This is a genomic window from Proteus sp. G2669, assembly GCF_009915245.1.
Classification (GTDB): Bacteria; Pseudomonadota; Gammaproteobacteria; order Enterobacterales; family Enterobacteriaceae; genus Proteus.
Genome location: NZ_JAABLX010000025.1, coordinates 115,343 through 217,881, shown reverse-complemented (window position 1 = coordinate 217,881; position 102,539 = coordinate 115,343). Strand labels below are relative to the sequence as shown.

The following is a 102,539-nucleotide window of genomic DNA, read 5'->3' as shown; positions in this document are numbered from 1 at the left end:
TAAAGTGGTCGATAATCGCCCTATTCCCCTCCCCCCAATTCACCCTTTAAAAATAAACGTATTTAGCGTATTGATTACCTGTGGTCTGGCGATCAAATGGTGCAAAAAACCCCGATTTATGCCGATGGTACGCCCGCTTATGATCCGCAAATTCAGTGGCTTTATCAACCCGACGAAATTACCCCAACAGCCCGTTATCAACGTGAAAAACTGCATTATGTCGTCACTGACCATCAAGGCTCGCCACGAGAAATCTTTAGCGAAAAAGGCATTGTTAGCTGGGCAGGACGGTTAAATACCTGGGGGCAAATGGCCTTTTGGCAATCGAATGATGATTATGCCGATAATGACCCTGAATATACCGAATGTCATTTTCGATTTGCGGGGCAATATGAAGATAAAGAAAGTGGCTTGTATTACAATCGCTTTCGCTACTATGATAAGGACACAGGGCAATATATTTCACCTGACCCTATCGGATTATTAGGTGGCTTTAATCCGTATGGGTACGTGCATTGTCCTACTGGGTGGGTTGATCCATTAGGCCTTAGTGGCTTATTTACAGGATCGACTTTTACAGGACCTTCAGGCATTACTTATACTGTCTATCAACAACCTATTGACTGGGATTTAAACGTTAATACACGAGATGGTGTAAAAACTAACCTTCAAATAGTTCTTGAAGATGGTCGAAGTCCTATGGTGGTGAAAAATGGTAAATATGAGATCGTGAGTCTACATCACTCTAAACAAAATGGCTTAGGGCCTTTATTTGAGTTATCAACACCAACGCACGAACAATATAGATATAGTAATGCTTTACATCCACATTTACTGGATGCTCACCCTATCAATCCTGTAGATCGTAATCTTTTTGATGCAGATTGGAAAGCTTACTGGAAGCAAAGAGCTGGAGAAGAACTCAATCGTAGAAATCTGATTAATTGCTGTAAAAAAGGAGGGTAAATGTTAACCCCTAAATTGATTGATTATTTTAAAAATAAAAATTGGTGGTTTGATGAACCCTCAAATGAGTACCGTGGTGCCTTGTTGAGTATTAATGTTGATATTAACTCTGATTTCGCACAGTTTTATTTACATGTTGAAGATTGCCCAACATTTTTAGGCCGAAATAGAGAGATCTATCAAATTGGTTGGTTTTTAATTAATAGTAATAGTTATCCATTAAGTATTGAAAGAACACATAAAGCATTAAAAATGCCAGAAGAATATTTGCCACTAGATAATTTTGAAGGTGAATACGGCTATTTTTATAATCAAAAAACTGGAGAAGTTATTGGATTAGGTTTAGGCAAAGAAATTCACGATTTTATGTCTGGTACTTTGAAGCCGCAATGGTCTAGTTTTAGTGATTTTTTAGAGTTTTTCTTTGATATTTAAACGCAGAGGCCAGAAAATCATCCAATCTTCTGGCTTCTTCGTTGTTAAGAGCCGCTCAGTTTACCTTTTAACCGCTGATATACTCTGCCATCAGCTCGCGCATACTGTGCCGTATGGCGGTTAGCTGCGCTGGCTGTTGTTGGTTTTCTTGATAAATTTGGTAGATACGGAGCTCATACAACATATACAGGGGGAGTATCAAAATCATCTGCTCAAGCACATAGACAGTTAATTCAAATGGCAAAATTAGCTCAAACCAAATCAGGCTATTTTAATGCTATAAAAGAATGGTCAGGAAAACACCTTCCTTTTGGACAATATAATTTACCTCGAGGTTTTTGGGAATGAACGAATATACAACTATAGCTGTATGGGTTGCTGAATCTATTTCAAATAAAAAAATAAAAGATCTTTTTAAAATTAGCAATAATGATATTAAATTAAAGATAGATTTCAAAATAGATAATGGTAGTGATTTTTTTGATGATGAACACCTAATTATCTTATCTACAGAAGAATTAGATTACACAGGAAAAAAAATAGATGAAATTGGTAATAACGAACTAGTTTCGGATTTTTGGCCTCAAGTTGAAAAAAAATTACGAAAAATGAAAATTGATAAAATAAACTTTGTTCTTGCTGTTCCTGATTTTAACTATAGGGGAAAAATAAAACTTGTAGATAAAATTATTTTTGTTGGTAATTTTAAATATAAAGAAACCATGGATGATGTTTTGGAATATTTCACTAAAGGATTTTAATTATCTATTAGCTTATTAATCAAATTATTTGAAAATGGATTATCTCTTTAACACGACTCAAAAACGTCATCAACGCCACCGGCGATGTCTATTCTTATGAGCGTGATAAAGCCGGTCAAATTATTCGTGAAGTGGATTTTGCAGGACGTGAAATCCAATATCGCGATGACCGCTTAGGGCGACGTATTGCGACTCGTTATCCTGATAATCATGAACTCCGTTATCATTATGATGAGACAGGATTAGTCACCGAACAAAGCATTTGGCTTGCTGATGATATTGAGAATAAATGCCTTTCTACCACCACGTATCAATACAATGAACGTTTACAACTTATTCGTGCCACCAATCCTGATTCGGTGGTGGAATTTGAGTATAACGACCGAGGGCATTTATGTTGCGAGCGTATTAATGGACAAGAGATTACGTATCAATGGGATGAGGAGCACGATATTCTCACCCAAACCCGCTTTGGTGAGCGTGAGCTTAATTATACCTTTGGTCAACTCCATGAACTGACCTCGCTGCAAGTCAATCAACATGCGCCCTTACAATTTAGTTATAACGCCTTAGGCCAAGAGTTTTTACGCCAAAGCCAAGCGGGTTTTGCTAACTCCAGCCATTACACCGCCACTGGGTTATTAGCGCATCAACGTGCTGGACGGGGAACGGAGTCCTTTTTACAGTCATTACACGATAATCCGCTTCAACCACCGATGTCGACCGATGTTCATCGAGGTTATCAATACGATAAAGCCTTTAATCTGGTCAATATCGATGATGCTCGCTGGAACCGTACACAATACCGCTATAACGCCAACGACCAAATTATTGAAACGCAATATAGCAACCAGTTTGAACGCCAAAGCGAGAAGTTTCAGTACGATAACAATCTGAACATCACAGAGCATCAGTTTATTCCATCTGATGCGCAAGGTGCGTTTTTACAACTGGCGCAGCAGCAACAAAAAGGCCGTGCCACTCGCCGTATCACCGCCAAAGGTTATCAAGATTATCACTACGATATTAATGGCCGATTAACCCAAAAAGTGGTTCATCAACACAGTTTTCGAGCAAAAACATGGTATTACCAATGGAATACACTTAATCAACTTATTGCCTATTTTAATCCTGAAGGAGAATGCTGGCGTTACACTTACGATGCTTTTGGCAGAAGGCTTAGTAAAAGTAAGGTAGTCAATAATCGCCCTATTACACCGCCCTATTCATCCTTTAAAAATAAACGTATTCAGCGTGTTGATTACCTGTGTTCTGGCGACCAAATGGTGCAAGAAATCCAGATTTATGCCGATAACAATACTGAATATCATTTTTATTTTACTGAGTAATATGAAGATAAAGAAAATGAGCTATATTACAATCATTATTTCTACTATGATGAGGACACGAAAAAATATATTTTACCTGATCATGCAAATTATTAAGAAACAAACAGGGATTTAAATTTAATGGACAAAATAAATATATATATTGACATGCTTAACAAGGTATTATCCTATATAAGAAACATTCAAACCCTGTCTGCCTTAAAAAAAGCATTAGACAAGACTTGTTATCAAGAAGCAGAATTGTTGCATGATATTGTCAAATCACTATCCTATCCACAAATGACTGAGCATGATGTATATTTTCTTAATCACCATGCTCGTTATTATTTAGAAAATGCTAGCCCACAACATTTCAACAACTACAATTCTCATAAAAAAAACATTAAATTATTATTTAAATTAGTTCCGGGAAATTTAAAAGATAAACTTGAATGGGATGGGCCAGAATGATTCAACTATAAACGAATATATTCATGCATTAAATTATCATTTGATATATGATAACTTCTTTGCTTAAGATTAAGTGTAGAAAACAGTAGTTATAATATTTTACCGCTTATATATCTTATTAAAAATATTGTTGATATTATGAATATAGAAAAAATAAGCTCTATTTTAAAATAAAATGATTGGTGTGATATGGAAATATGTGGCTTCCATAAAAATGATCTAATCGTTAAAGGATGTTTGGATATAACAGACCAAAATTATTTTATTGAATTAAAATTTGGAAATGTAAGCTATATTGATGCACCGCTGTCATGGACGATAGATACAACAAATGGAGAATTTATAAAAGTTACTGATAGAATACATTTTCTAGAACACTCGCCAAACTACCAAAAATATTTTCATCTAGGTGGAAAGTATTCATTTTCATTTTTAGCAGCGTTTTTTTCTTCAAAAGAATGGGTACATATAATTGCAGACTCTATTGAATATAAAATAATTGTTCAGGGATAAATTTTCATGTAAATTAAAGAAATTTAATAAAGAAAATAATAAAAATACACAACTAGGATTTTTACATGAACAGTGTAATTTTATAATAAAAAACCATTATAAGACTTGATTTTTATAAAAATCAGATGAACTTAATAACTTTAACTTATCGGACTATTATCTAGTTATAATACAGCCTGTTCTTAATTAGTCACCATTGGATTAATATGGAAAACAGAATTTATAAGATTAAAGAAAAATGTGATGAAATTCTTTCATTTAATTTGTGGTTTAATTTAAATGAATCTTTTTTTTGGCCGATTATAGAATTGATAGATATTGATAGCGATTTCCTTATAAATTTATACAGTACAGTTGAAGATAAATATCTTGAAATTTTATATCATGACACTATTATCATCCCTGTTATAGAATCCGTTCAAAGTGAAAGTTTTGTTAATTATATTAAAAAACTAAAAAACAAACTTACTTTAATTGATGATCTTTTCATTTATGATATAGAGTCAGCGTTATTTATTAATTACGATAAATCAAAAGATCCTCTAAGTGTAAATAAATTTAATAAAATTTATATGAAATTAAAAAATATCATTGTACAATCTTATAATGAGGTTTTTAGTGAAAAACAGATTATAGAAACATTAGAATCTATCATAAATTTTTCAGAAAATAATCCACATGAGTATTTTAATTACATTCATGCTTACTGGTTAAGCCAATATTTTAATAGAGCATGTGGGATCATCAGTCATTCTAAAAAAATAGAATTTTATAAAAAAAGTTTATCAGAAATTTTTCCAAATGGTTATTTTTAATATGCTATAAATTATGAAAAATCCAACTAACCCCATCCAAAAAAAATGGATAAATAATCAGCTAATCGGGCTGGATCTTGTTTATGAGCCTTCTGGATTGATAAGATTTATCGACATTGATTTTATTGATAATCCTCAATTAATACATTCCTATCAAAAGGAATATTTCCTTTCATATAAAGGTGAAACAACTGTCGATAACTTGCTTCAAAGTGATGATGATCTTTGGTCTGAAATTCAGATAAATAATAAAATATTGATTGATAATAAATACATTCTATTATGTGGTGAAGGTGAAATCGGTAGTGATGGTTTTATTGTAAAAACAGATATAAATAATAATATATTATGGTTTTTATATTCAACAACTTCAAACCCATTTATAAGTATAGAACGAAAAGAAAATATAGTTTATTTTCAATCAACTTCTAATTTTTTTGTTAAATTTAATTTAATTAATAGCAATATTTTTATAGAGAATTAAAATAAAATATTTTGTTTTAATAGTAATATAAATTATTTATCAAAGGTACCATTATGATGCTATCAGAAAGTATAAAAAAAGATCTAATTGAAGAAAGAAAAAGAATAATATCTCCCTGTTTTGAGAAAAACAATAATAACTTCATCATGAGATACACAACTTATTGTAATGAAAAAAATAGCAGCCAAATAGCTAACATAGCAAAAAATATATTATTATTAATACAAAAATATAGTTTTTCAAAATGGCCAACAATTGACGAATGGTATTCTATTCTACCTAAAGAATTTATTAATTCTTTTTTAAATTCTACTACCCCCGATGATTGGAGCCTAGATGATTGGTTATATTGGTTAGAGCCTGAAAATAGATTTTGGTTTTTATGGAGAATAAATGAAATTGATATTGAAAATTTGGAAATAGAGATTATCATTTATGAGCATCCATATCCTTGGGAATCATTAGAAGTTTTATTTATGAAATTGGGTACTAGTGAATTAAAAGAAGTGGATAGTGTACTCTGTTTAAAAAATAATCTTTTATAAAGTTTTCATTACATGATACCTTGTATTACTTTAGAGTTGGATTTTAATTAAAAAACAATGAAAGAAATTAATAGCATCTATTATATACATATCAATAATATAAGAATAACCTCTAGTGATAACCTCTATTTTTATAACTTAAGTGAAGAAAATAACCAAACATTTCAAATTTTATTAATTAAACAACCAAACCTAAAGGTAAATAGGGATATAATAATAAGAGAAGAAGATATCATTGATATCTCTTTTTATATAAATAACATCTGTATTTATGAGTTAAGCGGTTATATATTAGAAAATGAAGTAAATTTAAAGAAAGAAAATCCTTTTTTATTATTAATGAAAACAACAGATTTTCCACCATTAACTGTTTCTACCATTTTGAAAGAGTGGGCAGATGGAAATGAAATTTTTTACTGGAAAGATAATAGATGTAAAGAGGCTAAAAGCTTATGGTTAACCTCATGTCTATATTGGCAACAGCTTTTTCCTAAGAACAAGCAAACATCTATTGATGTTAACTTAAATTTAGATAACGTTAATAATTATCTTGATTTTTTCTGTATGCTAGGAGAAGAATTCTGGGGAAGAAAAGGCTATATTGGTAGAGATTTTCACGGATTTGATGATCAACTAAGTGAGTTACATGCTAAGACGAATATTTATATCAAAGATGAGAAAAAATTAAAATTATTTTTAGAGAGAATAAGCCCTTGTAGTTATAATTATTATGATGTCTTTATAGAGATTTTACTAAAAAATAATTGTAATATAATTAAAATTAACTAAATACTAAACCAGAGGAACTTAAAGTGCCAGCACTGTCTGAATATATTAATGTTTATAATACTGCTTTAAATATTTTAGATCAAAAAGGATATCGCGCTTAGTATGATGAAAAAATTCGAACCTATTATGCTGAAAAAGAGGGATGGGATTTTATTAGTGATACTCCTTGTGGATTATTGGGAGTTGTTGCAATTTATGAATTTAAATCTCTGGATAAATTTCAAGTTGATTGGTGGAAAGATGATGAAAAAAATTCATATCGAAATATATCTAAAGAAGCACCAGAATATACTTCTATTATTCATGAATAAGTTATAAATAACTTTATAGTTTAGGATATAAAACATTTGGATACTTTATATTGCTATGATGATGATTTATTAATTATACTCTATGCTTATCTTCGGCAAACAGATTTATCTATTGCTAGAGGATTATGTGATAAATGGGAAAACGCAACAATATTTCTACAAGAAAAATCATTGACGGATAAATTAACACTTCAATTAGAAGAAATTGAAAAGAAAAAACATAATAATACCTTCTCTTATTTATATATAAAAACAGTTAAAAAAGGATATTTAACTCATACAGAAGTATTGAATATTCTTTGTTTATTAAAGAGTACTAAAGAACTTATCTATGATAAATCATGCAAAATATATACATTAAGTCGATTGAGAATGGAATTAGCTAATTATTCATGCTTAGTTAGAAAAAGAATACAAAACAAGCAACTACGCACATTAGCAGATCATGTAGAACATTATAATCAAAGCTATTACTATACTTTTTATTCTATTGATCAAATTATTAGTACTAGTAAATAACAAAAGGCTCAACAATTATTACTCTTTAAGACTCATCCTCATAGCAACTTTATTCTCAGTTGATTAAATTATACTAAGACTATTAGCAATAAATACCTTATTATCCCCTATGATTAAATACGAAAAAAATAATACAATTATCATAAATAACGATATCTACTTAACTCCTATCTGTACCCTGAAAGATATCATCACTTCCCTTTATTCTTGGGAAAAATGGATAACCAACTCCCAAGGCGAAACTGTTGCTTATCGGCTAGTTTTAGGTAAAGCGAAAAACCGATATGGTCGGTTATTTTTAGTCACTCATTTTACATCACCCGCAAATGAAAACGCCTTGCTCAGTTCATGGTACTTGGCACCCGAAAAATTAATGGATGGAATACAAAATAGCCCTAAAGGAAAAATAACCCACAATCTAAAACAATGGTTTCACCAAGAAACCAGAATGAAGCTCCCGATTGCAAGTCAAAAAATGCATATCGGCGTATCTTACGATCCGTGGAATTGTTCAGGCTCTATCGTCTGCCACTATCGTTCAGACTTCAATAGTGATATCGAATGGAAAACATTCCATAAACAAAATAAAAGATAATGGTAACGGGTAAATTACCTTTATTTAAGTTAAATATCATATTTTCAATAAATCAGAGATAAGTAATATATCATTTAAAATCTTACTAATTATATTCAAAATGACTTAAGAATTCTTTCTTGTTTTTATCAAACAATTTCACTTAATATTATTTCCTTATATTAAATTTAACTTTCAACCATAACAATAACGCTAGGTTACATTATTTTTACTTATATCACAGTTCTATTTTTCATCAAAACAAACATTAAATATAAAAAAATAAAATAAATAACCAACCAGAAATTAAAGTAAAATTAACGTTAAATTTCTTATGGTTATAGAGATTCGGAATAAATAATTCATAGTGAAATTTATATTTTCCATATTTGCAATTTAAATTAAATATAAATTAATTTATCCCTATCGAGTTGCATAATATGAGTAAAATAGATGAAAAAACTTACTTATAAAGTTAAATCATTATATTTAAATTAAATACGATACTAATTAAATGTAATGAAAAGTAAAAAACATTAAATATTTCTTATTGACTCAAGTACGGTTTTATATAAAACTAAATGCATATATTAGAAAAAATTACTTATTATTTTATTTTTAGTTATTATTTTATTTCTACCAGGAAAATTAAACTCATATAAGGTAATTACATTATTGCCTAGGATAGGTATTTCTTAATTTAAATTATTCATCAATACGCTGAGTATTTAATTAAGAACTTAAGCTAAATAAGGAGCTTAGTTTAAATGAGTAAAAATACTCTTGGTAGTGTTGCGCCCAAAGAACGTATTAATATTAAATACATTCCTAATGATGGTGGTGTTCAATCTGAAGTCGAATTACCTTTAAATATGCTTATTGTGGGCGATATGAAAGGAAAAACGGAAGAAACCCCCATTGAAGATCGTAAAACCATTTCGATTAACCAGAACAACTTTAATTCTGTTATGGAAAGCGCCGGTATTAATCTAAATATTGCGGTTCCAAATGCATTAGATGAAAAAAGTGAATCTGATCTTAACGTCAATTTAGAGATTAAATCACTACAAGATTTTTCTCCTGATAATATCGCACGCCAAGTTCCTGAGCTAAAAAAACTATTAGAACTAAGAGAAGCGCTCGTTGCGCTAAAAGGTCCTCTTGGCAATATTCCTGCTTTTAGAAAACGTCTGCAAGAGCTTCTGGAAAATGAAGCCACACGCGAACAGTTACTCAAAGAGCTCGATATTGCTAGCCAAAAATAATATTTACAGAGGATTATTCTATGTCTTTAGTTAATGAAGCCCAACAAGAGCAGGTAATAACATCTGGTGGCTCTTTACTTGATGAAATTATGGCGCAATCTAGAATGTCGCCAGAAACCGAAGCTTATGATATTGCCAAACAAGGTGTTGCAGCCTTTATTAGTAATATTTTTGCTAACCCATCAGAAGAAGAGCCGATCAATAAACTGCTAATTGATAAAATGCTTGTTGAGCTAGACACTCAACTAAGTGCTCAAGTCGATCAAATTTTACATGCGCCAAAATTTCAAGAAATTGAGTCTTCATGGCGTTCATTAAAATTACTTGTTGATCGTACTGACTTTCGTGAAAACATTAAAATCAATATCTTACATGCGACAAAAGAAGAATTATTAGAAGATTTTGAATTTTCACCTGAGATTGTACAATCAGGCTTTTATCAGCACGTTTACTCTTCAGGCTATGGTCAATTCGGTGGTGAACCTGTCGCGACTGTGATTGGTAACTATGCCTTTAATAACACCACGCCTGATCTGAAATTAATGCAGTACGTCAGTGCTGTGGGCGCAATGGCTCATGCGCCATTTATTTCATCTGTTTCACCTAATTTCTTAGGCATTAATAGCTATGCTGAATTACCAGCTATTAAAGATTTGAAATCAGTATTTGAAGGTCCTGCTCACACAAAATGGCGTTCATTGCGCGAATCTGAAGATGCACGTTATTTAGGTTTAACAGCACCTCGTTTCTTAGTGCGCTTACCTTATTCACCTACTGAGAATCCAATTAAGTTATTTAATTACTCTGAAGATGTGAAGCAAGATCATGAGCATTACTTATGGGGTAATACTGCTTTCTTATTAGCAAGTTGTATTAATGATAGCTTTGCAAAATATCGCTGGTGTCCAAATATTATTGGTCCTCAAAGTGGCGGTACTGTTAGTGATTTACCTGTGCATAATTTTGAAGCAATGGGTGAATTACAAACTAAAATTCCAACAGAAGTTTTAGTTACTGACAGACGCGAATTTGAATTAGCAGAAGAAGGTTTTATCACTTTAACCATGCGTAAAGGTAGTGATAATGCCGCATTCTTCTCTGCAAACTCAGTACAAAAACCGAAAAACTACCCTAATACGCGTGAAGGAAAATTAGCAGAAACTAACTATAAGTTAGGAACTCAGCTTCCTTACATGTTTATTATCAATCGATTAGCACACTATATTAAAGTACTACAGCGCGAACAAATTGGCTCATGGAAAGAGCGTCAAGATCTTGAGCGAGAGCTTAATATCTGGCTAAAACAATATATTGCGGATCAGGAAAATCCACCAGCAGACGTTCGTAGTAGACGCCCTCTTCGCTCAGCTCAAATCCAAGTTCTTGATGTTGATGGTGATCCAGGTTGGTATCAAGTGGCTATTCAAGTTCGCCCTCATTTTAAATATATGGGTGCAAACTTTGAATTATCACTTGTTGGTCGCTTAGATAAGGAATAAGTGCAATGACAGCTCTATATAATTTGGAAGATAACCCCGCTTCCAGTTTATTTGAGCGCATACAAGGGAAGAGCGTAGGCTCTTCCCAACGCGCCAAAATCCAAGCGTTGCTCATGTCAATTAAGCAAAATTTAAATCAGGTTTTAAATAGTAGACCTTTAGGTTGCCAAAGTACTCCCGCTTTAGGCGTTCCTGATTTAAATGATGCGACATTAACAGGAGTCGATTTCAAGGTTCATTTATCCAATATTATTGCGGATTGCATTACTACTTATGAACCAAGAATAACTAATGTCACAGTTCATTTTATAGAAAATGAAGCAGAACCATTGTCACTGCAATTTAGTATTACTGCTTTTATCTTATTAGAAAATCAAAAGCAATTTATTGAATTTAACGTGCAATTAGACAGCAACCGTAGATACCAATTGACGCAATTTTAATATGTCTTCAAATCACTATTTTGATAATGAATTAAGCTATCTCGATAAGCTTGAGCAGTATGTTGCAACTGAAAAACCGCAACTTATTAATCAAATATCTGAAAAAGTGCGTGATCCTGATGCCGCACGCCTTTTAGATGGTATTGCTTATTTATCAGGTAATTTACGAGAACAGATAGATAGACAATTTCCTGAACTAACAAACAGTTTAGTGAATATGCTATGGCCTGCTTACGCACGTCCATTTCCTAGTATGACAGTTATGGAATATCGAACAGAGCCATCTCAAGAACACGCTATTAAAATAGCCAAAGAGCAAGCGTTTATTAGTCGCCCATTATATGTTCAAAATGACTTGGCTCAAAATGATGATGATAATTGGCATCAATGCCAATTTACACAATGTCGCGATTTGTGGGTTCTCCCCATGCAAATAACACGTATTACTCAAAATAAAGATACATTGGATATTCATTTTTCTCTAAACCAATTACAGTCGCTAGTAGCAGTTGGCTTAGAGAAACTGTGTATTTACCTTAATGGGCTCTCTTATACAACGACCCAATTATTTTATTTATTAAATAGCAAAATCAAGAAAGCAAAAATAACTACAGTTAAACATCAAATTACATTAGAACATTTTTCTGTTGAGCCTATTGGCTTTCATGCTGAAGACTCCCTTTTACCTTATCCTAAAAATAGCTATGAAGGATATCGCTTATTACAGGAGTATTTTTGTTTTCCTGAAGCATTTTTGTCTCTTGCCATAAAGGGATTAGACAATCTCCCTCCTGCCTTAAGGTCGGATGCTTTTACATTATCAATTCAATTTGAATGTGATATTCCAGAAGCAATGCTTATCACTGAAGAGAGTATCAAGATTAATTGCGTACCTGCAGTTAATTTATTTAAATCTGAGAGTGAGGCAATTAATTTAACGGGAAAAGAAACGGAATATGTTCTGAATAAAAGCCATAAAAAACAAGATTGCTATGATATTTTTTCAATAAATACCATTCAAGGTTGGCGTTATATTCCTAATCAGAAGTCCTATATTACTCGTTACACTGCTTTTGAAAGTTTTCATCATCAAAATAATCACGAAAACCCAGAAAGAACAGGCTATTATCGCTTAAAAATCGCACACCATAAATCTAATTATGGTTATCAACATACCTTGTCTTTTGTACGAAATAATGAAGAAAATTTACTCAACTGTGAAGAGAGTATTTCAGTCTCAATGAACTGTACTAATCGTACTTTAGCCTCTTCATTGTCGTCTCATTCAATAAAATTTGATGAATATACTGCTATTGCTGGCATTTCATCTACCAGTAATATTATTAAGCCAACAAAAGCGCTTTATCCTTTATTAGGAAATACGCTGTATTGGTCTGAGTTGACTAATTTATCCATTAATTATCAATCTTTATTAAGTTTGACGGCACTTAAACAAATTTTACAATTGTATGATTTTAAAGCGAGTTTTTTTCAACAATCTGCACGTCAGTCTCAAAAGTGTCTTGATGCAATCACTGATTTAAAAACAGAGTCTATCGAATACTTATATAAAGGTTTGCCTGTAAGAGGTGTGAAAACAACATTATCGATACATCAAAATGCCTTTATTTCAGAAGGCGCCATGTATCTATTTTGTTCTGTATTAGCACAATTTTTCACCCTTTATACCAGCGTTAATATGTTTCACGAATTGGAAGTTATTAATTTAGATAATAAGGAAATTTATCTTTGGCCAGCGAAAATAAACCAGCAAATACTCAAATAATAGATATTGATAAAATACAAAGCTGGCTAAATAAAAAAGCGGGCAAATCTGTTACTGAATATAGTTTCTATCAATTAGTTGAGTTGCTTAATAAATTGCATTCTCAAAAAACAGCATTCAATAATGAAAATTTTATTCAGTTTAGATCAAGTGCTAATACGGCATTTCCAACTCGAGATGTTGTTTCCTTGCGCCAAGATGAACAAGGTAAGTTTGATTTAGAAGTCTCTTTTTTAGGATTACATGGTAGTCAATCACCATTACCCGGTTATTACCTTGATCATTTCGCGTGGGAAGAGGCTCAACAAGCAAATCAATTAACGGATTATCTTAATTTATTTAATCATCGCTTAGTCACATTACTTCATCGTATATGGCGTAAATATCGCTATTACATCTGTTTCGAAGATGGTGGCCATGATGCATTTTCTCGTTATATGTTTTCACTTGTGGGATTAGGAAGTGAAACCAATCGTGGCATGATGAATATCAACCACAGCAAAATGCTTGCTTATGCCGGATTACTTGCGAGTCCAAGTCGTTCTCCTGATGTTATTTGTAGCTTAATTTCTCACTGTTTTGATTTAGAAAAAGTTGAATTGATCGGATGGGAAATACGCAAAGTGCCTATCCCAGAAGATCAACAAAACCGTTTAGGGATTATTGCTCGTCATTCAGGGCAGAAATCTCGACCTAAAATGGTTTTAGGTGAAAATTTTAATATTGGCTCTCACATCTATGATTGTAATGGAAAATGCACCATTGAAATCAGTGAATTATCTATTGAACGCTATATGTCATTTCTTCCCAATGGCAAAGATTTTTTGTCACTCATTACTTTTGTTTCTTACATCATGCACGAGCAACTTGCGTGGGATTTACGCCTACGTATTGCGGACAAACAAACGAATGGTATTTGCCTAGGCAGAGCGCAACACAATCAATTAGGTTGGCAAAGCTTTCTAGGAAAACCTGAAGCCAATCCCAGTGTGACAATGACTATTTTGGAATAATATTTATGGATAATTATTTACCCACAATCTCTTTTCGCTTAATCAATAGTGAGTTGCTTGAAAGTGGCTATGTGCCAAATAGTCAATTTACCCAGCTTGGTGGCACAATTGGTAGTAGTAAACAATCTCACTGGGTAATACAAGATACTCAATCTTCTATTGCTGCCACACAATGCGCTATTGTTTGGCAAGATAAGCAGTTTTGTTTAAAAACGCTTTCAGAGCCTATTTATATTAATAATGCCCTGATCCCCATAGATATTGGCGCTGTTTGTTTATCTCAAAGCGATCAAATCAGGATCGGTCAATTAGTCTTGTCCGTTAATATTAATTTAACGCAAAACGACAAACAGGATCTTATGGCAATGACACCACAATCTTTGATTGTGACTGATGATAATCCGCTAGATCCCTTACTACAAAAGAACACGCCCCCTGCTTATAAAACAGAAAATTATATGCCTTTAGCCCCAACGGTTTCAGGTGCTATGACGCATGATCCATTAAAAGCCCTTGAAAGCGAAAGCCTAGAGCTTATTCAGTCATCATCTTCTAACTCACACCACCACTCGCTTTCTTCGCCTCATTCAGATAATCAGGGAGCTTTTATGGTTCAAGAATTTATGGATTTACCCGAAATGACATCCCAGGATAATGAGATAAATACAGATATTGACTATGTTGCAATTAATCCATTAATGAAAGGGTTAGGTGTACACCTTAACTTGCAAAACTCTCAGCAAGCGAATGATTTTCTCATTGAGTTAGGAAAAACAACGCAATCAGCAATTAAAGGTTTATTGGCATTACAACAGCAAGAAAATTTACAAGATAAACAATTGCGACCAATCGAAGATAATCCTCTTCGTTTAAATAACCAATATGACAGTGTAATGCGCTTAATGTTTACGGACGAACGTAGTCCAGTGCATTTATCTGCACCTTCAGCAGTGGCGGAAAGCCTACATAATGTGCAACTACATTATCATGCCAATCAAGAGGCTATTTCAGCTGCATTAGCTACCTTACTAGATGCATTTTCGCCAGAGCATTTATTAAAACGCTTTTCTCATTATCGCCGTGGTTACGATAACAATCCGAATGACAGTGCTTGGGCTTGGGATATGTATACCAATTATTACAATGAGTTAGCATCATCTCGCCAAAAAGGTTTTGAGAAGCTATTTTACGAGGTTTATACCCACGCTTATGACCGAGCCTTAAGAAAAGGGCTTGATGAGGTGTGATATGTCGATAAAAACACTCACGACTTATCTCTTTCTTATTTTTGCAAGCACTCAACTTAGTGGGTGTAGTGGCCCTATTGAAGCAATATCAAAAATAGGCAAAGTCATGTGGGATCCTTCAACGCCCGTAGGAGCAGAAAAAGAACAACCTTCAGTCGTTGCATTCACATTATTAGCGGAGCCTGAAATCAATCCTAACGATCAAGGAGAGGCAACCCCTGTTCAATTACAAATTGTTTATATGAATGAAGATTCGATCTTTGCCTCTTTAGATCAAGACCAAATTATTGAAGAAAATTGCGATCTGAAAAAGCTATTAAAAAGAAATTATATCGATCACCAAGATTACACTCTTTTGCCTGATCAATATAAGCCTCTCGATCTCATTGAATTGGATAAAAAGAATAAGTATATCGGGATCATTGCTTATTACTCTGATGTCAATATTACTCAATGGAAAAAAGTATTGAAAATCAATGGAATTGGTCGTCATTACAATCTACTAGTCCATATCAAAGAAAATGAAATTGAATTTAGAAAAGAAGAGGAACAATAACAGTGTCAACAAAAAATAAAGTGATATGGCATGAAGGGTTGTTTATTAAACCTCAACATTTTCAGCAACAGCAACGTTATCAAGATTATATTATTGAAACGCTGATAAAAACCTATCACGCTCATTACTATGGCCTGAGCCAACTAACGCTAAATACTGAATTATTAAATCTTGGTCGTATTGGACTGAAAGAAGCCGCCGGCATTATGCCTGATGGCACGCTATTTTCTATTCCACAACAAGATAACCTTCCTTCACCTATTGATATTTCACAAATTCATGAAGGCAGTGACAATGTTGTTTATTTAGCATTGCCATTACAAAACAGTACAGTCAGTGAAATCTCTCATTCCCATAATGGCAATCATTTGTTAGCCCGTTATAGCGAGGTGTTAACACAAGTACGTGATTTGCATACTGAGAATGGGGATATTAGCCAGCTTAATATTGCGAAGCTCAATCCTATTTTAAAATTAGGGAAAACAGAGTTAGACGCTTATGTAATGCTTCCAATTTGCAAAATAAGAGAAATCAGTGCTGATGGGAGTTTAGTTCTAGATAAAAACTTTATTCCTACCTGCTTAAACTCAAGAATTTGCCCTATTTTATCGGAATTGCTAGCTGAAGTTGAAGGCGCATTATTTGAACGAGGTCGCCAAATAGCCGAAAGAATTGGCTCTCCAGGTCAGCAAGGAATTGCCGATGTGGCTGAATTTATGATGCTACAGCTACTTAATCGCGCTTATCCTCAATTTTCACATTTATCTAAACAGACAGTGGTTCATCCAGAACAGCTTTTCAGGGAACTATTGCAATTTAGTGGCGAAATTCAAACATTTACTAATGGCTCCCGTTTGCCTGATAAATTACCGATTTATCGTCACTATGATTTAGCATCAGGCTTTTTGCCTCTGATTAAATCTATTCGACAAGCATTAAGTGTTGTTTTAACACCAAGAGCCGTGCCGATCCCATTACAAAAACAAGAACATGGGATTCGAGTTGCGACAATTCATGATAGACAACTTCTGCAAAGTGCTGAATTTATTATTGCAGTGCGCGCTCAGTTACCTCAAGAGCAACTGCGCCGACAATTCGCACAACAGGCTAAAGTGACTTCAGTGAATCAAATCCGTGATTTAGTCAGTGTTCAGATGCCGGGGGTTGGTTTTATTGCTCTATCAACAGCACCTCGCCAGTTGCCTTATCATTCAGGCTATACCTATTTCCGCTTAGATCCACAAGGTGAGTCTTGGGCTGATATACAAAAACACGGAAATATTGCATTTCACGTATCAGGACAATTCCCTGAACTTGATATTCAACTTTGGGCAATAAGAAGTGGAACCCAACATGAGTGATCAATCATTAATCCAAGAGATCGCTGAAAAAAAAGTGAGCCATAAATCATATCAATTGCCATTACGCGGTAACAACATCAATCCAATGATTGATGTCGCGACACCGTTGCTGGGTATGGTGATCAGAATGAAATCAATGTCAGCAACACCATTATCAGACAAACTTTTTCAGCAAGTTGTGACTGACATTCAAGCCATTGAACAACAACTTCAAACTCACGGTTATGAGCCGGGCGCCATTGTTTCATTCCGCTATGTGTTATGCACATTTATTGATGAAGCAGCATTAGAATTAGGCTGGGATCAAGATAACGATTGGGTAAAACAATCCCTGTTAGTTCATTTTCATAATGAATCATGGGGTGGTGAAAAGGTTTTCGTATTAATAGAACGCTTATTAGGTGAGCCTAAACGCTACCTCGATTTATTAGAGTTTATTTATCTCTGCTTATGCCTTGGCTATCGCGGTCGCTATAAAGTCAGCAATGGCTATGGGGATGACTTTAATAAATTACTTCGCCAACTTCAAAAACAAATCCAACAACTTAAAGGCGATCCTCAGTCTGTTATTTTATATAAAGAAAATGGCAATAAATCACATCAATATCGTTTAGGACAACGCTTTGGTGTTCGTTATATCGCCATTGGCTCACTGATCTTCGCCACCATTATTTACACTATTTATGCTTCTAGATTGAGACATCAAACTCTCAATATTTTGGAACAGCTTAATACACTTCTTAGCTAGGACGCCATTATGATCCAGATTGATCTCTCAACATTAGTTAATAGACTTCACCCTATTGCTAAACATGCTTTAGAAAATGCGGCTGCGTTTTGTGTAAGCCACCAGCAACTCAAAATTACAGTAGACCAATTATTACAACAACTGCTGGAAACACCACTGACGGATATCCGTACTATCTTTAATAAAGTTGATATCAATCCCACCGAATTAACTGAGCTTTTAAATCTCCACACAGTACAACAACAGAGCGTGACACAAAGTTATCCTAATTTTTCACCTCTATTAGTCGAATGGCTAAAAGATAGCTGGCTATTGGCTTCAGCAGAACTTAGCCATAATGAATTACGCTCAGGCGCTTTGTTACTCACTTTATTGCAAATGCCCCATCGTTATCTCTCAAAAGCAGCAGTTGAATTACTCTCTCAAATCAATAGAGAGCAACTCAAGCTCAACTTTGATGAGTGGACTCTGACATCAGCAGAAGCACCAATAACAGAAGCTAATAAATCATCCAATCGTCATGTTCAATCGGACTCTATGCTTGCGCGTTTTACACAAAACATGACGCAACAAGCAAGAGATAACCAGCTAGATCCTGTTTTATGTCGCGACCATGAAATTGATTTAATGATTGATATTCTCTGTCGTCGTCGGAAAAACAACCCCGTAGTAGTTGGTGAAGCAGGTGTGGGTAAAAGTGCCTTAATTGAAGGGTTAGCTTTGCGTATTGTTGCGGGTGATATTCCCGAAAAACTCAAAGAATGTGAGTTGTTAACTCTAGATTTAGGTGCATTACAAGCAGGCGCGGCTGTTAAAGGGGAATTTGAAAAACGCTTTAAAGGCATTATGCAAGAAGTGGCACAATCACCGACTCCTATTATCTTATTTATTGATGAAGCCCATACCTTGATTGGAGCTGGAAATCAGCAAGGTGGCTTAGATATTTCCAATTTGCTAAAACCTGCATTAGCCCGTGGTGAATTAAGTACCATTGCCGCAACCACATGGAGTGAATATAAAAAATACTTTGAAAAAGATGCAGCGTTAGCGCGCCGTTTCCAACTCGTTCAAGTCAAAGAGCCCACCGCAGACGAAGCCATTATTATTATGCGTGGATTGCGCTCTATTTATGAAAAAGCACATCACGTCTTTATTGATGATGAAGCACTTTGTGCATCAGCACAATTAAGTGAACGCTATCTTTCAGGACGCCAACTTCCAGATAAAGCCATTGATGTACTTGATACCGCTTATGCTCGTGCTGCTATCAACCTTTCAACTCCGCCTAAACAGCTATCAGCATTAAAAACGCAACGCCATCAAATCAAGATAGAACGTGATGTATTAACCCGTGAACAGCAAGTAGGTTTAAAAGATCATTCAGAGCGTTTGGCGATATTAGAAAATCAGTCTATTGAGATTGAAACACAAATTGAAATGCTTCAACAAGCGTGGGGAAAACAGAAAAATATTGTTCGTGAAATTATCAAATTACGGTCAACTTTATTATCAATATTAACTAAATCACTTGAAGAAGAAGCAAACAATGAAAGTATTGAAAATAACAATGATGAGCTGAAATCTCGATTAAATGCACTAAATGAAGAGCTAAATGAATTACATCAACACTCTCTATTGGTCTCTCCTCATGTCGATAAAAAACAAATTGCTGCCGTGATTGCGGAATGGACAGGAGTACCTCTTAATCGCTTATCACAAGATGCATTACAAGTAGTGACAGAGCTACCAACCTACCTTGAACAAAGTATTAAAGGCCAATCACTTGCAATCAAACATCTTCATAAGCATTTATTAACAGCGCGTGCCGATTTACGCCGTTCAGGCCGTCCATTGGGGGCATTCTTATTAGCCGGGCCAAGTGGTGTTGGTAAAACAGAAATAGTAATTCAAATTGCTCAGTTGATGTTTGGCGGAACACAATATCTCACCACGATCAACATGTCAGAGTTTCAAGAAAAACATACTGTTTCTCGCTTAATTGGTTCACCACCAGGTTATGTAGGTTATGGTGAAGGCGGAGTATTAACCGAAGCTATTCGCAAAAAGCCTTATTCCGTTGTACTACTGGACGAAGTAGAAAAAGCACACCCCGATGTTTTAAATCTGTTTTATCAAGCCTTTGATAAAGGAGAATTAGCCGACGGTGAAGGTCGTGTTATTGACTGTAAAAACGTTGCATTTTTCCTAACGTCTAATTTAGGTGATCACGTCATTATGGCTAATGCCGACAAACCGGATGAATTGCATGATGCGCTCTATCCCGAATTAACCACCTTCTTTAAACCCGCCCTTTTAGCGCGTATGGAAGTGATCCCATTCTTACCGCTAACGCAGATTATTCTCAAAGAAATTATTGATCACAAACTAACACGTTTAACTCAATTACTTACACAACGTTTTCATGCAGAGATCAAGCTGGAAGAGACCGTTTCCGATGAAATATTACAACGCGCTTCACGAGCAGAAAACGGTGCAAGAATTTTAGAATCCATTATTGATGGTGCGTTATTACCCCCTCTTTCACTTCTTCTGTTGCAACACAGTGCAAAGAATGAAGATATCAGGACGATACGGTTATCAACACAAGATAACCAATTCATTGCAGAGGTAAATGTAGAACTATGAAGCACAGACTGAAAAATGCGCTCTCTCTCTTAACTTGTTTAGATGTGGACTCACTGATCAGCCAATTTCTTGAGCTGAGTATGCCTCGTAGTCCATTCAGCGCACTCATTGTTTCAATGATTAATAAATCAGAGAATCGCTTAGAGAGCTGGAGTATTGATCTTAGTGAAAAAGTAGAGAAAAAACATTTGGATGTCGATATTACAGAAGCGGATCACCCGTTGATCCAGCTTCTATCACAACCACAACCTATTCTCTGGAATGATCTAAAACAAGGCAGTTATATTAGCGATCATGCTTTACAGCAATTTATCGCCAAACAACCCGTGCATTGTGGGCTATTTAGTATTCCCTTTGTTGATCTTAATAATAAACCTTACGGGCTAATTATTATGTTAGGGGAAGATCTCGATGAAATGGTTTATGAGCAAGGTATTTTTTCTATTTACTGCAATGTATTTCATCATCAATTAAAAAGCATTTTGGCATTTTCTCAATCACAACAGAAAATTGCTGATCTGCAATATCTATTGAAATTACAACAAGAAAAAGAAGAGAAAATTAACCAGACGTTACGTTCATTATCTGTATCGAATTTAACTCCAACACAGATTCCAATTCATTCTTTTGCTGAGGTAAACGATCTTACTTTAGCTACTGAACGTTATGAGGCGTCAATTCTGCGTTACCAACAAGAAAACAATAATGATGATCTCAATTTAATCGCTGAAAATTTAAATATTTCAAAGCGTTCGCTTTTATATAAATTAAAAAAATATGGGTGTCTTAAATGATTTATTCACAACCAGTTTATTTCATTTTTCTCGCTCTCTTCTCAATAAGTCACGTTTTTGCACAAGAGCAAGAAAATAAAACCAACCTTACTGAACACGCTCTCTTTGAGTGTCGTGAAGAGACATCTCAACTTATGCGTTTATCTTGCTATGACCAAATTAACGTTGGAAATAAACCCATTTCTACTGTTGATGTAAGTGCGATGGGCGATATTTGGCGTTTAGCGCTAGAGCATGAAATGAAACGTGAAAATCACACCGCTGGGTTTATGGTCACAGCTCATAATAAAGGTACTTATCCCGTTATTATGACCATCCCAGCAATGGGATATCAGCCACCTCGCCCTATTTTAATGCTCAGTTGTATCGACAACATTACTCGTATGCAAATTGCGTTACCCAAAAAACAAATTGCAGGAAGTATCCAACTCATCACGGACAAAACACAACTAAGTAGCGAATGGTTTCTACGAGAAGACGGTTATTTGCTTGAAGCAAGTCGCGGCATACTCGGCATTGATGAAATCAAACAACTACTTTCCAGCACAAAACTAACCATCAAATTAGCGAATGATGAGCAATTAACCTTTAATATTTCAGGCATTAACGAAGAGATAAAACCTCTGCGTTCCGCCTGTCATTGGTGATAAAAATGACAACAAAAACGCTTTGTACATGGCGAGAACAACTTTTAGCACCTTTGGATGAGGCTAAAATAAGTAGCCAGCTTGATGAAAATAACGCCGATTGGGAATATATCGAAAGTGAAATGATAAAATTTGGTTCACTAAGCCACAGCACTTTAGATATTGATGATATTCAGCGTCGAGCATTACAACTCTTTGCTACACAAACTAAAGACTTTCGCTTACTTGTCCATTTTTTAAGAACGCTACAACATGCTGCGGTTCCTGAAGGGCTAGTCATTGCTGCCACGGTTGCCAGCGCCTATATGCAACATTATTGGGATACAAGTTCTCCCAGTAATCCACGTTTAAAACTACGCTTAGCACAGCAAATTATTAAACGTTTTGAGTCAGTCAAAAACAGTTTTTGCCAGCAAGCCTCATCTGAACAACGTGATGATATTTTGGGTGAATTTGCCTATTTAGCTCAATTTTGGCACACCAATCAGCCTAATTTATCCACGCAAATGGATGAATTAAGCCAAGCGTATCAACATATAGAAAACACACAAAAATCGGCCATTACAGTTGAAAAAAGTATAAAAGCAGAACCCATTAATGAAGTAAAAACATCGCCTCAAACCTCAGTAAGCGTGACTTCACAGGCAGAGCAACCTTATGTTGAAATTAATCAAAGTGATGACCGCCAATGGAAGCAGACACTATTAAAAGTCGCTGGCATTCTTTGTGAACAAACGCCTAATGATGCGGTCGGTTATCGCCTACGCCGATATGCTATTTGGCACAATATTCAAACACTTCCCATAAGCGATAAACAAGGTAAAACCCCTTTAGCTGCCGTGGCGATTGATAGAGTAACTGATTACAAAGCACAACTCTCACAGCCGTCTATCTCATTACTCAATGATATTGAGCAAAGCTTAACGCTAGCACCTTATTGGTTAGATGGGCATTTTATGGCAGCTCAAACCGCACAACTATTAGGGCTAATTGATGTTTCATCAGCCATTGCTCAAGAGCTTTCACTATTTTTAATAAGATTACCTCAGCTTAATCATCTCTATTTCTCTGATATGACTCCCTTTATTTCAGAAGAAACTCATCTATGGCTGGGAAGTTTAGAAAACCAAGCTAACAATAAAGTAAGCCCTTCGTTATCACTACACAATGAGCAACAAGAAATTATGGATTGCTTTGAACAAGAAGGACTTAATGCCGCATTATTAATGATTGATAACGCTATTTCAGTAGCGACTGAACCCCGTCAACGGTTTTATCTACAATTACTTTCTGCACAACTTTTTGAAGCGTCAAAAATGAGTTCCATCGCAAATGTTTATTTTGATCAGCTTTATCAAGATGCACTTCGATATTCATTATCAGAGTGGGAACCCAATTTATTAAATCAATTAGCATCAAAAATGGAACATCAACAGAACTCGTTTTCTCATAGGGAATAATAATAATGAATTGGTCTTTTCTTTCTGGAAAAAAAATAGCAGATTTTATAAAAAAAATTTTCTTTTCTGATAAATCAAAAATTAAATCCCTATTTTTACTTTTAGTTGCTTTAATTCCTGCATTGTTTGTTATTTGGATCTGGTGGTGGGGAGCAAACTATGAATTTAAAGGTGATTATCCATTACGCTCACTTAGCGCACGTTGGTTAGCTACTGTTATCACTATTTTAGTGGTTGTCAGTTGGGTTGGAATTGCAACATGGCTTCGAGTTAAAAAACTTGAAGGGCTGAAATTAGAGGTAGAATTAGCCATTGTTGACCCTGTCCGTAATGATATTGAACACCAAACTCGTTATTTAAATTACTGGAAATCGCAGTTTATTAAACATCAAAATGGACACACCAATGCGCTTTATCAAAAACCTTGGTATTTTGTTTTAGGTACTGATGAAAGTGGCAAAAATACCTTATTAAAAAATAGCTTAAATACCTTAGATATTGCGCCTATTGAAAATATTGTTAGCGAACAAAAACTGCCTTTACATATAAAAATGCGACTCGCCGATCAAGCGATATTATTAATACCTGAAGGGAAGCTAATTACACAGCCTAACCTCATTTTAGAAAAACCAAAACTTTATCACCGACTATGGAATGAATTACTAGGTTGGTTGAATGAACATCGTGCTCGCCAACCAATGAATGGCATTATTCTTACTATCGATATATTACAACTACTGACAAACAACAAAGAAAAAAATAGCCAATTTATTGCCTCATTACATATGCGGTTACAAGAAATTCGCATCGCATTTAATAGTCAATTACCTATTTATATCGTATTTACAAAACTCGATTTATTACAGGGATTTGATGCGATGTTTCAATCATTAGAAACGAAACAACGTGATGAAATTTTGGGTGTGACATTTCAATTAAATAACAAAAATAGCTGGGAAAAAGAGCTGAACACATTTTGGGAACAATGGGTAAGCCAAATGAATAGCGCCCTTCCTGAGATGATGATTAATCGTGTAGATGAAAGCCAGCGCACTAAGTTATTTAGCTTTATCAGACAAATTCAAGGGTTGAAAATCAATGTAATCAATCTAATTGATGCTTTAACATCTAGTGATAAACAACAAGATATTCAATTACGTGGTGTATATCTCACATCAGCAACACAAGTCGGGCAAGTTGATAATATCTTTAGCCAAACAGCATCTGTGCAATATCATTTACCAACAGCACCTTTAGCCACTTGGCCAATTGCTGAAACTCACAGCTATTTTACACAATCGCTTTTTCAAGATGTTTTACTATCAGAGCCCAACTTGGCTGCTGAAAGTCAATTCTGGCTTAAAAAGCATCGTAGAAGAGTCCTATTAGCTTCTGTTATCAGTTTTGTTGGTATTATCGCTTTGTGGAATGGCTGGAGCCACTATTACAGCAAGAACTATCAGTCTGGTGAAAATGTACTTAATGAAGTAAAAGCCTTTCGCGCTTCTGATACCACAATAACGACAAATACGGCGGGAAAAGAGCAACTTGCTGTATTAAATCCGTTATTAGATGCCACATTAGCTTACGGTAATTATCGTGAGAAAAGTGACCTATTTTCTGATCTTGGGTTATATCAAGGAAAGAATGTCGGCCCTTATGTCGAAAATGTTTACCTTCAATTAATAACAGAACATTATTTGCCTTCAATAATGAATTCTTTACTTGTTGAGTTAAATAAAGCCAAAGCAGGGAGTGAGGAAAAATTAGAGATATTACGCATTATGCGCATGCTTGAAGACAAAAGTGGACGCAATAATGAGATTGTTGAAAACTTTATGGCTAATTATTGGAGTCACTTATTTACAGGCCAGCGTAATATCCAATCTCAATTAATGTCACATTTACAATACGCATTAAAACATACCGATTGGCAAGCTCAACGTAAAGCTGGAGAAACAACGGCAATTAATGCTTTTGCGCCTTTTACTCAACCCATTAATACAGCACAAAAAGAATTGAGCCGTTTACCTCTTTATCAACGTGTTTACCAAACATTACGCCTTAAAGCAAACCAAGTGCTTTCATCACCATTAAATATACGTCATCAAGTTGGCCCTAGTTTTGACAGTATTTTTGCTGCTATAAATGAAGATAAACTTCAAATGCCTCAGCTTCTTACACTGTATGGGTTAACAAACTACTTTACTCAACATAATGATGAATTGGTGGATCTGACCTTTTTAGATGCATGGGTCTTAAATTTAAGTACAAACACTCAATATAGTGAAAATGATCGAAAAGAGATCCAACGCCAAATCACTGAACAATATCTTAATGATTATACAGCTCAATGGCGTGCTGCCATCAGTAACCTTGAAATAAGGGAGTTTGAATCACTACAAGATGAAATTAATGCATTAGAACAAATTATTAGTGGTGAACAACCAATACGACGAGCATTACAAGTATTAAGAGATAATACAACATTACCAAAAATAGATAGTTCACTACCTGTTGCTGACCAAAAAGCATTAATGGATGAATTAAAATATAAATTACTCATACGGCTAGATAAAGAATTTGCTCCTCAAACTGAAATTTTAGTCAGTAATAATGGTGAAAACCTGCAAAATCTTAATCAAAAATTAAATGAATTACATCGTTATTTATTAGGCATTTATAATTCACCCGTCCCGGGTAAAGCTGCATTAAAAGCGGTGACATCCCGTCTTGACGATAATAATCGTGACATTATCTTTGAATTATCTCAATCAGCGAAAACATTACCTGAACCAATGAATCGTTGGGTAGGTCAATTAGCAGATCAAGCTTGGAATGTTGTACAAAAAGAAGCAATTCGCTATATGGAAGTTGAGTGGAATGAAACCGTTGTTAAGCAATATCATACCTACATTATAGGTCGTTATCCGTTTAACGCAGCGACGACACAAGATGTACCTTTAAGTGAGTTTGAACGTTTTTTTAAGCCTAACGGTACATTAGATAGCTTCTACCAGCAAAATCTACGCCTTTTTGTTGAAAATAATTTAATTGAAAACAGCGATGGTCAATCACTTATTCGTCCAGATGTATTAGAACAACTTGAAATAGCAAATCGAATTAGAAATACATTCTTTAATGCACAAGGCAATTTAGAAGCGCAATTTGCTATTGAAGCGCTATCACTAACAGGTAATAAGCGTCGTAGTGTTTTAAATCTTGATGGTCAATTGCTTGATTATTCACACGGCAGAAGTCATACCGTGCATATGGTTTGGCCCAACTCAATGCGTTCAAATGTTGAAAGCAAACTCACCTTAGTACCCATTTCTGGCGATAAATCACCGCGAGCTATTTTATTTAGTGGTCCTTGGGCACAAATGCGACTGATTAATGGCGGCAGACTTACCAACATAAAACCACATTCTTTCGATGTGAAATTCACTCTTGATGGTGGTGATATGACATATCGGATCACAATCGATGAATCTAATAATCCTTTCTTTGGTGGATTATTTACGCGTTTCAAATTACCAGAAACTCTTTATTAACTGATTTCCCCTCATATTTATGAGGGGATAGGATCTTTCATGAATACGCCAAAAGAAAAATTTGTGATAAAAATTGCAGGCTCTCCTTTAGATATCCCTGAATTTATTGCATTAAAAGCGGAATTTAATAAACTCAATCATCCTTCTCAGCCTGAGATCAGTTGGACACTTATTGAGTCTCTTTCATTAACGTTATTTAAAACTCACGGTATCGACTTGCAAAGTGGCGTTTATTACACGCTTGCTCGTCTTCATCTTAATGGGCTAAATGGTTTTACTGAAGGATGTGAATTACTTGCCAATATTGTGGTGAGTCAATGGGATAACCTTTGGCCTTTCCAATCAAACCATCGATATGATGTATTGAATTGGTTTAATACCAAAGCAGGGGCTTTATTACGTCAATTAACCTTTTCTCCTTCTGATTTACGTTTAATTTATCGTTCAGAAAGAGCTCTACAATTAATTATTGATCAAATTGCTCATACAGATTGGCCGAAATTACCAAAGCTAGAAAATTTACTCTGGTTTTTCCAAAATGCAGCAAAAACCTTAGAGCAAACAACAAAAAATACAACACAAAAAAGTAATAATGCTACGGTTAAGATCCCCCCTATTGTCTATATCAGTCCATCTGATGAGATAAAAGAAAATAATACGTCTAAACCTAATCCCATCACCGAAGTCGTTTTATATGACGATCCTCCTATTGAGAAAAAATCAATGAGTGCAAAAAAAGGTTTTTTTATTGGATTATTCACTAGTAGCGCTATTTTTTTTGTTATTGGTGTATCGCTGTATTTGCCGATGCAAAAAGAGTTATCTGCCATTACATCTCAACCTGAAGGTGCCATTACACAGTGGTTATATCAACCGAATATTAGTTCATACGCAAATAACCTTATTTTAATGGAAAAACAGTCTCCTCTATTTGCTTTAAGAAAATCAGATCATATGCTGGAGGTAGCTAAAAAGCTTTGGCCTAATAATGCTGATCAATCTTACGCAACACGACAATGGCAAAATATCCTCACTACACGATTAGAAAATGCGCCTATTGACAGCAGTTGGTCTGATACCAATAAATTAATTCAACAACTTTCTGACAGAATTGTTCAACAAGAGCGTAATCGAGGCAGTTTCACTCTTTCTTATTTAAAAACTGCTGTTTACGAAATACAAAAAAGTCATAATAAAGCTATTCCAATTGAAAACAAACTGTATGAATTTTCACAGACAATAAATAAAGAGCAGAGTATTTCACCCGCATTAATTAATAATCTTGATGCAGACGTTAATGGATTATTAGCACGATATTATTTTCTTCAAAAAGAAGCAGAAGAATTAGGATTAAAGCCTTACTCTTATTAAAAACAACAAAAAATCATGGCAGATATTATTTATTATTAATAAGGTAGATATTAGATTAACATGAGTGAAATTAAATACTTAAAAGAAAGACAATACCTACAAAAACTGGCAAAAGCCTACGCACAAAAAAAACCACACTTAGCAGAAGTCTTAGAACCAGACGATCCACAAACAGGTTATTTAATGGAAGGATTTGCTTTTCTTTCTGCTCATTTGCAAGAAAAAATTGATGATGCATTCCCTGAAATTACACTTCCTTTATTACAACGATTAGGCTCTCAGGCAATTAAAGGTGTGCCATCAACATCAATTATTCAAATTAGCTGTGAAAAAGAAATTAATTACAGTTATTTTATTCCTAAAAATAGCAGTGCATTAGGTGATAATAATACATGCTTTTCAAGTTGTCGTGATTTATATATTGAGCCTTATTCTCTTACTGAGAAAAAAGTGACACATCAACCCAATAAAAGCTGTATCTCTTTAACCTTTAAATATCTTGGTAATATCGAACATACACAATCTTGTTCTCTTAATTTATTTCTCAGTCCAATAAAAAATATTGCAGATACTTTGTTGCTTGGATTAACTCAACATTTTGACTATATTGAATTAAAACACGCAGATCAAAATTATCATGGTGATAACGCAACATTTTGTTTTAATACTCAAATAGGTGAAAAATATCCTATTTTTTCACAATCAGAAAATACCCCAAAAGCACCACAACAATTACTTGAAGGATTGTATCTTCCTCATGTTCATCACTTTATTAGCTTAGATATTCCAACTATTATAAAGAACTTAGATTGGCAAAAAAGCACTAAATTTACGATTAATATCTATTTAAATAAGCAAATTTCACTAACAGAAGAGCTGTGTAAAAACTGCTTCTTACTTAATTGTGTTCCTTCCGTTGATAAAGAGAAAGAACATACTGTTATTATTGATTTTCAAGAGAATAAGTCGTCTTATTTATTACCGATCCCTGATAACCACTATCTTTCAAGTTTATCTGAAATCATGCTATCACTTGAACCTCATGAAAAAGAACGAGGTCTTTATTGTCATTTTTATTCAATAACAGAGTTAACTTCAGCATCTCGTCTACTACCTCAATATCAAAATTCTCTTTTTTATTCATTAACTATAGATAAAGATATTACTGGACGCACATTTTACATTATTCATTTTTATGATAACAAAGGTGAAGCACTTATCTCGCCACCTAGTTTACATTTTTCTTGTACCTATATTGGCTTTGAAAAATATAAGGATAACAGTATTGGTGTATTAAATGCACATAGTGAAAATATGCCTGATAATTTATTACTCACAAATATCACACCATTATCAGAATGTTTCCCTCCTATTGTTGATGATAAATGTTATTGGCATTTATTATCACATTATAGTGCTAATGCCTTTATGCTAATGTCTATCTCAACAATAAAAAATATGCTGAGTGATTATTTAATTTATACGGAACTAGATAAACAGATCACAAGAAAAATAAAAAGTTCATTAGACGGATGTATTGATTTAAATAGCTATACTTATGATTATATTTTAAAAGGCAAGCCACACCGTTGCTTATCTTTAACCTTAACCATTGATATTAACTATTTTGACAATGAAGGAGATGCATTTGTTTTCGTTTCACATCTTTATCATTTTTTCCCATTTTGTTTGTCAGAGAATATGTTATTGGAAATGAAAATTAAATTTAATACTGATGATAATTTAAAATGGTTTTTATCACCATCCCCATTAAATGGTCACAAATCATTATTGTGATCATAAGGAGCCTTTAATAGGGCTCTTTTTGATTTTATTTTTTAAATCAATCAAAGCAATATAATGAGTTATATTATCTTTTTTATTTAAATATGTTCATTTATTTCAATTAAGATATTACAACAACTTTATTGCGTTAACATGAATATAAAGATGATTTTAAAAAATAATTGACATAATTAATTACTGGATAGAAATATAAGATATCAAAAATATAAATTGATAATAAAAAACCTGAATCATTGAAATCTAGCTTATTAGGCATAAACACAAAATAAGTGTATTTTTTTCTCCATCTCATCACCACAACTCTATAAAAGAGTAGTTTCACTTCTCATATCAAATCCACTTAAATAATATTATTCTTATTTAATACTCTTATTTCGTCATTAACAAACGAAAAAACCATTAAATGCTGACATAATTTATCTAAATAGTTGTTTTAGGTAAAACGGTTTAAATCTTTTAATAAGCAAATATCAATAGACAGCAACTATCAATAATTGATTTTTGATCGCTAATATCGATCTTTAAGTGTTTTTACGCTACTATCTTTTTAAAAAGGAGAAGTAAATATGAACGCAATTAGTATTGTGGTAGGTCAACGAATTAAGCAGAAAAGAAAACAATTAAAAATAAGCGGTGTTGAAATGGGACGGAAGCTCGGAATAAGCCAGCAACACTATTCACGTTTAGAAAATGGCCATATAAAAATAACGGTAGATCAATTAATTACCATAGCCCTAATATTAGGAGTTTCTCCACAAAGTTTATTGATCCATTCTGAAGTAATGTCCCCCATGATAAATACATGGGCTAAAACAGCCTTATCATCAAGTGATATTGTTGTCTCAAGAAATAGAAAACGTCGCAGTCTTAAATAAAAAATAAAGAAAATTTTCTAGCGTTAGCTGATTTAACATCTAAGCTATTTTAACGAAAAAAAACGTCGCGACTTTTTGCTTTCTTTCAATTAGATAAAATATTATCCACTTACATAATCAATCGATTGATTTTTTTGTTAAAACAAAGAATCAATTGTTAATATTTTTAGAAATTGAATGTTTTAATGGAATTTCTAGCACATGAGATAATTTTCTATTAGAGCCTTCTATCAAATAAGCTACTATTTCTTCTGATGATAACTCATCGACTTCTCAATATTAAAATACTCACCTAGCCAATAAATAAGCTCTGAAGGAAAAATTTTTAATTTTATCTTGCCACCATAAATCGGATGACTTGATATTAGAGTAAAGCTCCCTTTCGCGAGATTTGTTATTTCTTCTCACCCACCTCAATTATTTCTTGAGCTGTTTTACCATTTATTTTTCTATAAGTAGTTTTTTCAACTTATCCTTATTATTATCTACAACAAAAGTCACTGGCATTTAAATTTTAGCTCGTATTTTTTTGTAACTTAGCATCATCTTCAGGATTTAAATTTTTTCTCATTATAGCGCTAATTTAATTATTACAATCTATTTTATTGATTTTATTGTATTAATAAGAGGAAAGTGTGTGTTTTCTGGGCGATCCCGTTGACACCACACTTTTAGTGAATGGTTATATTTACTGCTTAAATAGATGTTAATCTACTCTAGTATTTCATTAACCGTATTACAAGAGATCAGAGACTGGGAAAGTATCGAAATGGTTAGAAGGTATGCTCACTTAGCACCACCATTTGACAGAACATGCACGACAAATTGATGACGTTTTTAATGAGAACGACATAAATACGACACAAAACAAAAAACAAGTTGGATTAAAATTAGCGCCCTACAGGATTCGAACACGAGTCAATTAACATTGTTTTATAATGAAAATATCGTGTTCGATAAATTTTATACCAACAAATATACCAACAATTATTTTTCTATAAAATAATTACGGCTTCTAGTTTACACTAAAGGCCCCGTTTTCATGAGCTCACAATTATGTAAACCAAAACTTTATCAAATTGCATGCCGACTTTCAAAACACCCATACATCTTTTCTGTCATCACCCACAGCGCCTTATTCAACTTAATATCCCCATCAATGCTATTCACTGAACGAGTGCGAGCTCGCTTGCCTTTCGCATTTCTACCCGATAGTCCCCCTTTAATTAAGTTTTCCTGTAAACGTTGGTATACCGTCCACAGATCATCTTTCTTATCCTCCCAGCGACGAGGCTGTAATACTTGTTCCTCAGTAATAGGTTGATGTTCCTCACCATAACGATACGTAAGTGCAGCTTGCGCTAAGGCTTGTTGTGCTTGTGAAGATAACAATAGTGATTGCATCTGTTCTCGCTTTTCAGCAACAGTCTCAAAGGTGTCTATGTAGTGGCATAGTTAATTTGGTCACCAACTCAGAGGTGATATCATCACTTCATAAACAGATAGGTGATAATTATGGCAAAACTCATAAGACGACTTTTCAGTGCAGAATTCAAACTTGAAGCAGCTCAACTGGTGCTTGATCAAAGCTACTCCGTAGTCGAGGCCGCCAACGCGATGGACGTCGGTAAATCAACCATGGACAAGTGGGTTCGGCAACTCAAGCTAGAACGCAAAGGTATTTCACCAAAAGCGTCGCCCATGACGCCAAAATAAGTAGAAATCCGTGAATTGAAAAAGAAAATCGCACGACTTGAAGAGCATAATGAAATCTTAAAAAAGGCTACAGCGCTGGTGATGTTGGACTCCCTGAACAATTCTCGTTGTTCGAGAAACTCAGTCGGCGCTTTAGTATTAAACAACTGTGTAACGTGTTCAGTGTTCATCGCAGTAGCTATCAATATTGGCGTCATCGCTCAAAGGCACCATCAGCGGAGCAAATACGGCTTAGGGCTCTTGTTCGAGAAGCCCATGAAAGCAGTCACGGTTCTGCTGGAACTCGTACTATTGCTGACATTGTATCGAATACAAAACAGGTTCCTTTAACGCGCTATCGTGCAACTAAATTAATGAAATTACTTGGCTTTGTGAGTTGCCAAACACCGAAGCATCGATATAAAAAAGCGACTCAAGAGCACGTTGAAATACCTAATCATCTACGGCGTCAATTTGCGGTCACGGAGCCAAACCAAGTTTGGGTGGGTGACGTAACGTATATTTGGTCAGGTAACCGTTGGATGTATCTTGCTGTTGTGATGGATTTATTTGCTCGAAAACCCGTTGGTTGGGCGATGTCATTTTCACCGGATAGCCAACTAACAGGAAAAGCATTATCAATGGCTTTTGAATCAAGAGGTAAACCAAGAAATATCCTGCTTCATTCAGATCAAGGAAGCCATTATACAAGCCACCAATATCGCCAATTATTATGGCGTTATCAGATAAAGCAAAGTTTATCTCGGCGGGGTAATTGCTGGGATAATGCGCCGATGGAGCGATTCTTTCGAAGTTTAAAGACAGAATGGGTCCCCATTTTAGGCTAACGTAATTTTATAGAAGCACAGCAAGAAATAACCCGATATATCATCGGGTATTATAGCCAGCTTAGACCTCATCAATATAACGGTGGCTTAACGCCCAATGAATCAGAACGATTGTATTGGGAAAACTCTAAAACGGTGGCCAATTTTTGTTGACCACTACAGTATAGCTTTAAATGACACTGCTTGTCAGGCTCTTAAGGAGCAAATAGGAAACCATCATAAATGGGTATTTGTTCACACTGAATCAAAAAAGAGACCGGACGGAACATTAACGCCATGTATTAGAAAAATGCGAGTTGATTCTAACACAGCATGGAGAACTGCTCTAAAAAGAGCTGGGATAGAAAACTTCCACTTTCATGATCTGCGACATACATGGGCGAGTTGGTTAATTCAATCTGGCGTACCACTAACAGCGTTACAAGAAATGGGTGGTTGGGAAAGTATCGAAATGGTTAGAAGGTATGCTCATCTAGCACCGATCCATTTGACAGAACATGCACGTAAAATTGATGACGTTTTTAATGATAACGACACAAATACGACACAAAGCAAAAACCAAGTTGGATTAAAATTAGCGTAACTCATTGATTTTAAATGGCCCCTACAGGATTCAATATAAAGACATATCATACTGATTATATTTGATTTAAATTCATTCAATTTTGTATCATGCCCCCAATTATGCCCCCTTTTTGTTTTGTGACTAAAAAATTAAGAGGTTCAGGCTTCAGTTTTCCCAAAGTCACCAGCATTGCATAAATATCATCAATAGTAATTTTATTGCAGATAATGAAATGCTGGCCAGAAATAACCATCCCCGTGTTTTTCACTGCTTCCATTTCAAATAGAGCAATAGTAACCCAAAAAATATTTTACACTCGTTTTTTTGACTTTTACCGAGGCTCTCCCGATTGAGAAAATATTATTTAGTACAGAAAAATAATACTCCACAATCTGGATAACTCAGTTTAACCTGCATGTTGTTTTTATGTTGTACTACCTTGAGGGTTTCCATGGAGCAGGCTGATTTTAATACTGTAAAAGCCTTGATTCATATGTTTCTTGAACAAGAACATATCAAGAATCGATTAAATATGATTTGTACCAATAAGATAAGTGACTGGGAAAAATGGCTTCAACTAGAACTGGAGTTCTATATGTCTCATCACGACTCAATAAAAGAAATAGAACGAGAAGTTAGATACCCTTGCGATAGACGGAAGAATAAAAGCAATATTAATATGTTTATTGATCTAAAGTTTAGGAAAAAACGGTGTAAAAAAAACTCATATATATTCATTGAATTAAAATGCGCTAAAAAAGCTTGTTCACTACTATCAAAAATGGAAGACGATGTATCTAAGGTATTATCCATAAGACAATCTGCTGATGTAAGCCGCTCATTTTGGTGTGTCGGTTTTTATACCGAATCAAGCAAGACAGATAAAAATAAAGCACAAAATAGGCTTAATGAATATGTGTACCAATATCACGATACCATCCATCTATCAAATAGTGAGCTTGGTTTAATGATTATATAATCATGCTATTTTCAACAAAATAATTTCGAATCACATTAGTTTTGATGTTAGTTAAACTGATCATCTTAAAGAGGTGAAATATCCTCTTTAGATTTACCGACTTCAAATCGGTTTATTGATACTAACTTTTACTAACCAGTAACTATCTGCGCCCCTGTTAGCTGATAACCATTAAACCATTCATAGCGACCTGTAGCAGTTACTTTATTTCCTTTCTGGTAGGTCATAAGCTCCAGCGCGTTAATATCGAATGCCACTATCTTTAATGGGTACGGGCTACGCTTATCACTCTCAGCTTGAATAGTCATCGTGGCCATAACTTTACCTGTGGCTGTTTTGATTCGCTGAGGTGGCTTTGTGATGATCCCGATTACTGTTGCTATGGTATTTTTTCCTTTTCGGTATGTATGCATGGCTTACCTGCTAGCTGTTGAGACTATGGGTAGTATAACGCATTGATAACTCTTAATTCCGTCGATTCACCGGAATTACTTCTGCCACTGGTCACTAAATCAGTGACCAATGATGATACGGGATAATCCCGCATGTAATAAAACCTTAGTGTAACCTTACCGTTATCAGCTTAACCCTTGCCGTAATCTTGCCGTAACCCTTGTTGTAATCTTGTTGCTCAATCGCATTATACGAACCGTAATAGAACCGTTATTTTAGCTTTGGTTATTCATGCTTAGAGTAGATAAACTATTGCTTTATTTGGTAACGCATATTTGCGTCACGGTAACTTATTGATATTTATTAATAGGACAAAATTGTCCTGTGGGTATCGCAATGCTTATTTGCATTGTGGTTACTTTTATCTCATGAACATTATTAGAATATTGCCAGCCAGTGACGAGCCTCCAATTCCAGAGCCTCATGACTCCTTGAGGTTAAGGAGCACTATTTAGCTGCCTTACGTGCCCTTGATTCCAAGGCAATCTATACCTGTATACCGTCGCACTTTTTAGTGCTTCGCTTAGTATTTGACCATTGCGACTATCTTCGCATCAGCGTTTCGGTGCCGGCTTAGTCCATTGGTAGGTAGATGCTGTCATTCTCTGCCTATGACGCTCTTTAGCTTGTATTGTATGAGCCACACCTGTTCTAATGACTAACCTATCGCGTCCATTGAGTGATTGTCCTTGCTGGTGGGCTAACTCCATCATAACGGCTTCTATTGCTTCACGTTGTAACATGGCTATACATCAAAAGGTGTTGTGATTATCGCTATACCCTGATTGTGCTGAATTGGAGCAATCAAAACCTATCAATCCACTAGCATAAAACATGCTGTTTTGCTGGCGACTAAAGTGGCAACCGTCACAATGGCGACCAAGCTAGTAGATTGGGATACGCTACCTCAGTGTAAGCCCAAAGTGACGGTCTCGGGATAATCAAATAGTTACCGATGCAAATAATATCATTTCGCTGCGTACCATTCTGCGTACTTTTACACAACATCATGATTTTATTTGATTATAGTGAAATGCGAGAATTAAATACGCATCTACTGTGTACCTAAAATAAATAAACGTTGTCAGGTTTTGTCAGGTTTTAATGTTAACAATTATAAACATATAAAGGCCTAATCATCCGTTAGCCGTATCAGCTAATATTTAGCTACTTTGGCTAAAGGCACTAATTTGTAGTTTTGATATGAGAACTTCATTTCAAACCGTCCTCAGTATCAAGGATAGCATTTCAACTGTTACCCTTTCCGACTATGGTCATAATCATCATTATTAATACCGTCTCAATTTTGAGGAGACTGATTTTATTGATTAATACAGGCTCAAAAATGAGCCGATTGATTTTGTTAGTAAAATTAGACTGCGCTCAAATTTGAGCTTTGCCATATATTCAATTAGTTATAGCGGCGCAATAATACGCTTTGCTTGTTTTACAGCAAGTTACCCTGACTTTGTTATATTAAGTTATACAATTACTCGTTAAATCCACCAGCAATTTTATATTTTCTAATCTGTATAACACCGTTATACGCTGATATAATAAGCACTCACTGAGTTAATAACGGACTATTATCATGAGTAAATCTAATCTTATTGCCTTTCGTCTACCTGCTGAACTACAAGCCCTGTTTAATGATGCTGTATCGAACTCTGGCGCTGATAAAACAGCGTGGCTAGTCTCAGCTATCAAAGAGAAGCTAAACCGCCCAGACAGCAATCCTGATGCTCGTATGTTATCGCTAGTGGAACGCCTAGAATCGTCTGTAGCTTCTTTAATTGCTGGCAAGGCAGATATCCCACCTTATACCTATAATGAGTCTGCTGTCGTTTCTGTGGTTAATTTAGTGCTATCAGAGGGTATAGATAACGGACGCATTATCGCTGAACGTATTAATGAGGCAGGCTACCAGACTAAGGGCGGCAAAGCGTGGGATAAGGATATTTATTCAGCGTGGAAGCGTCATAAGGATATTATTGGAAAGCTAAATTGAATTTCCCTCAAGAAAATGAATTTAATTAAGCCAATATATTCATGCTGGTGCCTATGGAATAGTGTTACATTAACAGGTTGTTAAGTTTTTCTAGTAAATCTCTAGAATCACGCTCATTATTTCGTAATTGATTTAAATCTAACAATTTCACTGTGCCTGAAATTGTTAATTCATCTAATGGCTGAGCATTCATCTCATCTACTAAGGTTGAATAATCTAGCATTTTCACCCGTTTTTCATTACAAGCATACCCAAAGTTACTTAACTTTCTATCTGACACTTCAACTGGATAATATCCAAATATTTCCGTTACTGGGACAGGTGTTTCCAATTTTTGCATAATCAGATATTTTCCTGTCTTACTTATTGCTAATACTTTTGCAAGAGAATTTACCATTTCAGTATTATTTGCATTTAAAGCAAAACTATAAAAATAGTTTTCTACTTCATTATGACGGGAACTGTTTTTTGAGTTACTTATTTGTTCCTTAATAATGTATTTAGAACACCCTTTTATTTCAAAGACTCTTCTGGTTTGACCAGTATTCAGCAAAGATCCCTTGATACTTCTGAAAATACAGTCAGGCGCTCTATTTATAAATATGCAAGTTTTGATTTTAAAAACTCGACGTATAAAACTTATTATACAAGCCCATTTCATAGTAATTACCACCATTCTTTTTACTTACTTTTTATAATAATAACACTTAGGCAAATTTGAATACTACTTCTCCCATAATGATATATCCAATTTATCGATACATTCTGATACATGTTTGCATAAAATAATTTATATATTTTTTAAGGTGCGGTGGAGGCTGTGCGCAATTTACCTTATCAATCCTTATCATCTGGAACGTTAGCAAGTGTCAGCATTTGCCCTTAAGAAACCTCAAGGCTTCACATGAAATAACCTTAGGAAAACTTAGGATTGAGACATTAGAAAAACGTTAAGATTTGTTAGGATTTAATATTTATTTTTGTCGCTATCAGCCTATATTTACAGTCTTTCTAACGTGTCCGAAAATTCCCTCTAAGATGTCCGAAAACTATTCCCTGTAGGATGTATAAACCGTGTTCTTAACGTGCCCGAAAAGTCATTTCACTTACGCGCGTACTGTTCACGAAAGTCTCTATCTTACACATCCACTCTAGTGACTCCGTTACCTCGATCTCAATATAAACTTTATCAATGATTAACTACTTACTCATCATCATTAAGCCCCAACTCAATGTTAAAGGGCTTTAATATGATGATATATATCACTTATATTGTGTGAAATATTCAGGAGTAACTAAGAGTGGAACTGTACCGTATTGTATTAATTGGTTTACTGATACATCTGATAATTTAAAAGTCAGTGGTTTCTTGCCAAATTTAATTCCGCTTATTAACACTGGATCATTTTTAGAGGCATTTCCTGTAAATGTCACACCTAACGCAACTGCCTTATCAATTTTCATGTTACCGGGTACAAGAATAATGCTGATACTAAAATCCATCTTTTGGTGTGAATCTTTTTCTGCTTGTTTAATTCTTTTAATTAACCCTTCGGAAGCATTAACACCAGCCAATATATCTTTGTAAGAAAAAACCATTAGATCCGTATCAATAATCTTTTGGTCTTCTTCAACCTTGCCAACACCAACAGGTATTGAGAAATGTGCGAATGAATCAAATTTTTGCTTATAACATTCAACATATTCCACATCTCTAAAAATTGTAGGTACTTTATTTTTTAATTCTATTAATGACTTAGATTCTTTTCTGGAATCTTCAAAATCATTACATGAAGAGACTTCGAAATTAATATCTCCCTTGACAATTTTTTGCTCACTAGACAATAAGTCATCTGTATTTATTTTCGTTTCTAAATCAACCTTACAGCCAACTAATAAGGAAGATATAACAGCAACCATAAATATTTTCTTCATCAAAAAACCCTTATGATAATTAAACAAAACTTTACAATTCCATTTAACCATCACAAGGGCTTATAGCAAGCAAAAAATAAAGATGTTGATCTAATTACTACTTATTCATAGCACTTTGACTATTCAGATATGTTCGCTTTAGAGCCATATCAGTTCCGCTGGCAGATAGGTTAGCAGCCTTCACAGGATCGCTTGTCCTAATATCCTGTTTAACAGTGACATTTATATCACTGCGTGTAGATGACGTATTACCTCCAGCGTTAGCCCTTGCGTTCGCAATCATGGCATTCATATTGTCAGGCAAGTAAGCTAGCTGGTTAATCGCGTCAATCAAACTACCAGAAGCCAATCCCGCAGTATCATTTACCGCACCTGTAACCGCATTAACCTTTTCATTTAATGCTTTCTGTTCCTCAGGGGTTAGCTCTACATTTTCGGCAGTATCATCTTTGCTACCTGTTAGCTTTTTAAGCCCGCCAACAACAGCGTTAATGACCCAGCCAAATTCTTCCTTAACCCAATCTAACGCGATCTCAAAAGGTTTTTTGATAAGGTCAGTTACATCACTCATAGCCTTACCAATATCATCTACAAACTTCTTAGCATCAGCATCACTGATATTGAATAACCCTTTGACTAAATCCCACCCTGCTTGGAATGGTGTAAACAGGAAGTCTTTAATCGCAGTGAAAGCAATGTCGAGCTTTTCAGTCCATGATGTAGAATCGCTGGTAAAGGTTTCGTAGAGCTTCTTAACTAAATCAAAGCCCGCTTTAAATGGTGAGAGAATAAAGTCGATAATGGGCTTGAATGCGTCCTTTATTTCACTAACAAAGGATTTACTCTTCGATTTAACCCACTGGAATGACTTGGAGAATGGCTTTTTAATCGCATCAATAACCGAGCTGAAGATATCGCCTATCCGCCTCAGGAGTGCCTTGGTGTTATCAACTAAGTTTGAGAATAACTCAGTGATATTTTCCCAAGCCAAGATAAATGGATAAGTAATAAAATCAATGATGTCGTCGAATACTTCTGCAAGGGCAAAGACAAATAGTGACGCTTTATCTTTCATCCAATCAAGTGCTTTGCCGGCACCTGATTTAATCGCCTCCCATATATTGGAAGCGACATTACCTGCAATCGTCCACATTATATCCCATAAAGCAAACCAGTTTTTTAACTGCTCGACTAATCCATCCCATATCTGCATAAGGGAATTGACCATTCCATCCCATGCCTCACTCATCATTTCCGTGTCGCCAGTAAACAACCCAACCCAGAATTTAAGCGCATTGAAGAGATAGCTAATAACACCGCCAAAAATAGTCATCATCGCATCAAAGGCTTTTTTAAATGTCGCCTCTAGAGCATCAAAGATAACTTTGTTTTCAGCATAGAACTTATTCCACCATGCAATGACAGACTTTACCCACTCAATAGCAGGGCCCCAAAAGTCGCCAAAGAGTGAATCACCACCTTCGAGGTAAACCATCAGATCATCAAGCAAGAGCATTAAGCCAACAATACCCGCAATCACCCATGTTATTGGGTTGGCAATAAACGCCATGATCATTGATTTCTTGAGTATGGCTAGAATGGTGATGATACCAAGAATGGCACCTTTCCAGCCGACTGTGCTTTCAACTAGTTTACTGACGGCTTTAATCGAATTAACAACCATCTGAATGATTTTAGCACCCCACTGAATGACCTGTGTAAGCCCTTCGGTGATTAATTCTTTATTAGCACCTAGCCAGTCATTAAAGCCTTGCGTTGCTTTGGTGAGTTGAGGAACAAGATTCAGCGCTATCTTTGTTTTGATGGACTCAATAGATAACCCTGTTTTCTTCATTGCCTCCTGATACTCATCAGCTTGAGCTAGTTCTTTCTTAGAAATATCGAACAGTAAGCCTTTTTCTTGGGCTAACTCTTTAGCGCCGGCAATTGAGTCATTAATAAAACCCAAAACTTTAGCGGTGACCATACCCACTACGGCAGCAACCCCTAATGCGAGTAATTTTAATTGACTGATGGGTGTTTTTGCTTGCTCAGCTTGATTAATGGCATCTTGAATGCCATCAACTGTACCGCTTGTCGTTTCAGAGAGACTTTGATTTATTTGATTTGCTTGAGTAGCAATAATGGCTGCTGTTGATCCTAATTGAGTCACCAATGACGAGATTTTCCCTGCATCACTGGTATCTACACCAATCTTAACCAAAAGCTCTTCTATTTCCATATCATCACCTCAGGGTATAAATAAACATACCCGTTATCCTTTAGGCATAAAAACTTTAGCTAAGTTTAAATGCTTAGAAGAAGCAAAACTGGCCGGTATAAAATCGACAAAATGAAATTTCAAACCATCAATAACCACTGCATAATAATGAGAACGACGACTATCGAAATGGCTTTCAATATCCGCCTCCTTTTTCAACGTGAATGATTTACCGTCGGCATCGGTTGCTACAACATGTTTAAGTATAAATTTTTCAATATTCGCCATTTGTGGCGAACCAATGTTAATACTCTCTAAATCAACTGTTGCTTGACCATCGTTGATACGCACACCGTTTTTTAAAATATTAAGTAGTGTTGTTGAATGCTTTTGAGTTTCTAAAAAGCGCCCTTTTTGGTGCTCGTATCGAATATTGTCTAATTCCATTATTTCATCCTCATTTCGTGTTTATTTTCTTGTATTGATTGAATACCCAAATCAATAAGAGTTCTTGCTAGTCCATGGTGAGTTAACTTCGGATCACTCATTTGGTTTTGCCAGAGTGTTTCTAACTGCTCACGCTGCCAACGAGATAAAATCACTGAACGTTGTTTAGATTGGTCTTTCATGTTTCACCTTTTGCATCAACAGTCATCATCATTGCAAATTATGAAACATTATAACATGAGCTGTATAAAACAGAATCATTTCACTGTATTTATAACCATAACTAGGTTGTTTTTTTGTTCGCAAAATTAATACAGAAAGGACGTACTGAAATGTATTACAGTAACCGCCTCGGCTTATGCTTTGACGGTTGGGGAGTGTATTAGTTTGTAGTTATAATCCCAAAAGTATAAAATGGTGTCACAAATGCGGCTAGCATGATTAAACAAACCTCTAGCAATCGGGTTGCTTTATCTTTCTTAGACCAATCTTCATTATCTATAATCACTTTAACTAATATTCCCACTCTACTTACTACAAACAAATAGGATATAACAGCAGCAGAAATCAGAGAGGCACCTTTAACATTTAACATGGCATCCCAAAATCCAAGATAACCATGCTTAGTTAACATTAATCCACAAAAAACAAACAAAGCATAAAAAATAGCTACTATTGTTATTTGACTAGCAAAATATGGCGTATACGTGTCTTTCTCTATTATCGAATTCATAACAATCTCCCATTTTCAAAACGTTGAATATACATTAATCATAATTAACTTTTTTCCCTTCGCAATTTCTAGATACATATATTAAACATCACGCTAATCTTTTCTATTAAATACGTGATCGGGTGTTGGTTCAGTCGGTTCAGTTGGTTCGATTTGTAAAGATGGTTGTTTTTAAAGAGTTTCTTTAAAAAGATTGAACCAACATTACCCCTATTTGAACTAACATTTTTCACGAATGAACCAACATCAAACCTAAACATGCCAACCAGTGAAGAAAGGCTCTAAACTTGTATGTTGGTTCAAAATAAGACTTTGTTGGTTCAAAACACCCTTTTGTTGGTTCAGTGTTGGTTCAATAAATGCCACTTTTCCCTTATAAATCAATAAACCTTATCTACTGAACCAACTGAACCAACACTAAAACGATAAACTTACACACATGAAAAAATAATGGATATTTGTTTATTAATCTCATGGTGTTAATTAAATGTTATTGTCCTCATCGTTTGTTTCGGGGGCAAACTGCAAGACGTAAACATTAAATTGGCGTCCGTCTATACGTGGGCTTTTCCGTTGATAACCTCTGCCACTGGTAGGCGGTGTTAACATACCTGCCGTTTTCAACACCTCAGCGAATTGCTTATAGTTAAACCCTGCAGCAATTTCTTTTTCAAAAGCCGATGGGAAGGTATAAAAGATTATCGGGTCATCTTCGTTGTTGCCTTTCTTCCTATACCCCGCAAGTTCTCTAATAGGTAGATCCCTAACGTCATAAGGAATAGGGGCAAAGCGACTTAATCCATGAGCATTCAAAAAAGCTTCGGCTTGCTCTTTGATTTGCTCATATTCTTTGTTGCCTGTACCAAACTCAGCAACCCACACGTTGAAGGTAGCTTGAACCACATCACGACAATCCTGTTCATTCCAACCCGTGATAACACTCCCCATCAATAAAGCAGCTTCTAGTGTGGCAAATCGGTCACTGGCTCGGTGTACCTGCTCACCATAGCTACTTGGGATTAACTTACTCCAGCGTTGCTGTGCGGCTCGATAGGCTTCTTTGGCTTTGTCTTTATGGCTTGATAGATATTCAATCCAGTAACGTCCTGCTGTTCCGTAACTTTCACGGCAATTCACCTTGATTAAATCGGCATGGGCTTTACCTGATTCACATCCATGTAATTCGGTGGCGCGTTCCATTGGAATATTCAGTAATCGCACTAATTGCCCTGCGTTGATTTTAATCCCTGCCATGGATAAAAATGTTTCAATGTCTTTTTCCCCTGTACTAATCGCAACTGTTTTCCAGTTTTGAACCTGACGATTGCCGCCCTCTCTAGCACCCTGTATCTTGCCTTTGCCATTAAATAGCGTGTAAGCGGATTTATAGACGTGTTTCGGATCTGCCCCTTGTCCGACTTCATCTAAATATAAAAGTCCGTCATTGTGCGCTACTGCTTCGTTGGTCATACCGTATTCAGTGCCATACCACGTTAAACGCTGTAAATCGGGTTCGCCATATAAACTCACGGCCATATCTGCGGCGGTGGTTTTCCCAGCAGTAGACTGTGCGTATAAGTGAAGCCCAAAGCTGTCAGCCCCAATAATGCTTGTCATTGGTGCGGCGAGTGCTGCGCCTATCGCTATCATCATAAAACTGTTTCCGTCAGCTAATCGCGCTACACCATTCCGCCAGCTTTCTACTGTTCCGCTTGTCTGGTAGGCGGTAGCGGCTGCGCTTTGGCCGTTAAAAAATATTGGTTGCTCAGGTATACCAATGATTGAACCATCAGGCATGATATACGCGCCTTTGTGCCAACCTGATTTATTGGTGATACTCCAATTCTCTTTGAATGGCTGCCTTAATAGCCAATCAGAGAACGACTGCCTTAATCCTGATTTTGTCGTGACAAATAACCCTGCGTTTTTTAATGTGCGCCATCCCTCACGCTCTCCAATATCACCCGTTGGTATCGCCTGAACGTTGTTATTACCCCATTCGATAATTAAATACTCTTGATTGAGGTCATTAGCCCCTTTCGTAATGCGTTTTATGGCGTTCGATAACCATTGTTCATGATTGATGATTTCCCCCGTTTCCTTGTCTGCTTTGGGTGTCACCAGAAATACCCCATCTTTGCGTGATTCAATGCGGGTTTTCATGGGATCGGATTTAATGGCTTTGTGGTTCACATCAATCTCAATCATTGCCTTACTTCCTTGCTTATCCACCTCGGCATTAAATGCCTGTCTTGCTGCCTCAATACCGTGTGATAGGCGGTAGTCATCCCAATCTGCTTTATCATCCGTAGGCGGTAAAACCGCAATGCCATTAACCGCCTTAGCGGCCTTTTCTGCTGCTAGCTTTCCTGTATTGTCTTGGTCTGGCTTAATATCGTTATCCCCCGCAATGATAATCTTGCTATCGGGGTATTTAGTGCGCATGACTTTAGCAACGTGAATTAAGTTGCCTGCGTCAATCGCTGCGACGATATGAGCTTCTGACTGAATTAAGTGACACGTTAGGGCGGTAGCCAATCCCTCAGCAATAATCACCGTAGACATGTTTACAGACTCATTGATGGGGTAATAGCTGCCATTCTTTACACTATCGAGTAATAGTCGTTTCTCGCCATTGGATTTAATGGTCTGTGCGGCTGTGATTGTGCCGTCTGCGTCTATCAATGGAATAATCAGCGATCCATCAGATAGTAGGGTCACGGTGGCACTATCAAATCCTTTCGCTTTCAGGTATTCAGATTCGCCCTGTTTAGCATTAGCAATAGTGCGACTGTATCGCACTGTAAAGCGTTTATGTTTCTCTATCTGCTCGTTAGCTTGGTTCTGGGCTTGCTTCGCTTTCAGTGCGTCCTGTTGCGCTTTTACCTCATGACTACGGTAAGCTGGTGGAATATCTGAACGGGTATCAATACCAATCATGCCAGCAACCTCTTTTGCGACTTCGGTTACACTGACACCTAACACACGCTGAACGAGATCTAATCCATCACCAGAACCGCACTGATTACAAATAAACGTGCCATTGCCGTCCTTGTTATCAAATCTAAACCGGTCTTTACCACCACAATGAGGGCAAGCCGTGTGCGTGTTTAGGGGCACTTCTGCCCCAAGGTGAGATAATATATTTTGCCATTGGCCGTTTGCTTTCAGCTTCACATCACGGATAACATCAATTGGTTTCATCCTCTGCGCCTCCTGTGGGTTCAGCCATCTCACGCGACACACTTAAAATAGATTGATATAACGCCTCGCCCTCCAGAGTAAGACGCCCACAATCTACCGCTTTGGTTAAGGCTTCCAATGCGACCGCTTCGTATTCTTCGACCTGATCTATTAGCGGCTCAATAAAACAAACCTCAGTTAAGAAACAAAGGTACTCAATCGGTGAAATTTGTTGCTTGTTAGTACGGCCTTGGCATGTCTCCGTGTAGGTGTAACACTCCTCAAAGTCACTCGGGCGGCTTTTAAATACAGCAAAGGCAAAGGTTTTTAGCGCATCATCAAGCGAGTTCGCTTTGGTTTTGAATGGGATCACATTACTCATTTATTCGCCTCCACTACCGCTAACTTATAAGCTCTCAACACATGCGAGGACTTACCTGTAATAATTGTTCTAATCACCAAACCGTACTTTGTGCTGGCTGTTACATTTGTTTTAAGTAGTACCGCATCAACAACACGACAATGTTTTTTATACTGAAATAGGTTGCTAGTTACGGTGATTTTGGCGACTGCGCCACTGTCAAAATAATCAATCTTCATCGTTGATCTTCCACCGCATTATTTAAGGCGTTCTTTATTTCAGAAGTGCAAAGCAACGCTACACTAATCATATTGAGCGTATCTTCATCAGCTTCGCCTTGAAGCCAAATAGTGAGTAAAGATTCAAGTTGCTCAACACGCATCATAGGAACCTCTAGAGAGACCTCAAATAAGCGCTTAATATCGATCTTGCTCATTTCATCACCTCCGCTAAATCTCTCAATGCTAGGTATTGTTCATTCACGATTCGATGTATTGCCCTAAGCATTAAATGAGTGTCAGTTTCAGCTTCATTTTCGACTGCCGTTAAAACAGGGATCAGCAAGGCGGATATTTCTTCATTGATATTTAAGGCAGACTCAAAACGAACAATATCGCCAGTATTTAGTTTGATAGTCTTCACTTGATTGCCTCCTCAAGGGATTTGCATATTTCCGCATTGAAGTCATACGCAATAGAAATGAGATCAATTAGCTCACGCGAACAATCTTTACTCGCTTGTTCCAAAATAACGGCAAATAGGGAATTATTTTGTTGCGCCTTATAAATTGCGATATCTAATGGAATTGGTTTGTTCATGCTTTACCCTCCAACTTAGCATCTACAACTTCTGCGCCACTGATACGATTAATGGCTTCTAACCAGTAATAAAGCTCTTGTTTTTGGGGATCGGTAATTTGAGGGAGAACCTCACAAAGAATATGAACCATGCCTTTTCTCACTCTCATCAATCGGGCACAGCTACGTTCTTCTGATGAAAAACACTCAACATCGCCAATGACTTCATTAATTTCAGCTTGAATACGGTGGTAATTTTTGGGGGATAGATTGCTCATGCAGTCACTCCTTGAACTGGCACACGTCCAGCAAAAGCAAGGATGTAATCACGTACAAGCATGAGTCTGGCATCGTGCTCATTAAGTGCTGTAATGGTGATACGGCAAGGTTTAGCGGTTGTATCTGAGCGTTTAATGCTCAAAAACAGAAATTTGAATTGTGTTTGGGTAGGGGTTGCCATCATAACGATGATCTCCTTGTACTGTGCTAAGGAGTCACCACTAGAAACGCCAATTTCAAGGGTGGTGACGACAATAGAGTTGGCGTTACTGGCGTACAAGGGAACCAGCCAACCTTTCGGTTGCTCTGCTGCCGCCACCATAGATTCGGAGCGATATAATACCGCAAATCGTGGGTATGCGTAGGCATGGACACAAAAAAAGACGCTAGGCGCGTCATGTGTCGCCTTGTACATATTCAGAACGCCAATTCTGACACTAGATTTTGCTAGTGCCTGATCACTATATCCAACATTAAGTAGTAAGCGCAAGTGATAGCCGTCACTATTCCTACAACATTCCTTTTTTATGGACTGTAAAAACTCAATTATTTTACCTTTTATGGACTCAAAAAACTCAATTCTTCCATTTTTTGAGATGAACGAGTTAAAATAGCGGGATTTCCCGACTTTAGAAACGTGAGAAAAACCACCTTTAGCTAATGGTGTAAATTCTCCACGTTTTAGATTGGCAAAATTCTTTGCTGATTGATTGGCGTAAATTTTCGCTGATACAACGGCTAAAGTTTTAGCCAGTTGCTGAGCCAAAATATTGACCGAGTGATCGGACGAAAGCTTGCCTGATTGGTTGCCAGTAATACCGTAGTTTAAAGCTACAGTATTATTAAGGGAGTAAATTAAACTTACCCCCTTACCTGCCAGTAGGGAATCACTCTCTTGGTAGGCAATATTCCCCAACCCTGGGGATAATTGATTGATATTTGAACTTTGATACACCGCTTTGGGTGTACCAAACATTTGTAAGTTAATAGCCGTCATTAGTGGATTTCTCCATCAAGAAAATCAGGCTGGTACTTCTTCCATAATTCACGTTCTTCGCGCTGTAAATCAGCTTTCTTTTGCTTACAGGATTGAAGGTCACGCCCGTGCTGTGAGGCTGTAATTTGGTATTGTTGCTGACGCTTAGTGAAGTCATTTAATGCTGAGAATGGCACACCATACGCGCCAGTTTTACGAATAGATGGGATAACGTCACGGAATACCCAATTAGTGAAGCGGTGCGCTAATGTGCCTTTAGTGGTTGCCTTACGGCTACGGGCTATCAGTTTATAAAATCCAGACTCAGAAATTACTCCGCGCTTTGGATTTCCTTTAATACCGTAAGTTAAACTTACAGTATTCTTTTCGTCCTCATCCAGAGCCAACAAAGCAACCCTTGAATTGGTTAATTCCAGAGCATCACAAACATCTTTAGCAACGAACCAAGGATCATTATTAATTTTAACTATCCGTACCTCTACCCCCTCAAATCGAATAACGGAAATATCATCTGAGTTAATATTTAAAATAGGCTCTTCACTGAATTTAGGGTGAGCGAATCCACCAGCATTTAAGCTGTTATTTTTTAGTTTCATTTTCTTATTCCGTTATTTTGTCGGGTAGAGGCTTAAAATATTATTTACGTGTGCTTTATTTATTGATTGGTAATTACCTTGTTCAGCACGTTTATTTATTAAATTAATAACCTTCTGCACATCTTGAGCCGTTTTAAAGCGGTAACGATAATGTGATCCAATACCATCAGGATTAGGCTCATCAATGCGTTCTAGTTCGATATTTAATAAACGTTCCAATTCATTTGGATAATTACGACCTGACGATAAGCGACAATGAATTAATATTTCATTCTCTGTAAATCCATTAATACCTGTACCTAGCATATACAAACGGGCACGGTGTTTTTTCGGTGGGTTCTTTGATAGAATAGATGCTGTCGCGTTATCCTGAGAAGCCACCTGTGACGGGTGGTTTTTCTTTTCCATTATGCCACCTCACCAGTACGTGATTCAGCAATCTTATTAGCAATCCATTCATCTACTTCTGATTCAACAAAAGCAATAGAACGAGCGCCAATTTTTACTGATTTAGGAAATTGACCTGTTTCAATGAGGCGATAAATCCACGCTTTACCATAGCCAGTACGACGCATAACTTCAGGTAAGCGAATGAGGTTTTCTTTTAAGGTTGTTACTGTTGGCATGATGCCCCCTGTTATCTGATTAATGATACGCTTAGATAGACGTCCGTAGATCTCAGGGGAACTTTATGTATATTTGATATCGTAGTCACCGCAGTTGCGGTACTCTTTACCGCAGTTGCGGTAACTACTCTTTTAAGCTTTTTTTGGCCTCTGAAAATTTTTGTTCTAAAGTCCTAGGGCTAATACCCTGCTTACCTTCATGATAAGCTAATAACGCACTTATAATGCTTGCTTGATTGTCATAAACAGATAGTTTGTTTCCTGATGGAGACTCACCGAGAATAATATCGAGTAATCCCCCAATAATATTCAAGTATGTCGTTTCTGCTCTGGAGCTAATATTGGGTTTATGGTTATCAACCATTTGTCTAAGTGAATCTCGTTCACCCTGCAACTCTGAAATTTGTTCTTTTTGTTGTTTAAATGTTTTTATCGCATCCTGCAATCTAATATTTAGGCGTTTATTTTCAGCTTCTATTGTTTGGTATGCTTCAATAGTTATTCCAGCATGAAGTTTCTGCTCAACAGAATCAAATAGAAAAGGAGGTTTTTGATTTGGGTAATTTTTCGACATCCAAATTTTCAAATCTGAATGCCTAATTGTTAATCGGTGCTTTGCTACCTGCTCACCCTCTCTAACAGTTTTTCCATCCCGCCCGTATGATATTTCCCCATTATGAATAGCATCTAATATTTTTTCCGCATTAACCCTTAAGCACGGCCACTGTGGAAACATACCAACGGATGGCAAAACATCCATTCCTACCTTTTCGAGAATAAGCACCTCATGAGATATCAGATTACACCACCTCAACGCGGCCTCAACTGGAGTGTAATAAGCTTTTTCTAAAGAACTACAGCTATTTTTATCGTAATCAATCATTTTTCACCTCATCAGGGATAGCTTTTAGCTCATCGAACTCAAATCCTTTATCTTTTAAAACTTTTTTAGATTTAGAAAATCTTTCTTCTAAATTTCTTTTAGAAAATGGCTCAGCATCTTGAAATAGCTCAGTTAGTTCATAAATAACAGAACTCTGATTTTTTTTACTATTTTTGATAATGGTAACCAGCAACCCACCAATAATCGCATGAAGGTTATTTCTTTCTCTTGTTCTCATGGGTTTGTCTAGTTCCGCTGAATGTGTTGTAACCGTTATTTCTTCTGTAGCTATGCCATCTATAGAGTCTTCTCTTTTTGAGGACTTAGTATCAACAATCTCAAGCTGCTCAGGAAATTTAATATTATGAGAATTTAAAAATGATTTAATTTCATCATATTTAAAATAAAACTCAGGAAAGAAACCTTGGTAATCATCAGGTAATCCAATATATTCATTCGGAGTTACCATGTAACCAAACTCATATTCTGGTAACTCTTCATCATAAATTTGATACTGTTCGCCAATCGCTCTTATCAAATCAAAGCATCTTTCTTGAAACCATTGATCAGGATACGGATCGAAACCAGAAATTCGAGAGTACGTATAACACTGATATGCAGGAACTGAGATATTATCCAACTCTTCATCGGAGCAAATATCTATTCTATTTCTATAAAAAAAGGCAGCGACAACATCAATTGGCTGTTCTTCTTGCTCTGCAATCGCGTCAAACAACTTTTTAAATTGAATAGCCTGATTTCTTTCCGCAATAAAGCTATTTAGTACACTCACAACGCCACCTCACGCCCTCTATTGATAGGAGCTATGTCAGCTAGTAGAGGTGTACTAGTTTTCGGGGATCAGCCTAGACATAGCTTTATTCTTTATAGTCTATACAAGTCTACTAAAGTATATATTAGCTGTCTATTTATACAGTTCACAGTTTATAAACACAAAAAAACCAGACCTTTTATTGTCTGGTTCTGTATGTGGTTGCTGGTGGGTTAAGCACGTTTAAAGTTACCGTGTACAATGTTATCCCTGTTCTCTAATGCCCCCATGTAATCAGCGTACCATTGAAGCATTTCTCTACGTCCATCAATATACTGAGCGTGATTATACGTTCCACGAATAGAGTTCTTATCAACATGTGCAAGTTGTGTCTCAATCCATGCAGTGTTATAGCCTTGCTCGTGTAGGATGGTGCTCATTGTATGCCTGAATCCGTGACCAGTTGCTCTACCATCATAACCAATACGCTTGATAACCTGATTTATAGCAGCTTCACTCATTGGCTTAGACGCATCATTCCTGCCATGAAAGATATACTTAAACTTTCCTGTTATGGTTTGTATTTCTTTGAATAATTCTAAGGCCTGTGTAGATAATGGCACCATGTGAGGGCGACGCATTTTCATGCGTTCTTTTGGGATTTCCCAAATAGCTTTATCAAAATCAATTTCTGACCATTCAGCAGCTCTTAGCTCAATAGTACGAACGCCTGTTATCATTAATAGTTTTGTCGCAATCTGAGTGATCTTACTTCCACTACATACAGATAGTGCCTGTAAAAACTCGGGTAACTCATTAACATTCAAGTGAGGGAAATGTTTTGCTTTCGGTGTAGACAATGCGCCAGCTAATTCAGCTGCGGGATTATACTCCGCTCGCCCTGTTACGATTGCATAGCGGAATACTTGGTTACATGCTTGTCTTATCTTTTTCAGCTTATCCAATACGCCACGCTTTTCTAACTTTCTAAGCACCTCGAGCATATCTAGTGGCTTAATTTCCGTAATGCTAGATTTACCAATATAAGGAAAGATATCTTTCTGGAAGGCTTCTAGTAAATCATCCGCATAACCTTGTGACCAATTAGGCCTTTTATAGTCATGCCATTCAAGAGTGATTTTTTCAAAGCTATTATTTACTTGAGATTCTTTCTCTCTCTTTTCTGCTTTCTTCACTAAAGATGGATCATCACCTAGCGCTAATATGCGTTTAGCTTCTTCTCTTTTCGCCCTAGCTTGTGCAAGGGATATTGATGGATATACACCGAAAGCTAACCTTTTTTCTTTACCTGCATATCTATATTTCATGCGCCAATATTTAGAGCCATTAGGAGCAACTTCTAAATACATGCCCCCACCGTCAGAAAGTTTATAAGCTTTCTCTTTTGGCTTGGAGGTATCGACTTGACGGGCTGTTAGCTTCATAAAGGGGGCACCGATTTTCATTGAACGGGGTCATGCCCCCAATTATGCCCCCACATAGTTGTAGATTTCAATAGACGAGAGTAGACCTTGGAATACCATAGATTCTTGTGAATGTTGATTTTATAGGGGTTTTATAGACTGTTGTAGACGTTAGAATACTTGAGAATGGTACGCCCTACAGGATTCGAACCTGTGACCTACGGCTTAGAAGGGCGTTACATACTGATTTCATTGAGTTTCATATAATTTCATAAGATTTCATCTTTTTGATTTATAAGGATTTATATACCTTGCATGATTTCAGCTAGTTTCATATCATTTCTTCGTTACTTGACCCGTTACTTGACCCGCAAACAACCCGTAAATGGAAATTAGTTATGGCTAGCGTATTACTGACTGATAGTAAAATACGAGGACTGAAACCAAAGAAGTCTGCATATTATACTTGGCAAGCATCAGCGACTAGAGGCACTGGACGCCTTGGTGTAAAAACATATCCATCAGGAAGAAAAGTTTTCGTCTACCGCTACTTCAAAGATGGAAAAGAAAAATTTATATCGCTTGGTGATTACCCCAATTTATCACTAGCTGATGCTGCAGTAAAATCAGTAGCAGCAGCTGCAGAATCATCATCTCCTGAGAAAATTAAATATGAACACGCCACAGTAAAACAGCTTTTTGATGATTACATTGAAGATCAGAAACGACAAGGCAAGCGTTCATATGATAAAACTCAAAACAGACTAAATCAGGTTCTAGATAGTAAACATATTGATGCCTCTATTCCTGCAAAAGATGTGACTCCAGATCATATAAAAAGAATACTTTCTGAGTTTATCTCCCGAGGTGCTTTGGCTGGTTCGAACAAAGTAAGAGCAAACCTACATGCGGTATTCAACTTCGGTTTGTTTGCCGATAATGATCCAGCAAAAATAAACGAGCGCGTTATTTATGGATTGGAACGAAATCCTGTCACAGTGGTTCCTAGACAAAAAGGTGCAGATAAAGCGTTAGATAGATTTTTATCATGGGATGAGCTGAAACTATTATTAGAGCTATTCAATAAGCCCAGCATCGACTGCCCTATTAACTCAGATTATGCGCGTCTATTTCTATTTTGCGTCTATTCCGCAGGGCAAAGACCATGGGAAATTCTGGCTAATACTCGCGACAATTGGGATAAAAAGAATAATACATTAACGGTTTCACCTCACATTTCAAAAACAGGCGATTATCATGTAATCCCTTTGGTACAGCCTGCTATTGATATTCTTAATATCCAAGAGCTATTGTATCCAACATCAAATTATCTTTTCCCTGCTGATACTAAAGAAGGACATTTGCTAACGTCTGAATACGCTAAACAATTAAATAAATTTTGTAAGAAAAATGAGTTTGAGAAATTTACACCTAGAGATGTGAGAAGAACATTCAAAACATTGGCTGGAGAAATGGGAATAAGTTCTGAGTTAAGGGATATGGTGCAAAACCACAAAAGACCAGGAGTTTCTCAAAAGCATTATGATAGATATGATTATTTAAGAGAAAAACGAGAAACGCTTGATACATGGTGTGAAAAACTATCGTTGCTAAAAGAAGCATAGTATTTATATATCATTTAAATTCCTTATTGTAGGATAGATGTAACCTACAATAAGGAGCGCTAAAAATGAGAATAACCTCGCGCAAAAAAGAGATAATGGAATTATTTAAACTCGACAATCTTGAATGGGTAACAGGTGAGATTGGGCCTCCTCCTTTTGATGTTTCAGGCGTAGCTTATATGCTTAAAGGAATGGATTCTTTTAATAAAAAAAGCATTCTTGAATCTACTCGTAGAACATTAGATAGCATGGTAAAAGATGGCTTATTAGAAAAGGTATCTAGCTATGAGAGACGACAAAACAAACACCAAGGCTCAAGTTCATCACCGGGTGTTCGCTGTGTCGTTAGTCGGTATGGATTACAAGGAAAGTGTCGTCTAGTGAAATGCGAAAATGACGGAGAGGACTTTATTGAAGGTAAGTACATCAGAATTGATTAATCCAAACAGCCCATTACAAAAGACACAAAGAACTTATAATATTACGGCCACTATATACAAAGCTCTTTTCTCAAATGATAAGTTTGTAATAATAAAAAATCTTATCAGGTGCGCCGTAAAACCCCATCCTTCAGAGCGGGGAGGATGTCAAATCAATACTAATATTAACTAGTAGCTATTTGAATTTTAAAATACAATACCATGTCATTTTCCTCTAACCTTCGTTCCCCTTCATATTCTTCTAGCACATACAGATGTACTGTATGCCTACCATATAAAAAGTTTTATTTTAATAGATAAAAAAATATTTTTATCTATAATAGAATAGCCTTGTAACTCTTTGCTTTATAAAAGCTAATTACAAATTATCTAAAACGGAAATAAAAAATCATGGATACGCTAGATTTCATCATCGGGCATAAAATAAAACAAAAAAGGATGGAGCTAAAATTAACAGGTAAACAAATGAGCAACAAGCTCGGAATAAGCCAACAACATTACTCTCGGGTAGAAAATGGAGGCGTGAAAATTACCGTTGAACATTTATTCTCTATCGCGTTTGTTTTAGGGGTTAAACCTCAAAACTTACTACCTGATTATTATATTTCCGATGAACAAACAACAAAGCCAATAAGCCTTATCAGCAGAAGCCATTCTGCCAATAAGGAAAAATAAAATATGAATCCCATAATTACAGGAAAATATTGTTTTTTTATTTTGATTAAAAACAATGTGAGCAATTGAGTACATAAAAAGGAATTCGTTGCTCTACATACAAAATACAACTATAAACTTTTGGAAAACACTATTTCTGGTGTCTTATTGGTGTCCTGATTATTAAAGTAATACATCATTTTCACCTAACCCGAATTGTGCTTTCATCTCCTCTTCTTTTTGCCTACGCTCCTCTTCCGCTTTCTGCCCTTCTTCCATCTCACGCATTCTCACGTTATAGATTGAGCCTTCTGGCATCTGCACACGCACAGAGATAAAACGGCCAGCTGGGATATCAATCGGGTCGCCATCGTTGAAACCATCAATTTTATTATTGGCAAACTCAGGCGCATTAGGGTGAGTTCGGTGATACGTTTTAACGAGGATAGAACCATCCTTGTTAACTTTAGAATTAACCCATATCAACGGCTGTTTATTAACATCGAGAGGAATTTCAATACCACCATCGATACCACCCCAGCCTGCGTCAGCGTTAAAACCAAGTACACCTTCGATAAGATATTCACCCTGAGCTACTCGAGTAACAGTTGCACCATCTGATTCGTCGTTAGTGGTGAATGTGCCATCGGGATTGATGTTGATAACAGGAGAGGCTCGTTTAATAAAACCATTGCTATCTACTGTTGTATTTGCTGTGCTGTATAAAATTCTAGTTCTGACAATACCGTTTGCATCTCGATCATCTGATGTGTACGAGTAAGTAACCCCCGTAGATGCGTTAACAAACAAACCAGAGCGGATTGTCGCACTATAAACGAAATGAATTCCGCAGCCGTGATTTGTAAACTGATTATTATCTGTTCCACCGCCCATTTTAAACAACGATGATAACTGGCTAGTCTTTAGATCATTGTTACTCATTGATGGAGCCATGCCTCCAACGCCAAAATTTCCAGCCATTAAAAATTGGACGGGCGAATTAAATTTATCGGCGCCTGCATATGATGATCGCAACCACGCGCCATCTGCTGATGCGCAAATTTGAAATATTGCACCAGCCCCGCTTTTCTCACTCCATCCTCTCGATGTTATTACGCCAACTTGCTTTAAGTATTCGCTAATGCCCAATATTTTTTCATTTGCAAGCCCACAAGATACGCCCGGCGCATACGACCATAGGGAATTTTGTGTGCTGATATCTCGTAAATCATAGAAATATTGACGAGCTATTTTTGCATTTCTATATGCATTTTGACCGTAATCATAGGTATCAGAATATTTAATCCGATCTGCAATATCACTTTGTATCTTTTTAATACTATCTAGTGTGACAACTTCCCCGTTTGGCATTTCAATTTTTGTCTGCCCTGTTTCACTCATCCACGTATTCATTGCATCGAGGAAATATTGCGCGTAACTATTAATAGCGACCATCGTTCTTGCTGCATCGCTATTATTATCCGGCTCAGTGATATGAATTGAAAATGCTGTATTTGTTGCTGTCGCTAATGCAGGTTGTGCTAATACTAATTCAGTATCAGAATTAACGGATTTAATCATATACGGAATATTTGTTGTTCCCGATTTAATTAAAATAGTCATTCCGATATTAATGGCTGGATTATTATTTTTAAATTTAGTGCCAGTTCCGCGGACAATAGCAGACCCTGACACTGTGTTAACAGTGCCTGTTGTGTATATCATGATTTATTTCCTTATTGCTTGCAGGCTAATAGTGTTATTTTGAAATATCTATCTTCGCTGTCATATCTAAATACGCCTGGTGTATTCGCTTTTAACGTTGTTGATGGAGAATTCCAATAAGTAAATTCTTCATAACTTCCACCATTTTTAATTTCAAAGAACTTATCATCGTTTAACCACAATCGACACCACTTACTATTATGAGTCGTTGCTATGGTGACTACTTGAATAACACGGTCAAAAGATTGTGCTGGTATCGTAATTGTTTCTCCATTACCAAGAGAATAAAACTTAACTATGTCGCCTTCGATATTCTCCACTTTTAAAGTCCCTTTTATTTCACAGTTTTTTTCAATTATAACATTTTCTAATTTCCCAGAAGTTGCCTCTATTTCTCCTCTCGCTTTTATATTCTGAAATTCAGCAAACCCATTTTTATTAATATGCCAACCATCAACACCTGTTTTGTAGGTATTAGATTGAATAACATTCCCTATTTTTGCATTTGTAATCGAGCCATCTTCGATAAATAAATCTCGAACAAAGAATTGCCCGTTCTTGGCATACATGAATAATTCCATCTTGCCATTTGCAGGGTTATACCAAGCAAAGTTATTTGCGTTGTAACCAAAGAATGATTCCAGTTTTCCATTCTTAACCTGAGCACTAATCACTTGCCCTGCTGCGTTATAACTAACGCCATCATGTTTGATAGTAATATTGATTGAGTGAGTGACAACACCGTCACCAGCCTGATTGAAGGTAGCTTGCATTTTCTCCTGTATCATTCCCTCCTGTTCATCAAACTTAGCTTGAACTTGTGTTTTGTTTTCAGCAAATGCCTTGTTTGTGTTAGAGATGGCTTGAGAATTTGAAGCAATATCGGCCTCAGCCTTATCAACCTTAGTACGTATTTCAGTAAAGCGCTGACCGATAGCCTCATCAAGCTTGGTAATTGACGTTTGTGTCTCTTTAATTGCAGACGTGTTATCACCAACAGCGGAGTAAATTTCTTTAACTTCCTGTGCCCAGGCTTCGTTATCCGTTGCACGAACTTGCCATAGCTCGCGAATACCAGCCTGTGATTGACCGTATTTCACTAACAAACTGCGTGATAGTTGAGAGTCAGCATTACTAAGAATAATTGCTGTCTCAGCATTCCAATCTAAACGTTCACCGAGTTGCTGACCGGCTTCAAATGACATGAAATGTCCATCAAGCTCTGGCAATATTGTACCTACATCAAACTCCGATTCTCCCCGAATAAATTCAGTCCATTCAGATTGATTGCCGGTTTTATCCACCAGCCTTGCTCTGAAATAAAATACTACGCCTGCTGATAAACCTGCCATTTCATAGGTTTTAGATGGATAAGGTACGTCGGATAACAGCATCAGACCTTCACCATCATTCGTCTTGCTGTACTGGATTTCAGTTTTTAACGTATCACTGGTGTTTTCACCAAATCCCCAGTCTAGCTTAACGCCAAAGACTAATGGCGACGTTCTAAAGTTAATCGGTTTTGGTGGGTTACCCATTTTGCCTGTTAACGTTTTTTCTTCAGAATATCCCCACCCGCTTGAGATCTCAGAGGCATTAATGGCTCGAACGCGGACTAAATATCGACCAGAATAAACATTAGGAACCTCAATAGAGTTAATGGAGCTACGAGGCATATTGACCCAATTGCCTTCGTTTCTACGCCATTGCGCTTCATAAGAGATTGCGTTTTCAACTTGTGGCCACTGTGCTCGCATTGTTTCAAAGCTAACGCCTTGACTGACCATTGAGTAAGAATCAATGATAATGTTTTTCGGAGCTTGCTGATTATTAGGAGGAATAACGCTAATGGGCCTTTCATCAATCAATGCGCCAGAATCAACATGTTCATATTTATTGGGATCATGCTGAATGGCGGTAATAGTAAATTGATTAGATTCATTTTCTGTAACACTGACAACCCGATATTGTTGCGCATACAGCTCTTCTGACTCTACAACCCACACACATTCTGTCTCTGGTGTCTCACTGTACTCCGTTGTAACCGTGATCACCTTCCCTGATACTGTTTGTATCGTTCTTGCTTGCGATTGCCCTGAAGGAAGATTGAGAATTAAGCGATCACCACTCACAGCACTTGAAACACGATCTAACGTGATATTTCTGCCATCAATGGCACTTACTCGACCGCCAGTGACTTTTCCTGACAACAACTCATCAGCAACAGCGATAATGTAACCAGGTTGCGGAATGTTCCCATCTAACCCGACAGAAAATGTCACCATTCTGTCTTTATTGTTTGTCAGTATTCCCCAGCGCCCTTTTCTGTTTGCCTCACTTTGTCGGGTGCAACCAATTGCGGTAACTTCTAATTGATTAAACCCAAACCGAGAAACTAAATCAGGTTCAAACACTGGCTCCATTGCATCAGCATATCCATTTTGCGGATCTGAATACGAAACCAATGCCGTGGAATACTTTTCTTTACTGCTACTGCTTGAATAAATAAATTTGCCATCAATCACATTAGCTCGGGTATAGCTATAATCGATATCACGAGGCATATCCGCTAATGTTACAATCTGACCGCCACCCCAATAGGTCATCCCTCGAAAGATGGCTGCAAAATCACGTAGCACGTTATACGCTTCATTTCTATCTTGCACATAAACATCACAGACATAACGAGGTTCTGTTCCGTCACCTCCTTTTCCATCGGGTACCAATTGATCACAATACTGCGCTATACGGTATAACTCCCATTTATCAATCTGTTGTTGATTTATTCGTTGTCCAAGACCAAATCTATCGGAGATAACAATGTCGTAAAAAACCCATGCAGGATTATTGGTCCATGCCCATTTAAAGGAACCATCCCACACGCCCGTATAGGTACGATCAATAGGATTGTAATTTGAGGGTATTCTGATTATGCGCCCTTTCGGTTTGCACGTTATTTGCGGAATAGAACCGTTGAATTGTTTAGAGTCGAATTCAATATAAAGTAACGCTGTATGAGGATAGGTGAATTTAGCATCAATGACTTCAGTGTAACTTTGCAAAACAACCGTATCACCGATTTTACTGCTATTAGCATCATTAGATACCTTTCTAACACGTAGTGACCATGATGTTTTCGACTCAGGTAAATCAATTCGATGCGCGCGCTCATAACCCGAAGTCGTTTTTCCTTTCACGGCACTGTCAATAATAGTTTTCCAGCTACCACCGTCGGTTTGTAAATCAATGGCGTATTTAACCTCATTACCCACCAGATCCCCATTATCTTCTTGCTTGAATAATGAGGGCCACTTTAGACGAATCCGAATAGCCGATAATTGTGAATTAGTAAATGTATGAACCCACGGTGTTTTACTCGAAATCGTTGAGCCAACATTGATTTCATTTTCAGCGCTAGGCAATCCTTGAATATAAGTCTGTGCTTGTGTTCCTGATCTAAAATCCCACGTTACACCACTAAAATTTGCATTTCCTTCAGTGTCTTCTAACGGTGTGCCATCAAGAAAGATATTTTGTGCCGTTAACTCTCCAGCAAATTCTCCCTCACCCAAGGCAATGAGTAACTTTGCTTTAGCAATAGATTGTAAATCATCAGGTTGCTCAACAGGCACACGAGGACTACCACCGCCCCCTTTTTGACCGTGAATTGTTTTTCTCATTAGATTATTCCACATAGATTTATTGCTGATCTTCTACATAAATACCTGCAGAAATGATGGCACCACCAATCGTTCTTTCGCCATAAAGCACTGGCACTGGGTAACCTTGAGAAACGGTATTAGTAGGAGAGCCAAACGCATACGAAGGTTTGTTTTCACCCTGATCTTGCATTGCAAGGCCTTTTGGCTGAGGTGAAAGCATTTGAATAACACCGCCGATAGCGACTGATGCGCCAACAGCAAATAAAAGGTTACTGGCCCATAATGCGGAACCCCAAGGTAGCCATATAGCTGCAGCAACAAGGACTGCACCAAAAATAGTCTGAAAAACCCCCCCTCTTTTACTTCCCATCACAATGGGAACGATACGAATAATTTCTTCTGATATTGGAAAATTAAGATCATCAACACCGATATTCTTTTTTCCTTTAAATACGGCGTATGTTAATCCTCGTGATTTACTGGTATTTAAATACTGTTCAAATCCATTTAAGGTACAACAAAGTGCTCTGATTGCCTCTGATGTTGTCGTAATTATGCGCTGATGAGTTTTACCAAATGTTTTTCCTAATATTCCGCTTAACTCTATTGTTACCATTTTTTCTTTTTGCATAAAAACTCCATAAAAAAACCCGCACTTGGCGGGTTATTCAGTATAATATTACTGGTAGCTACAATTACTCTTTAAGTTATACGGCATATGCCATGATATATCATCCACTATTATAGTGAATTCAGGTTTAGCCCCCACATAACCACCGTATGAATTTTTAGCATTTAGCGTGTAATTAACAATCCAGCCAAAATTGACTTTACCATCGAATATACACCATCCTTTTCTTGGTTCAGTGAAAGAGTATCTTGCTGACATGGGATCTTTTAAACGCCCTTCCTGATATGATTTTATTTTTCCTTCATAAAATTCTTTACTAGGTTTTTCACCATAATCAGCATTTTGCTCTTCTATCATCGTGGGTCTTGCCACACAACCCGAAATAAATAACGCTATAAAAATAACAAGTATATTTTTCATGACATCATCCCAATAGTAGAAATACCTTAACAAGGGTATCTATGGTTAATTAATTTGTCATGGCTATTTTATGTTTCAATATTATAACTGTGCGATCACGCCAATAACCACCATAAGGAACTCGCTGGCTTAATCGCCCATAAAGGTGATGTAATAACATGCCATCATCCAGAATAATACCAGCATGATTTGCAACATTGGATTGAACCTGCATAACAACCATATCGCCTACTTGTGGTTCACCTTCTACTTTCATAAACCCCGCTTCTTGCCAATTATCCATATAGCGATCTTCACCTTGCTCCCACCACGGGTAATCAACACGATAATCAGGTAATACAATATTATGTGTCTGCTTAAAATAACTCATTATTAGGCCCCAGCAATCCGTAAAACCAAGCACAAATGGACGGCCAATAAGAGGAAGTTCGCCTCGAGGAAGAATTTCACGAAAATCCCCCTCGGGGTAACTGACAATATACCAAGGGATACCCAGTGCATCACATTGAGCCTGATCTAACTCAGAAGGCTGAGTCGTAGCATCTGGATGACTATGAACAATACCAATAACGACGCCTTGGTCTTCACATAATGCATATTCTTGGGGAGAAATAACGAAGTGCTCTTGAGGTGTTGTAGCTACATTTACACAAGGTAAATACGTCTTTACTCTGGATTTTTGTACGATAACGCCACATGCTTCTTTGGGATATTCCTTTTTTGCATGAGAAAATATCGCCTCTCGTATTTTCTTTTGCATCATTATTATTTCCGTAACAACGAGGTTCCGACAAAACCACCAAAAGGAAGAGGATTATTTTTACCAAATCGCGGTACACACCCCGTTTTCAATAAACCACTACACTTATCTAGTGATGGGTCATCAACAGGATTACCCTGTTTATCAAAATAACCATTTTGCCCTGCATAATCACACCCATCTCCCGATTTATATTGTCCACGTAAACACCACGTACACATTGAATGCAGCTGCCGAGTAGGTATCATCACACCTTGTAAATCCATTGGACTCGCCAGTGTAAATTCAATAAATTCATTTGTTTCTGCACTTTTACTATCAATATAAAAGACAGATACTCGCTCTTGGGTGGGATCTGCAGAAACATTCCCATCACTAAAATTCTCCGCATCGAGATAATGAGAAAGTGTATCGTGAATAATCACTTTTGCTTTCAACATATCATCATAATGCAGACATAATGCGGTTATTGAGCTATCTAAATTAGCCACTGATAATTTAGGATTAGCACTAGATCCCGTTGTAGAGGACTCTAACCCTTCTATTTTAACTGGCCATGCCCCATATTCATTCCCTTGCCACCAAATAGACTTAGCCTCTATTTCTCCTTTAGCCTTTTGCATTTCCTCTTCCGTGATGGGAATATTGTATGCATGGAATCTCAGAATATTAGGAACACCAAATTCTGTACCATCAACTTCAAAAAGCCGGACAGTATTGCCCGACTCTAATTTTTGATAATCAGCTGTGATCATGATTTAAATGCCTGAATAAAAACCAAAGAAAGGGTGTAATTCCCTGCACCATTCGGAATGAGTTTGTGTTCATCACAACGATACAATCCAAGTGGCTCAAGAGGTGGTTTCCAGAAAAATGACTTTATTCCTGCGTGTTTATCAATAAAGTGACGAATAGCTGAAATGTAGTCTTCATCACCCACAAACTCCATTGACCATTTCTGACTGCGTGAATTTAAACCATTGCCAGAAACTTGTTCATAACCATCCCCAAACTTGACTTTCCTTGTGTTGTAAGAGACATCTTCAGTCGGATTTACACGCGGACACCAAGTGAATGTTTCCATTTTTAACGGCCTCCTCGAGTTGCACTCCAAATTAAACCACCCGGCCTAATATCTTTAGACATTAACTCTCGGTAACGGCTATCAACAAATCGGCCAATCTCCGCACCAAACTGCTCGAATCCATTCGTTGATTGAGTTTCTGAATTACCGTTACCATCAATGGTAATGTAAACCTGAGGTGCTGAATGAGCGCTCTGATTATTACCACCAACAACTCTAACCCCTAAGTTGCCATCTGCAGTTCGAGTTAATGGCATTATAGCCTCACTCCCCGCCTCGCCCATGAGTCCGAGATTAGGCGCGCCCCCCTTAGCAAAGGCAAAATAAGTGGGTGAGCTAACGATTTGATTACTATAAGAACCAAGGCTTTCTGAACTATGTACCCCACCTTTAGCATGGGCAGATACACCACCTAAAAATCCACCAACAGCCCCCATCCAACCACCAGCACCGGCCATTGCATTTAGACTATTCACTACTGCAGCATTAATGAGTACATTTTGAATCGATTTCAACACGCTAACAGACCAATCTTTCCAGCTGGCTTTATTGCCATTTAATTTATCGCTGATCGTGTCCACCATCCCACCCATAGCATTTTGAACAACAGAGGTTGTCTGAGTAGCATAATTACCACTCTCTTCAACCCAATCTTTCATTCCACGCGTTAAACCAGCGGTCCATTCAGATTCAGCAAGAGCAATACTTCGATATTTATTTTCCAATGCATCTAATGCTTTAGATCTGGCTTCAATATCTTCTGTTTTCTTTGCTGATTCATTGTAGATACGGTCTATTTGCTGGCTTTCTTCAAAGTAGCTTTTTTCTCGAGAACTCATGCTATTGGTTTGAGTCGCTAACGAGGCTTCATCGTTAAATTTGACTGTGGCTTCTTGCAGTTTTTTACGGGCCTCTTCCATATCACGATGCTTTTTCACGGCATCATCTGCTTTTTGCGTCCATTCTGCGAGAGCAACAGATGAGCGTTCAATTGCTTCTCTTTGCTTATCAGTCCATTTAGCCCCATTTTCATGTGATGCTGCATAAAGAGAAGCGGCTTTTTCACCTTGTGAAGCCCTAACCTTCTGAACCTCTGTTGCCACACTTAAATCTGCTATTTTCCGCTCATATTGTTCTGCGGTTCTTTCAGCTTCTTTTTGCGCTTTTTCATAGGCACTTTGGGTTGCCTTTCCTGTTTGAAGAGATTCATTGATTTTCTGTTGATTTTGATAAGCAACAACTTGGTTATTAATATATTTCTGCCTATTTTCAGCATGTTCGGGTGTATTTGTTAATCCCTCATCGTCAGCAGAAAATTCAGCTTGTTTAATGACCCTTGCCTCACCTGTTAATGAAGAGAGAATTTTATTTCGCTCAGAATTATCTATTAACGCTTGCTGTTTATCAGTTAATGTTGCATTGGGAATGCGCATTGGAATATTAACTAATGCCTGTCGAGTCGCTAAGACACTATTACCAATATTCATGATTTGATTGAATTTGGTTTGCTCGGCATTCATTAATAGTAGTGATTGATGGGTTTTATTTTGTTCTAAGTCCTGCTGACGTATAAGAAAATTCCGTTGGCTGTCTACCGCATTTAATGCACTTGTTGTTCTTTCTTTCTCTTGTTCCATTTGAGACAACCGCTGAGTTTCAACGGCTAATGCAGATACGGTTTCTTTTATACGCCATTGCAATCTTTCTCTTGCTACACCTTCCGGCAAGTTATCCGCTTCACGTTGAGCACTTACTATGCCACGCTCCATGTTTTTGATTTTAGCAATTTGCTTTTCGTATTCTTCAATTTGAACTTCAAGCGTTTTCTTTATATTTTTTGACTCATCATGCGACTGCGATAAAGTCATGTTAGGCATACGTTCTTTCAGAGTATCTAGCGTATTAGCATACTCAAGGGCAGATCTTCTCGCCTCTTGCTGGCGCTGATGCATAATATACCAAGCAGTCGCGCCCGCCATCACGAGACCAGGAACCCCACCAATTAACCCCATTGCACCACCCAAAAGGCGTGTTCCAACTGAAGTTACTCTATTAAGGTTTTCTTGTGCTGTGCGTCTAGCTGAAATATTCCGGTTTAATGTTCCTTGTGCGGAAGCTAAGCGACGTTCAGCTAATGCTTGTTGCTCAACACTTTGTGCTGCTAACCTTGCTTGTTGAGCACGATAGACTGCTGCCCTTGCTCTAGCCGTTGATATTTTTATACCTTGCAATTGAGCTTGAGCATGTGCTATTTCACTTTTTGTTGCACGCGCAACCCCAATGGTTGCATTCGCCACACTTGTTGTTAACCCACCAAAATAACGCGCCACCCCCAAACCAATTAACACACCAGAAACAGAGGCTATACCATCAATATTGTTAGCGATCCCCTCCATTGCGGTTGATAGTGTGCGAGTAGCACCTGATGTTTCATTAACATTGCCAATCCATGCCATGAACGCATTTTCAATCTTCTGCGCAGACCCACTTACCGTAGCTGGTAATTGCTCAAATTCGGCTCGTAACTGTTGCGTATTTGTCAGGATAGGAACAATTTTATCCATCGTGAGTAGTCCACTTTGCGACATTTCACGCAGGCCACCAATCGTCGTTCCCATACCATCAGCCAGCATTTTTGCTAATCGCCCACCATTTTCCATAACGGCATTAAATTCTTCACCGCGAAGAACACCCGAGCCTAATGCTTGACTTAGCTGTGTAATAACAGAGCTGGTTTCTTCAGCACTGGCACCGGAGAGCTTTAATGAAGTTGCAATGGTTTCAGTGACTTTCGCAACATCACTTGAGGCATAACCCGCATCACGCATAGATTGTGCAACACGGCTGTATAGATTCGTATTCGCAGCAATCGATGTGCCCGTTCTTTGGCTCAGCGTCATTAACTCTTGCTGTGCTTGCTTAAAATCTTCCATCGACGTAGACGCTAATTTTAATCGACCGCTGAGTTGACTCCATACGTCTGCATAATTGATAAGTTGCTGTGTTGCAAAAGCCCCTGCAAATGCACCCGCAACGCCTGATACAGTATTTTTAATGGATGACAACTCACCATTTAGATCATGGATAGCACGTTGCATTTCACGAGATGCGCCACTGGCGCGTCGTCCGCCTTGCTCAATGATCCGATAATAGTTTTCTCCCATACGCGAAGCCCGCGCTATTTCAGATTGAAACGAGGAAGAATTAGCAGAAATTTTAATAATCAGTTCACGCAGTTTTGCCATTTTATCCTCGCAAAAATAATTAATTTTCTGAAATAGACTGAAAGAAATTCTCTAACCCATCATTAGAACCATCATCACTTTCTTGGGTTGCTTTGGGGTCCCACCGTAAAAGCACATCAGAAAGCGTGCATTTACCGCCTTGAGAGTGATAGAGAGAAGAAACGATATGTGCGGTTTGAATATCACTGCGAATATCACCGATGGGATTAATGCGATCAAAAGCCATCCACATCCGAAGCTCACTCAAACTCATTTGGCGAGTGAGTTCATCAAGAGTGCGCCCCATGCGGAGCGCCAATGTCATTAAAAAGAAAGTATCAGGCTGGGCTACTTTTTTTCTGCATCATCAACCGAAATAGTTAAATCGAGCGCTTGTTTTAATAAACGAGAATGCACAGGGCCATAAATAGCCATCACATCGTTGATGTCTGATTCATCAAAAACAACATCCCCGTTTTCATCACGCAACACATCAATAAACATCACAACATCGGCACGTAAATTACGTTGTGCAATTTCAATGTCAGATAACGAATGTTCATCTTCAGCATTATCATGATGAATAATTTCACGCCACTTCATCCATGCAGGTGATGACGGTTCACGAAGCATGACAACCGCATTTTCCCATTCAGCAACATTCACTTTCTTTGTGCGAAAGGCATTCTTTTCACTTAAAGCCAGTGATTTTAATGACGGTTTTTTCATGGTTATTCGCTACCTTCATTTAAATTAACAGTCCCGTTTTTAATCGGCTTAGATTTACCTTTTAAACGTAGGGTAAATGAAGCAGAAACCACACCCGAAGTAGAAACACTCCAACTGTTTTGACGCACTTCAGCTAAAAAGGCATAGCCAATCCCTGAAGGGAACTCCACTTTAAAGGCATGAACTTCATCATTTTCATACGCGGTACGTAATGTTTCTTGGCCTTCATCATCGGTGAAATTACCATTAATGGTGAGCTCTGCAGGTGCAGATAATCCATTGGTAACTTCTTGCTCCTCAGAGCAGAGCGTGGTGACATCAATATCTGATTTCTGCCCACCGGTATAACTGATCTCTTTTGTTGAACAAGAAATCCCTAAAAATACCGCATCAGCAGGGTTAACTTCCGTTGCAGGTAATTTCGAGACACTGATTTTAGTGCCTTGTGTTTTTTCATATTTACTAGACATGCTCATTTCCTATTGGCATAAAAAAACCACCCGAAGGTGGCTTTAGTGTGAATAATAAGGCGATGCTATTGCCAAACTTGGCATTCAAATGTTGCTCTAAACAATCCTGTATCAGGCTCGTAGCCTTGTTTTTCTGAAATTTCAACAGGGCTTAATTTTGTTAAGGCGTTAGCAAATAACAAGCGAAGCGTTCTCGCCTCATCAATCGTATCGGCATAAACATCAACCTGAATATTTGTCATCGTTTCGGCTTGCCCCTTCAGTACATCGCCTTTGACATCGTACAAAGAGAAGGCACACCAAGGCGCTGTTATTGCAGGGCTTGATTGTGGAGCAACATACGGAAAAACTTTATCAGGTAATACGGGTGATAAAATTGCGTAGATATCCGCCTCTGTCATTTTCCTAGCGCCTCATCAATCGCTCTATTTAATTCGCTAATGGCTAAATTGGCTGCCTTATCCGATTCACGATCAAAAGTGGGACGTATAAAAGGCCTTGGCGCCATTTTAGAAGTACCCTCTTCAAGAAAGCGCCAATAAAAGGCATTGTTAGGATGATCACTTTTCATAGAGGTATCGCTGTTTGTGCCTGATGCGTTACTCCCTCGAACATAAACGCCCGAAGAAACCTCACCTTTATTGCGCATTCTGTGATTACGGGTCACTATATTTCGTGCTAATTTTCCCGTCTTTCGTGGTGCGGACGTTCTGATTTCATCACGTAATAACGTTGCGGCCGCATTGGTTGCTTTTCGCATCGCTTGATGACTTTCAGCTCGGCTTAAAACATCTAACTCTCTTGATAAGTCGAGTAGATCGGAGAAATCCAAATTCATGATTGTTTTACTCCTTGTTTGCATAGCAATTCTAATCGAGTCAATTTCTCATCAGGGATGACTGACTGAATGTCATAAATTTGCTCACGCCAAACCATTCTGCAGGTACTGTTAATATCAGGTCGATAACGCATCCACACTCTAACAGTAACCTCTGACATTTCAGCATTAGCGGATATCAGCTCACGACCAGAAAGATATTTTACTTCGGTCCACGTTGTCGCAATATCAATCCATTTGTTGTGGGGTTGGCCTGATGGTAACCGTTCTGATACATATTTTTGAAAAGTAATACGATGTCGAAGCTTACCTATTTTCATAACACACCTTATAAATTGATATAACGGTAAGGATCGAGTAGGGCATAGAATGCAGAAGGTATCGACGCGCTTTCTCTGTATTCATAGAAATAGCTCACTGCAATCATTAACGCTAATTCAATATCAGAGGTAATAATTAAACCGTCAGGATCATTTTCAGGTACATCATTTTCGTATAATGTACGATTGATATAGGTTTCCGCCCGTTTTTTCGATGCCCCAAGATATTGTATTAATAACTCATCTTCTAACGTGTAGTCATCATCAATACGGCATTGTCGCTTCAATTTTTCCAGTGTGGGTAGTGGCATAAATCCCCCAATACCTGCGACCATCCAGATCGCAGGCACAAAAAAACCGCAATTAAGCGGTACTTGATTGACTCAGTGTTATTTAAAACTATTTTGTCGCGCTTTTACCCACCAGCGCTTTAATTGCAGAAGTATCTTCAAGTACGCAGTCAAAACGATGGAAGGCTAAGAACGCAGTTTGGTCATAATCAGCATAACGTTCAACCAAACGTTTTAACGTCATGTAGGTAACACGGCGTAAAATGAAGCGGTCAAAGTCACCACAGAAGATGAATTTTTTACCCGCTTCCATTTTGTCGATGGCCTGATCCACAACATATTGCATACCTAAAATTTGTGCCGGTGCAACACCTGAAATAGACGGAAGCCATAAAGGACGCTTTTGCGCATCCTCCATTAATTTTAGGTTTTTCAACGTATCATCATTAAAGGCAAGACGGAATTTAGGGCTATTGCGGTAAGCAGGATCAATCGCATGCTCTAATTCGGCAATATCTTTCCAGTTTAATGATGCACCTGATGCCTCAACCGTGCCTGTCACCGCAGTTTCCAAACCTGAAGGCTGTTGAGGTGTTCCTGTACCAGTACCTTTAATTAAGTATTTTGCTTCACCACGACCAATGCGTTGAGCAATACGCGAAGCCAAATAGGCTTGAATATCCACACCACTATCTTGCAGTAGCTCATTGGATACACGGATGATTTTCGATGTTAATTTTTTGGCCCCTAAAATGGCGGTGCCAAACTCAACATCTTGCTCACCTGCTGCGGTATTTTCGCCCAGTAATTCACCTTCTTCATTAGTACCATCAGATGTTGACCACGTAATATCTTGACCGGTGGCAGTTGATAAAATTTGAGCCACACTTGCGATACCACCATAGGCTTTCATTTGATCAACAATCTTATTTAACATCTGAGTAGGAACAGTGTAACCCCCTTTTTCATCAGGTGAGGTGCCTTGAGCGCGGATCTCTTTTACCGCTTGACGCTCTTCAGCAGTAAGTTCACCAAAACCACAGCGCAGGAAGCGGTCAAACGCTTGATTGCGACGCTCTGCTTGCTCTGTTTCAGGGTTATTCGGTTGTTGACCACGCTGTTCTTTCTCTTTGTCATCAACCAAATCTTGATCTAATGAGCGTAGTTGCTCTTCACGCTGAATCTGAGCATCTAAATTTTCAAGTTCAGTTTGCGCTTTATTCCATTGAGTGCGTTGCTCTTCAGTCATCACACCATCACCCACTTTTTCGTGAATGGCGCGCATATCAATCGCGATAGTGTTACGTTTTTGTTTTAATTCATGAAGCTTCATAGTCATAGTATTACCTTATGCATTGAGTAAAGTCATAAGACGCTCACGCGCCAATTTTTGATTAATTGCTTTTTGGAGATCGCCACTGTCTCTGGCTTCTTTCCATGCATTCATTGAGCGAACCGCAGAGTCTGCATCTTGATACGCCGGATAGGTGACAGGGCTAACATCATAGAGTCGAGAAAATCGTGTTATCTCACGAATAACGACACCTTCATCATCTTGGTACCAGTCTTCACCATCCCGCGCGACACGAAAGGCAAAAGAACTTTGATTGATATCGCCACGTTGCATCGGTGCCAACACTAAATCACGAATGGTTTGTGTATCAGGTGCCGTAATATCGTAAACAAGCCCACGTTCATTGACGCTAAGCGATAATGTGCCTGCGGTTGTTCGCCCTAAAATATAATTTGGATCGTGATTAAATAACCCGCGCACATCATCATTGAGTACATCATCAAATGCGCCCGGTTTAATGATTTCACGGAACCCATAAATAAGCTCAGATCGGGAATCGAAAACAGAGCCTAAACCCACGATATGTGTCGGTTTATTTTCTTCTCCTGCTTCCGCCCGAACCTCACCGACATAACATCGTGTTTCTTTTTCACTGCTCATCGTTATCCCCTTTCGATTCTTCTGTTTTTCCCCCTGCGGACTGAGTGGCATTGACGCTCACTAACATTTCATCAAGGCCATCAACAGGATTCATATCCTCAAAGGCACGCGCCTCATTACGACTCATCCAACCATCTGTAATGGCAAAATGATAAAAATCGGCTCGCTCTTTCGGTGTCCCTCGCAACAACCCCGCTAAATTAAATCGCACATAAAAGCCGGCCACTCGCTCTTGTCGAGTAAACAAGCGTCGATTTAATTCCTGCTCCCAGTTCACTACCCATGGCATGATGGTATGCCGTACAAACTGAATGGATTGTTCTGAGATGTTTGAGAAAGTGGCTTTTTCGAGGTCGTTAATCATGTGAGCTGGCACATTGAAGATCCCTGCAATCATTGAGCGATTCAGTTTCAACATATCAATCAATTGAGCATCAACAGGAGAAACCGTCAGCGCCTTGTAATCCAGATCGGCAGGTAAAAGCATGGTTTTATTTTCTTGACTTCGTAACATTCGGGAAGCTTTTTGCCACATATCTTTCAGTCGCTCCCAGCCGTCTTTCTGTAAATCACCCTTCACTGAGACGATACCTGCCGGACGAGCATTACCACCGAAAAACGAACTTGTGTATTTCTGCCCGGACATACCCATGCCGATGGTTTCCGCATGTTGAATGATTGGGCTGATCCCCATTCTTTGATTATTCCCTAACGCCCGAATATGGATCATGTCATCGGGGCTAATAGCAAAGTTACCCAATTCGTTATAAACGCCGTAAGTGTATCGACCACCGGTATTAAGCAGTGTGGTTTCCCACGGCATACAGGCTTCTAGGTTTGTCACCTCGCCTTTTCGGTTACGAATAACTTGGGTATAACCATTTCCCCAACCCAACACATGACGCTCTTTTGTTTCGCGCCACTTATAACTGGTTTGCCACTCGTTAGGCTCATCATGAACTAAATAAAACAAAGGATGATCACGCGCAGTTTCTACCCTATTACCCGACTTTCGCATTACATGCAGTGGCATCTGGGCAATAGACGATGAAAGCACATAAATACAGGCATAGACTGCGGCTAATTTCATGGATGTTTCAGGGCTAACATATACATCAGCCGTAAATAATCCGTCATTATCAATAGAGTCAGCCGTAATCGGTGTGTTAGGGTTCTCTAAACTGGGTGAGTCGTTGCGAAATAGAGCATCAATTAACACGTTTCCCCCTCATAGCTACCGCCAAAGCATAGGTTATTGCAATGCAACCACCGATAATCAGCGTGTTAGCAACACCATATTTTAGATAACACCCCGCCATAACCGCACCAACACCAGCCAGTGCAGTGATATCAAGTAATAAGTTTTTCATAGGAATAAAAGGTCTTCGTTAGGATCTAAAGAGGAAAGGAAGTCACGCTCTTCATGTAGCATTGCTCGCCCAATTGCCATAATTAATGCAACTGCACCGTCAATTTTGTTCTCGTTCTGCTCTTTAATGGGTCTCACCACATCGTCATTACCTGGTAGATATTTACCAACCACATTCCCCATACACCATGTCATAATCGGATTACCATCATGATGAAAGCGCCCAGAAGCAATTGCAGCTTCAAGCTCTTTCATTGGATCTGACATATTTGTGTAGTTTTGAACGATTGTGATAGGGTTTAGCCCCTCATCGGCTAAATGATGCGATAAGTTAGTTGCTCCATGAGGATCAATTGGACTTTCACTAATGGGTGTATTGAGATTATCTGCTATTGCATCTTCCAAAATAACGCGGTAATCAATCTCCGCACCATCAGTGAGGGTTAAATGTTTTGTTTCTACCCATTTTTTAAATCGTTCTGCAGTACGCTGATTTTCAATATCAGCACTAAAAACTGCATTGTAAGGCACATAAAAACTGGGTGAAATGCAGTAATAATGACGCTTGCCTTCTATTTCACGAGTAAACAACTTTACCCGCGAATTCATATCGATTTTTCTAGCTAAGTCAAGACCTTGATAGCAATACTGACCTTCAAACATCTCTAACGTGAGTGTTTTATCCTCACACGCTCGCCAACTCAACATGTTAAAGAAAGCCGAGCGAGCAGAAACCCAAATATTTAAATGTTTAGTTTTGAAAATACTGGCTAATCGAGGGTTGTTTTTAGCTCTATTTTGCTGACTAATAAGAAACTCACTATAAACAGAAACCCCCATATTGGGATTAGCTTTCTTTAGTGTATTCGGATCAGTCCAATCATCTTTTTCATCAACGGTATAAATGACACCAAATAATTCATCATTAGGCACTGTTCCATTGAGCATTTCGATCACTTCACGGCGCTTATCGTAACAAGGTCCTTCGATATTATAACCCGCTGTTGTGATAGCCCACATCAACGGCTGACGTCTTGCACCCATTCCGGTTAGCATCGTTGTGTAAAGGGAGTCACTATCATGCTCATGGTATTCATCCACGATTGCACAATGTGGAGACTGACCATCACCTGGGTCACCAATCAGCGGTTCAAAACGCGCCCCATCTTCAGGGCGATTCATGTTTTTTGCATTAACCTCAATGCCAAATGCCTCGGTTAACAACGGAGTGCGCTTACACATCAACTTAGCTGGTCTAAATACTTCCCATGCTTGTTTTTCTGTCGTGGCACCAGAATAAACCTCCGCACCAAATTCGTTATCACAAGTAAAGCAATACAGCGCAACGCCTGCGGAAATAGCTGATTTCCCATTTTTACGCGGAATTTCGGTATATACTTCACGAAAGCGACGAAGTTTTGTTCCTTTTTGAACCCACCCAAATGCACTACAAACGATAAATAGCTGCCAAGGTTCAAGCGTAATAGGCATTCGTTTAAATGCCCACTCACCTTTGGTGTGTGGCAATAACTGAATAAACTTTGCAGCTTGCTCAGCTAAATCCTTATCAAATCGATAGCGAAATTTTCGCGATTTCTCTTGCGCCATATCATCAATATGTCGCTGGCAGGCATCAATTACATACTGACATACCACAATCTTGCCACGCACCACATCACGCGCATATTGATTTGCCGCATTGACGTTCGGGTAAGATTTACGGCTCATGATGAAATAATCCTCATAAAGGGGTTATCTTGCTTTTTTTGCCCCGCAAGACCAATTAATCGCTGACGACTACTTGGATCTAAACCCAGCATTGCGCCCGTGCGATCCATTTCACTTTCTTGTTCTTTTTTTGTCGTTAAATCAGGGTTTTTTATTGGTCCTCCCGTGGCACCAATTAAGCGAGTACCATCACGCATGATCGCAATTACCGCATTACGCCAAATATGATAGGCGACACACCAACGTTCAAGCACAGCGAGATCAGTAATACATAATATGCCTTGACCACAAAGCTCCTTGATCGTGACTTCCCACATAACAACAGCAAGCTCTAGTTTGTTTTCGGTAAACCAATCTGGTGGCGTCACACCTTTTAATGGTGTGAACACCGGCTCGTCTTTATTGAGCGCTCGTTTCCCTGGATTACCGGCCAATTCTTTTCTGGCGGTAGGCTTCGGGCGACGACCAGATTTGCCCGGAGTGCCAGCCATAAATAAACCTCCAAATAATTCAGGATCCGATGCATAAATATGGCTAAACAATTAGCCAGTTTTAATTTCATTTTTCGCGGGTATAAAAATTGACTTAAGGGGGCGGTCCTAGGTGGCGAGAGTGGTAGGGATTTTACCCGCCCCTCCCCTATGAATAATAGGGTTGCTTTAAGCTACGGAATTATTTCCCTTCCTTTGCTGTCTTAGTTCTATGACAGGGCCAGCACAGGCTTTGTAGGTTATCTTCTGCATCGGTACCCCCATGTGCTTTAGCAATGATGTGGTCAACCGTTTTTGCTTCAGTGGCTCGTCCTGCTCTTAAGCATTCTTGACAGAGATACTTATCACGCTTGAGTATACGAGCTCGTAACTTATCCCATTGGGTACCGTAACCACGTTGATGACGAGACTTACCACGCTGGTGGGTTTCCCATCCTAAGTTCTGATGATCTTCACAGTAACCGTTACGTTCTGTTGTTGTCTTGGCGCATCCCTGTTTACGACACGCGCGAGGTATACGAGGTGGCATGTGATCTCCTATAACCTAAAGAGGAGAATAATCCTCATTGATTTTAAAGGTGGGATTTCTCACCTTTACTTCTGACCACACCACGTTCTGTTATTTAAATCACTTATGGCTTGCGAAAATGCTTGATGTCTGGTTCTAACTTACCGCCAGTAATTACACCACTAAATACCGCATCACCTGACGCACTAAATTTAATTTTTGGTGAATCAATAACAGCATCTTTAATAAAACAATTACCTAAGCCTGCAATAAATAAATCGTTACTTTGCTTTGATTTAATGCTGATATTGATACCCACATCTTGCATCAGTTGTTTAATGCGAGTGAGTTGTTCTTCTAACTTATCTAACTCAGTTGTATCTACTGAGACTTTGTAGATCAACTCACCTATCTCTTTTTTATCTGACATAATCTTCTCCAATAAAAAAGCCACCAGCTATTAACTGATGGCTATCTCTATAAACTCTATCAACGCCTCTCAATACATGATATTTATTGAATTTAATTACTATAATTACATCTATTAATTTAATAAAAAATCAATTCTTTGTAATGGATAATTACAGCATGTTATTTCACTGTAACCAAATGATTAATAAATAAATAATTTACACTCATGATATAAATTAGACTCACATCACTCTCGATAATTACTTTTAATGTTAATATATAGGCTTATATTCTTATGTGAGAATGCTAGTTTTTTGTTATAGATGTTTATTTCCCGAATGACCTTACATCAATAATAAAGCCTCTCTGACACACATTCAAACGAGGAGGTATTATGTATTTTTTATACACAATTATCGCTATTGTATTCTTGATTTCCCTCGCCACTACAAAATCTGACTCAAAGAACAAACGAAAATAAAATCCATTAAAATAATTAATTAAAAAAATAATCATACCCAATATAGCTGAATAACCTGTGTTAACTTATTATTTTTACAGAATATGTCTAAATAACAACGCGCTAGATATAAATATTTTTATCATATCCTTAGCAAATTTATTCGCCCATACTTTGGCAATATGTAAGCAGTCGTCAAACATTCGCCCTTTTCTACTTGCTTGAGAACTTCGACGATAATGATCTACCGCCATGTAACTTGCTCTACGACAAACAGGCAAAGAAAGATTGTTTTTTAAAAACTTACGTTGATTATTAACAGATTGGCTTAGTGGATATTGGTAATCTATTGTTTTCACACATACTAGTGAAAGCCCTGTGGGAGCTCAAACTCACAGGGTTATTTTTATATTGCGCTGTTTATTTAGGTAGGAGATAGATAAGAATAATCAATCTGGTATATATATTTACCTAAGCTATACTAAGTAAACATCGCTATACTTTAATTGATATCTTGTTAGTTTGCCCTCGTACCCTACGTAGGGCTTTTTTTAGTTCACACACTCCGTCCTAATATAATCCTGTAATCCCAATATCACTTGCTCTGATTCTGCAATTCGCTCTCGGAGTAACCAATAATTTCTGATAGCGGTGTCTGTAGGTCGGGCGGTGGTTGCATTAGCCACGCCGGAGGTGGAAGTGGTAGCGCTCTTTGGACATTCGGCTTTGATGTACACCCTGTCAGGATTACGCCCAGCACTAACGCGCAACCTATCAATTTCAGCTTTTGCATTTGTGAGTTCCATCGTGTGTGTTGTATCAAGTTCATGAAGTGAGTTAATGCGCTTTTCGTAATCGGCCATTTCAACCACAAGAGAGTCGTTTGTTTTCTTTAGCTCTTTATTCTCTTTACCAAGCTCAATCATTTCTTTGGTTGAAAAGAATAGAGCAACACACAAAGCTCCCCATAATAAAATGGGAAACCAGGGCTTTAACTTATTCACAACTACCCCTCGTTATTTTACCTTTACCCGTTTCCATCAAAATAAAATCAAGTACCATTTCCCCTGCTTTTTCTTTTAGGCTCTGAATTTTATTTTCATGTTGAGGCTTAACATCCTTCCAAGCGTTTAACCCTTTGCCAAACTTACTCGCAATCGCTTCATCTCTTTTAAAATCAGCACAAGCTTCATTGAGTTGTTCCATCACGCTTAACTTGCGAGGGTTAACAACCACCCCTTCTGTCCAATATTGATAAAGGACATCATCGCATTCATCCTGAAATCGAATAACGTTACCTCTAATTTCAGGTTTAACTTTGTTAGGGTAAATAGTCAGCATCCAAGCTGAAAGTTTTCTAAGTTGTAGGCAAATCATTGATTGCTCACCACCCTTAGAAGGTATTGCGATTTCCACAATACCTTTACTAAAGCGTTTTTTAACTTAGTAAACTGTGATGCCCAATTTAATCCCATACCTTCAATTATTGGCTTCATGGGAACATACGGCTCATTGTTATGCTCAACAACATAAAGCTCGTTATCATAAAATGGAACAGTAATTGTATTAGTCATAGTGTCTACCTTATTTAGTAATGAACCTTTGCCGAAATAGGAAATCAGCCCATCGAAGCGACACCAGCTTTAACTGATCCCCTCAAAGGCTCATTACCTAAATATTGGCTCGATGTGATTTGCACTTTCGGTGTGCGTAAAACGTGGATACAAAAAAGCCCCGCAAATGCGAGGCTATGAGATAGGATTAATTATTGAGTTAAAGTAACAACCAAGCATCTTCAAAGACTTTTTGTGAATACGGTTGATAGCCCAACTCAACGCCCACGATTGCTTTTGCTAAAGAGATAGCAACTGACTTTGATTGAGTATCTATCTTGTCATTAATACCAACACCAATCTCTTTTGATGCACGGCTAACATAACCATTCGTGTTGTTCTCAACTGGCGGTGCATACTTATTAATAATTGCTGATACTGAGTTCAAACCATATTTACGTTGATATGTTTGAGTTAGTTTATAAATTGCTCTGATGCCATACTCAGGCGACTCAAAGACACAGAATCGAGGGTTAGGAACTCCCGTTTCAATTCCGACTAAACCTTTCCATTTATTACGTGGGTTATAGTCAATGTTGCCTGGGTTGTTATTGCGTTCACCGCGTGCTGGTTTAGTCATTTTTCAGTCCTGCCTTACCCTTAATGAGTTTACTTAATCCATCCACACCGACATACCCAATGAATACACTAGCCAGATATGCCAATTCATGATTAAGTCCAAGTAGCGTTAAGAGGTCCTTTACAAACCATGCAAACAACGCACACATGGCACCATCAAATAACGTTTTCCTCCAGCCACCTCCGTTGTATTTACCACGTAGAATAGCCATGCTAGTTGCTAGCGCTGCGCTAATGCCTTGTTCCTTATGGGCGTCGATAACTTGGAATACTTGATCCCAAAACTCAGGGGTTTCTTTCATATGACTCATACTCACCCCCTATTTGGAGGAATTAGTTAATAGGATGCCACGCACAGCTCTTGTGTGAACGTGAGGTGTTGTGATTGATTCTGTGGTCGGCATAAGTGAGGCTCCTTTCGGGATTCGAACCCAAGCCGTCCATCCGAAGATAGCCGTTCTACCATATTGAAACTAAAGGAGCATATACGAAACCATTTCGGTGATATCAACAAAATGGTAGAAATAAAAAAAGCCACCGAAATGACCTTACTGGCAAGCTTTTCTGCCTCTGGAAATAACCCGAACAGTATCACCTGTTACTGTCGTAATGTAAGCATGATCTGTACGCTTAATATCAAATGAAGGGATAGCATCTTTCTTTGTGTGTTCAACCCGCGCCACGATATCTTTATTTTCTGATTCTGGGTAAAACTCTAGGCGGTACATTTCTCCTAAGCAGTGGACTTCTTCCACTTTACGACCTTCACGTTCAGTAATTAATTTAAGTGCGTACATAATTTCGTTCCTTATTTTAGATAATAAAAAAGACCGCCTAGGCGATCTTTAATTAACTCACACACTTTTATTTATGATCTATGGCATGCCTGACAGCACCAATAACAACCATCCGCAGTTTTATAACCTTTAGCCTTTGCTTGAGCAACAGCCTGTGTGCAATTAGAAAATAATCCTAAATACTCTCTATTTAATATAGTAGGTAAATGACTACAACCTTCTTTATGCACTTCATAATCTCCATGGTTGTCAGTGGATGTGTGAACATAATAACGATACATAAATACCTCCTGTTTTTGTGTACACAAAGAGATAATATGTTAATTAGTTAAATTATACTTACTATTAGATCACATACTACTGAGCCATTCGAGTTCATAGTGGTTTTATTGTGGTTTTTTCATGCATTCAGAGCAAAGAACCACCATACCAGAAGTGACTCTTTTTGCTTCTTGGATAGCATTATATTCTCCAAAATAGTATCCAAGATAAAATCGTCTCTCGGTTAAAAGAACTTTTTTACAAGCGTCTTTATGTAATGTGAACCCTATACCATTTATTGCGTTTGTTAAATAGTAGTCCATCGCTCATTCCATGTTTAGTTTCATTATTATGTTTTTTAAAATTAGCAAAAGAATTATAACGATACAACCGATAACACCATTAATACTTACCCACAAAGATAAGTATTACACAAATAACAAAAACCTCGCCAAACGAGGTTTTGAAAAAACTATCAATAATCTCACGATATATAGAGTCTTATGAGTAATAACGTTTTCAGTCTGTGGGATTAATATTTCCAGACTTCTTGAGCAATCTCTTTTACTAATGCAATTTTATCCCATTGTTGCTCTTCAGTTAATGCATTCCCTTCTTCAGTTGATGCAAATCCACATTGAGTACTTAAACATAGTCGATCTAATGGTACGAACTTACTAGCTTCATAGATTCGCTCTATTACTTTTTGTTTACTCTCTAACTCTCCAGTTTTTGAAGAAATTAATCCCAGAACAACTTTTTTATTGCCTGAAACATAAGATAACGGGGAGAAATCACCAGCTCTATCTGTATCAAACTCTAAATAATATGCTGATACATTTTCTCTTCCAAAAAGGATCTCAGCAATCGGTCCATAGCCACCACTAGCTGCCCATGTAGAGCGATAATTACCTCGGCAAACATGCGTTGTTAACACTAAATCTGATGGTGCGTTTTTAATAGCTTCATTATTCAAATAAACAAGCGTTTCCGCTAATGAGTTTATATCATTGCTTATTACAGTATGATCTGAATGGCATGAGCAACTATTTACACTTTCGCTCTCAGCAATACCTGAGTTGTGATATCGAGAATCAACCATCATGCCCCAAGTACAATCATCTAATTGCAAATTACGACACCCTACAAGATATAACTCTTTTATGAACTCTTGATAAGCACCAATAATATCGTTAATTAACTCATCTTTTGAAGAATAAATTACATTAGTGCTATCTAAATTCTCTGGCCGATAAAGCTCTTTGAAAAATTGAGCTGGTGCTGGGATCGTTAAACGAGGAACAATATTATCTTCAGCAAATTTCAACAAAAATGAAAAATGTTCAATAAAAGGGTGGTTATTTCCAGAGATTTTCCCTGTTAATCGAGCCGTCTCTGGACGAGTTTCAATACCATCGAATGAATATCCTTTAGATAAAAAGGCTTTTTCAACGCCGTTTAATCCCCACATAAAGTCTAAATGCCACCAGCTACGACGAAACTCACCATCGGTAATAACATGTAATCCGGCTTTTTTCTGCTTTTCTACTAACTCAATGATTGCTTTATCTTCTATTTTTTTTAATTCATGGCTAGAAATAGTGCCATTAGCATAATCGCTACGCGCTTTATGTAGATATTCAGGTCGAAGGTAACTACCAACGACATCAGCTTTAAATGGAGGGATGTTAGTGCTCATTCAATATATCCTATATTTTCTTATTAAGAATTTTGCTACCAAACATAGCATTAATAAAAAAAATGGATATTGAAACTATTTCATATTTAATATGAAGCTATTTCATTTTAAAAATTAAAAGCGCAGACAAAGAGAATAACCAATAAAAACACAAAACCTCACTTTAAATGAGGTTCATAAGCTAGTTGACCTTGATGTCAGTCTTATCACAATATCATCATTTTTACGTACGTAAAGTTTTTATATGATTTTTTCTACATATCGATCCATTTCTAAGGAAACATCTAGCATCATTAACATACCTTCTATTATTCCTTCTGCCTTTTGTAATTTTTTACCTATATGCCCATCAGAACAATTGTGCTTGTTAGCAAGTTGCATAAATGTCATTCCGAATAAGTAATAATCAAGCAATAGATCATGCATATCACTATTCTTTTTATTCAATTGCGCCATACAACTAGAAATAATTATTGCATCGTCTTCACAGCATTGAGGACGAGCTTTAACCTTGCTTGGTATTAATCCACTAAATCCCGCAGCAATCGAATACCATTGAACCGACTCTGTATTATCTACCGACCATGCACCCCATCTTTCTAATACCTGTTGTATATCACGCATTACGCCACTTCCTTATGTTGTCTTGAAAATACTAACTCTCTTACCTCACAAGCTTCTGTTAGCATGTCATTAAAATCATCATTATCAGGCCATCTCACACTGACCGTTTCTACATCATTATTAGAAAGTAGGTTTTTATGTGCGCACTCCATAGCTGCAGCATGACCTGCCGCATTCCAATCCATATCTGTAAAGATAACAAGGTGGGTCACCCCCTTCGGTGCTTTAAATTTTTTCATGAAGTTAGTATTGATGACCGACCAAGTATTTACACCATAGAGTTGCTTACAAGAAAGTGCCGTCTCGATACCTTCAGCTATGCCAAGTGTGGTATCGACAGGAAACATTCTTATCGCGACAGATTCTGCATACTCTAAATAGTTATCTTCCTGCACAGCAGTCATTTTCTTCACAATATCAAGAGGTGCTTTTTTATCCCCTTGTAAATACGTTCTATGTAAATAACAGAGTTGCCCTTTAGCATCAGTAGCTAGTGACCAGATAGCTTGAAATTTGTCAGAACTATTACGAACAGGTTGATGATCACAATAACGGACGTTATCAAGTGGTAACTCAAAAACACCTCGATTCTGCAAATACTGCATGGCTGGTGTATTTTTAAGTATGGGTAGTTTGGAATAACAGCCCGTAATACGTTGGAATAAATTATTCTTATTTATTTTAGTTGGCAAAATAGCTTCTTTTTCTCGCTGATTACCAATCAACACATCAATTTCATCTGCTAATGTTTTAAAGTCTTTGCCTTGTGTTCTTTCTAACAATTGAAAACCGTTACCCGAACCACACGTACAGATGTAGGTTCCTCGCCCGTCTTTATCATCAATACGAAACTTTCCTTTTTGTCCGCAGATAGGGCATTTCCCTTTAAAGTGCTTACGCCCTGTTATAGGAGGTAACCCATAATGTGCAAATATTTTTGCCCATTGCCCTTTTACGGCATCAATTGTATTCACAGTAAACCTCCTTGCTGTGGCTGGTGGCTAATTTGAGTGCGTAAATTTTGAATATTGACTTGCGCCTTCTTGCGAGACTTAGCAAAGGCGATTTGTTTGTATTTAATGAAATTACTCACTTCAGGTGTGATTTCTTGTGGCGTATTGTGAAAACCTTGTGGCCATACACAAAATTTATCCTTGAAGGTATTAGCAACCCAGCCATCACTGATGGGCTTGCCCTGTGTCGCACGCTGATTCTGGTAGTATTTCAATTGAGACCACCAGCTTTGCTTATCTTCTCGAGTGTAAGTGCGCTCTTTTTTATTCAGTTTTTTAATGTTTCGGCTAGTATCAACATCGATATCTTCACCCACTAAAGGTTTAAACCCACATTTAGGGCAAACATAAACACCTGCAGGTTTCATGTAATGGCAAGAGGAACATTCTTTCGGTTTCTTCTCTCGTTTTTCTTGCTCTCTGCTAGACGAAGATTCACTCATACCGTCGTTTTTGGTAGGCAGTTCGTCATATTCAATATCATCGGGATAACCTAAGCGGTGAACTGAGCCGGAGTGATCAAAAATAAGGCAAGTCTCTTTTCCTGGTGCGGTACGTAATCCTCTTCCAATAGCCTGACACCAACGAATCTCTGATTTAGTTGGACGGGTGTAAATAATGCAACGGACATCACTATCAAAGCCGGCAATCAATGTTCCCACGCTCACAAGCACCTTGGTCGCGCCTTGCTCAAACCGATGAATAATGATCTGACGCTCATCATGTGGCGTATCTGCAGTGATCACCTCAGCATTCACACCTGCACGATTAAATTCGACGGTGACAAAATTGGCATGACTGACTGTGACGCAAAAGCAAATCGTAGGTAGGTTTCGACCATTCACCAACCAGTTATCAACAATATCCCCCACCAAATCAGCACCACTCATAATTTCAGCAATTTCAGCTTCTTTGTAATCACTGCCGAACTCTGCGTTGCTGGACGATTTTACTTTTGATAAGTCTGGTTTAGTTGGTGCATAGAACTCATATGAGCTTAAATCACCACGCTTGATTAACTCTTTCATGGTGGTGGGCTTGATTAGTGTTTCGTAGTAATGACCAAGGAATGGTGCAAAAGGCGTACCGGACAAACCAATTACCTTGAATTCACTTTCACTGATCACTTCTAATATTTTCTTACGGCGTAAATGCGCCTCATCGATAATGAGTAAATCGATGCTGTCTGGAAAATCTCTACGAATAACGGTATCTGCTGATGCAATTTGAATTAAACGGGTCGGATCGTAATTAGGATGATCGCGCCATACATAGCTAATCTCTTCGGCTGGCAAGCCATACTCAATAAAACGACTGGCTGTTTGATCAATCAAAATTGTGTAAGGAACAAGAAACATCACTCTCATTCCACGCTGAATATGTCCATCAGTAATAAACGCAGCTAATGCCGTTTTTCCGCTTCCTGTTGGGCTATAAATCATGAATGTTCTATTTTGCTTCCATGCCTGACGTAACATCGTCAATCCGCGTTCCTGTGCAAAATTTGGTGTGATTGTTAACATCGGTTTCCTCATTTGATAATTAGCACTGCCAAAGGAAGGGATTTATTTTTATCTGGACGTCTAAACGGCTATTGGCTTTTTAACTCCTATAGAGATCTATATTTAAGATCTACTCACTCCCTTGGCTGTGCCTTCCCTAACACCCCTTTCAAAGATCACCCCCCTTTCCCCCCTAGAAAGTTTTCCCCTCTTCCCCAGAAAACAATCTAGACGGCTAAACGTCTTAACTTCCAACATCTCCTAAATCCAATCACTGTTAAATCGATAACGGCTTTGCTGTATAACCTTGCATTGCTCTCTGATAACGCTTTATGAACTCTCTTAATCTCACGTTAGCCTCATGACGAGCTTTGTTGTCTTTACGGTAGGGAACTTGTTCTCGTTCCCATTCCGTTTGATACACTTCTGAATATTTAACTAATGCCTTTTGCCTCATGCTTGGGCTTAACTTCGTGAGTTGTTCCTGAATCCACTTAGCATCATCAGGAAAGTAGTGATCAGGCATCGGCATATTGATTTGGTGCACCTAATTGCTCCTTGATTTTGTTTGGAAATGGCTTTATTTCTTCAGCTTCATACCCTCCTAAGCCATTAGTGGAAATGTAAATAATTCGCCCTTTTCGTAAAGCTTGGCTAATTGCAGTTTGATGTACGCCAAGTAGCTCTGCAGTTCTTCCTTGCCCATTTTTTCTAACAAACTCGGATAAAAGTTCTTTTTGCATTTAATGCCTCCATAAACAGAATAATACTATAGATATTATTATAATCAATACCTACAGTATTGGAATATTAATATTAATAGTATTAGGATGTATTCATGAAATTAGAGAAAAAACTGACGACAGAACAGCTTGAAGACTGCTATAGGTTGAAAGCTTTGTATGAGTTAAAGAAAAAAGAGCTTAATCTAACTCAGCAGCAAATAGCTGATGAACTAGATATTAGTCAAGGAGCCGTTGGCCATTATCTTAATGGGCGAAATGCTCTTAACTTACAAATTGCCTCTGTTTTTGCTAAAAAACTACAAGTATCAATATCTGAGTTTAGCCCATCCTTAGCTAAAGAAATAACAGAGTTATCAAAAGGATTTGATGCAAATGTTAGCAACCCAAGGCCTTATCGACCAGCCCCCAAATACCCCGTTATTAGCTTTGTTCAGGCGGGGAATTGGACTGAAGCCTGTGAACCATATACGTTGAGTGAGATTGACGAATGGTACGAGTCTGAAGTTGCTGTTCAGGGATCTGCTTTTTGGCTTAAGGTTGAAGGTGATTCAATGACAGCGCCAACGGGTATCAGTATTCCTGAAGGATCATTGGTTCTAGTTGATACAGGAAGAGAGCCTATAAATGGAAGTTTGGTGATAGCTAAACTGACTGAAACAAATGAAGCAACATTCAAAAAACTTGTCTTGGATGGTGCTAAATATCTTAAAGCACTAAATCCTGCTTACCCGGCTATTACGATCAATGGCAACTGTAAAATTATTGGTGTTGTTGTTCAGATGATGATGCGCTTTGTATAACGAAATGGCCTGACGACACGTTTTAGGAGGAAATATGGCGTTTAACAATATTGAGATAGCAAATATTAGACGGTGTATGGAATTTTTCATGGAAAAACGCCGCCCAGCAGAGCACCTAAGGGATGAATTAGATTTACAGTATCGTATCGAGGACGACTCAGTAATTATCTTTGAAATTAGGCAACTAATATGGAGTGATGGCAGAGTAGAAGAACCTATAGCAAAAATCACACATAATAGATATTCGAATTCATGGTCTCTGCTTTGGATGGATAAAAATAGTAACTGGCACAACTGCGATGAAAAAATGTTAGGTAGTTTCTCTGACGCTATTAAGCTCGTCGAAGATGATGTACAAGGCTGCTTCTTTGGGTGACGATACGTTTTAGGGTGTGGTTGACAGAGCAACAGTAAAACTGAAATTTGGCTGACGCGATTTTAATAATTAATCATCAAATTAAACATGAGATGGCGATGAATAATGCTATAGCTATAAAATTCAATTACAACAAAGATAGAAAAGACCCTGAAGATATTCTCAATATTTTAACTGGTTACGTTAAGTTTTATAAAAGAATTGGATTGATATCATTATCATCAATTAACGAAAAAGATGATGCTGTTTTTGAGTTGGTTGGGCTACAAAATGGGTCGGCTATAGCATGGATTAAGTGCATAAAGGATAAGTGGGAAATCCTTATATTAAAATCAGCTACATCCTTAGCAGATAACATGCTTATAAAGTCTGAAGTTTCAACGAGAGATGATCTCGAGTCCTATTCTAATGTTATTTCTGAAACAATTATTAATAATTCAAATGAAAATATAAGAGTAGAACCATGTATAGATTTAGAGATGCTGGGTAAGACCTTATCTGATTATTCAGTTTTAAGCTCTCGCCTTCACGAAAATGAATCAGCTCTCATCGGAATGGGAGCCATGGGTGACACTGACTTTAGCGGTTTCAAAGAATTAAATAATAAATTTACTTTTAATGGAAATGTTGAAGATATTCTTTCCCATGCAATAAAACACCACAAAAGGGCATCTAAATTTCACGTAAATGTATTAGCCAACAAAGGGGATAACATATGGCGACTAGAAGAACTAGTAACTGAAAATGTATTTGCAGCAAAAGTTGCAAATAATGACTGGCTAGACAGTTATCAATCAGGGCTTATTTCTCCTATTGGCCCAAATGATTTGATGGAAGCGATTATCGAATATGATGAGATTATGCCGATAAAAGGAAAGAAAAAAGCGAAAAGTAAGTACAAAAATGCTAAAATAATAGAGGTTATTAATATCGAAAGAAATACAGGCACACAAGATGATCTCTTCCAAAAACGAGAATGAAGAAAAAAAATCGATGATGGCCGACATCTATGGAGAAGCTGTCTTCTTAATTATTCCTGTTATTGCACTAGTGATCATTACAGCTGTAAAAAACTCAATTTCAATTGAGGCGATTGTATCTTCTCTATTACTAACATCCGACTGGTCGATTATGTCATCGGTGATATTTGGACAATGTGCATACAAAGTGTCTAGAGTCGTAACCCTTCTAGGCTCAAAAACTGACGGGAGAAGGTATGCCTTCTATCTTGCTAGAAGGATATTTTTAATTACAATTTCCTTACTTGTTTATGCCTCTGTTACTTTTTCTCCTAACTTGTATCTTGGCGTGATTCAAGTAATCCTATTCTTTTTATCTATCTATTTTTTCTTTGTGGATAGCGCTGGAGCTTATATTTTACTTAATCGAAATAGTTTTAAATAACCCCAGCCCTCTCCGCGAGGGCTTTTTTGTGTCCTCTCCCCTCCAAAGAAGTGATCTTCATTCCAATCTGAGATTTATTTGAAAATAAATTATCCGAAATATCAATAGCTTTTATACTAAAAACAATACTTAATACTTTAAGTATTGAAGTATAATAATACTTAAAGTATTATTTATAGTGTCAATTGAAAATAAAGGTGTAAATATGACCACTATACATTCTACCGCAATCCTTAATTTACCGAAACCTGACGTACATACAGGCGTAATATTACCTATGTTCTTGTTTCGTTTCTGGACTAAAACTGAGAATCCAGAGAAAAAAGAAGTTATGGCTACCAGTGCTGAACAAGCTAAAGAGTTACTCGGTAGCAATGTTGTTTTCTCTGCTCAATTTCCTTGCGAGGCTTAATTATGGCTCACGAACTCAACTTAGAATCTGTTGCAAAAAAAAGCTCTCAATTAAATGCACTGTTATTTCAACTAAATAATCTTCGAATTCCTGAAAGCCCTGATGTTGAAACTTTAATAGAACTAGCGCATGAATTATCTGGTGATGTTGTTAACTGGATTCTTGAAGAAAATGCTCAGAGAGATAATGATCATGGCAAAAGAAATAATTAATGTAGATAGCGGAAAAATGCCAGATACATTACATCGAGTAAAAGCATTCTTAATTTTAGCTCAGTTTATTTCTCGTAATAGCGAAGAGCGAGCAATTCAACTTAGCTTATTATCTCAAGCAGAAGATGAAATCGATGAGGTTTTAAATGATGAATAACACTAAGTTAAAAGAATCCGCTTGTGATGAATTACTTTATGCAACTTCTATTTTAAATCTCATTATCAATGATAACGTAACACCTAGCGATAATATGTTTAATGCGATTGAATCAGCAGTAGCCAATATAGAAAGAGCTAAAGAAAGTGTATCGAATATTAATACTGATAAATCACCAAAGCCTATCGGTGAAATTAAAGTCAGTGATAACGATACAATTGAAACGGCTGTCGGGTGTATTTTAAACACATTAGAAACTGCAATTAATTTAAAAGTAGCTGAAGAAAGTGGTCACATTAAAAATTACGACATTCAAATTACAAATTTAATCCAATCAGCAAAATTAAATTTAGAAACCGTTTATGAAAAAGTAAGTTTCACGGAGGCGCAATGAATATCGATGAATTAATTGTTCTTCCTGATTTAAACAAATTATCGGAAGGCGAGTTGGGAAAATTAAGAGCAAACTTAGACTTATCTATTGATTCACTCATTACAGGAATGAAGGTATTCGGCGATTTTATGTTTTGGGCTGATGCTAATGAAAATTATCCCAATGGTAAAGATCATCTTGGTGATGTGGGATTATTTTTAAGCCAAGTGTCATTATTGATATCAATATTAAATGACAAACTTGGTGGAATTGAATACGAAATATCAAATCGAAAAATAAAAGGAACAAGAAAATGAGCAGACAACACGAAGCTATTGAGAAAGCAACTGACAATCAAATTACTATTGCTATGCGCCCTGTTTATATTATTTCAGGTGCTAATCGTGCTTACTTAAGTGAGCGTTCAGCATTAAATAAGCTAGCAAATATCCTCACCGAGCGTGAACTTCATAAGGAAGGCATTGAGACTAACTATGAAGGTGAACAATGCGAACTTGAAAATGGCACAATCGCTTTTAAGCGTGGCGAACCTACCGAACACTTTATGGATCGCAAGGAAGCTAAACTAACCGAACTCCAAGAGCGATTAAAGCAAGAGCGTAATATTGAACGATTACAAAAAGAATATGCTAAAGCTGTCGCTAAATATGATGATGCAGAAAAAGAAGCTGATAGACTATATTACGAATTAAATAATGCTTTAACCAATAAATAAATCATCCACTAAATAAAAATTAATTATAGCGTTCATGCTAGGGATTGCTGCGCTCTAAATCAGGAGTAAGCAACATGGATAAAGTTAATTTACTTGAAGTAAGAAGAAAGCGTTTTATCAACTCAGTGCTTATTTATATTAAACAAAATGGAAAGAAAGCTGAGTTTAAATCAAAGTTAAATAATAAAACTGTTATTACAGAAATTAACTTTGAAAATTTAAATAATTTCTTCCGTGATGTCTATGAAGAAAAAGATTGCCGTCAACGTTGTAAGTGGAGTGATAAAGATATCTACAATACTTATGAATGGTTATATAACTTAAATGGCTCGATTTCTGATATGGGTAAATTCATGATTGATTATATTGTTGAGTATTTACCTCCTTACTTAAATGGAGAGGAATATAAATATCATGACGTATTCTGAATTCATGAAAAAAGGTAAGCAATTAGAGGGGAAAGGATTTTATAGACGCGCACTAGAGCAATATAACCAAGCTTTTATTATCGCAGTTCCACCAGCTAAAGGCGCAATGAGTTATCAACAAAAAATAAGTAATCAATCATCTAAGCGTTGTTTAGATAAAGCCAAAATTAAAATACCGGGTGGCATGTTATGAATAGTAAAAAAATGACAACAAATGAAATCATCGAATATTTAAAAGAAAAAGGTTTCCCTGCTTCCTTATTAGATAAAGAAGCTATTAAGTCAAATCGTAAATTAACACCAGAAGAACAAGAGATATTTGTTAAGCACATTGTTGATAATTTAAGAACGATTGTAGCAAATAAATATTTAATCTCCTGTGTAACGCGATTCGGTCCTGGTCTTAATGAGCAGTTTTCATTTAGACACAAAAATATTGTTGTCGATTTGGATTTAAAAATTATCGAGAAGCTACTCATTGTAAAAGTTGAGTCAGTCATTCTCGATCAGTCAGGCGATGGCGTATTCGCCCTGTTCCGTTTTTACGAAGGTAACAAAGCAAAAGGCGAAGAAGGTGATAAATGGATGCAAGACATGCTTGATCAACTACTCATCAATAGCGCCACTTTGCTTATCTCACAAGGTAAAAGTCAATTAATACACTAAGGATAGTCAATATGAATAATTTAATTAGCACCAATGCGTCAATGACCTCTAAAGAGATCGCCGAATTAGTTGGTAGCCGTGAAGATAGTGTTAAAAGAACTATCGAACGGTTGGCAGAGAAAAATGTTATATCCGAACCACCAACGGTGGATGGGATTAAAGCAGCAAACGGAACCACTCCACTACATTATGTTTTCACAGGTGAAAAAGGTAAACGAGACAGTATCATTGTCGTTGCGCAACTGTCCCCAGAGTTTACAGCTCGGTTAGTTGATCGCTGGAAAGAACTTGAAGATGAACGAGTCAAACCAAAATCACAAGCAGAAATTATTGCTGCTATGGCGCTGGCTAACTTAGAAAGCGAACGCCGTATATCTCATGTAGAGCAAAAAGTTGAACAAGTGAATGAAGTCGTTGAGCAAATAAAACAAGGAACGATCCCTGTAGGTTGGGTTGGGTACTCTCTGGCGAGAACTAAATCAGGTATGACGGTGGATAAATGCAAAACACTCACCAAACAGTTCAATGTTCGCAAAAATAAAATAACTATTCTTACGCCCGAAGGTATGCCTAGGCCTATGGCCATTATTCATGAAGCTGATTTTATATCTGCATTCAAGGCAATGATGAGTGAAGCCGAAAAACGTGGCACTCGCTGGCATCATCCTAAAATGGGATTGTTTCAGGCAATTGGCTGGGAGGGTAAATAATGGCTTATTTTACTGATACTAGTAATGGCGTTATTTCTGATGATGGTGCTTTAATTTCTTACTCTGAAGCTGTAACAGCCCTTGAATCAGGTCAATACGATAAAGAGTTATTGAAAGGTTTATATTTAGCCGCTGCAGTCATGGGTAAGTTAGCTGATGAACCTGAAACATTAACACCTGAACAGAGAATTTCTGTCTGGCGCTGGGTGGTAGCAACTTGCTTTATTCGTGAACTACAAGAAAAGAATGGCACCACTGAAATTCGTAATGAAGAAGGCGGTGTTGATCTTGCCACTATTTACAGTAACGGAGAAAACGCTTTAACCATTTACCCAGCTTCTTTGCGCCTTTGTCTTGCAAGCCATTTTGAAAGCATTCTTATCGAAGAGTTAGGGGGTATCTATAAAGATTATTGTCCTGACTTCATCATAAAAGCCTATATCGGCTTTCTGGACATCTCCCTTGAACATGGTCCTCGCCTATCAGAAAAAGGACGTGAAGGGCTCTGTATTCTTCATGATGATTATATTCGCGAGTTAGAAGCTAATAACGGATTTCTAGCTATGCCAACTATGCACTAAGGACGGTAAAAAATGACAACTAAATTACCTTACATCGAGACAAGCCAATTAAGAGCTGCACTTACATTATTAAAAATGAGTGATGATGTTCGTCTTGTTACTAACTGTGTACATATCAACGTTGAACATATCGAAGTGTCTAATGGGCATGTAGTATTACGCATGAAACACAACTCTGAATTCAGTGATGATATTGTTATTCAATTTGATGAAGCAATTCCTAGCGATGCTGAATATACACATATTAAATCATATGACGATGGTTCTTATGTCGCTATTCATTATAAGCAAGAGAAGGATGAAAATTTCTATCCCTACTATAAAACAAAACTCACTTTAATCAAAGATAAGTACCCGTCATTTAATCGTCTTTTTGAGCAGGAATTTATTAAAGGTGAAGCACCTTTATTGCAGTCCATGTATTTAGCCTTGCCTTATCTGCTATTTGGCCGTGTTATTACGGGAATGCTGAAAACAAAAGATAGCAAAAGTGTGCTTTTCGATTTTTCACTTCTGACAAAAAAATCATTTGGTGATCCTAAATTACTTGTATTAGCAGTGGCTGATAATGCTTTTGATATTGCTGATAAAGTTTACAGCTTAATTAAGGATGATGATTAATGACAACTTTAGATTTCAATCTCGTTAGTGTCATCAAAAATACAGGTAGTGATCCCGGTGATATAACTGATGCAGTCTGGAAAGCCGGTTATCGTAAAACAGATTTTACCACTGAGCAGATCATTGATATTGCAGTAAGCATGACGGGTGATTCTATTTGTTTAAAATTACCCCATGACACCTTACCTAAGACTTTAGATGACATCAGTAAATATCATTTAAACGATATCATTTTTGATGCCCATTGGGATAACCCACCAGCGACTATCGCACAGTGCATTATGGAGAACGGGTATAGGGAAGGAAATAAAAAATGACAACTGTGACTCGATACATTAAGTGGAAGGAAATGATCCAGTTAACTGGCAAAAGCAAACCTACAATTTGGAGAATGTACGCAAAACGAAATGAGTTTCCCAGACCAGAAAGAACAAAAGGTGGTACGTTTTTAGGCTGGCCAGAACATGTCTATGAAGAGTGGGTTAGAAGTGAAAAACTGTAATGCTAACTTGACCCGTTACTTGACCCGCATCTCTTGCGGGTTTCTTTTTAAAATCTTGTAACTCATTGATTTTAAATGGTACGCCCTACAGGATTCGAACCTGTGACCTACGGCTTAGAAGGCCGTTGCTCTATCCAACTGAGCTAAGGGCGCCTAGAAGAAATTAGACGTCAGCAATCACTGCTGATAACGGGTGTGAATTATACGTTCAACATTCTGAGAGTCAACGATTTTTCAACGATATCAAACTATATGGTCAAAATATGGCAAGTATTCGACTGACAGATTGCTCTTGATCTGACAAAATAGAGCAATATCGTAATTGAATAATTTGGATGTATAGATGTCAGCAAGAATTATAGATGGGAAATCGATTGCGCAGACCATCAGAAGCGAAGTTGCCGAAAAAGTAAAACAACGTATTAATACAGGAAAACGAGCGCCTGGTTTAGCTGTTATTTTAGTGGGTGATAACCCAGCATCACAGATTTATGTCGGAAGTAAACGCCGTGCTTGTGATGAAGTTGGTTTTATTTCTCGCTCTTATGACTTACCTGATACTACCAGTGAAGCTGATTTATTAAACCTGATCGACCAGCTTAATGAAGATAACACGATTGATGGTATTCTCGTTCAACTCCCCTTACCTGCCGGAATTGATAACGTTAAAGTACTAGAACGTATTCGCCCAGATAAAGACGTGGATGGTTTTCATCCTTACAATGTTGGTCGCCTATGTCAACGTGCACCAAAATTACGCCCTTGTACGCCTCGCGGTATTGTCACACTGCTAGAACGTTGTGATATCCCTATGAATGGTTTAAACGCGGTTATTATTGGTGCGTCAAATATTGTGGGTCGTCCAATGAGCCTAGAGCTCTTACTTGCAGGCTGTACAACAACGGTTACTCATCGTTTCACTAAAGATTTACGTTTTCATGTTGAACACGCTGATCTTGTGGTTGTCGCGGTAGGTAAACCTAACTTTATCCCCGGTGAATGGATTAAACCTGGTGCCATTGTCATTGATGTCGGTATTAACCGCCTTGAAAGTGGTAAAGTGGTGGGCGATGTTGAATTTGAAGTCGCTTCACAACGCGCAGGTTGGATTTCGCCAGTCCCTGGTGGTGTCGGTCCAATGACTGTTGCCACACTTATTCAAAACACTTTACAAGCATGTGAAGAGTATCACGACCCTGAAACAGGAAATAATTAATCAATGGAAACATTTCAATTAGATGGGCACGACTATGTCGAGCTTTGTGATTTATTAAAACTTCAAGGTTGGACAGAAAGCGGTGCTGCTGCTAAAAGTGTCATTGCTGAAGGCTTAGTTAGCGTTGATGGCATAGTTGAAACCCGTAAGCGTTGTAAAATCGTTGATGGAAAAATTGTCACCTTTGGTGAGTTCTCGGTCAGTGTCAGCAAATAATCAGCAAGTCAGTTAAAATTAAAAAGTGCTGCTACCCTAAGTGGCACTTTTTTTCTTTTGAACACTTTTCTTCTTTTTTCCTCTGTTTTTCCTTATTTAATCATCTTAAAAAAAAAGAGATAATCATAACTAATTGAATTAAAATCAAAATAACAAATTTAGTTTAATTTAATTAAATTCAAATCATTATTTTTAGGTATATCTCTTGGTATAATCCCTCCTAGATGTTCAGCACATTATACATTTCATCAAGAAATAGATAAAAAAAACCATGTAAGTTATTATTTTATATATAAATAACACTTTTTAACCATTACTGTAAAACTTCAGCAACAAACCTTTTTGCTGACACTTTTTACTCATTTGTTCATGTTTAAATGCACTAAAATGTGATTTAGATCTAATTTATTTCTACTTTTATTAGGTAAAAGAACATTGTTTGTACTAAATTACACGCTATAATTTGAAACGATTCAGCCCAATGATACAATCTTAGTTGTTATTTTGTGATATTTAGATCTTTTTTGCCCTTCATCTAACAGGAGATTTTATGCTCGGCCTACCCACTCAAGGTATCTCTATCATTGCTAAACAACAGCAAAAAATGATGCCTATTCTTTTATTTAAGGTAAGGAACTAGCATGAAACGCAGAGTTGCGACCATCACACTTAACCCTGCTTATGATCTTGTTGGTTTAAGTAATCCTATTGAACTTGGTGAAGTTAATCGTGTTAAAACAGCAGGCTTTCATGCTGCTGGTAAAGGTATTAACGTTGCTAAAGTCTTAAAAAGTCTCGGCGTTGATGTCACTGTTGGTGGATTTTTAGGTAAAGAAAATCAAGATGGGTTTCAAAAAGAGTTTAGTGATTCGGGTATTGCAAACCGTTTTCAAATGGTTGAAGGCCGTACTCGCATAAATGTGAAACTTACTGAGCCTAATGGCAAAGTCACTGATTTTAATTTTTCTGGTTTTGAAATTACAAAACAAGATTGGACTCGTTTCGTGAATGACACACTAAGCTGGGCTGGTCAGTTTGATATGATCTGTGTCAGTGGTAGTGTACCTTCAAGTGTTGATCTTAATGATTTCACTGCATGGATGACTCGTTTACGCAGTGAATGCATGTGTTTGATCTTTGACAGTAGTCGAGATGCTTTTGTCGCAGGATTAAAAGCCTCTCCTTGGCTTGTTAAACCTAATCATCATGAATTAGAAATTTGGGCTGGCCGGCCTTTACCTGAACTTTCTGATGTTGTACAAGCAGCCCAAGCATTACGCCAACAAGGTATTGCTCACGTTGTTATTTCATTAGGTGAACAAGGTGCAATGTGGGTAAATGCATCTGGCGCATGGATGGCAACGCCTCCTAAATGTAATGTTGTCAGCACTGTAGGTGCCGGTGATTCTATGGTTGGCGGCCTAATTTATGGACTGATGATGAGACAAACTAGTGAGCATACATTACGTCTTGCAACTGCCGTTTCTGCTCTTGCAGTAAGTCAGACCAATGTTGGTATTCGTGACCGTGAACAATTGGCAAAAATGATGGCAGAAGTAGAATTAACTCCTCTAAAATTATAAGTAATAATACCAGTGGTATATCGAATGATATTAAATAGAGTTACCACTGTTCCAATTAAATATATTAATATCATATTTATAGAAACTCTAAAATAGAATCTCTTAAATTGATTAATATTTACTTATTATTAAATCAAACTTTATTTTTTCTATTTATTCGATAAACTTCACTTTAATAAAAGTTAATAAAGATATTCTAAAGCTAATAAAAACTTATTTTGTTTTTAGGAGAAATTATGGAAAGGCCCATAGTACTTTTATGGATCCAAGTTATTTCAGTACTATTTTTAGGTATAAGTTTGTTTATATTGGTTGCTGGAGCACCGATTTATTTATTAGCAATGGCGATGGGCGGTGGTCAAACGATGCTTCTAGGCCTATTAATTATGCTGTGCCTGATTATTACAATGATAATACAAGTTATTGCATGGATAAAACTCGCAAGAAACAGTAAAAATGCTTACTCTTTTCTAAAAATATCATGGGTATGCTTATCTATTTCGCTATTTTTTATACTAAGTGTTTCGATGTCATTAACCAATATGTCTGAATTTGGTTTTGTTGCTTTTTCTATTATAGTTATCTTAACTCATAGACTCTTTTTTTCTGAGAATGTCATAAATTATTTTAAAGACAAACAAAAAGATAATGAAAGAGAAACCAGTATTATTAGTCAATAAATAAAATACTAAATAATAAATAGCAAAAAAAATATCGGATAATAAATATCCGATATTTTTTAGAAACACGTATTAAGTGTAATGGTACGTTAATTATATTAATTATTACGGCGCCAAGTTGTACCTTGAGGGCCATCTTCTAACACAATTCCCATCGCAGTTAATGCATCACGCGCGACATCGGCTGCAGCCCAATCTTTATTTTTACGTGCATCGTTACGTTGTTGAATTAAAGTTTCAATTTTTTCAACTTCACCAGCATCGTCTGCTTTAGCACTACTTTGTAAAAAGGCTTCCGGATCTTGCTCTAACAGACCTAATACTTTAGCTAATTTGCGTAACACCGCAGCTAAACCATTAGCTTTATTCATATCCACGCTTTTTAAGCGATTTACTTCCCGCGCTAAATCAAATAATACTGAATACGCTTCTGGTGTATTGAAGTCATCATTCATTGCTTCTATAAACAGTGCTTCAAACGCTTCGCCGCCAATAGGTTGTGCATTAGCATCAGTACCACGTAATGACGTATAGAGACGCTCTAAAGCGGTACGTGCTTGTTTTAGATTTTCTTCTGTGTAGTTAAGCTGGCTACGATAATGACCGGATAATAAGAAATAACGTACCGTTTCAGCATCGTAATAAGCTAATACATCACGAATGGTGAAAAAGTTATTAAGTGACTTAGACATTTTTTCTTTGTCTACCATCACCATACCTGAATGCATCCAGTAATTTACATACGGGCCATCATGAGCACAGGTTGATTGAGCAATTTCATTTTCATGGTGTGGGAACATTAAATCTGAACCACCACCATGAATATCAAAATGGTGTCCTAACTCTTTACCGTTCATTGCAGAACATTCAATATGCCAACCAGGACGACCGGCTCCCCATGGAGACTCCCAGCTTGGCTCACCCGGCTTAGACATTTTCCATAAAACGAAGTCCATAGGATTACGTTTCACATTAGCCACTTCAACACGAGCACCTGCTTGCAGTTGTTCTAAATCTTGACGAGAAAGCAACCCATAATCAGGATCGGTATCAATCGCAAACATAACGTCACCGTTTTCAGCAACATAAGCATGGTCACGTTTGATTAACGCTTCCGTTAATTCAATGATTTCAGCAATATGATGTGTCGCACGAGGCTCTGAATCAGGGCGAGCAATATTTAATGCATCAAAATCTTTATGCATTTCAGCTAACATGCGAGTTGTTAATTGCTCACACGTTTCATTGTTCTCGATCGCACGTTTGATGATTTTATCATCCACATCCGTTACGTTACGCACATAATTAACGTCATAGCCTAAATAACGCAGATAACGGGTTATGGCATCAAAAGCCACAAATGTACGTCCATGACCAATATGGCACAGGTCATAAATAGTGATGCCACACACGTACATACCTATTTTCCCTGCATGGATAGGTTTAAATTCTTCTTTTTGGCGAGTGAGAGTATTAAAAATCTTTAGCATCGGTGGACGTTCCCGTTTTCAACTGTACGTGTTTATTACGTTTTTATATAAAAGAAAATAACGACTACTATAGCACGATATTAATTAGGATATTGGATCTTGGAAACAAAGCAAACTCAAGATCTACGCTATTATATTACTCTGCTTAGCCCTTATTTTCACTGTTCAATCGTTGATAGTGAACAATCAAACTTATGTTATTAAGCTAAATTTTGGCGAAAAGTGTTTTTTTCCCTATTTTATATGCCCGTTTAATTAGAAAAACCGCGCAAAAAAAAGATGAATACTGACTAAATAAGGCAACTGTGATATAAAAAACGGGACTATTGTTTATGCCCAAATCTGGGTAAAGCTAAAATTATATTAGGATCTGAATATGGTTACTTTTCATACCAATTACGGCGATATCGTGATTAATACATTTGCAGACAAAGCGCCTGCAACCGTAGAAAATTTTTTAGACTACTGTAAAGAAGGATTCTACGATAACACTATCTTCCACCGTGTCATCAATGGCTTTATGATCCAAGGTGGTGGTTTTGAACCTGGTATGAACCAAAAAGCAACCAAAGCACCTGTTAGAAACGAAGCAAACAATGGACTTGCAAATAATCGTGGTACATTAGCAATGGCTCGTACTAACGATCCACATTCCGCGACTGCACAATTTTTTATCAACGTTGCAGATAACGATTTCTTAAACTTCCGTGCTGAAAACGCAAATGGTTGGGGATATTGTGTCTTCGCTGAAGTTGTTGAAGGCATGGATGTTGTTGATAAAATTAAAGCTGTTTCCACAGGTCATAGCGGTTTCCACCAAGATGTTCCTCGTGAAGATATCATCATTAAAAGTGTAACGGTTAGCGAATAAGCATTACTCTTTATGTGTACGCTTTTTATTGCAGACCTGCATTTAAGTGAACATGAACCGGCAATCACTGCCGGTTTTCTTCGCTTTCTAAAAGAGCAAGCCATTCATGCTAAAGCGCTCTATATCTTAGGCGATTTTTTTGATTTTTGGATAGGTGACGATGATCCTAATCCATTACATCAACAAATTGCTCAAGCACTAATGACACTAAAAAATGCGGGTATTCCCTGTTATTTTATTCATGGAAATCGTGATTTTTTAATTGGCTCTCGTTTTGCAAAAGAGAGTGGTATCACTCTACTTCCTCAAGAAAAAGTGCTCGAAATAGAGAAACATCGCATCCTAATTTTGCATGGTGATACACTTTGTACGGATGATGAATCGTATCAACGTTACCGTAAAAAAGTGCATAATAAATTTATCCAGCGCCTATTCTTATTACTGCCTCTATTTATTAGACTGCGTATCGCTGACAAAATGCGATCACGTAGCCAGCACGAAAATCAGTACAAATCAGATGCCATTATGGATGTTAACCCTCAGGCTGTGATTGATACTTTTAAACACTTCAATACAGAATGGATGATCCACGGCCATACGCATCGTCCGGCAATTCATACCGTCAACATTGATGATAAAACACATTACCGTGGTGTATTAGGCGCTTGGCATACCGAAGGTTCTATGTTTAAAGTCACCGCTGAAAAAATAGAACTGATCCATTTTCCCTTTTAAGTTGCTTCACTTATTTTCTCTATAAAAAGCCTTTTTTTTCTTTACGCAAACGTTTTCCTTGGCGTGTTAGCGTGATACTATCATTCTCAATTTATTAGGCTATATCCGTTTATACTTACAGGAGCAGTTAAGTAATGTCTTCTCACGTTGGTCTAAATACCGCTATTCCTCGTATCGCCATTGTAATGGGATCTAAAAGTGACTGGGCAACCATGTCTCATGCCGCTGATGTATTAGATACACTACACATTCCTTACCATGTTGAGATTGTCTCTGCGCACCGTACCCCTGATAAGTTATTTAGTTTTGCTGAAAAAGCAAAAAGTAATGGCTTTGATGTCATTATTGCTGGTGCTGGAGGAGCAGCTCATTTACCAGGAATGCTTGCAGCTAAAACATTAGTACCTGTATTCGGTGTTCCTGTTCAAAGTGCAGCATTAAGCGGTGTTGATAGCCTCTATTCAATCGTACAAATGCCAAAAGGTATTCCAGTAGGAACCTTAGCGATTGGTAAAGCAGGTGCTGCCAATGCGGCTTTATTAGCAGCCCAAGTTTTGGCGTTACATTCTCCTGCTATTTTAGATGCACTGACTACATGGCGCACAACACAAACCGACGATGTATTAAATAACCCAGATCCAAGAGAGGCACTATGAAACCGGTTTGTGTCCTTGGAAATGGCCAATTAGGTAGAATGCTAAGACAAGCGGGTGAACCTTTAGGCATTGCTGTTTACCCTGTAGGATTAGATGCAGAACCTGAAGCAGTTCCCTATCAAAAGAGCATTATTACTGCAGAAATTGAACGTTGGCCAGAAACAGCTTTAACAAAAGAGTTAGAACGTCATACTAACTTTGTTAACCGTGATATTTTCCCTTTACTTGCAGATAGATTGCCTCAAAAACAACTTCTTGATGAACTAAGCCTAGCAACCGCACCTTGGCAAGCCTTAACATCTCCAGCACAATGGCCTGATATTTTTGCTCAGTTAGGTAATTTTATTATCGTGAAACGTCGTGTTGGTGGTTATGACGGTCGCGGACAATGGCGAGTTCACCCTGGTGAAGAACAGCAATTACCCACTGAAATTTATGGTGAATGCATTGTAGAGCAAGGTATTCCGTTTTCTGGTGAAGTGTCCTTAGTTGGAGCCAGAGATAGAAACGGTCATTGTGTATTTTATCCTTTAACACATAACCTTCATCAAGATGGCATTTTGCGTATGAGTGTTGCATTACCAACACCAACCCCAGAATTACAACAATCAGCAGAAAAAATGCTGACATCTATCCTTGATAAACTCAATTATGTCGGTGTAATGGCGATGGAGTGTTTTATTGTCGGCGATAAATTACTTATCAACGAATTAGCACCCCGAGTTCATAACAGTGGGCACTGGACACAAAATGGTGCCTCAATTAGCCAATTTGAGTTACATTTACGTGCAATCTTAGATTTACCAATGCCAAAACCTGAAGTTTGCCAACCTGCGGTGATGGTTAATTTGATTGGTACTGATATAAATCCTCAATGGCTTTCATTGCCTTTAGTGCATTTACATTGGTATGAAAAAGAAGTTCGCCCCGTGCGTAAAGTGGGTCATCTTAATCTTGTTCATCGTGATAACCAACCGCTGAAAGAGACACTTAAATCATTGAGTCTTATGCTTGATGATGACTATCAAAAACCCATCCAATGGGCTTTAGAAAAATTAAGCTAGCAGTCCGACTCATAAAGTTAGAGAATAATAGCCTTTAAA

The 102,539-nt window shown here is 37.3% G+C and carries 117 protein-coding genes, 2 tRNA genes and 6 pseudogenes; 63 read left to right on the top strand and 62 right to left on the bottom strand.

Annotated elements, in window-relative coordinates; translation table 11 throughout:
- Nucleotides 1–75: 75 nt before the first annotated feature.
- The 30 genes and pseudogenes from GWI68_RS07550 to GWI68_RS20260 form a co-directional block, all read left to right on the top strand.
- Nucleotides 76–966 (top strand): annotated as a pseudogene (locus tag GWI68_RS07550) (RHS repeat-associated core domain-containing protein); the annotation flags it as partial.
- A complete protein-coding gene (locus GWI68_RS07545; RefSeq protein WP_166539869.1) occupies nucleotides 967–1,401 on the top strand; it encodes a hypothetical protein in 435 nt (144 codons plus the stop codon). It begins immediately after the preceding pseudogene.
- A gap of 344 nt (nucleotides 1,402–1,745) precedes the next feature.
- Complete coding sequence (locus GWI68_RS07540) at nucleotides 1,746–2,162, top strand: hypothetical protein (RefSeq protein ID WP_166539868.1); 417 nt, start codon at nucleotides 1,746–1,748, stop codon at nucleotides 2,160–2,162.
- A 131-nt stretch (nucleotides 2,163–2,293) separates the two neighbouring features.
- The gene (locus tag GWI68_RS20625; RefSeq protein WP_347877518.1) at nucleotides 2,294–3,511 is read left to right on the top strand and encodes a hypothetical protein; all 1,218 of its coding nucleotides are present in this window, start codon (nucleotides 2,294–2,296) and stop codon (nucleotides 3,509–3,511) included.
- A 120-nt stretch (nucleotides 3,512–3,631) separates the two neighbouring features.
- On the top strand, nucleotides 3,632–3,961 hold the full coding sequence (locus GWI68_RS07530; protein ID WP_166539867.1) for a hypothetical protein: 330 nt from the start codon (nucleotides 3,632–3,634) through the stop codon (nucleotides 3,959–3,961).
- Nucleotides 3,962–4,150: 189 nt separating this feature from the next.
- A complete protein-coding gene (locus GWI68_RS07525) occupies nucleotides 4,151–4,474 on the top strand; it encodes a hypothetical protein (RefSeq protein WP_166539866.1) in 324 nt (107 codons plus the stop codon).
- A 206-nt stretch (nucleotides 4,475–4,680) separates the two neighbouring features.
- On the top strand, nucleotides 4,681–5,289 hold the full coding sequence (locus GWI68_RS07520) for an aminopeptidase (RefSeq protein WP_166539865.1): 609 nt from the start codon (nucleotides 4,681–4,683) through the stop codon (nucleotides 5,287–5,289).
- 13 nt (nucleotides 5,290–5,302) lie between these two features.
- Nucleotides 5,303–5,773 (top strand): hypothetical protein, encoded by a 471-nt coding sequence (locus tag GWI68_RS07515; protein WP_166539864.1) that lies wholly within the window; start codon nucleotides 5,303–5,305, stop codon nucleotides 5,771–5,773.
- A 53-nt stretch (nucleotides 5,774–5,826) separates the two neighbouring features.
- Nucleotides 5,827–6,318, top strand: coding sequence for a hypothetical protein (locus tag GWI68_RS07510; protein WP_166539863.1), 492 nt, complete (start codon nucleotides 5,827–5,829; stop codon nucleotides 6,316–6,318).
- Between the two features lie 57 nt (nucleotides 6,319–6,375).
- A complete protein-coding gene (locus tag GWI68_RS07505) occupies nucleotides 6,376–7,107 on the top strand; it encodes a hypothetical protein (protein WP_166539862.1) in 732 nt (243 codons plus the stop codon).
- 347 nt (nucleotides 7,108–7,454) lie between these two features.
- Nucleotides 7,455–7,937 (top strand): hypothetical protein, encoded by a 483-nt coding sequence (locus tag GWI68_RS07500; RefSeq protein WP_166539861.1) that lies wholly within the window; start codon nucleotides 7,455–7,457, stop codon nucleotides 7,935–7,937.
- Between the two features lie 109 nt (nucleotides 7,938–8,046).
- Nucleotides 8,047–8,532 carry a hypothetical protein gene (locus GWI68_RS07495; RefSeq protein ID WP_166539860.1) on the top strand — a complete coding sequence of 162 codons (486 nt, stop codon included), beginning with the start codon at nucleotides 8,047–8,049 and terminating at the stop codon, nucleotides 8,530–8,532.
- 746 nt (nucleotides 8,533–9,278) lie between these two features.
- Entirely contained in the window at nucleotides 9,279–9,776 is a 498-nt protein-coding gene (tssB, locus tag GWI68_RS07490; protein WP_088494827.1) for a type VI secretion system contractile sheath small subunit, read from the top strand.
- 20 nt (nucleotides 9,777–9,796) lie between these two features.
- Complete coding sequence (gene tssC, locus GWI68_RS07485; protein WP_166539859.1) at nucleotides 9,797–11,275, top strand: type VI secretion system contractile sheath large subunit; 1,479 nt, start codon at nucleotides 9,797–9,799, stop codon at nucleotides 11,273–11,275.
- A gap of 5 nt (nucleotides 11,276–11,280) precedes the next feature.
- Nucleotides 11,281–11,718 carry a type VI secretion system baseplate subunit TssE gene (gene tssE / locus GWI68_RS07480; RefSeq protein WP_166539858.1) on the top strand — a complete coding sequence of 146 codons (438 nt, stop codon included), beginning with the start codon at nucleotides 11,281–11,283 and terminating at the stop codon, nucleotides 11,716–11,718.
- A gap of 1 nt (nucleotide 11,719) precedes the next feature.
- Entirely contained in the window at nucleotides 11,720–13,504 is a 1,785-nt protein-coding gene (gene tssF, locus GWI68_RS07475) for a type VI secretion system baseplate subunit TssF (RefSeq protein ID WP_166539857.1), read from the top strand.
- Nucleotides 13,468–14,517 (top strand): type VI secretion system baseplate subunit TssG, encoded by a 1,050-nt coding sequence (gene tssG / locus GWI68_RS07470; RefSeq protein ID WP_166539856.1) that lies wholly within the window; start codon nucleotides 13,468–13,470, stop codon nucleotides 14,515–14,517. Before tssF ends, tssG begins: the two co-directional genes overlap by 37 nt.
- Before the next feature lie 5 nt (nucleotides 14,518–14,522).
- Nucleotides 14,523–15,764: a type VI secretion system-associated FHA domain protein TagH gene (gene tagH, locus GWI68_RS07465; RefSeq protein ID WP_166539855.1), complete on the top strand. Its 1,242-nt coding sequence runs from the start codon at nucleotides 14,523–14,525 to the stop codon at nucleotides 15,762–15,764.
- Nucleotide 15,765: 1 nt separating this feature from the next.
- Nucleotides 15,766–16,320: a type VI secretion system lipoprotein TssJ gene (gene tssJ, locus GWI68_RS07460; RefSeq protein ID WP_166539854.1), complete on the top strand. Its 555-nt coding sequence runs from the start codon at nucleotides 15,766–15,768 to the stop codon at nucleotides 16,318–16,320.
- A gap of 2 nt (nucleotides 16,321–16,322) precedes the next feature.
- Nucleotides 16,323–17,681, top strand: a complete 1,359-nt coding sequence (gene tssK, locus GWI68_RS07455; RefSeq protein ID WP_166539853.1) for a type VI secretion system baseplate subunit TssK — start codon at nucleotides 16,323–16,325, stop codon at nucleotides 17,679–17,681.
- A complete protein-coding gene (gene icmH, locus GWI68_RS07450) occupies nucleotides 17,674–18,429 on the top strand; it encodes a type IVB secretion system protein IcmH/DotU (RefSeq protein ID WP_166539852.1) in 756 nt (251 codons plus the stop codon). The genes tssK and icmH overlap by 8 nt, the downstream gene beginning before the upstream one ends.
- Nucleotides 18,430–18,438: 9 nt before the next feature.
- Nucleotides 18,439–21,075, top strand: coding sequence for a type VI secretion system ATPase TssH (gene tssH / locus GWI68_RS07445; protein WP_166539851.1), 2,637 nt, complete (start codon nucleotides 18,439–18,441; stop codon nucleotides 21,073–21,075).
- Nucleotides 21,072–21,869, top strand: coding sequence for a Fis family transcriptional regulator (locus tag GWI68_RS07440; RefSeq protein ID WP_166539850.1), 798 nt, complete (start codon nucleotides 21,072–21,074; stop codon nucleotides 21,867–21,869). The genes tssH and GWI68_RS07440 overlap by 4 nt, the downstream gene beginning before the upstream one ends.
- Complete coding sequence (gene vasI / locus GWI68_RS07435; protein WP_166539849.1) at nucleotides 21,866–22,516, top strand: type VI secretion system-associated protein VasI; 651 nt, start codon at nucleotides 21,866–21,868, stop codon at nucleotides 22,514–22,516. Before GWI68_RS07440 ends, vasI begins: the two co-directional genes overlap by 4 nt.
- A gap of 5 nt (nucleotides 22,517–22,521) precedes the next feature.
- Nucleotides 22,522–23,976 (top strand): type VI secretion system protein TssA, encoded by a 1,455-nt coding sequence (gene tssA, locus GWI68_RS07430; RefSeq protein ID WP_166539848.1) that lies wholly within the window; start codon nucleotides 22,522–22,524, stop codon nucleotides 23,974–23,976.
- A gap of 5 nt (nucleotides 23,977–23,981) precedes the next feature.
- The gene (gene tssM, locus GWI68_RS07425; RefSeq protein ID WP_166539847.1) at nucleotides 23,982–27,530 is read left to right on the top strand and encodes a type VI secretion system membrane subunit TssM; all 3,549 of its coding nucleotides are present in this window, start codon (nucleotides 23,982–23,984) and stop codon (nucleotides 27,528–27,530) included.
- A gap of 39 nt (nucleotides 27,531–27,569) precedes the next feature.
- Nucleotides 27,570–28,901, top strand: coding sequence for a VasL domain-containing protein (locus GWI68_RS07420; RefSeq protein ID WP_166539846.1), 1,332 nt, complete (start codon nucleotides 27,570–27,572; stop codon nucleotides 28,899–28,901).
- 60 nt (nucleotides 28,902–28,961) lie between these two features.
- The gene (locus GWI68_RS07415) at nucleotides 28,962–30,698 is read left to right on the top strand and encodes a type VI secretion system baseplate subunit TssF (protein ID WP_166539845.1); all 1,737 of its coding nucleotides are present in this window, start codon (nucleotides 28,962–28,964) and stop codon (nucleotides 30,696–30,698) included.
- A 575-nt stretch (nucleotides 30,699–31,273) separates the two neighbouring features.
- Nucleotides 31,274–31,582, top strand: a complete 309-nt coding sequence (locus GWI68_RS07410; RefSeq protein WP_166539844.1) for a helix-turn-helix transcriptional regulator — start codon at nucleotides 31,274–31,276, stop codon at nucleotides 31,580–31,582.
- A 706-nt stretch (nucleotides 31,583–32,288) separates the two neighbouring features.
- A pseudogene (locus GWI68_RS20260) lies at nucleotides 32,289–32,508 on the top strand (hypothetical protein); the annotation flags it as partial.
- Between the two features lie 148 nt (nucleotides 32,509–32,656).
- Here the strand turns inward: GWI68_RS20260 and GWI68_RS07405 are convergent.
- Nucleotides 32,657–33,025 (bottom strand): annotated as a pseudogene (locus GWI68_RS07405) (DUF932 domain-containing protein); the annotation flags it as partial.
- 72 nt (nucleotides 33,026–33,097) lie between these two features.
- On the opposite strand from GWI68_RS07405, the pseudogene GWI68_RS07400 reads away from it, so the two are divergent.
- The 3 genes and pseudogenes from GWI68_RS07400 to GWI68_RS07390 all read left to right on the top strand — a co-directional run bounded on the left by GWI68_RS07400 (nucleotide 33,098) and on the right by GWI68_RS07390 (nucleotide 35,669).
- Nucleotides 33,098–34,278: pseudogene (locus GWI68_RS07400) on the top strand (IS3 family transposase).
- A gap of 10 nt (nucleotides 34,279–34,288) precedes the next feature.
- Nucleotides 34,289–34,708, top strand: a pseudogene (locus tag GWI68_RS07395) (tyrosine-type recombinase/integrase); the annotation flags it as partial.
- A gap of 433 nt (nucleotides 34,709–35,141) precedes the next feature.
- Nucleotides 35,142–35,669, top strand: coding sequence for a hypothetical protein (locus tag GWI68_RS07390; RefSeq protein WP_166539841.1), 528 nt, complete (start codon nucleotides 35,142–35,144; stop codon nucleotides 35,667–35,669).
- Nucleotides 35,670–35,800: 131 nt separating this feature from the next.
- Here the strand turns inward: GWI68_RS07390 and GWI68_RS07385 are convergent, their stop codons facing one another.
- On the bottom strand, nucleotides 35,801–36,082 hold the full coding sequence (locus GWI68_RS07385) for a hypothetical protein (protein WP_208105134.1): 282 nt from the start codon (nucleotides 36,080–36,082) through the stop codon (nucleotides 35,801–35,803).
- Nucleotides 36,083–36,676: 594 nt separating this feature from the next.
- Nucleotides 36,677–36,865: a hypothetical protein gene (locus GWI68_RS07380; RefSeq protein ID WP_166539840.1), complete on the bottom strand. Its 189-nt coding sequence runs from the start codon at nucleotides 36,863–36,865 to the stop codon at nucleotides 36,677–36,679.
- Between the two features lie 848 nt (nucleotides 36,866–37,713).
- Between GWI68_RS07380 and GWI68_RS07375 the strand changes: the two genes are divergently transcribed.
- On the top strand, nucleotides 37,714–38,130 hold the full coding sequence (locus GWI68_RS07375; RefSeq protein ID WP_166539839.1) for a hypothetical protein: 417 nt from the start codon (nucleotides 37,714–37,716) through the stop codon (nucleotides 38,128–38,130).
- A gap of 64 nt (nucleotides 38,131–38,194) precedes the next feature.
- On the opposite strand, the gene GWI68_RS07370 is transcribed toward GWI68_RS07375, so the two are convergent.
- From GWI68_RS07370 to GWI68_RS07275, 20 genes are all read right to left on the bottom strand, one after another.
- Nucleotides 38,195–38,791 carry a hypothetical protein gene (locus GWI68_RS07370; RefSeq protein WP_166539838.1) on the bottom strand — a complete coding sequence of 199 codons (597 nt, stop codon included), beginning with the start codon at nucleotides 38,789–38,791 and terminating at the stop codon, nucleotides 38,195–38,197.
- Between the two features lie 602 nt (nucleotides 38,792–39,393).
- Entirely contained in the window at nucleotides 39,394–40,065 is a 672-nt protein-coding gene (locus GWI68_RS07365) for a hypothetical protein (RefSeq protein WP_166539837.1), read from the bottom strand.
- A 97-nt stretch (nucleotides 40,066–40,162) separates the two neighbouring features.
- On the bottom strand, nucleotides 40,163–42,307 hold the full coding sequence (locus GWI68_RS07360) for a hypothetical protein (RefSeq protein WP_166539836.1): 2,145 nt from the start codon (nucleotides 42,305–42,307) through the stop codon (nucleotides 40,163–40,165).
- Between the two features lie 33 nt (nucleotides 42,308–42,340).
- The gene (locus GWI68_RS07355; RefSeq protein WP_166539835.1) at nucleotides 42,341–42,733 is read right to left on the bottom strand and encodes a putative phage tail assembly chaperone; all 393 of its coding nucleotides are present in this window, start codon (nucleotides 42,731–42,733) and stop codon (nucleotides 42,341–42,343) included.
- Entirely contained in the window at nucleotides 42,733–42,915 is a 183-nt protein-coding gene (locus GWI68_RS07350; RefSeq protein WP_166539834.1) for a hypothetical protein, read from the bottom strand. The genes GWI68_RS07355 and GWI68_RS07350 overlap by 1 nt, the downstream gene beginning before the upstream one ends.
- A gap of 200 nt (nucleotides 42,916–43,115) precedes the next feature.
- Entirely contained in the window at nucleotides 43,116–43,466 is a 351-nt protein-coding gene (locus GWI68_RS07345) for a hypothetical protein (protein WP_166539833.1), read from the bottom strand.
- A gap of 483 nt (nucleotides 43,467–43,949) precedes the next feature.
- Nucleotides 43,950–46,670, bottom strand: coding sequence for a TOPRIM and DUF927 domain-containing protein (locus GWI68_RS07340; protein WP_166539832.1), 2,721 nt, complete (start codon nucleotides 46,668–46,670; stop codon nucleotides 43,950–43,952).
- Entirely contained in the window at nucleotides 46,657–47,031 is a 375-nt protein-coding gene (locus GWI68_RS07335) for a hypothetical protein (protein WP_166539831.1), read from the bottom strand. The genes GWI68_RS07340 and GWI68_RS07335 overlap by 14 nt, the downstream gene beginning before the upstream one ends.
- Entirely contained in the window at nucleotides 47,028–47,249 is a 222-nt protein-coding gene (locus GWI68_RS07330; RefSeq protein ID WP_166539830.1) for a hypothetical protein, read from the bottom strand. The genes GWI68_RS07335 and GWI68_RS07330 overlap by 4 nt, the downstream gene beginning before the upstream one ends.
- Nucleotides 47,246–47,446 carry a hypothetical protein gene (locus GWI68_RS07325; protein WP_166539829.1) on the bottom strand — a complete coding sequence of 67 codons (201 nt, stop codon included), beginning with the start codon at nucleotides 47,444–47,446 and terminating at the stop codon, nucleotides 47,246–47,248. The genes GWI68_RS07330 and GWI68_RS07325 overlap by 4 nt, the downstream gene beginning before the upstream one ends.
- On the bottom strand, nucleotides 47,443–47,652 hold the full coding sequence (locus GWI68_RS07320; protein WP_159363526.1) for a hypothetical protein: 210 nt from the start codon (nucleotides 47,650–47,652) through the stop codon (nucleotides 47,443–47,445). Before GWI68_RS07320 ends, GWI68_RS07325 begins: the two co-directional genes overlap by 4 nt.
- Complete coding sequence (locus tag GWI68_RS07315) at nucleotides 47,649–47,828, bottom strand: hypothetical protein (protein ID WP_159363527.1); 180 nt, start codon at nucleotides 47,826–47,828, stop codon at nucleotides 47,649–47,651. Before GWI68_RS07315 ends, GWI68_RS07320 begins: the two co-directional genes overlap by 4 nt.
- Complete coding sequence (locus GWI68_RS07310; RefSeq protein ID WP_166539828.1) at nucleotides 47,825–48,085, bottom strand: hypothetical protein; 261 nt, start codon at nucleotides 48,083–48,085, stop codon at nucleotides 47,825–47,827. Before GWI68_RS07310 ends, GWI68_RS07315 begins: the two co-directional genes overlap by 4 nt.
- On the bottom strand, nucleotides 48,082–49,083 hold the full coding sequence (locus GWI68_RS07305; protein ID WP_243733308.1) for a host cell division inhibitor Icd-like protein: 1,002 nt from the start codon (nucleotides 49,081–49,083) through the stop codon (nucleotides 48,082–48,084). The genes GWI68_RS07310 and GWI68_RS07305 overlap by 4 nt, the downstream gene beginning before the upstream one ends.
- Nucleotides 49,083–49,679, bottom strand: coding sequence for a BRO family protein (locus tag GWI68_RS07300; RefSeq protein ID WP_166539827.1), 597 nt, complete (start codon nucleotides 49,677–49,679; stop codon nucleotides 49,083–49,085). The genes GWI68_RS07305 and GWI68_RS07300 overlap by 1 nt, the downstream gene beginning before the upstream one ends.
- Nucleotides 49,680–49,691: 12 nt before the next feature.
- On the bottom strand, nucleotides 49,692–50,087 hold the full coding sequence (locus GWI68_RS07295) for a hypothetical protein (RefSeq protein WP_166539826.1): 396 nt from the start codon (nucleotides 50,085–50,087) through the stop codon (nucleotides 49,692–49,694).
- Nucleotides 50,087–50,305, bottom strand: coding sequence for an AlpA family transcriptional regulator (locus GWI68_RS07290; RefSeq protein ID WP_166539825.1), 219 nt, complete (start codon nucleotides 50,303–50,305; stop codon nucleotides 50,087–50,089). Before GWI68_RS07290 ends, GWI68_RS07295 begins: the two co-directional genes overlap by 1 nt.
- Before the next feature lie 124 nt (nucleotides 50,306–50,429).
- A complete protein-coding gene (locus GWI68_RS07285; protein ID WP_208105133.1) occupies nucleotides 50,430–51,188 on the bottom strand; it encodes a protein kinase in 759 nt (252 codons plus the stop codon).
- Nucleotides 51,181–51,981 carry a hypothetical protein gene (locus tag GWI68_RS07280; protein ID WP_166539824.1) on the bottom strand — a complete coding sequence of 267 codons (801 nt, stop codon included), beginning with the start codon at nucleotides 51,979–51,981 and terminating at the stop codon, nucleotides 51,181–51,183. The genes GWI68_RS07285 and GWI68_RS07280 overlap by 8 nt, the downstream gene beginning before the upstream one ends.
- Nucleotides 51,982–52,193: 212 nt before the next feature.
- Nucleotides 52,194–53,405 (bottom strand): tyrosine-type recombinase/integrase, encoded by a 1,212-nt coding sequence (locus GWI68_RS07275; protein ID WP_166539823.1) that lies wholly within the window; start codon nucleotides 53,403–53,405, stop codon nucleotides 52,194–52,196.
- Nucleotides 53,406–53,782: 377 nt separating this feature from the next.
- Here GWI68_RS07275 and GWI68_RS07270 point away from each other — a divergent pair, with 377 nt between their 5' ends.
- The 3 genes from GWI68_RS07270 to GWI68_RS07260 all read left to right on the top strand — a co-directional run bounded on the left by GWI68_RS07270 (nucleotide 53,783) and on the right by GWI68_RS07260 (nucleotide 56,124).
- Nucleotides 53,783–55,009, top strand: coding sequence for a site-specific integrase (locus GWI68_RS07270; RefSeq protein ID WP_087803148.1), 1,227 nt, complete (start codon nucleotides 53,783–53,785; stop codon nucleotides 55,007–55,009).
- A 65-nt stretch (nucleotides 55,010–55,074) separates the two neighbouring features.
- Complete coding sequence (locus tag GWI68_RS07265) at nucleotides 55,075–55,449, top strand: hypothetical protein (protein WP_159242488.1); 375 nt, start codon at nucleotides 55,075–55,077, stop codon at nucleotides 55,447–55,449.
- Between the two features lie 465 nt (nucleotides 55,450–55,914).
- Nucleotides 55,915–56,124 carry a helix-turn-helix transcriptional regulator gene (locus GWI68_RS07260; protein WP_243733307.1) on the top strand — a complete coding sequence of 70 codons (210 nt, stop codon included), beginning with the start codon at nucleotides 55,915–55,917 and terminating at the stop codon, nucleotides 56,122–56,124.
- 162 nt (nucleotides 56,125–56,286) lie between these two features.
- Here the strand turns inward: GWI68_RS07260 and GWI68_RS07255 are convergent, their stop codons facing one another.
- From GWI68_RS07255 to GWI68_RS07075, 37 genes and pseudogenes are all read right to left on the bottom strand, one after another.
- A complete protein-coding gene (locus GWI68_RS07255; protein ID WP_166539822.1) occupies nucleotides 56,287–57,828 on the bottom strand; it encodes a hypothetical protein in 1,542 nt (513 codons plus the stop codon).
- An 11-nt stretch (nucleotides 57,829–57,839) separates the two neighbouring features.
- Entirely contained in the window at nucleotides 57,840–61,508 is a 3,669-nt protein-coding gene (locus GWI68_RS07250; protein ID WP_166539821.1) for a phage tail protein, read from the bottom strand.
- A gap of 19 nt (nucleotides 61,509–61,527) precedes the next feature.
- Complete coding sequence (locus GWI68_RS07245; protein WP_243733306.1) at nucleotides 61,528–62,121, bottom strand: tail assembly protein; 594 nt, start codon at nucleotides 62,119–62,121, stop codon at nucleotides 61,528–61,530.
- Between the two features lie 48 nt (nucleotides 62,122–62,169).
- On the bottom strand, nucleotides 62,170–62,541 hold the full coding sequence (locus tag GWI68_RS07240) for a hypothetical protein (RefSeq protein ID WP_166539820.1): 372 nt from the start codon (nucleotides 62,539–62,541) through the stop codon (nucleotides 62,170–62,172).
- Nucleotides 62,542–62,590: 49 nt separating this feature from the next.
- Entirely contained in the window at nucleotides 62,591–63,301 is a 711-nt protein-coding gene (locus GWI68_RS07235; protein ID WP_109409668.1) for a C40 family peptidase, read from the bottom strand.
- Nucleotides 63,302–63,306: 5 nt separating this feature from the next.
- Entirely contained in the window at nucleotides 63,307–64,059 is a 753-nt protein-coding gene (locus GWI68_RS07230; RefSeq protein WP_347877519.1) for a phage minor tail protein L, read from the bottom strand.
- Nucleotides 64,053–64,385 carry a phage tail protein gene (locus GWI68_RS07225; RefSeq protein ID WP_109409628.1) on the bottom strand — a complete coding sequence of 111 codons (333 nt, stop codon included), beginning with the start codon at nucleotides 64,383–64,385 and terminating at the stop codon, nucleotides 64,053–64,055. Before GWI68_RS07225 ends, GWI68_RS07230 begins: the two co-directional genes overlap by 7 nt.
- Before the next feature lie 2 nt (nucleotides 64,386–64,387).
- Nucleotides 64,388–67,630, bottom strand: a complete 3,243-nt coding sequence (locus GWI68_RS07220) for a phage tail tape measure protein (RefSeq protein ID WP_166539818.1) — start codon at nucleotides 67,628–67,630, stop codon at nucleotides 64,388–64,390.
- Nucleotides 67,631–67,649: 19 nt separating this feature from the next.
- Nucleotides 67,650–67,934, bottom strand: a complete 285-nt coding sequence (locus tag GWI68_RS07215) for a DUF4035 domain-containing protein (protein WP_123822046.1) — start codon at nucleotides 67,932–67,934, stop codon at nucleotides 67,650–67,652.
- Nucleotides 67,935–67,957: 23 nt separating this feature from the next.
- Entirely contained in the window at nucleotides 67,958–68,338 is a 381-nt protein-coding gene (locus tag GWI68_RS07210) for a phage tail assembly chaperone (RefSeq protein ID WP_088495895.1), read from the bottom strand.
- A gap of 2 nt (nucleotides 68,339–68,340) precedes the next feature.
- A complete protein-coding gene (locus tag GWI68_RS07205; RefSeq protein ID WP_115350930.1) occupies nucleotides 68,341–68,808 on the bottom strand; it encodes a phage tail tube protein in 468 nt (155 codons plus the stop codon).
- Between the two features lie 65 nt (nucleotides 68,809–68,873).
- Nucleotides 68,874–69,209: a hypothetical protein gene (locus GWI68_RS07200; RefSeq protein ID WP_161751972.1), complete on the bottom strand. Its 336-nt coding sequence runs from the start codon at nucleotides 69,207–69,209 to the stop codon at nucleotides 68,874–68,876.
- Nucleotides 69,206–69,646, bottom strand: a complete 441-nt coding sequence (locus tag GWI68_RS07195) for an HK97-gp10 family putative phage morphogenesis protein (RefSeq protein WP_023582509.1) — start codon at nucleotides 69,644–69,646, stop codon at nucleotides 69,206–69,208. Before GWI68_RS07195 ends, GWI68_RS07200 begins: the two co-directional genes overlap by 4 nt.
- On the bottom strand, nucleotides 69,643–69,966 hold the full coding sequence (locus GWI68_RS07190) for a phage head closure protein (RefSeq protein ID WP_166539817.1): 324 nt from the start codon (nucleotides 69,964–69,966) through the stop codon (nucleotides 69,643–69,645). The genes GWI68_RS07195 and GWI68_RS07190 overlap by 4 nt, the downstream gene beginning before the upstream one ends.
- An 8-nt stretch (nucleotides 69,967–69,974) precedes the next feature.
- On the bottom strand, nucleotides 69,975–70,277 hold the full coding sequence (locus GWI68_RS07185; RefSeq protein WP_166539871.1) for a head-tail connector protein: 303 nt from the start codon (nucleotides 70,275–70,277) through the stop codon (nucleotides 69,975–69,977).
- Between the two features lie 88 nt (nucleotides 70,278–70,365).
- Entirely contained in the window at nucleotides 70,366–71,589 is a 1,224-nt protein-coding gene (locus GWI68_RS07180) for a phage major capsid protein (RefSeq protein WP_109409667.1), read from the bottom strand.
- A gap of 15 nt (nucleotides 71,590–71,604) precedes the next feature.
- A complete protein-coding gene (locus GWI68_RS07175; RefSeq protein ID WP_006533922.1) occupies nucleotides 71,605–72,210 on the bottom strand; it encodes an HK97 family phage prohead protease in 606 nt (201 codons plus the stop codon).
- On the bottom strand, nucleotides 72,200–73,429 hold the full coding sequence (locus GWI68_RS07170) for a phage portal protein (protein ID WP_166539816.1): 1,230 nt from the start codon (nucleotides 73,427–73,429) through the stop codon (nucleotides 72,200–72,202). Before GWI68_RS07170 ends, GWI68_RS07175 begins: the two co-directional genes overlap by 11 nt.
- A complete protein-coding gene (locus GWI68_RS07165) occupies nucleotides 73,419–73,580 on the bottom strand; it encodes a hypothetical protein (RefSeq protein ID WP_006533924.1) in 162 nt (53 codons plus the stop codon). Before GWI68_RS07165 ends, GWI68_RS07170 begins: the two co-directional genes overlap by 11 nt.
- Nucleotides 73,577–75,307, bottom strand: coding sequence for a terminase large subunit (locus tag GWI68_RS07160; protein ID WP_123822423.1), 1,731 nt, complete (start codon nucleotides 75,305–75,307; stop codon nucleotides 73,577–73,579). Before GWI68_RS07160 ends, GWI68_RS07165 begins: the two co-directional genes overlap by 4 nt.
- A complete protein-coding gene (locus GWI68_RS07155) occupies nucleotides 75,304–75,798 on the bottom strand; it encodes a phage terminase small subunit P27 family (RefSeq protein ID WP_161706117.1) in 495 nt (164 codons plus the stop codon). The genes GWI68_RS07160 and GWI68_RS07155 overlap by 4 nt, the downstream gene beginning before the upstream one ends.
- Nucleotides 75,799–75,979: 181 nt before the next feature.
- Nucleotides 75,980–76,327 carry an HNH endonuclease signature motif containing protein gene (locus GWI68_RS07150; RefSeq protein ID WP_115350923.1) on the bottom strand — a complete coding sequence of 116 codons (348 nt, stop codon included), beginning with the start codon at nucleotides 76,325–76,327 and terminating at the stop codon, nucleotides 75,980–75,982.
- A 103-nt stretch (nucleotides 76,328–76,430) separates the two neighbouring features.
- Complete coding sequence (locus GWI68_RS07145) at nucleotides 76,431–76,736, bottom strand: hypothetical protein (RefSeq protein ID WP_166539739.1); 306 nt, start codon at nucleotides 76,734–76,736, stop codon at nucleotides 76,431–76,433.
- A gap of 536 nt (nucleotides 76,737–77,272) precedes the next feature.
- Complete coding sequence (locus GWI68_RS07140) at nucleotides 77,273–77,536, bottom strand: hypothetical protein (protein ID WP_208105137.1); 264 nt, start codon at nucleotides 77,534–77,536, stop codon at nucleotides 77,273–77,275.
- A 192-nt stretch (nucleotides 77,537–77,728) separates the two neighbouring features.
- The gene (locus GWI68_RS07135; protein WP_224215380.1) at nucleotides 77,729–78,136 is read right to left on the bottom strand and encodes a lysis protein; all 408 of its coding nucleotides are present in this window, start codon (nucleotides 78,134–78,136) and stop codon (nucleotides 77,729–77,731) included.
- Nucleotides 78,137–78,173: 37 nt separating this feature from the next.
- Nucleotides 78,174–78,751: pseudogene (locus tag GWI68_RS07130) on the bottom strand (phage antirepressor N-terminal domain-containing protein).
- Nucleotides 78,752–78,950: 199 nt separating this feature from the next.
- Nucleotides 78,951–79,370 carry a structural protein gene (locus GWI68_RS07125; protein ID WP_036934635.1) on the bottom strand — a complete coding sequence of 140 codons (420 nt, stop codon included), beginning with the start codon at nucleotides 79,368–79,370 and terminating at the stop codon, nucleotides 78,951–78,953.
- Nucleotides 79,363–79,680, bottom strand: a complete 318-nt coding sequence (locus GWI68_RS07120) for a phage holin, lambda family (RefSeq protein ID WP_115350922.1) — start codon at nucleotides 79,678–79,680, stop codon at nucleotides 79,363–79,365. Before GWI68_RS07120 ends, GWI68_RS07125 begins: the two co-directional genes overlap by 8 nt.
- A gap of 99 nt (nucleotides 79,681–79,779) precedes the next feature.
- Nucleotides 79,780–79,852: transfer RNA gene (locus tag GWI68_RS07115), tRNA-Pro, on the bottom strand.
- Nucleotides 79,853–79,917: 65 nt separating this feature from the next.
- Nucleotides 79,918–80,166, bottom strand: a complete 249-nt coding sequence (locus GWI68_RS07110) for a hypothetical protein (RefSeq protein ID WP_115350921.1) — start codon at nucleotides 80,164–80,166, stop codon at nucleotides 79,918–79,920.
- Nucleotides 80,167–80,237: 71 nt separating this feature from the next.
- A complete protein-coding gene (locus GWI68_RS07105; protein WP_115350920.1) occupies nucleotides 80,238–80,447 on the bottom strand; it encodes a hypothetical protein in 210 nt (69 codons plus the stop codon).
- Nucleotides 80,448–80,959: 512 nt separating this feature from the next.
- On the bottom strand, nucleotides 80,960–82,126 hold the full coding sequence (locus GWI68_RS07100) for a 5-methyltetrahydropteroyltriglutamate--homocysteine S-methyltransferase (protein WP_064720844.1): 1,167 nt from the start codon (nucleotides 82,124–82,126) through the stop codon (nucleotides 80,960–80,962).
- A 240-nt stretch (nucleotides 82,127–82,366) separates the two neighbouring features.
- Nucleotides 82,367–82,750, bottom strand: coding sequence for an antiterminator Q family protein (locus GWI68_RS07095; RefSeq protein WP_166539815.1), 384 nt, complete (start codon nucleotides 82,748–82,750; stop codon nucleotides 82,367–82,369).
- Nucleotides 82,750–83,724, bottom strand: a complete 975-nt coding sequence (locus tag GWI68_RS07090; protein WP_166539814.1) for a toprim domain-containing protein — start codon at nucleotides 83,722–83,724, stop codon at nucleotides 82,750–82,752. The genes GWI68_RS07095 and GWI68_RS07090 overlap by 1 nt, the downstream gene beginning before the upstream one ends.
- Entirely contained in the window at nucleotides 83,721–85,286 is a 1,566-nt protein-coding gene (locus tag GWI68_RS07085; RefSeq protein WP_166539813.1) for a DEAD/DEAH box helicase family protein, read from the bottom strand. The genes GWI68_RS07090 and GWI68_RS07085 overlap by 4 nt, the downstream gene beginning before the upstream one ends.
- A 256-nt stretch (nucleotides 85,287–85,542) precedes the next feature.
- Entirely contained in the window at nucleotides 85,543–85,791 is a 249-nt protein-coding gene (locus tag GWI68_RS07080; protein ID WP_072065067.1) for a hypothetical protein, read from the bottom strand.
- Entirely contained in the window at nucleotides 85,784–86,008 is a 225-nt protein-coding gene (locus GWI68_RS07075) for a Cro/CI family transcriptional regulator (RefSeq protein ID WP_072065068.1), read from the bottom strand. The genes GWI68_RS07080 and GWI68_RS07075 overlap by 8 nt, the downstream gene beginning before the upstream one ends.
- Nucleotides 86,009–86,103: 95 nt before the next feature.
- On the opposite strand from GWI68_RS07075, the gene GWI68_RS07070 reads away from it, so the two are divergent.
- The 18 genes from GWI68_RS07070 to GWI68_RS06985 all read left to right on the top strand — a co-directional run bounded on the left by GWI68_RS07070 (nucleotide 86,104) and on the right by GWI68_RS06985 (nucleotide 93,989).
- Nucleotides 86,104–86,811, top strand: a complete 708-nt coding sequence (locus GWI68_RS07070) for a LexA family transcriptional regulator (RefSeq protein ID WP_072065069.1) — start codon at nucleotides 86,104–86,106, stop codon at nucleotides 86,809–86,811.
- A gap of 88 nt (nucleotides 86,812–86,899) precedes the next feature.
- Complete coding sequence (locus GWI68_RS07065) at nucleotides 86,900–87,187, top strand: DUF3024 domain-containing protein (protein WP_231039577.1); 288 nt, start codon at nucleotides 86,900–86,902, stop codon at nucleotides 87,185–87,187.
- Nucleotides 87,188–87,285: 98 nt separating this feature from the next.
- Complete coding sequence (locus tag GWI68_RS07060; RefSeq protein WP_161724296.1) at nucleotides 87,286–88,167, top strand: hypothetical protein; 882 nt, start codon at nucleotides 87,286–87,288, stop codon at nucleotides 88,165–88,167.
- Complete coding sequence (locus tag GWI68_RS07055; protein ID WP_161724294.1) at nucleotides 88,142–88,591, top strand: hypothetical protein; 450 nt, start codon at nucleotides 88,142–88,144, stop codon at nucleotides 88,589–88,591. The genes GWI68_RS07060 and GWI68_RS07055 overlap by 26 nt, the downstream gene beginning before the upstream one ends.
- A 205-nt stretch (nucleotides 88,592–88,796) precedes the next feature.
- On the top strand, nucleotides 88,797–89,003 hold the full coding sequence (locus GWI68_RS07050; RefSeq protein ID WP_072065074.1) for a hypothetical protein: 207 nt from the start codon (nucleotides 88,797–88,799) through the stop codon (nucleotides 89,001–89,003).
- Nucleotides 89,004–89,005: 2 nt separating this feature from the next.
- Complete coding sequence (locus GWI68_RS07045; protein WP_072065075.1) at nucleotides 89,006–89,215, top strand: hypothetical protein; 210 nt, start codon at nucleotides 89,006–89,008, stop codon at nucleotides 89,213–89,215.
- Nucleotides 89,196–89,372 (top strand): hypothetical protein, encoded by a 177-nt coding sequence (locus GWI68_RS07040; RefSeq protein ID WP_166539812.1) that lies wholly within the window; start codon nucleotides 89,196–89,198, stop codon nucleotides 89,370–89,372. Before GWI68_RS07045 ends, GWI68_RS07040 begins: the two co-directional genes overlap by 20 nt.
- Nucleotides 89,362–89,766, top strand: a complete 405-nt coding sequence (locus GWI68_RS07035) for a hypothetical protein (protein WP_166539811.1) — start codon at nucleotides 89,362–89,364, stop codon at nucleotides 89,764–89,766. Before GWI68_RS07040 ends, GWI68_RS07035 begins: the two co-directional genes overlap by 11 nt.
- Complete coding sequence (locus GWI68_RS07030) at nucleotides 89,763–90,062, top strand: hypothetical protein (RefSeq protein WP_166539810.1); 300 nt, start codon at nucleotides 89,763–89,765, stop codon at nucleotides 90,060–90,062. Before GWI68_RS07035 ends, GWI68_RS07030 begins: the two co-directional genes overlap by 4 nt.
- A complete protein-coding gene (locus GWI68_RS07025) occupies nucleotides 90,059–90,481 on the top strand; it encodes a hypothetical protein (protein WP_072070106.1) in 423 nt (140 codons plus the stop codon). The genes GWI68_RS07030 and GWI68_RS07025 overlap by 4 nt, the downstream gene beginning before the upstream one ends.
- A 74-nt stretch (nucleotides 90,482–90,555) precedes the next feature.
- A complete protein-coding gene (locus GWI68_RS07020) occupies nucleotides 90,556–90,909 on the top strand; it encodes a hypothetical protein (protein WP_166539809.1) in 354 nt (117 codons plus the stop codon).
- A complete protein-coding gene (locus tag GWI68_RS07015) occupies nucleotides 90,896–91,102 on the top strand; it encodes a hypothetical protein (protein WP_166539808.1) in 207 nt (68 codons plus the stop codon). Before GWI68_RS07020 ends, GWI68_RS07015 begins: the two co-directional genes overlap by 14 nt.
- Nucleotides 91,099–91,575 carry a hypothetical protein gene (locus GWI68_RS07010; protein ID WP_036934671.1) on the top strand — a complete coding sequence of 159 codons (477 nt, stop codon included), beginning with the start codon at nucleotides 91,099–91,101 and terminating at the stop codon, nucleotides 91,573–91,575. Before GWI68_RS07015 ends, GWI68_RS07010 begins: the two co-directional genes overlap by 4 nt.
- Before the next feature lie 11 nt (nucleotides 91,576–91,586).
- Nucleotides 91,587–92,285, top strand: a complete 699-nt coding sequence (locus GWI68_RS07005; RefSeq protein WP_166539807.1) for a Rha family transcriptional regulator — start codon at nucleotides 91,587–91,589, stop codon at nucleotides 92,283–92,285.
- Nucleotides 92,285–92,866, top strand: a complete 582-nt coding sequence (locus GWI68_RS07000; RefSeq protein WP_064720860.1) for a hypothetical protein — start codon at nucleotides 92,285–92,287, stop codon at nucleotides 92,864–92,866. The genes GWI68_RS07005 and GWI68_RS07000 overlap by 1 nt, the downstream gene beginning before the upstream one ends.
- A 12-nt stretch (nucleotides 92,867–92,878) precedes the next feature.
- Nucleotides 92,879–93,487 carry a hypothetical protein gene (locus tag GWI68_RS06995; RefSeq protein WP_166539806.1) on the top strand — a complete coding sequence of 203 codons (609 nt, stop codon included), beginning with the start codon at nucleotides 92,879–92,881 and terminating at the stop codon, nucleotides 93,485–93,487.
- Nucleotides 93,487–93,804: a hypothetical protein gene (locus tag GWI68_RS06990; protein ID WP_166539805.1), complete on the top strand. Its 318-nt coding sequence runs from the start codon at nucleotides 93,487–93,489 to the stop codon at nucleotides 93,802–93,804. The genes GWI68_RS06995 and GWI68_RS06990 overlap by 1 nt, the downstream gene beginning before the upstream one ends.
- A complete protein-coding gene (locus GWI68_RS06985; protein ID WP_072070108.1) occupies nucleotides 93,801–93,989 on the top strand; it encodes an AlpA family phage regulatory protein in 189 nt (62 codons plus the stop codon). Before GWI68_RS06990 ends, GWI68_RS06985 begins: the two co-directional genes overlap by 4 nt.
- A gap of 76 nt (nucleotides 93,990–94,065) precedes the next feature.
- On the opposite strand, the gene GWI68_RS06980 is transcribed toward GWI68_RS06985, so the two are convergent.
- Nucleotides 94,066–94,142, bottom strand: a tRNA-Arg gene (locus GWI68_RS06980).
- Nucleotides 94,143–94,332: 190 nt separating this feature from the next.
- Here GWI68_RS06980 and folD point away from each other — a divergent pair.
- The 4 genes from folD to GWI68_RS06960 all read left to right on the top strand — a co-directional run bounded on the left by folD (nucleotide 94,333) and on the right by GWI68_RS06960 (nucleotide 97,684).
- Nucleotides 94,333–95,205, top strand: coding sequence for a bifunctional methylenetetrahydrofolate dehydrogenase/methenyltetrahydrofolate cyclohydrolase FolD (gene folD, locus GWI68_RS06975; RefSeq protein ID WP_109409607.1), 873 nt, complete (start codon nucleotides 94,333–94,335; stop codon nucleotides 95,203–95,205).
- Nucleotides 95,206–95,208: 3 nt separating this feature from the next.
- The gene (ybcJ, locus tag GWI68_RS06970; RefSeq protein WP_109409606.1) at nucleotides 95,209–95,421 is read left to right on the top strand and encodes a ribosome-associated protein YbcJ; all 213 of its coding nucleotides are present in this window, start codon (nucleotides 95,209–95,211) and stop codon (nucleotides 95,419–95,421) included.
- A gap of 641 nt (nucleotides 95,422–96,062) precedes the next feature.
- A complete protein-coding gene (fruK, locus tag GWI68_RS06965; RefSeq protein ID WP_109409605.1) occupies nucleotides 96,063–97,004 on the top strand; it encodes a 1-phosphofructokinase in 942 nt (313 codons plus the stop codon).
- A 236-nt stretch (nucleotides 97,005–97,240) separates the two neighbouring features.
- Entirely contained in the window at nucleotides 97,241–97,684 is a 444-nt protein-coding gene (locus tag GWI68_RS06960) for a hypothetical protein (RefSeq protein WP_166539804.1), read from the top strand.
- Nucleotides 97,685–97,782: 98 nt separating this feature from the next.
- Here the strand turns inward: GWI68_RS06960 and cysS are convergent, their stop codons facing one another.
- The gene (cysS, locus tag GWI68_RS06955; protein ID WP_109409603.1) at nucleotides 97,783–99,174 is read right to left on the bottom strand and encodes a cysteine--tRNA ligase; all 1,392 of its coding nucleotides are present in this window, start codon (nucleotides 99,172–99,174) and stop codon (nucleotides 97,783–97,785) included.
- Nucleotides 99,175–99,550: 376 nt separating this feature from the next.
- Here cysS and ppiB point away from each other — a divergent pair, with 376 nt between their 5' ends.
- The 4 genes from ppiB to purK all read left to right on the top strand — a co-directional run bounded on the left by ppiB (nucleotide 99,551) and on the right by purK (nucleotide 102,500).
- A complete protein-coding gene (gene ppiB / locus GWI68_RS06950) occupies nucleotides 99,551–100,045 on the top strand; it encodes a peptidylprolyl isomerase B (protein WP_166539803.1) in 495 nt (164 codons plus the stop codon).
- 12 nt (nucleotides 100,046–100,057) lie between these two features.
- Nucleotides 100,058–100,780: a UDP-2,3-diacylglucosamine diphosphatase gene (locus GWI68_RS06945; protein WP_166539802.1), complete on the top strand. Its 723-nt coding sequence runs from the start codon at nucleotides 100,058–100,060 to the stop codon at nucleotides 100,778–100,780.
- A 134-nt stretch (nucleotides 100,781–100,914) separates the two neighbouring features.
- Complete coding sequence (gene purE / locus GWI68_RS06940) at nucleotides 100,915–101,436, top strand: 5-(carboxyamino)imidazole ribonucleotide mutase (protein WP_166539801.1); 522 nt, start codon at nucleotides 100,915–100,917, stop codon at nucleotides 101,434–101,436.
- A complete protein-coding gene (gene purK, locus GWI68_RS06935) occupies nucleotides 101,433–102,500 on the top strand; it encodes a 5-(carboxyamino)imidazole ribonucleotide synthase (RefSeq protein ID WP_166539800.1) in 1,068 nt (355 codons plus the stop codon). The genes purE and purK overlap by 4 nt, the downstream gene beginning before the upstream one ends.
- Nucleotides 102,501–102,539 lie beyond the last annotated feature (39 nt).

Excerpts from the sequence above, each read along its gene's own strand:
- tssF (WP_166539857.1), top strand. The coding sequence starts at position 11,720 with ATGTCTTCAAATCACTATTTTGATAATGAATTAAGCTATCTCGATAAG.
- folD (WP_109409607.1), top strand. The coding sequence starts at position 94,333 with ATGTCAGCAAGAATTATAGATGGGAAATCGATTGCGCAGACCATCAGA.
- GWI68_RS07345 (WP_166539833.1), bottom strand. The coding sequence starts at position 43,466 with ATGAATTCGATAATAGAGAAAGACACGTATACGCCATATTTTGCTAGT.
- GWI68_RS07350 (WP_166539834.1), bottom strand. The coding sequence starts at position 42,915 with ATGAAAGACCAATCTAAACAACGTTCAGTGATTTTATCTCGTTGGCAG.
- tssB (WP_088494827.1), top strand. The coding sequence starts at position 9,279 with ATGAGTAAAAATACTCTTGGTAGTGTTGCGCCCAAAGAACGTATTAAT.
- GWI68_RS07095 (WP_166539815.1), bottom strand. The coding sequence starts at position 82,750 with ATGCGTGATATACAACAGGTATTAGAAAGATGGGGTGCATGGTCGGTA.
- GWI68_RS07175 (WP_006533922.1), bottom strand. The coding sequence starts at position 72,210 with ATGAGCAGTGAAAAAGAAACACGATGTTATGTCGGTGAGGTTCGGGCG.
- GWI68_RS07055 (WP_161724294.1), top strand. The coding sequence starts at position 88,142 with ATGATCTCTTCCAAAAACGAGAATGAAGAAAAAAAATCGATGATGGCC.
- GWI68_RS07025 (WP_072070106.1), top strand. The coding sequence starts at position 90,059 with ATGAGCAGACAACACGAAGCTATTGAGAAAGCAACTGACAATCAAATT.
- GWI68_RS07335 (WP_166539831.1), bottom strand. The coding sequence starts at position 47,031 with ATGAGTAATGTGATCCCATTCAAAACCAAAGCGAACTCGCTTGATGAT.
- GWI68_RS07225 (WP_109409628.1), bottom strand. The coding sequence starts at position 64,385 with ATGGAAACATTCACTTGGTGTCCGCGTGTAAATCCGACTGAAGATGTC.
- GWI68_RS06945 (WP_166539802.1), top strand. The coding sequence starts at position 100,058 with ATGTGTACGCTTTTTATTGCAGACCTGCATTTAAGTGAACATGAACCG.
- GWI68_RS07410 (WP_166539844.1), top strand. The coding sequence starts at position 31,274 with ATGAACGCAATTAGTATTGTGGTAGGTCAACGAATTAAGCAGAAAAGA.
- GWI68_RS07510 (WP_166539863.1), top strand. The coding sequence starts at position 5,827 with ATGATGCTATCAGAAAGTATAAAAAAAGATCTAATTGAAGAAAGAAAA.
- tssM (WP_166539847.1), top strand. The coding sequence starts at position 23,982 with ATGAATTGGTCTTTTCTTTCTGGAAAAAAAATAGCAGATTTTATAAAA.
- purK (WP_166539800.1), top strand. The coding sequence starts at position 101,433 with ATGAAACCGGTTTGTGTCCTTGGAAATGGCCAATTAGGTAGAATGCTA.
- GWI68_RS07355 (WP_166539835.1), bottom strand. The coding sequence starts at position 42,733 with ATGGAATTAGACAATATTCGATACGAGCACCAAAAAGGGCGCTTTTTA.
- GWI68_RS07085 (WP_166539813.1), bottom strand. The coding sequence starts at position 85,286 with ATGTTAACAATCACACCAAATTTTGCACAGGAACGCGGATTGACGATG.
- GWI68_RS07240 (WP_166539820.1), bottom strand. The coding sequence starts at position 62,541 with ATGAAAAATATACTTGTTATTTTTATAGCGTTATTTATTTCGGGTTGT.
- GWI68_RS07120 (WP_115350922.1), bottom strand. The coding sequence starts at position 79,680 with ATGAGTCATATGAAAGAAACCCCTGAGTTTTGGGATCAAGTATTCCAA.
- GWI68_RS07245 (WP_243733306.1), bottom strand. The coding sequence starts at position 62,121 with ATGCAAAAAGAAAAAATGGTAACAATAGAGTTAAGCGGAATATTAGGA.
- GWI68_RS07010 (WP_036934671.1), top strand. The coding sequence starts at position 91,099 with ATGAATAGTAAAAAAATGACAACAAATGAAATCATCGAATATTTAAAA.
- tssH (WP_166539851.1), top strand. The coding sequence starts at position 18,439 with ATGATCCAGATTGATCTCTCAACATTAGTTAATAGACTTCACCCTATT.
- tagH (WP_166539855.1), top strand. The coding sequence starts at position 14,523 with ATGGATAATTATTTACCCACAATCTCTTTTCGCTTAATCAATAGTGAG.
- GWI68_RS07530 (WP_166539867.1), top strand. The coding sequence starts at position 3,632 with ATGGACAAAATAAATATATATATTGACATGCTTAACAAGGTATTATCC.
- tssC (WP_166539859.1), top strand. The coding sequence starts at position 9,797 with ATGTCTTTAGTTAATGAAGCCCAACAAGAGCAGGTAATAACATCTGGT.
- GWI68_RS07210 (WP_088495895.1), bottom strand. The coding sequence starts at position 68,338 with ATGAAAAAACCGTCATTAAAATCACTGGCTTTAAGTGAAAAGAATGCC.
- GWI68_RS07290 (WP_166539825.1), bottom strand. The coding sequence starts at position 50,305 with ATGCCAACAGTAACAACCTTAAAAGAAAACCTCATTCGCTTACCTGAA.
- GWI68_RS07080 (WP_072065067.1), bottom strand. The coding sequence starts at position 85,791 with ATGCCTGATCACTACTTTCCTGATGATGCTAAGTGGATTCAGGAACAA.
- vasI (WP_166539849.1), top strand. The coding sequence starts at position 21,866 with ATGATTTATTCACAACCAGTTTATTTCATTTTTCTCGCTCTCTTCTCA.
- GWI68_RS07060 (WP_161724296.1), top strand. The coding sequence starts at position 87,286 with ATGAATAATGCTATAGCTATAAAATTCAATTACAACAAAGATAGAAAA.
- GWI68_RS07235 (WP_109409668.1), bottom strand. The coding sequence starts at position 63,301 with ATGCAAAAGAAAATACGAGAGGCGATATTTTCTCATGCAAAAAAGGAA.
- GWI68_RS07275 (WP_166539823.1), bottom strand. The coding sequence starts at position 53,405 with ATGAAGCTAACAGCCCGTCAAGTCGATACCTCCAAGCCAAAAGAGAAA.
- GWI68_RS06960 (WP_166539804.1), top strand. The coding sequence starts at position 97,241 with ATGGAAAGGCCCATAGTACTTTTATGGATCCAAGTTATTTCAGTACTA.
- GWI68_RS07375 (WP_166539839.1), top strand. The coding sequence starts at position 37,714 with ATGAGTAAATCTAATCTTATTGCCTTTCGTCTACCTGCTGAACTACAA.
- GWI68_RS07380 (WP_166539840.1), bottom strand. The coding sequence starts at position 36,865 with ATGTTACAACGTGAAGCAATAGAAGCCGTTATGATGGAGTTAGCCCAC.
- icmH (WP_166539852.1), top strand. The coding sequence starts at position 17,674 with ATGAGTGATCAATCATTAATCCAAGAGATCGCTGAAAAAAAAGTGAGC.
- GWI68_RS07260 (WP_243733307.1), top strand. The coding sequence starts at position 55,915 with ATGAGCAACAAGCTCGGAATAAGCCAACAACATTACTCTCGGGTAGAA.
- GWI68_RS07020 (WP_166539809.1), top strand. The coding sequence starts at position 90,556 with ATGGATAAAGTTAATTTACTTGAAGTAAGAAGAAAGCGTTTTATCAAC.
- GWI68_RS07365 (WP_166539837.1), bottom strand. The coding sequence starts at position 40,065 with ATGAAGAAAATATTTATGGTTGCTGTTATATCTTCCTTATTAGTTGGC.
- GWI68_RS07415 (WP_166539845.1), top strand. The coding sequence starts at position 28,962 with ATGAGTGAAATTAAATACTTAAAAGAAAGACAATACCTACAAAAACTG.
- GWI68_RS07525 (WP_166539866.1), top strand. The coding sequence starts at position 4,151 with ATGGAAATATGTGGCTTCCATAAAAATGATCTAATCGTTAAAGGATGT.
- fruK (WP_109409605.1), top strand. The coding sequence starts at position 96,063 with ATGAAACGCAGAGTTGCGACCATCACACTTAACCCTGCTTATGATCTT.
- GWI68_RS07180 (WP_109409667.1), bottom strand. The coding sequence starts at position 71,589 with ATGAAGCTTCATGAATTAAAACAAAAACGTAACACTATCGCGATTGAT.
- GWI68_RS07035 (WP_166539811.1), top strand. The coding sequence starts at position 89,362 with ATGATGAATAACACTAAGTTAAAAGAATCCGCTTGTGATGAATTACTT.
- GWI68_RS07200 (WP_161751972.1), bottom strand. The coding sequence starts at position 69,209 with ATGACAGAGGCGGATATCTACGCAATTTTATCACCCGTATTACCTGAT.
- GWI68_RS07310 (WP_166539828.1), bottom strand. The coding sequence starts at position 48,085 with ATGAGCAATCTATCCCCCAAAAATTACCACCGTATTCAAGCTGAAATT.
- tssA (WP_166539848.1), top strand. The coding sequence starts at position 22,522 with ATGACAACAAAAACGCTTTGTACATGGCGAGAACAACTTTTAGCACCT.
- GWI68_RS07190 (WP_166539817.1), bottom strand. The coding sequence starts at position 69,966 with ATGAAAATAGGTAAGCTTCGACATCGTATTACTTTTCAAAAATATGTA.
- GWI68_RS07250 (WP_166539821.1), bottom strand. The coding sequence starts at position 61,508 with ATGAGAAAAACAATTCACGGTCAAAAAGGGGGCGGTGGTAGTCCTCGT.
- GWI68_RS07155 (WP_161706117.1), bottom strand. The coding sequence starts at position 75,798 with ATGGCTGGCACTCCGGGCAAATCTGGTCGTCGCCCGAAGCCTACCGCC.
- GWI68_RS07070 (WP_072065069.1), top strand. The coding sequence starts at position 86,104 with ATGAAATTAGAGAAAAAACTGACGACAGAACAGCTTGAAGACTGCTAT.
- GWI68_RS07385 (WP_208105134.1), bottom strand. The coding sequence starts at position 36,082 with ATGCATACATACCGAAAAGGAAAAAATACCATAGCAACAGTAATCGGG.
- GWI68_RS07005 (WP_166539807.1), top strand. The coding sequence starts at position 91,587 with ATGAATAATTTAATTAGCACCAATGCGTCAATGACCTCTAAAGAGATC.
- tssJ (WP_166539854.1), top strand. The coding sequence starts at position 15,766 with ATGTCGATAAAAACACTCACGACTTATCTCTTTCTTATTTTTGCAAGC.
- GWI68_RS07495 (WP_166539860.1), top strand. The coding sequence starts at position 8,047 with ATGATTAAATACGAAAAAAATAATACAATTATCATAAATAACGATATC.
- GWI68_RS07325 (WP_166539829.1), bottom strand. The coding sequence starts at position 47,446 with ATGAGCAAGATCGATATTAAGCGCTTATTTGAGGTCTCTCTAGAGGTT.
- GWI68_RS07125 (WP_036934635.1), bottom strand. The coding sequence starts at position 79,370 with ATGACTAAACCAGCACGCGGTGAACGCAATAACAACCCAGGCAACATT.
- GWI68_RS07270 (WP_087803148.1), top strand. The coding sequence starts at position 53,783 with ATGGCTAGCGTATTACTGACTGATAGTAAAATACGAGGACTGAAACCA.
- GWI68_RS07300 (WP_166539827.1), bottom strand. The coding sequence starts at position 49,679 with ATGAAACTAAAAAATAACAGCTTAAATGCTGGTGGATTCGCTCACCCT.
- GWI68_RS07040 (WP_166539812.1), top strand. The coding sequence starts at position 89,196 with ATGGCAAAAGAAATAATTAATGTAGATAGCGGAAAAATGCCAGATACA.
- GWI68_RS07330 (WP_166539830.1), bottom strand. The coding sequence starts at position 47,249 with ATGAAGATTGATTATTTTGACAGTGGCGCAGTCGCCAAAATCACCGTA.
- GWI68_RS06995 (WP_166539806.1), top strand. The coding sequence starts at position 92,879 with ATGACAACTAAATTACCTTACATCGAGACAAGCCAATTAAGAGCTGCA.
- GWI68_RS07340 (WP_166539832.1), bottom strand. The coding sequence starts at position 46,670 with ATGAAACCAATTGATGTTATCCGTGATGTGAAGCTGAAAGCAAACGGC.
- GWI68_RS07220 (WP_166539818.1), bottom strand. The coding sequence starts at position 67,630 with ATGGCAAAACTGCGTGAACTGATTATTAAAATTTCTGCTAATTCTTCC.
- GWI68_RS07050 (WP_072065074.1), top strand. The coding sequence starts at position 88,797 with ATGACCACTATACATTCTACCGCAATCCTTAATTTACCGAAACCTGAC.
- GWI68_RS07100 (WP_064720844.1), bottom strand. The coding sequence starts at position 82,126 with ATGAGCACTAACATCCCTCCATTTAAAGCTGATGTCGTTGGTAGTTAC.
- GWI68_RS07145 (WP_166539739.1), bottom strand. The coding sequence starts at position 76,736 with ATGTCAGATAAAAAAGAGATAGGTGAGTTGATCTACAAAGTCTCAGTA.
- GWI68_RS07540 (WP_166539868.1), top strand. The coding sequence starts at position 1,746 with ATGAACGAATATACAACTATAGCTGTATGGGTTGCTGAATCTATTTCA.
- GWI68_RS07215 (WP_123822046.1), bottom strand. The coding sequence starts at position 67,934 with ATGACATTGGCGCTCCGCATGGGGCGCACTCTTGATGAACTCACTCGC.
- GWI68_RS06985 (WP_072070108.1), top strand. The coding sequence starts at position 93,801 with ATGACAACTGTGACTCGATACATTAAGTGGAAGGAAATGATCCAGTTA.
- GWI68_RS07150 (WP_115350923.1), bottom strand. The coding sequence starts at position 76,327 with ATGCCACCTCGTATACCTCGCGCGTGTCGTAAACAGGGATGCGCCAAG.
- purE (WP_166539801.1), top strand. The coding sequence starts at position 100,915 with ATGTCTTCTCACGTTGGTCTAAATACCGCTATTCCTCGTATCGCCATT.
- GWI68_RS07045 (WP_072065075.1), top strand. The coding sequence starts at position 89,006 with ATGGCTCACGAACTCAACTTAGAATCTGTTGCAAAAAAAAGCTCTCAA.
- ybcJ (WP_109409606.1), top strand. The coding sequence starts at position 95,209 with ATGGAAACATTTCAATTAGATGGGCACGACTATGTCGAGCTTTGTGAT.
- GWI68_RS07015 (WP_166539808.1), top strand. The coding sequence starts at position 90,896 with ATGACGTATTCTGAATTCATGAAAAAAGGTAAGCAATTAGAGGGGAAA.
- GWI68_RS07185 (WP_166539871.1), bottom strand. The coding sequence starts at position 70,277 with ATGCCACTACCCACACTGGAAAAATTGAAGCGACAATGCCGTATTGAT.
- GWI68_RS07285 (WP_208105133.1), bottom strand. The coding sequence starts at position 51,188 with ATGATTGATTACGATAAAAATAGCTGTAGTTCTTTAGAAAAAGCTTAT.
- GWI68_RS07390 (WP_166539841.1), top strand. The coding sequence starts at position 35,142 with ATGGAGCAGGCTGATTTTAATACTGTAAAAGCCTTGATTCATATGTTT.
- GWI68_RS07295 (WP_166539826.1), bottom strand. The coding sequence starts at position 50,087 with ATGGAAAAGAAAAACCACCCGTCACAGGTGGCTTCTCAGGATAACGCG.
- GWI68_RS07440 (WP_166539850.1), top strand. The coding sequence starts at position 21,072 with ATGAAGCACAGACTGAAAAATGCGCTCTCTCTCTTAACTTGTTTAGAT.
- GWI68_RS07360 (WP_166539836.1), bottom strand. The coding sequence starts at position 42,307 with ATGGAAATAGAAGAGCTTTTGGTTAAGATTGGTGTAGATACCAGTGAT.
- GWI68_RS07520 (WP_166539865.1), top strand. The coding sequence starts at position 4,681 with ATGGAAAACAGAATTTATAAGATTAAAGAAAAATGTGATGAAATTCTT.
- ppiB (WP_166539803.1), top strand. The coding sequence starts at position 99,551 with ATGGTTACTTTTCATACCAATTACGGCGATATCGTGATTAATACATTT.
- GWI68_RS07195 (WP_023582509.1), bottom strand. The coding sequence starts at position 69,646 with ATGAATTTGGATTTCTCCGATCTACTCGACTTATCAAGAGAGTTAGAT.
- GWI68_RS07265 (WP_159242488.1), top strand. The coding sequence starts at position 55,075 with ATGAGAATAACCTCGCGCAAAAAAGAGATAATGGAATTATTTAAACTC.
- GWI68_RS07420 (WP_166539846.1), top strand. The coding sequence starts at position 27,570 with ATGAATACGCCAAAAGAAAAATTTGTGATAAAAATTGCAGGCTCTCCT.
- GWI68_RS07075 (WP_072065068.1), bottom strand. The coding sequence starts at position 86,008 with ATGCAAAAAGAACTTTTATCCGAGTTTGTTAGAAAAAATGGGCAAGGA.
- GWI68_RS07545 (WP_166539869.1), top strand. The coding sequence starts at position 967 with ATGTTAACCCCTAAATTGATTGATTATTTTAAAAATAAAAATTGGTGG.
- GWI68_RS06990 (WP_166539805.1), top strand. The coding sequence starts at position 93,487 with ATGACAACTTTAGATTTCAATCTCGTTAGTGTCATCAAAAATACAGGT.
- cysS (WP_109409603.1), bottom strand. The coding sequence starts at position 99,174 with ATGCTAAAGATTTTTAATACTCTCACTCGCCAAAAAGAAGAATTTAAA.
- GWI68_RS07370 (WP_166539838.1), bottom strand. The coding sequence starts at position 38,791 with ATGAAATGGGCTTGTATAATAAGTTTTATACGTCGAGTTTTTAAAATC.
- tssE (WP_166539858.1), top strand. The coding sequence starts at position 11,281 with ATGACAGCTCTATATAATTTGGAAGATAACCCCGCTTCCAGTTTATTT.
- GWI68_RS07205 (WP_115350930.1), bottom strand. The coding sequence starts at position 68,808 with ATGTCTAGTAAATATGAAAAAACACAAGGCACTAAAATCAGTGTCTCG.
- GWI68_RS07505 (WP_166539862.1), top strand. The coding sequence starts at position 6,376 with ATGAAAGAAATTAATAGCATCTATTATATACATATCAATAATATAAGA.
- GWI68_RS07105 (WP_115350920.1), bottom strand. The coding sequence starts at position 80,447 with ATGTATCGTTATTATGTTCACACATCCACTGACAACCATGGAGATTAT.
- GWI68_RS07030 (WP_166539810.1), top strand. The coding sequence starts at position 89,763 with ATGAATATCGATGAATTAATTGTTCTTCCTGATTTAAACAAATTATCG.
- GWI68_RS07315 (WP_159363527.1), bottom strand. The coding sequence starts at position 47,828 with ATGAACAAACCAATTCCATTAGATATCGCAATTTATAAGGCGCAACAA.
- GWI68_RS07165 (WP_006533924.1), bottom strand. The coding sequence starts at position 73,580 with ATGAAAAACTTATTACTTGATATCACTGCACTGGCTGGTGTTGGTGCG.
- GWI68_RS07160 (WP_123822423.1), bottom strand. The coding sequence starts at position 75,307 with ATGAGCCGTAAATCTTACCCGAACGTCAATGCGGCAAATCAATATGCG.
- GWI68_RS07515 (WP_166539864.1), top strand. The coding sequence starts at position 5,303 with ATGAAAAATCCAACTAACCCCATCCAAAAAAAATGGATAAATAATCAG.
- GWI68_RS07255 (WP_166539822.1), bottom strand. The coding sequence starts at position 57,828 with ATGATATACACAACAGGCACTGTTAACACAGTGTCAGGGTCTGCTATT.
- GWI68_RS07065 (WP_231039577.1), top strand. The coding sequence starts at position 86,900 with ATGGAAAAACGCCGCCCAGCAGAGCACCTAAGGGATGAATTAGATTTA.
- GWI68_RS07000 (WP_064720860.1), top strand. The coding sequence starts at position 92,285 with ATGGCTTATTTTACTGATACTAGTAATGGCGTTATTTCTGATGATGGT.
- GWI68_RS07305 (WP_243733308.1), bottom strand. The coding sequence starts at position 49,083 with ATGACGGCTATTAACTTACAAATGTTTGGTACACCCAAAGCGGTGTAT.
- GWI68_RS07110 (WP_115350921.1), bottom strand. The coding sequence starts at position 80,166 with ATGTACGCACTTAAATTAATTACTGAACGTGAAGGTCGTAAAGTGGAA.